The organism is Aeromicrobium sp. Root344 (genome assembly GCF_001425755.1).
Classification (GTDB): Bacteria; Actinomycetota; Actinomycetes; order Propionibacteriales; family Nocardioidaceae; genus Aeromicrobium.
Window position 1 is genome coordinate 1706335 of the sequence record NZ_LMDH01000001.1, and the last position, 110731, is coordinate 1817065.

Annotated in this window: 106 protein-coding genes and 2 riboswitches (1 of these 108 cut by a window edge); of the genes, 53 read left to right on the plus strand and 53 right to left on the minus strand. The window is 69.9% G+C overall.

Features of this window, described 5'->3' with window-relative positions; all coding sequences use genetic code 11:
- The first annotated feature begins 342 nt into the window (after positions 1-342).
- On the plus strand, positions 343-783 hold the full coding sequence (locus tag ASC61_RS08445) for a hypothetical protein (protein ID WP_200935412.1): 441 nt from the start codon (positions 343-345) through the stop codon (positions 781-783).
- 109 nt (positions 784-892) lie between these two features.
- Entirely contained in the window at positions 893-1303 is a 411-nt protein-coding gene (locus ASC61_RS08450) for a hypothetical protein (RefSeq protein ID WP_056210909.1), read from the plus strand.
- Between the two features lie 69 nt (positions 1304-1372).
- Here ASC61_RS08450 and ASC61_RS08455 read toward each other — a convergent pair whose 3' ends face one another.
- Positions 1373-2875, minus strand: coding sequence for an MFS transporter (locus tag ASC61_RS08455; protein ID WP_082530542.1), 1503 nt, complete (start codon positions 2873-2875; stop codon positions 1373-1375).
- A 136-nt stretch (positions 2876-3011) separates the two neighbouring features.
- Here ASC61_RS08455 and ASC61_RS08460 point away from each other — a divergent pair, with 136 nt between their 5' ends.
- Positions 3012-3677 (plus strand): TetR/AcrR family transcriptional regulator, encoded by a 666-nt coding sequence (locus tag ASC61_RS08460; RefSeq protein ID WP_056210911.1) that lies wholly within the window; start codon positions 3012-3014, stop codon positions 3675-3677.
- Here ASC61_RS08460 and ASC61_RS08465 read toward each other — a convergent pair whose 3' ends face one another.
- Positions 3678-5030: an FAD-dependent oxidoreductase gene (locus tag ASC61_RS08465; protein WP_056210913.1), complete on the minus strand. Its 1353-nt coding sequence runs from the start codon at positions 5028-5030 to the stop codon at positions 3678-3680.
- Positions 5031-5213: 183 nt separating this feature from the next.
- Complete coding sequence (locus ASC61_RS08470; RefSeq protein WP_056210915.1) at positions 5214-6035, minus strand: alpha/beta fold hydrolase; 822 nt, start codon at positions 6033-6035, stop codon at positions 5214-5216.
- 52 nt (positions 6036-6087) lie between these two features.
- Between ASC61_RS08470 and ASC61_RS08475 the strand changes: the two genes are divergently transcribed.
- From ASC61_RS08475 to ASC61_RS08505, 8 genes are all read left to right on the plus strand, one after another.
- Entirely contained in the window at positions 6088-7488 is a 1401-nt protein-coding gene (locus ASC61_RS08475) for a phytoene desaturase family protein (RefSeq protein ID WP_056210917.1), read from the plus strand.
- Positions 7489-7620: 132 nt separating this feature from the next.
- Positions 7621-8079: an FMN-binding protein gene (locus ASC61_RS08480; protein WP_056210919.1), complete on the plus strand. Its 459-nt coding sequence runs from the start codon at positions 7621-7623 to the stop codon at positions 8077-8079.
- Positions 8066-8938, plus strand: a complete 873-nt coding sequence (locus ASC61_RS08485; RefSeq protein ID WP_056210921.1) for an FAD:protein FMN transferase — start codon at positions 8066-8068, stop codon at positions 8936-8938. The genes ASC61_RS08480 and ASC61_RS08485 overlap by 14 nt, the downstream gene beginning before the upstream one ends.
- Positions 8935-10494, plus strand: a complete 1560-nt coding sequence (locus ASC61_RS08490; RefSeq protein WP_056210923.1) for an FAD-dependent oxidoreductase — start codon at positions 8935-8937, stop codon at positions 10492-10494. Before ASC61_RS08485 ends, ASC61_RS08490 begins: the two co-directional genes overlap by 4 nt.
- A gap of 75 nt (positions 10495-10569) precedes the next feature.
- Positions 10570-10719 carry a hypothetical protein gene (locus ASC61_RS19710; protein ID WP_157439428.1) on the plus strand — a complete coding sequence of 50 codons (150 nt, stop codon included), beginning with the start codon at positions 10570-10572 and terminating at the stop codon, positions 10717-10719.
- A 108-nt stretch (positions 10720-10827) separates the two neighbouring features.
- On the plus strand, positions 10828-13416 hold the full coding sequence (gene clpB / locus ASC61_RS08495) for an ATP-dependent chaperone ClpB (protein WP_056210925.1): 2589 nt from the start codon (positions 10828-10830) through the stop codon (positions 13414-13416).
- Between the two features lie 34 nt (positions 13417-13450).
- Positions 13451-14326, plus strand: coding sequence for a hypothetical protein (locus tag ASC61_RS08500; protein ID WP_157439429.1), 876 nt, complete (start codon positions 13451-13453; stop codon positions 14324-14326).
- Between the two features lie 86 nt (positions 14327-14412).
- Positions 14413-15774: an NAD(P)/FAD-dependent oxidoreductase gene (locus ASC61_RS08505; RefSeq protein ID WP_056210928.1), complete on the plus strand. Its 1362-nt coding sequence runs from the start codon at positions 14413-14415 to the stop codon at positions 15772-15774.
- On the opposite strand, the gene ASC61_RS08510 is transcribed toward ASC61_RS08505, so the two are convergent.
- Both ASC61_RS08510 and ASC61_RS08515 read right to left on the minus strand, forming a co-directional pair.
- Positions 15771-16529 (minus strand): helical backbone metal receptor, encoded by a 759-nt coding sequence (locus ASC61_RS08510; protein WP_056210931.1) that lies wholly within the window; start codon positions 16527-16529, stop codon positions 15771-15773. The genes ASC61_RS08505 and ASC61_RS08510 overlap by 4 nt on opposite strands.
- Before the next feature lie 19 nt (positions 16530-16548).
- Complete coding sequence (locus ASC61_RS08515; RefSeq protein WP_056210933.1) at positions 16549-17037, minus strand: hypothetical protein; 489 nt, start codon at positions 17035-17037, stop codon at positions 16549-16551.
- A gap of 153 nt (positions 17038-17190) precedes the next feature.
- On the opposite strand from ASC61_RS08515, the gene ASC61_RS08520 reads away from it, so the two are divergent.
- Positions 17191-18333 (plus strand): acyl-CoA dehydrogenase family protein, encoded by a 1143-nt coding sequence (locus ASC61_RS08520; RefSeq protein WP_056210935.1) that lies wholly within the window; start codon positions 17191-17193, stop codon positions 18331-18333.
- Positions 18334-18340: 7 nt separating this feature from the next.
- Here the strand turns inward: ASC61_RS08520 and ASC61_RS08525 are convergent, their stop codons facing one another.
- Positions 18341-20413: an acyltransferase family protein gene (locus tag ASC61_RS08525; protein ID WP_162243659.1), complete on the minus strand. Its 2073-nt coding sequence runs from the start codon at positions 20411-20413 to the stop codon at positions 18341-18343.
- Positions 20414-20494: 81 nt separating this feature from the next.
- Entirely contained in the window at positions 20495-23728 is a 3234-nt protein-coding gene (gene icmF, locus ASC61_RS08530) for a fused isobutyryl-CoA mutase/GTPase IcmF (protein ID WP_056210939.1), read from the minus strand.
- Positions 23729-23833: 105 nt separating this feature from the next.
- On the opposite strand from icmF, the gene ASC61_RS08535 reads away from it, so the two are divergent.
- Positions 23834-24343 (plus strand): MarR family winged helix-turn-helix transcriptional regulator, encoded by a 510-nt coding sequence (locus tag ASC61_RS08535; RefSeq protein WP_056210941.1) that lies wholly within the window; start codon positions 23834-23836, stop codon positions 24341-24343.
- Positions 24344-24424: 81 nt separating this feature from the next.
- On the opposite strand, the gene ASC61_RS08540 is transcribed toward ASC61_RS08535, so the two are convergent.
- The gene (locus ASC61_RS08540) at positions 24425-25336 is read right to left on the minus strand and encodes a hypothetical protein (protein WP_056210943.1); all 912 of its coding nucleotides are present in this window, start codon (positions 25334-25336) and stop codon (positions 24425-24427) included.
- A gap of 90 nt (positions 25337-25426) precedes the next feature.
- Positions 25427-27334, minus strand: coding sequence for an acyl-CoA dehydrogenase family protein (locus ASC61_RS08545; RefSeq protein WP_056210944.1), 1908 nt, complete (start codon positions 27332-27334; stop codon positions 25427-25429).
- Positions 27335-27398: 64 nt separating this feature from the next.
- Here ASC61_RS08545 and ASC61_RS08550 point away from each other — a divergent pair, with 64 nt between their 5' ends.
- From ASC61_RS08550 to ASC61_RS08560, 3 genes are read left to right on the plus strand one after another with little or no spacing between them, the layout of a single operon-like run.
- The gene (locus ASC61_RS08550; protein WP_056210946.1) at positions 27399-27965 is read left to right on the plus strand and encodes an antibiotic biosynthesis monooxygenase; all 567 of its coding nucleotides are present in this window, start codon (positions 27399-27401) and stop codon (positions 27963-27965) included.
- Positions 27962-29446: a cobyric acid synthase gene (locus ASC61_RS08555; protein ID WP_056210948.1), complete on the plus strand. Its 1485-nt coding sequence runs from the start codon at positions 27962-27964 to the stop codon at positions 29444-29446. The genes ASC61_RS08550 and ASC61_RS08555 overlap by 4 nt, the downstream gene beginning before the upstream one ends.
- Entirely contained in the window at positions 29443-30177 is a 735-nt protein-coding gene (locus ASC61_RS08560) for a cobalt-precorrin-6A reductase (RefSeq protein ID WP_056210950.1), read from the plus strand. Before ASC61_RS08555 ends, ASC61_RS08560 begins: the two co-directional genes overlap by 4 nt.
- Here ASC61_RS08560 and ASC61_RS08565 read toward each other — a convergent pair.
- A complete protein-coding gene (locus ASC61_RS08565) occupies positions 30161-31093 on the minus strand; it encodes a cobalamin biosynthesis protein (RefSeq protein WP_056210952.1) in 933 nt (310 codons plus the stop codon). The two genes, ASC61_RS08560 and ASC61_RS08565, sit on opposite strands and share 17 nt — an antisense overlap.
- Positions 31094-31152: 59 nt before the next feature.
- On the opposite strand from ASC61_RS08565, the gene cobU reads away from it, so the two are divergent.
- Positions 31153-31683, plus strand: a complete 531-nt coding sequence (gene cobU, locus ASC61_RS08570) for a bifunctional adenosylcobinamide kinase/adenosylcobinamide-phosphate guanylyltransferase (protein ID WP_056210954.1) — start codon at positions 31153-31155, stop codon at positions 31681-31683.
- A 107-nt stretch (positions 31684-31790) separates the two neighbouring features.
- On the opposite strand, the gene ASC61_RS08575 is transcribed toward cobU, so the two are convergent.
- The 10 genes from ASC61_RS08575 to ASC61_RS08620 all read right to left on the minus strand — a co-directional run bounded on the left by ASC61_RS08575 (position 31791) and on the right by ASC61_RS08620 (position 41737).
- A complete protein-coding gene (locus ASC61_RS08575) occupies positions 31791-32237 on the minus strand; it encodes a GNAT family N-acetyltransferase (RefSeq protein WP_056210956.1) in 447 nt (148 codons plus the stop codon).
- Positions 32238-32249: 12 nt separating this feature from the next.
- Positions 32250-33005: an adenosylcobinamide-GDP ribazoletransferase gene (locus ASC61_RS08580; RefSeq protein WP_056210958.1), complete on the minus strand. Its 756-nt coding sequence runs from the start codon at positions 33003-33005 to the stop codon at positions 32250-32252.
- On the minus strand, positions 33002-34039 hold the full coding sequence (gene cobT, locus ASC61_RS08585; RefSeq protein ID WP_056210960.1) for a nicotinate-nucleotide--dimethylbenzimidazole phosphoribosyltransferase: 1038 nt from the start codon (positions 34037-34039) through the stop codon (positions 33002-33004). Before cobT ends, ASC61_RS08580 begins: the two co-directional genes overlap by 4 nt.
- On the minus strand, positions 34036-34824 hold the full coding sequence (locus ASC61_RS08590; RefSeq protein ID WP_056210962.1) for a CbtA family protein: 789 nt from the start codon (positions 34822-34824) through the stop codon (positions 34036-34038). The genes cobT and ASC61_RS08590 overlap by 4 nt, the downstream gene beginning before the upstream one ends.
- A gap of 66 nt (positions 34825-34890) precedes the next feature.
- On the minus strand, positions 34891-35103 hold the full coding sequence (locus ASC61_RS08595) for a CbtB domain-containing protein (RefSeq protein ID WP_056210964.1): 213 nt from the start codon (positions 35101-35103) through the stop codon (positions 34891-34893).
- A 143-nt stretch (positions 35104-35246) separates the two neighbouring features.
- A complete protein-coding gene (locus ASC61_RS08600) occupies positions 35247-35702 on the minus strand; it encodes a histidine phosphatase family protein (RefSeq protein WP_056210966.1) in 456 nt (151 codons plus the stop codon).
- A complete protein-coding gene (gene cobA / locus ASC61_RS08605) occupies positions 35699-36676 on the minus strand; it encodes a uroporphyrinogen-III C-methyltransferase (RefSeq protein ID WP_056210968.1) in 978 nt (325 codons plus the stop codon). The genes ASC61_RS08600 and cobA overlap by 4 nt, the downstream gene beginning before the upstream one ends.
- On the minus strand, positions 36667-39093 hold the full coding sequence (locus tag ASC61_RS08610) for a cobyrinate a,c-diamide synthase (RefSeq protein ID WP_056210970.1): 2427 nt from the start codon (positions 39091-39093) through the stop codon (positions 36667-36669). Before ASC61_RS08610 ends, cobA begins: the two co-directional genes overlap by 10 nt.
- On the minus strand, positions 39087-39701 hold the full coding sequence (gene cobO, locus ASC61_RS08615; protein WP_056210972.1) for a cob(I)yrinic acid a,c-diamide adenosyltransferase: 615 nt from the start codon (positions 39699-39701) through the stop codon (positions 39087-39089). The genes ASC61_RS08610 and cobO overlap by 7 nt, the downstream gene beginning before the upstream one ends.
- Positions 39701-41737 (minus strand): putative cobaltochelatase, encoded by a 2037-nt coding sequence (locus ASC61_RS08620; RefSeq protein ID WP_056210974.1) that lies wholly within the window; start codon positions 41735-41737, stop codon positions 39701-39703. The genes cobO and ASC61_RS08620 overlap by 1 nt, the downstream gene beginning before the upstream one ends.
- Before the next feature lie 46 nt (positions 41738-41783).
- A riboswitch (cobalamin riboswitch) is annotated at positions 41784-41915 on the minus strand.
- 161 nt (positions 41916-42076) lie between these two features.
- Between ASC61_RS08620 and cbiE the strand changes: the two genes are divergently transcribed.
- Together cbiE and cobM are read left to right on the plus strand one after the other, a co-directional pair.
- Positions 42077-43300, plus strand: coding sequence for a precorrin-6y C5,15-methyltransferase (decarboxylating) subunit CbiE (gene cbiE, locus ASC61_RS08625; RefSeq protein ID WP_056210976.1), 1224 nt, complete (start codon positions 42077-42079; stop codon positions 43298-43300).
- Positions 43297-44055: a precorrin-4 C(11)-methyltransferase gene (gene cobM, locus ASC61_RS08630; protein ID WP_056210978.1), complete on the plus strand. Its 759-nt coding sequence runs from the start codon at positions 43297-43299 to the stop codon at positions 44053-44055. The genes cbiE and cobM overlap by 4 nt, the downstream gene beginning before the upstream one ends.
- Position 44056: 1 nt before the next feature.
- Here cobM and ASC61_RS08635 read toward each other — a convergent pair whose 3' ends face one another.
- The 7 genes from ASC61_RS08635 to ASC61_RS08665 are packed head-to-tail and all read right to left on the minus strand — an operon-like array spanning position 44057 to position 49341.
- Positions 44057-44497, minus strand: coding sequence for a hypothetical protein (locus tag ASC61_RS08635; RefSeq protein WP_056210980.1), 441 nt, complete (start codon positions 44495-44497; stop codon positions 44057-44059).
- A 34-nt stretch (positions 44498-44531) separates the two neighbouring features.
- Positions 44532-46031: a precorrin-2 C(20)-methyltransferase gene (locus ASC61_RS08640; RefSeq protein ID WP_056210982.1), complete on the minus strand. Its 1500-nt coding sequence runs from the start codon at positions 46029-46031 to the stop codon at positions 44532-44534.
- Complete coding sequence (locus ASC61_RS08645) at positions 46028-46672, minus strand: precorrin-8X methylmutase (protein ID WP_056210984.1); 645 nt, start codon at positions 46670-46672, stop codon at positions 46028-46030. Before ASC61_RS08645 ends, ASC61_RS08640 begins: the two co-directional genes overlap by 4 nt.
- A complete protein-coding gene (locus ASC61_RS08650; RefSeq protein ID WP_056210986.1) occupies positions 46669-47547 on the minus strand; it encodes a sulfite reductase subunit beta in 879 nt (292 codons plus the stop codon). The genes ASC61_RS08645 and ASC61_RS08650 overlap by 4 nt, the downstream gene beginning before the upstream one ends.
- A gap of 12 nt (positions 47548-47559) precedes the next feature.
- Complete coding sequence (locus ASC61_RS08655) at positions 47560-48285, minus strand: (2Fe-2S)-binding protein (protein WP_056210988.1); 726 nt, start codon at positions 48283-48285, stop codon at positions 47560-47562.
- A complete protein-coding gene (locus tag ASC61_RS08660) occupies positions 48282-48824 on the minus strand; it encodes a ribonuclease H family protein (protein ID WP_056210990.1) in 543 nt (180 codons plus the stop codon). The genes ASC61_RS08655 and ASC61_RS08660 overlap by 4 nt, the downstream gene beginning before the upstream one ends.
- A 37-nt stretch (positions 48825-48861) precedes the next feature.
- Positions 48862-49341 (minus strand): SRPBCC family protein, encoded by a 480-nt coding sequence (locus tag ASC61_RS08665; protein ID WP_056210991.1) that lies wholly within the window; start codon positions 49339-49341, stop codon positions 48862-48864.
- A gap of 62 nt (positions 49342-49403) precedes the next feature.
- Positions 49404-49511: riboswitch (cobalamin riboswitch) on the plus strand.
- A gap of 27 nt (positions 49512-49538) precedes the next feature.
- Between ASC61_RS08665 and cobN the strand changes: the two genes are divergently transcribed.
- The gene (gene cobN, locus ASC61_RS08670; protein ID WP_056210993.1) at positions 49539-53114 is read left to right on the plus strand and encodes a cobaltochelatase subunit CobN; all 3576 of its coding nucleotides are present in this window, start codon (positions 49539-49541) and stop codon (positions 53112-53114) included.
- Positions 53111-53845 (plus strand): precorrin-6A synthase (deacetylating), encoded by a 735-nt coding sequence (cobF, locus tag ASC61_RS08675; RefSeq protein WP_056210995.1) that lies wholly within the window; start codon positions 53111-53113, stop codon positions 53843-53845. The genes cobN and cobF overlap by 4 nt, the downstream gene beginning before the upstream one ends.
- Here cobF and ASC61_RS08680 read toward each other — a convergent pair whose 3' ends face one another.
- The gene (locus ASC61_RS08680; RefSeq protein ID WP_056210997.1) at positions 53846-55300 is read right to left on the minus strand and encodes an MFS transporter; all 1455 of its coding nucleotides are present in this window, start codon (positions 55298-55300) and stop codon (positions 53846-53848) included.
- Between the two features lie 97 nt (positions 55301-55397).
- On the opposite strand from ASC61_RS08680, the gene ASC61_RS08685 reads away from it, so the two are divergent.
- Positions 55398-56111, plus strand: coding sequence for a TetR/AcrR family transcriptional regulator (locus ASC61_RS08685; RefSeq protein WP_200935413.1), 714 nt, complete (start codon positions 55398-55400; stop codon positions 56109-56111).
- Here the strand turns inward: ASC61_RS08685 and ASC61_RS08690 are convergent, their stop codons facing one another.
- Entirely contained in the window at positions 56112-56828 is a 717-nt protein-coding gene (locus ASC61_RS08690; RefSeq protein ID WP_056211001.1) for an SDR family oxidoreductase, read from the minus strand.
- A 96-nt stretch (positions 56829-56924) separates the two neighbouring features.
- Here ASC61_RS08690 and ASC61_RS08695 point away from each other — a divergent pair, with 96 nt between their 5' ends.
- Complete coding sequence (locus ASC61_RS08695) at positions 56925-57479, plus strand: TetR/AcrR family transcriptional regulator (protein WP_200935414.1); 555 nt, start codon at positions 56925-56927, stop codon at positions 57477-57479.
- On the opposite strand, the gene ASC61_RS08700 is transcribed toward ASC61_RS08695, so the two are convergent.
- Positions 57476-58039 carry a TetR/AcrR family transcriptional regulator gene (locus ASC61_RS08700; RefSeq protein WP_056211005.1) on the minus strand — a complete coding sequence of 188 codons (564 nt, stop codon included), beginning with the start codon at positions 58037-58039 and terminating at the stop codon, positions 57476-57478. The genes ASC61_RS08695 and ASC61_RS08700 overlap by 4 nt on opposite strands.
- A 92-nt stretch (positions 58040-58131) precedes the next feature.
- Between ASC61_RS08700 and ASC61_RS08705 the strand changes: the two genes are divergently transcribed.
- Positions 58132-58560, plus strand: coding sequence for an organic hydroperoxide resistance protein (locus ASC61_RS08705; RefSeq protein ID WP_056211008.1), 429 nt, complete (start codon positions 58132-58134; stop codon positions 58558-58560).
- Between the two features lie 3 nt (positions 58561-58563).
- Here ASC61_RS08705 and ligD read toward each other — a convergent pair whose 3' ends face one another.
- Positions 58564-59529: a non-homologous end-joining DNA ligase gene (gene ligD / locus ASC61_RS08710; protein ID WP_056211010.1), complete on the minus strand. Its 966-nt coding sequence runs from the start codon at positions 59527-59529 to the stop codon at positions 58564-58566.
- 16 nt (positions 59530-59545) lie between these two features.
- Entirely contained in the window at positions 59546-60382 is an 837-nt protein-coding gene (locus ASC61_RS08715) for an SCO6745 family protein (RefSeq protein WP_056211012.1), read from the minus strand.
- 49 nt (positions 60383-60431) lie between these two features.
- Between ASC61_RS08715 and ASC61_RS08720 the strand changes: the two genes are divergently transcribed.
- Positions 60432-61475, plus strand: a complete 1044-nt coding sequence (locus tag ASC61_RS08720) for an NADP-dependent oxidoreductase (RefSeq protein ID WP_056211014.1) — start codon at positions 60432-60434, stop codon at positions 61473-61475.
- Positions 61476-61478: 3 nt separating this feature from the next.
- Here ASC61_RS08720 and ASC61_RS08725 read toward each other — a convergent pair whose 3' ends face one another.
- Together ASC61_RS08725 and ASC61_RS08730 are read right to left on the minus strand one after the other, a co-directional pair.
- Positions 61479-62693: a hypothetical protein gene (locus ASC61_RS08725; protein ID WP_056211016.1), complete on the minus strand. Its 1215-nt coding sequence runs from the start codon at positions 62691-62693 to the stop codon at positions 61479-61481.
- Between the two features lie 106 nt (positions 62694-62799).
- Positions 62800-63147, minus strand: coding sequence for a helix-turn-helix transcriptional regulator (locus tag ASC61_RS08730; RefSeq protein ID WP_056215475.1), 348 nt, complete (start codon positions 63145-63147; stop codon positions 62800-62802).
- 131 nt (positions 63148-63278) lie between these two features.
- Here ASC61_RS08730 and ASC61_RS08735 point away from each other — a divergent pair, with 131 nt between their 5' ends.
- Both ASC61_RS08735 and ASC61_RS08740 read left to right on the plus strand, forming a co-directional pair.
- On the plus strand, positions 63279-63665 hold the full coding sequence (locus tag ASC61_RS08735) for a MerR family transcriptional regulator (RefSeq protein WP_056211017.1): 387 nt from the start codon (positions 63279-63281) through the stop codon (positions 63663-63665).
- A complete protein-coding gene (locus ASC61_RS08740) occupies positions 63662-64648 on the plus strand; it encodes an aldo/keto reductase (RefSeq protein WP_056211019.1) in 987 nt (328 codons plus the stop codon). The genes ASC61_RS08735 and ASC61_RS08740 overlap by 4 nt, the downstream gene beginning before the upstream one ends.
- Positions 64649-64732: 84 nt before the next feature.
- Here ASC61_RS08740 and ASC61_RS08745 read toward each other — a convergent pair whose 3' ends face one another.
- On the minus strand, positions 64733-65368 hold the full coding sequence (locus ASC61_RS08745; RefSeq protein WP_268750610.1) for a DUF2461 domain-containing protein: 636 nt from the start codon (positions 65366-65368) through the stop codon (positions 64733-64735).
- Between the two features lie 9 nt (positions 65369-65377).
- Positions 65378-66220 (minus strand): helix-turn-helix transcriptional regulator, encoded by an 843-nt coding sequence (locus ASC61_RS08750; RefSeq protein ID WP_056211021.1) that lies wholly within the window; start codon positions 66218-66220, stop codon positions 65378-65380.
- Positions 66221-66321: 101 nt separating this feature from the next.
- Here ASC61_RS08750 and ASC61_RS08755 point away from each other — a divergent pair, with 101 nt between their 5' ends.
- Entirely contained in the window at positions 66322-67326 is a 1005-nt protein-coding gene (locus tag ASC61_RS08755) for an aldo/keto reductase (RefSeq protein ID WP_056211023.1), read from the plus strand.
- A 209-nt stretch (positions 67327-67535) separates the two neighbouring features.
- Here ASC61_RS08755 and hppD read toward each other — a convergent pair whose 3' ends face one another.
- On the minus strand, positions 67536-68735 hold the full coding sequence (gene hppD / locus ASC61_RS08760; protein ID WP_056211025.1) for a 4-hydroxyphenylpyruvate dioxygenase: 1200 nt from the start codon (positions 68733-68735) through the stop codon (positions 67536-67538).
- Between the two features lie 123 nt (positions 68736-68858).
- Here hppD and ASC61_RS08765 point away from each other — a divergent pair, with 123 nt between their 5' ends.
- Entirely contained in the window at positions 68859-69356 is a 498-nt protein-coding gene (locus ASC61_RS08765) for an Lrp/AsnC family transcriptional regulator (protein WP_235503520.1), read from the plus strand.
- 40 nt (positions 69357-69396) lie between these two features.
- Here ASC61_RS08765 and ASC61_RS08770 read toward each other — a convergent pair whose 3' ends face one another.
- From ASC61_RS08770 to ASC61_RS08795, 6 genes are all read right to left on the minus strand, one after another.
- Complete coding sequence (locus ASC61_RS08770) at positions 69397-70563, minus strand: pyridoxal phosphate-dependent aminotransferase (protein WP_056211027.1); 1167 nt, start codon at positions 70561-70563, stop codon at positions 69397-69399.
- Positions 70564-70581: 18 nt separating this feature from the next.
- The gene (mmsB, locus tag ASC61_RS08775; RefSeq protein ID WP_056211029.1) at positions 70582-71865 is read right to left on the minus strand and encodes a multiple monosaccharide ABC transporter permease; all 1284 of its coding nucleotides are present in this window, start codon (positions 71863-71865) and stop codon (positions 70582-70584) included.
- A complete protein-coding gene (mmsA, locus tag ASC61_RS08780; RefSeq protein WP_327019491.1) occupies positions 71862-73385 on the minus strand; it encodes a multiple monosaccharide ABC transporter ATP-binding protein in 1524 nt (507 codons plus the stop codon). Before mmsA ends, mmsB begins: the two co-directional genes overlap by 4 nt.
- 96 nt (positions 73386-73481) lie before the next feature.
- The gene (gene chvE / locus ASC61_RS08785) at positions 73482-74558 is read right to left on the minus strand and encodes a multiple monosaccharide ABC transporter substrate-binding protein (protein WP_056211033.1); all 1077 of its coding nucleotides are present in this window, start codon (positions 74556-74558) and stop codon (positions 73482-73484) included.
- 101 nt (positions 74559-74659) lie between these two features.
- Positions 74660-76327: a ribulokinase gene (gene araB / locus ASC61_RS08790; RefSeq protein ID WP_056211035.1), complete on the minus strand. Its 1668-nt coding sequence runs from the start codon at positions 76325-76327 to the stop codon at positions 74660-74662.
- A 154-nt stretch (positions 76328-76481) separates the two neighbouring features.
- Positions 76482-77510, minus strand: coding sequence for a LacI family DNA-binding transcriptional regulator (locus ASC61_RS08795; protein ID WP_056211037.1), 1029 nt, complete (start codon positions 77508-77510; stop codon positions 76482-76484).
- 198 nt (positions 77511-77708) lie between these two features.
- Between ASC61_RS08795 and ASC61_RS08800 the strand changes: the two genes are divergently transcribed.
- Both ASC61_RS08800 and ASC61_RS08805 read left to right on the plus strand, forming a co-directional pair.
- A complete protein-coding gene (locus ASC61_RS08800) occupies positions 77709-79172 on the plus strand; it encodes a DUF1800 domain-containing protein (protein WP_082530545.1) in 1464 nt (487 codons plus the stop codon).
- Positions 79169-80422 (plus strand): DUF1501 domain-containing protein, encoded by a 1254-nt coding sequence (locus ASC61_RS08805; protein WP_056211041.1) that lies wholly within the window; start codon positions 79169-79171, stop codon positions 80420-80422. Before ASC61_RS08800 ends, ASC61_RS08805 begins: the two co-directional genes overlap by 4 nt.
- 1 nt (position 80423) lies before the next feature.
- Here the strand turns inward: ASC61_RS08805 and ASC61_RS08810 are convergent, their stop codons facing one another.
- Complete coding sequence (locus ASC61_RS08810; RefSeq protein ID WP_056211043.1) at positions 80424-81146, minus strand: DUF4328 domain-containing protein; 723 nt, start codon at positions 81144-81146, stop codon at positions 80424-80426.
- 110 nt (positions 81147-81256) lie between these two features.
- Between ASC61_RS08810 and ASC61_RS08815 the strand changes: the two genes are divergently transcribed.
- From ASC61_RS08815 to fbaA, 7 genes are all read left to right on the plus strand, one after another.
- Entirely contained in the window at positions 81257-82420 is a 1164-nt protein-coding gene (locus tag ASC61_RS08815) for an MFS transporter (RefSeq protein WP_056211046.1), read from the plus strand.
- 676 nt (positions 82421-83096) lie between these two features.
- On the plus strand, positions 83097-83771 hold the full coding sequence (locus ASC61_RS08825) for a sortase domain-containing protein (RefSeq protein ID WP_056211050.1): 675 nt from the start codon (positions 83097-83099) through the stop codon (positions 83769-83771).
- 34 nt (positions 83772-83805) lie between these two features.
- The gene (gene pyrE / locus ASC61_RS08830; protein ID WP_056211052.1) at positions 83806-84459 is read left to right on the plus strand and encodes an orotate phosphoribosyltransferase; all 654 of its coding nucleotides are present in this window, start codon (positions 83806-83808) and stop codon (positions 84457-84459) included.
- A complete protein-coding gene (locus ASC61_RS08835; protein ID WP_056211054.1) occupies positions 84456-85076 on the plus strand; it encodes a TrmH family RNA methyltransferase in 621 nt (206 codons plus the stop codon). The genes pyrE and ASC61_RS08835 overlap by 4 nt, the downstream gene beginning before the upstream one ends.
- Before the next feature lie 24 nt (positions 85077-85100).
- Positions 85101-85979 (plus strand): bifunctional helix-turn-helix transcriptional regulator/GNAT family N-acetyltransferase, encoded by an 879-nt coding sequence (locus tag ASC61_RS08840; RefSeq protein WP_056211056.1) that lies wholly within the window; start codon positions 85101-85103, stop codon positions 85977-85979.
- Between the two features lie 9 nt (positions 85980-85988).
- The gene (locus tag ASC61_RS08845; RefSeq protein ID WP_056211058.1) at positions 85989-87350 is read left to right on the plus strand and encodes an FAD-dependent oxidoreductase; all 1362 of its coding nucleotides are present in this window, start codon (positions 85989-85991) and stop codon (positions 87348-87350) included.
- Positions 87351-87412: 62 nt separating this feature from the next.
- Positions 87413-88438, plus strand: a complete 1026-nt coding sequence (gene fbaA, locus ASC61_RS08850; protein WP_268750627.1) for a class II fructose-bisphosphate aldolase — start codon at positions 87413-87415, stop codon at positions 88436-88438.
- Positions 88439-88445: 7 nt separating this feature from the next.
- Here fbaA and ASC61_RS08855 read toward each other — a convergent pair whose 3' ends face one another.
- Entirely contained in the window at positions 88446-88865 is a 420-nt protein-coding gene (locus tag ASC61_RS08855) for a MarR family winged helix-turn-helix transcriptional regulator (RefSeq protein WP_056211062.1), read from the minus strand.
- 85 nt (positions 88866-88950) lie between these two features.
- Here ASC61_RS08855 and ASC61_RS08860 point away from each other — a divergent pair, with 85 nt between their 5' ends.
- The 3 genes from ASC61_RS08860 to ASC61_RS08870 are packed head-to-tail and all read left to right on the plus strand — an operon-like array spanning position 88951 to position 92274.
- Complete coding sequence (locus tag ASC61_RS08860) at positions 88951-90447, plus strand: MFS transporter (RefSeq protein ID WP_056211064.1); 1497 nt, start codon at positions 88951-88953, stop codon at positions 90445-90447.
- A 39-nt stretch (positions 90448-90486) separates the two neighbouring features.
- Complete coding sequence (locus ASC61_RS08865) at positions 90487-91818, plus strand: hypothetical protein (protein WP_056211066.1); 1332 nt, start codon at positions 90487-90489, stop codon at positions 91816-91818.
- 42 nt (positions 91819-91860) lie between these two features.
- A complete protein-coding gene (locus ASC61_RS08870) occupies positions 91861-92274 on the plus strand; it encodes a DUF3151 domain-containing protein (protein WP_056211068.1) in 414 nt (137 codons plus the stop codon).
- On the opposite strand, the gene ASC61_RS08875 is transcribed toward ASC61_RS08870, so the two are convergent.
- On the minus strand, positions 92271-93158 hold the full coding sequence (locus ASC61_RS08875; RefSeq protein ID WP_056211071.1) for a diacylglycerol/lipid kinase family protein: 888 nt from the start codon (positions 93156-93158) through the stop codon (positions 92271-92273). The two genes, ASC61_RS08870 and ASC61_RS08875, sit on opposite strands and share 4 nt — an antisense overlap.
- Before the next feature lie 12 nt (positions 93159-93170).
- Positions 93171-94109, minus strand: coding sequence for an EamA family transporter (locus ASC61_RS08880; protein ID WP_056211073.1), 939 nt, complete (start codon positions 94107-94109; stop codon positions 93171-93173).
- Between the two features lie 68 nt (positions 94110-94177).
- On the opposite strand from ASC61_RS08880, the gene ASC61_RS08885 reads away from it, so the two are divergent.
- The 5 genes from ASC61_RS08885 to yidC all read left to right on the plus strand — a co-directional run bounded on the left by ASC61_RS08885 (position 94178) and on the right by yidC (position 99586).
- Positions 94178-94711 carry a CGNR zinc finger domain-containing protein gene (locus ASC61_RS08885; protein ID WP_056211075.1) on the plus strand — a complete coding sequence of 178 codons (534 nt, stop codon included), beginning with the start codon at positions 94178-94180 and terminating at the stop codon, positions 94709-94711.
- A 90-nt stretch (positions 94712-94801) separates the two neighbouring features.
- A complete protein-coding gene (locus tag ASC61_RS08890) occupies positions 94802-96085 on the plus strand; it encodes an adenylosuccinate synthase (RefSeq protein ID WP_056211077.1) in 1284 nt (427 codons plus the stop codon).
- 25 nt (positions 96086-96110) lie between these two features.
- Positions 96111-97367, plus strand: a complete 1257-nt coding sequence (gene purD, locus ASC61_RS08895; protein WP_056211079.1) for a phosphoribosylamine--glycine ligase — start codon at positions 96111-96113, stop codon at positions 97365-97367.
- Positions 97364-98785: an adenylosuccinate lyase gene (gene purB, locus ASC61_RS08900; protein ID WP_056211081.1), complete on the plus strand. Its 1422-nt coding sequence runs from the start codon at positions 97364-97366 to the stop codon at positions 98783-98785. Before purD ends, purB begins: the two co-directional genes overlap by 4 nt.
- A gap of 18 nt (positions 98786-98803) precedes the next feature.
- Positions 98804-99586 carry a membrane protein insertase YidC gene (gene yidC, locus ASC61_RS08905; protein ID WP_056211082.1) on the plus strand — a complete coding sequence of 261 codons (783 nt, stop codon included), beginning with the start codon at positions 98804-98806 and terminating at the stop codon, positions 99584-99586.
- Here yidC and ASC61_RS08910 read toward each other — a convergent pair.
- A complete protein-coding gene (locus tag ASC61_RS08910; RefSeq protein WP_056215490.1) occupies positions 99578-100045 on the minus strand; it encodes an SRPBCC family protein in 468 nt (155 codons plus the stop codon). The genes yidC and ASC61_RS08910 overlap by 9 nt on opposite strands.
- Positions 100046-100102: 57 nt before the next feature.
- Between ASC61_RS08910 and ASC61_RS08915 the strand changes: the two genes are divergently transcribed.
- Complete coding sequence (locus tag ASC61_RS08915; protein ID WP_056211084.1) at positions 100103-100966, plus strand: phosphoribosylaminoimidazolesuccinocarboxamide synthase; 864 nt, start codon at positions 100103-100105, stop codon at positions 100964-100966.
- A gap of 1 nt (position 100967) precedes the next feature.
- On the opposite strand, the gene ASC61_RS08920 is transcribed toward ASC61_RS08915, so the two are convergent.
- Entirely contained in the window at positions 100968-101876 is a 909-nt protein-coding gene (locus ASC61_RS08920) for a serine/threonine-protein kinase (protein WP_056211086.1), read from the minus strand.
- A gap of 44 nt (positions 101877-101920) precedes the next feature.
- Here ASC61_RS08920 and ASC61_RS08925 point away from each other — a divergent pair, with 44 nt between their 5' ends.
- Positions 101921-102469 (plus strand): RNA polymerase sigma factor, encoded by a 549-nt coding sequence (locus tag ASC61_RS08925; protein ID WP_056211088.1) that lies wholly within the window; start codon positions 101921-101923, stop codon positions 102467-102469.
- Positions 102470-102535: 66 nt separating this feature from the next.
- Positions 102536-103231 (plus strand): hypothetical protein, encoded by a 696-nt coding sequence (locus ASC61_RS08930; protein ID WP_056211090.1) that lies wholly within the window; start codon positions 102536-102538, stop codon positions 103229-103231.
- 32 nt (positions 103232-103263) lie between these two features.
- On the opposite strand, the gene ASC61_RS08935 is transcribed toward ASC61_RS08930, so the two are convergent.
- Together ASC61_RS08935 and ASC61_RS08940 are read right to left on the minus strand one after the other, a co-directional pair.
- Positions 103264-104265, minus strand: coding sequence for a carboxypeptidase regulatory-like domain-containing protein (locus ASC61_RS08935; protein WP_056211092.1), 1002 nt, complete (start codon positions 104263-104265; stop codon positions 103264-103266).
- 60 nt (positions 104266-104325) lie between these two features.
- Positions 104326-104916: a carboxypeptidase-like regulatory domain-containing protein gene (locus ASC61_RS08940; RefSeq protein ID WP_056211094.1), complete on the minus strand. Its 591-nt coding sequence runs from the start codon at positions 104914-104916 to the stop codon at positions 104326-104328.
- A 119-nt stretch (positions 104917-105035) separates the two neighbouring features.
- Here ASC61_RS08940 and ASC61_RS08945 point away from each other — a divergent pair, with 119 nt between their 5' ends.
- The 3 genes from ASC61_RS08945 to purQ all read left to right on the plus strand — a co-directional run bounded on the left by ASC61_RS08945 (position 105036) and on the right by purQ (position 107650).
- Complete coding sequence (locus ASC61_RS08945; RefSeq protein ID WP_056211097.1) at positions 105036-106592, plus strand: long-chain-fatty-acid--CoA ligase; 1557 nt, start codon at positions 105036-105038, stop codon at positions 106590-106592.
- A gap of 64 nt (positions 106593-106656) precedes the next feature.
- On the plus strand, positions 106657-106899 hold the full coding sequence (purS, locus tag ASC61_RS08950) for a phosphoribosylformylglycinamidine synthase subunit PurS (RefSeq protein WP_056211099.1): 243 nt from the start codon (positions 106657-106659) through the stop codon (positions 106897-106899).
- A gap of 79 nt (positions 106900-106978) precedes the next feature.
- The gene (gene purQ / locus ASC61_RS08955) at positions 106979-107650 is read left to right on the plus strand and encodes a phosphoribosylformylglycinamidine synthase subunit PurQ (protein WP_056211101.1); all 672 of its coding nucleotides are present in this window, start codon (positions 106979-106981) and stop codon (positions 107648-107650) included.
- 81 nt (positions 107651-107731) lie between these two features.
- Here the strand turns inward: purQ and ASC61_RS08960 are convergent, their stop codons facing one another.
- Together ASC61_RS08960 and ASC61_RS08965 are read right to left on the minus strand one after the other, a co-directional pair.
- Positions 107732-109642, minus strand: coding sequence for an FtsX-like permease family protein (locus ASC61_RS08960; protein WP_056211102.1), 1911 nt, complete (start codon positions 109640-109642; stop codon positions 107732-107734).
- Positions 109639-110406: an ABC transporter ATP-binding protein gene (locus ASC61_RS08965; protein WP_056211104.1), complete on the minus strand. Its 768-nt coding sequence runs from the start codon at positions 110404-110406 to the stop codon at positions 109639-109641. The genes ASC61_RS08960 and ASC61_RS08965 overlap by 4 nt, the downstream gene beginning before the upstream one ends.
- Before the next feature lie 133 nt (positions 110407-110539).
- Between ASC61_RS08965 and ASC61_RS08970 the strand changes: the two genes are divergently transcribed.
- On the plus strand, positions 110540-110731 hold the beginning of the coding sequence (locus tag ASC61_RS08970) for a sensor histidine kinase (protein WP_056211106.1). The gene runs 1074 nt beyond the window's last position; only the first 192 of its 1266 coding nucleotides appear in the window; its start codon is at positions 110540-110542; its stop codon lies beyond the right edge, outside the window.

Consider the following 110731-nt stretch of genomic DNA (forward strand, 5'->3'; position numbering starts at 1 on the left):
AACCTCGGTGATGCCCGATCCCATCAGCCCGCCGCCGATGACTCCGACGCGTTCGATCCCGCTCATGGTGCTCCTCAAGTTAGTAGGACGTCATAGTAATTGGTCGGGAGGCTCCGCACGACATGGCCCTCCTGGACCAGTCACTTCGGGTCAAGAAGAGACGCGATGTCCCGGCGTAGCGTCCGCGGTGGGGCACGTGTGGAACGTGCTCCTGACGTGGACCTCCTGGAGCCGGAGTTCCTGGCGCTTGCGCGCTGGGGGGCGAACGAGCGCAAGCGCACTCCGCACGATCGCTCACCTCTCCCAGGAAGACCCACCATGATTTCACGGCGAATTTTCTCTGTGATTGCCGCAGCAAGTGCGGCTCTCCTCTTCACGTCCACCGCGGCACAAGCCGGCAACGCCCACTTCATCGCCAGTCAGACATCGGTCTCGCAGTCCGGGACCGCGCTGACCGTCAAGTTCAAGGAAGCGGGGCTCGAGTCCGGCTCCACGGAGACGATCCAGGTCAGCGCCCACCTCGACGCCACGTACTCCTGCGTCAACGGTGGCAAGAAGGTGCCGTCCGACCCGAAGAAGACGACGGTCAGCGGCGACTTCCAGCAGAGCGGGACGTTCACGGCAGCGAAGAACGGCAACCTCCTCGGCTCGCTCAGCGTCACGGGACCGGCGGCATCGAGCGTGCTCGACTGCCCGCCGGGGCAGCGAGCCACCTTGGTCGCCGCAGCATGGTCGAGCATCACGATCGACGACCTCACCAGTGGGGCGCACCTCGAGCTCTGATGACCTGAGCTCGGCAGGACAGGAGATGGCCCGGCCCTGCGCCGGGCCATCTCCCCGTCGAGGAGCGCGCCTCCGACCCGCCGCGGCCGCCGCGTGATGGGATGACCCCATGCGTACGCTCGCGGTGGCCCTGCTCCTGGTGCTGGCGGGCTGCGGTGGTGGCTCGGACGATCCGCCCGCCACGAAGGCCACGACCACCGCACCGACCCAGGCCGTGACCACGCCGACCATCGCGCCGCCCAAGGGAACACCGGCGCCAGAGGCGCTGTCGAAGTTCCGCTGTGCCAAGACCTCCAAGGGCATCTGGAACTCGTCGGGATTCATCGCCAACACCGGCAAGACCAAGGTGACCTATCAAGTCACCGTGTACGTCGGCGAGGCTGCCGGGGGTGCGGAGAAGGCCAAGACGCGTCAGCTGGCCAACGTGTCGGCCGGCGGGTCCACGCGCTTCGTCATCAACAACCTCCCGGCGCCCGACAACGGTGGCAGCTGCCACGTCCAGGTGCTGGCCCAGCGCTGAACCGTCTCCGCGCAGCCCACGACCCGCCCGGCTCATGCCGTGACGGGTCGCGGGCAACGCGCGGCGCGATCAGTGCGCCAGGACGGGCGCCGCGTCGGGGTCGACCGCGATGGGCCCGGGGCGGAGCAGGAGACCGCAGATGACAGCTCCGACGGCGAAGATCCCGGCACCCCACCAGAACACGGTGGTGTAGCTCTCCATCGCGGCGAGTGCCTGGTTGTGCGGGCTGGGAGCCTTGCCGTCGAGGTAGTTCGTCGCAGCGGTCGCGGCGAATGCGCTCAGCACGGCCGTGCCGATCGAGCCACCGATCTGCTGGAACGTGTTGACGGCGGCTGAGGCGACGCCGGCATGCTCGGCGTCGACTCCGGACGTCGCCGCGCTGAACGCGGGAGCCATGGCCAGACCGACACCCAGGCCGGTGATGATCAGGCCCGGCAGGATGTTCGCCGCGTACGTGCTGTCGAGGTCGAGCTGGGCGAACAGCACCAGGCCGAAGGACGCCAGCAGCATGCCGGAGAAGACCGGGATCTTCGGGCCGGTGCGAGCCACCACGCCGGAGAACCCCGTGGCCGTGGCCATGATGCCGAGGATCATCGGGATGAACGCGAACCCGGTCTTGAGCGGGCTGTAGCCGAGGGTCAGCGAGACGTAGTAGGTCAGGAACAGGAACACCGCGAACAGGCCGATCCCGATGATCGCCACCGTCAGGAACGAGCCACCGCGGGTGCGGTCCCAGATGATGTGCAGCGGGAGCAGCGGGTTGTGCACCCGGCTCTCGATCACGGCGAACACCGCGAGCAGGGCGAGACCGACGGCGATGCAGACGAGCGTGACGGCGCTGGACCAGCCGTCGGACTCGGCGTTGGCGAGTCCGTAGACGAACGACACGAGGCCGGCGACGACGACGGCGGTGCCCGGGATGTCGAGCTTGGGAGGGTTCTCCTCGCGAGCCTGCTTCTTGAGGAGCAGCACGCCGCCGATCACGGCGAGCGCGGCGAGCGGAACGTTGACGTACAGGCACCACCGCCAAGAGAGGTACTCGGTGAGCGCTCCGCCGAGCATGAGGCCGATGGCGCCGCCACCGCCGGAGATCGCGCCGAAGATCGCGAACGCCTTGGCGCGTTCCGCGGCGTCGGTGAACGTGACGGTCAGCAGCGACAGGGCGGCGGGTGCGAGCAGAGCGCCGAAGATGCCTTGCGCCACGCGGGCCGAGACGAGCATCTCGAAGTTCTGTGCCGCGCCGCCGATCGCGGAGGCGCCGGCGAAGCCGATCAGACCGACGATGAACATCGGCTTGCGGCCCACGAGGTCGCTCAGCCGCCCACCGAGCAGCAGGAGCGAGCCGAACGCCAAGGCGTACCCGGTCACGATCCACTGCCGGTTGTCGTTGGAGAAGCCGAGCGACTCCTGGGCGGTCGGGAGCGCGATGTTCACGATCGTCGCGTCGAGGACGACGATGAGCTGCGCCAGCGCGATGACGCCGAGGATCAGCCAGCGCGTCGTGTGGTGCGGGTTGTCGGCATGGTCGGGCGGCGTGGCCCGCAGTCGGTCGACGACCAAGGTGTCAGTCATGGGAAGCTCCGGAAGGTCAGTAAGTGGAAAGTCTCTTCCGTTTCACTGTAGACGATAACCGGAAAGAACTCTCCATTTGTACGTGTGACCTGTCCCACGAAACGGAAAGTTGTCTCCGGTCCGGTAGTATGGCGGCATGACCCCAGGCAGCATCTCCACGCAGGAAGCCGAACGGCCGCTGCGCAAGGACGCTGCGCGCAACCGTGAGCTGATCCTCGAGACCGCCGCGGAAGTCTTCGCCGAGCAGGGGCTCGAGGCCGGCTACGACGAGATCGCCCGCCGCGCGGGCATCGGCGTCGGCACGGTCTATCGGCGGTTCCCGGAGCGTTCGGAGCTCGTGCAGGCCCTGTTCGAGTCGCGGATCGACGAGATGGTCGCGATCGGTGACGAGGCCGCTGCGATCCCCGATGCGTGGGACGGCCTGACCTGGTTCTTCGAGAAGTCCGTCGAGAAGCAGGTCGCCGACCGCGGGCTCAAGGAGGTCATGGTCCAGACCCTCAACGAGAGCGGTCAGATGACCGTCGGCCGCGAACGAATCGCACCGATCGTCGAGAGCCTCATGCAGCGGGCGCAGGCCGAGGGAGCGCTTCGCAAGGACGTCGAGGTCACGGACCTGGGCATGCAGTTCATGCTGATCGGGTCGCTGTCGACGCCCGAGCAGCCCGAGCTCTGGCGCCGCTACCTGACGCTGCTGTTCGACGGGTTGCGGGCGCGCCCGGACTCCACGCCGCTGCCCCTCGAGGCACCGCCCGACGAGGCGATGCACCTGCTGATGTGCAACCTGCAGGGCCGCCGCAGCTGATCAGCTGCGGGAGATCCGCACCATCTCGTCGCGCGGGACGACCTTGATGCGCGTACGCCCGGCCGCCTCGCCGAGCGCGAGCTCGTGCTCGTCGAGCTGCTCCCAGCCCTCCCACGTCGTGAACTCGATGCCGCGTCCCGCAAGGTAGCGGTCGACGGCGTCACGCTCGGGCTCCGGCGGCGCGACGAGTGCGTCGACGTCGGAGAGCAGCAGCTCGATGGTCTGCGCGGCATCGGACTTGGTATGTCCGATCAGTCCGACGGGTCCGCGCTTGATCCAGCCCGTGACGTACGCGCCGGGCAGCGGGTCGCCCTCGATGTCGATCACGCGTCCGCCGTCGTTGGGCACGATCGCCTGGGTGTCGTCGAACGGGATGCCGGCGAGGTTCTCCGAGCGGTAGCCCACGGCCCGGTAGACCGCCTGGACCGGCCAGTCGACGAGCTCGCCGGTGCCGCGTACGTTGCCGGTGCCGTCGAGCTCGGTGACCTCGGTGCGCAGGCCGACGACGCGGCCGTCCTCGCCGAGGATCTCGACGGGGTTCTGGCAGAAGTGGATGTGGATGCGGTGTGCGGCGCCGGTCGGCTCCTTGGCGAGGTAGTTCTGCAGCACGTCGACGACCAGCTTGACCGACTTGGAGGCGCGGATGGCGTCCATGGATCCTTCGTCGAGCTCGAAGCCCTCCGGATGGATGATGACGTCGATGCTGGGCGAGTGCGACAGCTCCCGCAGCTCCATCGGGGTGAACTTGACCTGCGCGGGACCGCGGCGGGCGAAGACGTGGACGTCCTTGGCGGCGTTCGCCTTGAGGCCGGCGTAGACGTTGTCGGGGATCTCGGTGACGAGCTGCTCGTCGGCGGTCTTGGCAAGCATGCGGGCGACGTCGAGGCCGACGTTGCCGACGCCCAGGACGGCGACGCTCTCGGCGTGAGGGTCGAACGGCCAGTCGCGCGGGGCGTCGGGGTGGCCGTCGTACCAGGAGACGAAGTCCGCCGCGCCGAACGAGCCCTTGAGGTCGATGCCCGGGATCTCGAGGTCGCGGTCGGCGCGGGCGCCGGTCGCAAAGATGACGGCGTCGTAGAACTGCTGGAGGTGGTCGAGCTTGAGGTCGGCGCCGTAGTTGACGTTGCCGAAGAAGCGGATGTCGTCGTTGGACAGCACGCGCTTGAGCGCCTTGACGATCTCCTTGATGCGCGGGTGGTCCGGCGCGACCCCGTAGCGGATCAGGCCGAACGGCGTCGGATCGCGGTCGAGGATGTCGATCGTGACGTCCACCTCGGACTTGGTGAGGATGTCGGCCGCGTAGATTCCCGCCGGTCCGGCGCCGATCACGGCGACACGCAATTGCCTGCTCATACACAACTCCTGGGGGAAGATCGCCACGCTGTCTTAGGCAAGGCTAAGGACGCTGATCAAGGGCACTTCGGGCGTCTTGCGATGCGAACGGCAATCGTGTGGGGTGGGTCACACCTGAACTGAGTTCAGGTATCCTGAAAGTGTATGTGCGACAGGGCTCAGGTGCTGAAGTTGTGGCGCGGCTCACATGTCGAGCGGATGTCTCGCCAGGTAGTCGTCGACCAACGCGTTGACCTGGTCGGGCACCTCCAGCGCAGCGAGGTGGGCGGCGCCGTCGATCACGACGAAGTCGGCACCGGGGATCGCGTCAGCCATCGCGCGGTTCTCCGCGACCGGGAACGTGGCATCCTCGGCGCCGGCGATCACGAGCACCGGCGTGGTGATGCGTGCGAACAGCTCGCGCTGGTCGGGGCGCTCGGGAACCACGCTCCGCACGGCCCAGGTCGCTGAGGTCATGTCGACCCGCGACAGCGACGCGCGGACGGTGCGCACGACGTCGCCGCGCGTCCGCAGGGTCGTCGGCCCGAGGAACGCCTTGAGCACCGAGCGCGTCAATGGCGGTCTGATGCCGCGCAGGACGCGAGCGGTTCGCAGCATCGCCGCGTACTCGATCCGCTGGTAGCGGCCGGCGGTCGTCGCGGTGGCGTTCATGAGCACCGAGACGCCGACGCGGTCCGGGTGCAGAGCGGCGAACGTGCCGCCGATCATGCCGCCCCACGAGTTGCCGAGGACGTGCGCGCGTGTGACACCGAAGTGGTCGAGCACCTGCTCGATGACGGTGGCGCACTCCTCGAAGCTGAACCCTCGCGTGAGCGGCTCGCTGTCGCCGTGGCCGGGTGGGTCGACCACGAGCACGGTGAACCGGCCGGCGAAGTGCGCGGCCTGCGCCGCCCAGAGCCTGCCGTCCATCAGGAGGCTCGGCCACATCAGCATCGCCGGCCCGTCACCGTCGACGCGAACGCGGAGCCGGCCGAGGACGGTGGGCACATCGTGATCGACCAGCATCCAGTCACCCTAGGGCCGTACGGCGGGCGGAGGTGCCGACTAGGTTGAACACATGACCACTGCCGTCGTCGTGGGCTCCGGGCCCAACGGGCTGGCCGCTGCCGTCGTGCTGGCCCGGGCCGGGATCGACGTGACCGTGCTGGAGGCCGCGGACGAGATCGGCGGTGGCACCCGGTCGGCGGAGCTCAACGTCCCAGGCGTCCTGCACGACATCTGCAGCGCCACGCACCCGACAGCGGTCGCATCGCCGTTCTTCCGTTCCCTCGACCTCGAGCGCCACGGCCTCGAGTGGTTGTGGCCCGAGGTCGACGCCGTCCACCCGCTCGACGGCGGCCGGGCCGGTGTGCTGTTCCGTGACCTCGACCGCACGGTCGAAGGGCTCGGCGTCGACGGCCCGGCATGGCGCAAGCTGTACGCCCCGCTGGCCGCGTCGAGCGACGAGCTGATCGGCGAGCTGTTCCGCCCGATCGTGCACGTGCCGAAGCACCCGATCATGATGGCGAAGTTCGGCATGCGGGCGCTGCAGCCGGCCTCGTGGATCGCCCGTCGCTGGGAGACCGACGAGGCGCGTGGGCTGTTCGCCGGATTGGCCGCCCACGCGATCTACCCGTTGAGCCGGCCGACGACGGGCGGGCTCGGCCTGATGTTCGGCCTGACCAGTCATGCGTACGGCTGGCCGGTGGCCAAGGGCGGTTCGGCCGCGATCGCCCGGGCCCTCGCTGCCGACATCGTCGAGCACGGTGGCCGCATCGAGACGGGGCATGAGGTCACCGAGCTGCCCCAGGCCGACATCGTCATCTTCGACACCTCGCCGGCAGGTGCACTGCGGATCGCGGGCGATGCGCTGCCCGGGCGCGTACGCCGGCCGCTCACGCGGTGGCGCTCAGGACCCGGCGTGTTCAAGGTCGACTTCGCGGTCGAGGGTGGCGTTCCCTGGACCAACGAGTGGGCCCGCAAGGCCGGCACCCTGCACCTCGCGGGCACGTTCGAGGAGCTCAACGCCGCCGAGCGCGACGTCCACGCCGGCCGGATGCCCGACCGCCCGTTCGTCCTGGTGTGCCAGCAGTACCTCGCCGACCCGGGCCGTTCGGCCGGCGACGTGCATCCCGTGTGGTCCTATGCGCACGTCCCCAACGGCTACACGGGCGATGCGACCGAGGCGATCACCGACCAGATCGAGCGCTTCGCACCGGGCTTTCGCGACCGGATCGTCGCGAAGACCACGGCGGGCCCGGCGCAGCTCGAGGCCCACAACGCGAACTACGCCGGAGGCGACATCGGCGGCGGCGCCAACGACGCGTGGCAGGTCGTCATGCGGCCGCGGTTCTCGCCCAACCCGTACTCGCTCGGGGCCAAAGGCCTCTACCTCTGTTCGGCCTCGACGCCACCCGGTGGCGGCGTCCACGGCATGGGCGGGTTCCACGCGGCGACGGCGGCTGTGCGGAACCTGTGAGTCTGTAACAAGACTCACAGGCTGGAACTCCCCCCGCGAAGGTCCCGTTCATACGGTTGAACGTTCAGCCATCCTGTTCCGTTCTCTCCATTGCACGGTGATTCCATACCCTCGAGCTCAGGAGCCCGACCGATGAAACTCCCAGCGCACAAGAAGATGCTCTCCGCGGCAGCAGCCGCCTCCGTCATGCTGCTCACCGCCGCCTGCGGCAGTGGTGGCAGCGACGATGCGTCCAGCATGCCCAGCTCGTCGGCGCCGTCCGCCACGACCGATGACTCGTCAGCCGCAGCAGCCACCTACAAGGACGGCGACTACGAGGCCGAGGCGAGCTACGTCAACCCGGGTGGTGACTCGAAGGTCAAGGTCGAGCTCACGCTGGCCGACAACAAGGTCAGCAAGGTCGAGGTCACGCCCGAGGCCACGGACGGCACCTCCAAGAGCTTCCAGGAGAAGTTCGCGAGCGGCATCTCGAGCGAGGTCGTGGGCAAGAGCCTCGACGACCTGAAGGTCGACAAGGTGGCGGGCTCGTCACTCACGCACCTCGGCTTCAACGAGGCGATCGACAAGATCAAGGCTGATGCCAAGGCCTGAGCCGACCGCCTGGCAGTTCGAGGCGATCGGCACCGCGTGGCAGATCGACACCCCTGAGCCGCTCGCCCTGGACGTCGCCGCAGCCGTGACCGCCCGCATCGATGAGTTCGATGCGGTGTGGTCACGGTTCCGGCCAGACTCGGTGGTCTCCCGGATCGCCGTCGAGGGCGGGACGTGGGTGCTCGATCCCGACTCGCGCGCCCTGCTCGACCTCTACGTCGCGTTGCACGAGGTCACCGGCGGCGCGGTGACGCCGCTTGTCGGGCGTACGCTCGCCGATCTCGGCTACGACGACACGTATTCCCTGCGACCTGTCGCTTCGCCCGCTGCCGTGCCGGCGTGGGACCTGATCGCCTGGGACTATCCGGCGCTGACCGCCCATGAGCCGTTGCTGCTCGATGTCGGCGCAGCGGGCAAGGGCCACCTCGTCGACCTCGTGGCGGGCGTGCTCACGGCCCACCGGGTCGCCGACGTCACGATCGACGCGAGCGGCGACCTGCTGCACCGCAGGGACGATCCCTTGCGCGTCGCCCTCGAGCATCCCGGCGACGCGACCCGTGCCATCGGCGTCGCGGAGCTGTCTCGTGGACAGGCGCTCTGCGCCTCCGCAACGAACAGGCGCGCGTGGGGCGACGGCCTGCACCATGTGCTCGACGGGCGCACCGGCGAGCCGACCCGCGACATCGTGGCGACGTGGGTCGTGGCCGACTCGTGCCTGCTCGCCGACGGCCTCGCCACCGCCCATTTCCTCGCCGATCCGGCCCGACTCGTGTCACGCTTCGACCACGAGTTCGTACGCATGCACGCTGACGGCCGGGTCGAACGATCCCCGGACTTTCCTGGAGAGGTGTTCTCATGAACGCGAATCCCCGCGACCTGCTCGACCGCCAGCTCGGGCGGGTGACGATGTACCGCCTCGTCACGATCGTGCTCCTCGCGCTGGCCGCCGTGATGGTCGCCTACACGGCCGGCGGCACGTTCACCGACCCGTTCACGGTCAAGGCCGAGCTCGTCACGCTGGTCGTGCTGCTCGCCGCGTCGTACGTCAGCAATCGCGTGTGCGGATTCATCTGGCGCATCACGCCGCACGGTGAGTCGTCGATCATCACGGGGCTGCTGCTGTGGTTCCTGTTCTGGCCGACGACCGACGGGGAGACGCTTGCGTGGCTCGCCGGCGCTGCCGTGCTGGCGAACCTGTCGAAGTACCTCCTCGCGTGGCGCGGGCGGCACATCTTCAACCCGGCCGCAGCCGGGGCCTTCCTGATCGTGGTGCTCCAACACGTCGTGAACCGCGAGACCACGGTCGACCCGACGTGGTGGGCCGCCTCCAAGACCCTGTTGCCGTACGTCGCCGTCGGCGCGTTCCTGGTGCTCTGGCGAACCCGGCGCCTGGACCTCGGCGCGGTGTTCATCGTCCTCGCCGGCGCCCTGACCGTCTGGGGCTTCACGTCCGGGTACGACCAGCCGTTCGACGCAGCCCTCAAGACCACCGCCTACTCGGTCGCCCTCGTCTTCATCGCCGGCTTCATGCTGAGCGAGCCGCTGACGCTTCCGCCGCGACGGCACCAGCAGCTGGTCGTGGCCGTTGTCGTGGCCGTCGTGATCTCGTACCCCCAGTGGATCGCCCTGCTCGACAAGACGCCGTTCACCGTGGACGGGATCGGCGTGAGCCAGCAGCTCGCGCTGCTGATCGGCAACCTGCTCGCGTTCGCCTTCGCCCGCCGGCACGGCGTCACGTTCGTGCTCGAGGGGAGCCGGGTGCTCACACCGGAGACACGCGAGCTGACGTTCCGCGCCAAGCGCCCGGTGTCGTTCGAGCCCGGCCAGTATGCCGAGCTCACCGTGCCGCACGCGGGGGTCGACGGCCGTGGCAGCCGTCGTTCGTTCAGCATCAGCTCGCCGCCGAACGCCGAGGGCCGGGTGTCGTTCGCGTTGCGCGTGCCGGAGGACTCGTCGAGCTTCAAGAAGGCGCTGCTGGCCCTCGAGCCCGGCGACACGGTCCACGCGACCGGCATCGGCGGCGACTTCCTGCTGCCGTCGGACTCCTCCGAACCTCTGCTGCTCGTCGCGGGCGGCATCGGCATCACGCCGTTCCTGAGCCAGCTGCGGCACGAGTCGTCGCGCGATGCGGTGCTGGTCTACGGTGTCTCGTCGCCCGACGAGGTGCCGTTCGTGGAGGAGCTCGCGGGGCTCCGGGTCGTGCTCGTCGGACCCGCTGCGCCGAGCGGGCTGCCGGACAGCTGGACCTACGTCGAGGCACCCTTCCTGTCGACGGACCTGATCGCCCAGGCCGTCCCGGACCTGGCGGCCCGCACGGCGTACGTCTCCGGGCCGCCGGCCATGGTCAACGCCGTGCGCCCGGGCCTCGCGAAGCGGTGCAAGGGCGTCAAGACCGACTACTTCACCGGCTACTGAGCCGGCGGTGGTTGCTGGCAGACCGTCGCCGACCTAGTGTGATGCAGGACACATCCTTTCGTCCCAAGGAGGGGCATGTCCGAGATGCCAGCCGAGTTCCTCGAGCCCGAACGGCGAGAGGAGCGCGACGCGCCGAGCGTGCGAGACCGCGGAGCCGACGAGCCGGTCCGCGATCCGCGAAGCTCGAGCCAGCCCGAGACCGATCGGCCGTACGGCGACGGCTGATTCGCTCTGCTCGACGGATTGGCACCGATCGGGCAAAGTTGATAGGAATGGACTCAACTTTGAATGCGTTGAGATGAGTGACACTCGTTCCATTCCAGGAGAACCACCATGGACCTTGCCACGTTCACGACGCGCAGCCAGCAGGCGCTGGGCAGCGCAATCTCGGCTGCCGCCGCCGCGGGCAACCCCGCGGTCGAGCCGGCCCACCTCCTGTCCGCCCTCCTCGCCCAGGACGGCGGCACCGCTGCGCCGTTGATCCAGGCGGGCGGCGTCGATGCCCAGGCCGTACGCACCGGGCTCAAGTCGGCGCTGGACGCGCTGCCGTCGGCCAGCGGCGCCAGCGTGCAGAACCCGGGCCTGTCTCGCGCGAGTCACGAGGTGCTGCAGCGGGCCAAGGATCTCGCCGACCAGCTGGGCGACGACTTCGTCTCGACCGAGCACCTCGTCGTCGGCATCGCGACCGTCGAGTCGCCCGCCCGGACCGTGCTGACCGATGCCGGCGCGACCGCCGAGTCGCTGCAGGCCGCGTTCGACGCGGTGCGCGGAGGGGCCCGGGTCACCAGCGCTGACGCGGAGGACACCTACCAGTCGCTCGAGAAGTACGGCGTCGACCTGACCGCCGTGGCGCGCGAGGGCAAGCTCGATCCCGTGATCGGCCGCGACAGCGAGATCCGCCGGGTCGTCCAGGTGCTGTCCCGGCGCACCAAGAACAACCCCGTCCTGATCGGCGAGCCCGGCGTCGGCAAGACCGCCGTCGTCGAGGGCCTCGCGCAGCGCATCGTCGCGGGTGACGTTCCGGAGTCGTTGCGCGGCCGTCGGCTCATCTCGCTCGACCTGGCCGCGATGGTGGCCGGAGCGAAGTATCGCGGCGAGTTCGAGGAGCGCCTCAAGGCCGTGCTGACCGAGATCAAGGAGTCGGACGGCCAGGTCATCACGTTCATCGACGAGCTGCACACCGTCGTCGGTGCGGGGGCCGGCGGCGACAGCGCGATGGACGCCGGCAACATGCTCAAGCCCATGCTGGCCCGTGGGGAGCTGCGAATGATCGGCGCGACGACGCTGGACGAGTACCGCGAGCGCATCGAGAAGGACCCCGCCCTGGAGCGCCGGTTCCAGCAGGTGTTCGTCGGCGAGCCCAGCCCTGAGGACACGATCGCGATCCTGCGCGGTCTCAAGGAGCGCTACGAGGCGCACCACAAGGTGTCGATCTCCGATGCCGCGCTCGTCGCGGCCGCGACCCTGTCGGATCGCTACATCCCCGGCCGTCAGCTGCCCGACAAGGCGATCGACCTGATCGACGAGGCCGGCAGCCGGCTCCGCATGGAGATCGACTCGAGCCCGATCGAGATCGACGAGCTGCGCCGTGCCGTCGACCGGCTCCGCATGGAGGAGCTGCACCTCGACAAGGAGCAGGACGACGCGAGCCGCGACCGGCTCGACAAGCTCCGCGTCGAGCTCGCCGACAAGCAGGAGGCCCTGCGGGCGCTCGAGACCAGGTGGGAGCGCGAGAAGCAGGCCCTCAACGCCGTCGGTGAGATCAAGGAGCGGATCGACGAGGTCCGCAGCCAGGCCGAGCGCGCGCAGCGCGAGGGTGACATGGACACCGCGAGCCGGCTGATCTACAGCGAGATCCCGGCCATGGAGCGACAGCTCGAGGACGCCCAGGCCGCGGAGGCGGCCCAGGAGGGCGACTCGATGGTGCACGAGGAGGTCGGCGCCGACGACGTCGCCGAGGTCGTCGCGTCCTGGACCGGCATCCCGACCGGGCGCCTGCTCGAGGGCGAGACCGGCAAGCTCCTGCGCATGGAGGACGAGCTCGGCAAGCGGCTCGTCGGTCAGCGCACCGCGGTCGCGGCGGTGTCCGACGCCGTACGCCGTTCGCGTGCCGGCATCTCCGACCCCGACCGGCCGACCGGTTCGTTCCTGTTCCTCGGCCCGACCGGCGTCGGCAAGACCGAGCTCGCCAAGACGCTCGCGGAGTTCCTGTTCGACGACGAGCGGGCGATCATCCGCATCGACATGAGCGAGTACTCCGAGAAGCACTCGGTCAGCCGGCTCGTCGGCGCGCCTCCGGGCTACGTCGGCTACGACGAGGGTGGTCAGCTGACCGAGGCCGTACGTCGCCGGCCCTACTCGGTCGTGCTGCTCGACGAGGTCGAGAAGGCGCACCCCGAGGTGTTCGACATCCTCCTGCAGGTGCTCGACGACGGGCGCCTGACGGACGGCCAAGGACGTACGGTCGACTTCCGCAACGTGATCTTGATCCTCACGTCCAACCTCGGTTCGGTGTTCCTCAGCGATCCCGCGCTCGACGATGCCGCCAAGCGCTCGGCGGTCATGGACGTCGTCAAGGCGTCGTTCAAGCCCGAGTTCCTCAACCGGCTCGACGAGATCGTCACGTTCGACGCCCTCGGCACCGACGAGCTGGCGCACATCGTCGACCTGCAGGTCTCGGCATTGGCCAAGCGGCTGGCGGTGCGGCGCATCACGCTCGAGGTCACGCCGGCGGCGCGGGAGTGGCTCGCCCTGACCGGGTGGGATCCCGCGTACGGCGCCCGGCCGCTGCGCCGGCTCGTGCAGCAGGCGATCGGCGACCGGCTCGCGCGGTCGCTGCTGGCCGGCGACGTCCGCGACGGAGACACCGTGGTGGTCGACCGTGCTCCCGACGCCGACGAGCTGACGGTCAAGGCCGCCTGAGGTTCGTCACCACCGTGATGGTGGGATGGAGGGCATGACCGAGGACCGTCCCGAGCGCCCGCACCGGCTGGTGTCGACCTGCCTCTACCTGGGGTTCATCGGTGTGTTCCAGGCCGTCCAGGCCCTGCGCGCCCTGACTGGCTGGGACTCCATCGAGGGTCAGGAGCGGGTCGCGAGATTCACCGATCCATGGGTCGAGGACGGCCTCACCCGCGGTCACGCCGAGCTGATCTATCGGATCTACCTCGGCGTGCTCGCGTTCCTGGGCGCCGCGGTGCTCGTGTTCGCGATCTACAGCGCGATGGGACATGCGGTCAGCCGCATCATGCTGACGATCGCGACGCCGATCATGGCCACGGTGGGGATTCTCCAGTCGATTCCGGCGTTCCTCGTGGGATTCCTCGCGCTGTTCCTCGTGTTCCAGCTCTGGCACCCGGACGTCCGGCGGTGGTTCGACCTGATGAACGGCAAGGAGCCGCCGCCGGCGCGTCCGGCCGCGTGGCCGCCGCCGTTGCCCTCGACGCCTCACGCGGATCCGGCCGGAGGCGCCGGGCCCGGAGCGCCGCAGCACTGGCCGGGTCCGCCGCCGTGGGCGCCGCACCCGCAGGCGTACGCGCCCCGGCCGCCGGCACCGACCGATCCCGTCAAGGTCGTCTCGATCATCGCGCTGATCATCTCGTCGATCGTCGCCGCAGGCTGCGCGTTCTTCCTCGTGGTCTACGGCTTCGCGCGCGAGGAGCTCGTCCAGCAGCAGGTCGACTCGGACATGAACTGGATGAACCTCTCGGAGGCCGAGATCCGCGACAGTTACCACGATCTCGCCGTGCTCTCCTGGGTCGTGCTGCCGCTCTGCCTCGTGGCGATCGTGGTCTCCGCGGTGCTCCTCGTACGTCGTCGCCGCCGCGACTGAGCGACCGGATTTGTCCGGACATGAGAGTCGTCACAGAGCCCGCCCGCGATGTGCGTCGCCCACCCCTCGGTCGATAGACTGAAGACATGCCAGACAGCAGCGCTCCCGGTCAGAAACGCCCTCACGTCGTCGTGGTCGGAGGCGGGTTCGGCGGCATCGCTGCCGTCCGCAAGCTCAAGCGCGCCGACGTCGACGTGACGCTGATCGACCGGCACACCTACAACACGTTCCAGCCGTTGCTCTACCAAGTGGCGACCGCGAGCCTCAACCCCGGCGACATCACGTGGTTCCTCCGCGCGATCCGGTCCAAGCAGAGCAACGTGCGGTTCCTCAAGGGCCTCGTCGAGTCGATGGACCACGACAACAAGACGCTGCAGCTCGACGGTGGGCTCGAGGTCAAGTACGACTACCTCGTCATCGCCGTGGGCGTGACCGCCAACTTCTTCGGCATCCCCGGCGCCGCCGAGCTCGCGATGCCGCTCTACCGCCGGTCGCAGGCCCTGGCCGTGCGCGACAAGATGTTCGCCGCCCTCGAGGACGCTGCGGTCAACGGGCAGGACCGTGACCTGCGCATCATCGTCGTGGGCGGTGGCGCCACGGGCGTCGAGACTGCCGGAGCATTCGCCGAGCTGCGCAACAACGACATGCCGGTCACCTATCCCGAGCTCGACCGCAAGCGCGTCCACATCACCCTGATCGAGATGCTGCCGCACGTCCTCGGGCCGTTCCACCCCAAGCTGCGCGACTACGCCAGGAAGTCGCTCGAGAAGCGCGATGTCGACCTGCGCCTCGAGACCGCCGTCAAGGAGGTCCGCGAGGACGGTGTGCTCGTCGAGCACAACGGTGAGCAGGAGTTCCTCCCCGCCGGCATCGTCGTGTGGGCCAGTGGCATCACGGCGCACCCGACGGTCCAGGACTGGGCCGTGCCCCAGGGTCGCGGCGGACGCATCGAGACCGACGAGCACCTCCGGGTCAAGGGCATGAAGGACGTCTTCGCGATCGGCGACGTCTCGATCAGCCCCGACGAGCCGCTCCCGCAGCTGGCGCAGCCGGCGATCCAGGGTGGCAAGCACGCCGCGAAGTTCATCAAGGCCGAGCTCGCGGGCAAGACGATCAAGCCGTTCAAGTACAAGGACAAGGGCACGATGGCCACGATCGGTCGCTCGTCAGCCGTTGCCGAGATCAAGTTCCTGCCGCGGCTCAAGGGCTTCCCGGCCTGGGTCATCTGGGTCGGCCTGCACGTCGCGACGCTGCTCGGCAACCGCAACCGGTTCGCCACCATGATCAACCTGACGGCCAAGTACCTCGTCTGGGGCAGCCACAACGCGATCGTCGGCGAGACGCCGCCGGTCGTCGCCCTCAAGCCCGTCACGGTCGAGGCGCGCGAGCCTCGCAAGGCCGTGTCGCGCGCTGCCGCCCGCAAGGCGACGGCGGCCAAACGCCCCTAGTCGAGCGTCGACTCGAGCTCGGCACGGGCGGTCAGCATCGACGGCCCGTACCACGTGAGCGATCGACCGGACACGAGCCGGGTCGGCGTGTGGCTGAACGCCTCCGGCCCGTCGTCGGCGGTGAAGACGTACGGTTCGTCCGGCAGCAGCACGAGGTCGACGTCGGGGGAGTCGATGTCGGCGAGCTCGACCTGGGGATAGCGCTCGTCGCCCTCGCCGAACGCGTTGACCAGGCCGAGCCGAGCGGCCAGGTCGCCGGTGAACGTACGGCCGCCCACGACCATCCACGGGTCGCGCCAGATCGGGATCGCCACCCGCCGGCCGGAGTCGGGTGCGGGCTCGGCCCACACCGCCCTGGCCTCGTCGAGCCAGTCCGGGGACTCCCAGCCGAGCGCCTCGGTGAACATCCGCTCCATCGACGCGAACGCCTCGTCGACGGTCTCGATCACCGTGACCCACACGGCGATGCCGGCGTCGCGGAGGCGCCGCACGTCGAGCTCGCGGTTCTCCTCCCGGTTGGCCAGGACGAGATCCGGGCGCAGGGCGGCGATCGCAGCACGGTCGGGGTTCTTGGTGCCGCGGACGCGGGGGACGTCGAGGTCGCGCGGATGCGTGCACCAGTCGGTGGCGCCGACGAGCGCTTCGGGCCGGGTCGCCGCGACGGCCTCGGTGAGTGACGGGACGAGTGACACCACGCGCCGCGCCGGACGGACGACCTCGACCGGGTGCCCGAGGTCGTCCGTGGCGCTCGTCATGGGCTCACTCTAGGCAGCCCTACGAGAGGTCCCTGCGCGTGTCGCGGACGTGCTCGCCGGCCGGCCGTTCGTCAGCGAGCCGATCGTCGGCCTGGCTGTCGGTCAACCGGTCATCCGCCACGTCATTCGTGCGGGTGCCGCCCGTGTCGCGGCTCGTGAGGTCGTCGTCGATGTCGGGATCGATCTGGTCTGCCTCGGCGAGTCGCTCGCCGGCTTCGGCGCGGACCTGCCCCGCATCGCGCTCGTGGTCCTGGGCCTGGCGCTCGAGCTGCTCGGCGGCGATCCTGGCCTGCTCCGCCTCGGCACGCGCTGCCGCGGCATCCGCCTCGCGGCGGCTGGCCTCGACGGCGCTGACCTCGGCCTCCTCGCGGAGCTGGCCCGCGCGGAAGCGGTCGCGCTGCACGGCCTTGACGTTGGCGCGGTTGCGCAGCGTGACGCCGATGATCGCGATCAGTGCGATGACGGCGAGGGCGATGAGCACCCACACCCACCAGTTGCTGTCGTCCATGTCGGTCTCCCTCTCTCGACGGCGCGCGTCATGAGGCGTACGCGCCGCTGTTCCAGGGGGAATACCCGGTTCTGGCGCGGTCACACCTCTCCGTGACGAGGACGCGCGCGGCCGCCGTAGTCTGGAGTGGCGCCGACCCGATCAAGGAGACCCATGCCCGCCGTTCGTCTGATGCCGTCCGAGGAGTCCTCCGACCTGATCGCGTTGACGCGGGACATCGTGGCCAAGGAGCTGGCGCCCCGGGTCGCGCAGATCGAGGCGTCGGGGGAGTTCCCGCGTGAGGTGTTCCGCACCCTCGGTCGCGCCGGGTTGCTGTCGCTGCCCTATCCCGAGGAGCTCGGTGGCGGCGGTCAGCCATACGAGGTCTATCTCCAGGTGCTGGAAGAGATCGCGACGGTGTCCGCGTCGGTCGGTGTCGGGGTCAGCGTGCATGCGCTGTCGTGCTTCGGCCTGTTCACCGCCGGCACGGATGAGCAGCGGGAGAAGTGGCTGCCGGAGATGCTGTCGGGCGAGCAGCTCGGGGCGTACTGCCTGTCGGAGGCGCACGCGGGATCGGATCCGGCGGCGATGAGGACCCGCGCGGTGCGCGACGGCGACTCGTACGTGCTCAACGGGGCGAAGGCGTGGACCACGCACGGCGGCAAGGCCGACTTCTACAAGGTCATGGCCCGTACGTCCGACGATGGCGGCCGCGGGATCTCGTGCTTCCTGGTGCCGGCCGACACACCGGGCCTGTCCGCGGACCACCCGGAGCAGAAGATGGGCCTGATGGGCTCGACCACGGCGACGATGTTGTTCGAGGACGTGCGCATCCCGGCCGAGCGGCGGCTCGGTGAGGAGGGTCAGGGCCTGCCCATCGCGTTGGCGGGTCTCGACTCGGGCCGCCTCGGCATCGCCGCCGTCGCGACGGGCCTCGCCCAGGGCGCACTGGATGCGGCAGTGGCCTATGCCAAGGAGCGCCAGACGTTCGGCAAGGCGATCATCGACCACCAGGGGCTGGGGTTCGTGCTGGCCGACATGGCCGCTGCGGTCGAGTCCGCCCGTGCGACCTATCTCGCGGCGGCGCGGATGAAGGACGCCGGGCAGACGTTCTCGCGCCAGGCCTCGATCGCCAAGCTCGTGTGCACCGACAACGCCATGAAGGTCACCACCGACGCGGTGCAGGTCTTCGGCGGCGCCGGCTACACCCGTGACTTCCCCGTCGAGCGGTTCATGCGCGAGGCCAAGGTCATGCAGATCTTCGAGGGCACCAACCAGATCCAGCGCCTCGTCATCGCCCGCGACCTCGCTCGCTGACCCACGCTCAGCGCCCCAGCTGGGCCTCGATGCCGGCGGCGAAACGGCCGGCCAGCGTCAGCGCGAACGTCCGCGTGAAGTGCAGCTTGTCGCGGTAGACCACGACGTCGCCGACCACCGGCAGGCACCTGCTGCGGGGGCACGCCGTGGCATTCGCGTCGACCAGGCCGGCCTCGCCAGGCAGCGCCCGAGCCGCAGCAGCCATGACCGAGGGCTGGCGGTCGAGCGGGAACGTGCACCGAGCAGCGTCACGCGTCTTGGCCAGGCAGCTCGTGGGGAAGAACGGCGCACGGTTGGGCGAGTCCGACAGCACGACGCCGATGCCCGCCGAGCGGAGCCGTTCGACGGTGTGCTCGAGGCCCCGCGTCGCGAGGTCCACGGCGTCGCGGCCCTCGGCCACTGAGCCGTCCGTCGCCAGCTCGCCGGTCGAGAGCCGGCTCATGGCCAGCACGACGACATCCGGATGCCGCTGCTCGATCGCCTGGAGCGCGGCGGCGCGGAACGTGTCGCAGGCGGTGTAGGCGCCGCCGAGCTCCGGGTCGTACTTCGTGACGTCGGCCATCGGGCAGCGGCTCTTGGCCCACACGGTGACGGCCCACCCGTGCTGCTTGCCGGCCTCGACGACGGCGGGAGCGATGGCGCCGCCGATGGAGTCGCCCAGCACCACCACACTCGTGCCGGCCTTCGGGTCGCCGAACGTGCAGGTGCCCCAGTCCGGGAGCGTGAGCTGCTTGAACCCGACGTGGCAGCCCAGGTCCTTGTACGGACCAGCGTCGGTGGCGGCGGCCTCGAGCGACGGTGTGACGTGCCGGGAGACGAGGGGCGTGCCTGCGGACGCGCGCTCCGGTGCCACGAGGACGTGGTCGATCGTCTCGGTCTGCGACGCGTACGCGACCACCGGGATCGTCGCGGCGACCAGCGCGGCACCGATGGCGATGCTGAGCCTCGGGTGCGTCACCAGGACACGGGCGCGGCGTACGCGTTCCTCGAGGAGCCGGTGACTCGCGACGCTGAGGCCGAGCGCGAGCGCGACGAGCCCGAGACGTACGGGCAGGGCGCGCGTGTCCAGCGCCACCATCCCGATGACCAGCACGGGCCAGTGCCAGAGGTAGATCGAGAACGACAGGTCACCCACGTACGTCAGTGGCCGGATCGAGAGCAGCCGGTTGAGGCGGGAGTACGGACCCGTGCCCGAGACGACGAGCAGGACGCCGGCGAGGGTCGGGGCGATCGCGAGCCACGACGGGTAGCCGAGGCCGCCGGTGCCGGCCTCGTCGAGCAGCCCCACGCTGAGAGCGAAGAGCGCGACGCCGATGGCGCCGAGGCCCGCACGTGCCCGGCCGGACAGCCGCAGGAGTGCCGGCACCGCGACCGCGACGAGGGCACCCGCCGCGAGCTGCCAGGCCCGCGCCGGCGTGCCGAAGAAGGCGTACGGCTGGTTGGTCGCTGTCGTGTGCACGCAGTACGCGAGCGACAGGACGTTCACCGCGACGAAGGCGCCACCGAACGTCACCGCGTACGCCTTGCGGCGCCGGCCGGCCAGCCGCCAGACGACCGCAATCGTGACGAGCAGCAGCGGCCAGACGAGGTAGAACTGCTCCTCGACGCCGAGCGACCAGTAGTGCAGCACCGGCGACGGGTCGCGGTCGCTCGCGAGGTAGTCGGTCTGCTGCTGGGCGAACCGCCAGTTGCCGGAGAACAGCGCCGACCACAGGACGTCCGTGCCGATCGCCTTGCGGTCGAGCGGGCTCATGAACGCCCGCACCGCGAGCATCGTCGTGACGAGCACCAGGACAGACACCGGGATGATGCGGCGGGCCCGGCGCGCCCAGAACTGGCGCAGGCTGACGGTGCCGGTCGTCGCCACCTCGTGCAGCAGGAGCTGCGTGATGAGGAATCCCGACAGCACGAAGAACAGGTCGACCCCGACGAATCCGCCGGGCACGAAGGGCATCCCCGCGTGGTAGGCCACGACCGTCGTGACGGCCACCGCGCGCAGGCCCTGGATGTCGTCCCGCCGCCATGGCCTCGCCGTGGGCGTCCGCGCGGGGAGCACCCGCCGTTCTGCCACCACCGTCATGCTGCAACCTCCCGAGATCGACGTCGTCATCTCAAGAGATGCGCGCCGACCCCGAAAGGTTGTGGCGGGTTCGCGCCCGGGCTAGACGTTGCGGCGGTACTGGCCGCCCACCTCGAAGAACGCCTCGGTGACCTGCTGCAGGGAGCAGACGCGCGCCGCGTCCATCAGCACCGCGAAGACGTTCTCGTGGTGGATCGCGGCCTGCTTGAGCCGCTCGATCGCCTCGGCGGCCTCGTCGCGGTGGGTCTGCTGGAACGACTGGACGCGTTCGAGCTGCGAGGACTTCTCGGTCTCGGTCGCGCGGGCGAGCTCGACGGTCGGCGGCTCGAGCTCGTCGGCGTGCGGATTGCGGAACGTGTTGACGCCGACGATCGGCAGCGAGCCGTCGTGCTTGCGCTGCTCGTAGAGCATCGACTCGTCCTGGATGCGGCCGCGCTGGTAGCCGGTCTCCATCGCGCCGAGCACGCCACCGCGCTCGTTGATGCGGTCGAACTCGGCGAGCACGGCCTCCTCGAGCAGATCCGTGAGCTCGTCGATGATGTAGGCGCCCTGCGTGGGGTTCTCGTTCATCGCCAGGCCCCACTCGCGGTTGATGACGAGCTGGATCGCCAGTGCCCGGCGCACGGACTCCTCCGACGGGGTCGTGACGGCCTCGTCGTACGCGTTGGTGTGCAGGCTGTTGGCGTTGTCGTAGATCGCGATGAGCGCCTGCAACGTCGTGCGGATGTCGTTGAAGCTCATCTCCTGCGCGTGCAGCGAGCGGCCCGAGGTCTGCACGTGGTACTTGAGCTTCTGCGAGCGTTCGTTGGCGCCGTACTTGTCGCGCATCGTGATGGCCCAGATGCGCCGGGCGACCCGGCCCAGCACGGAGTACTCGACGTCCATGCCGTTGGAGAAGAAGAACGACAGGTTGGGCGCGAAGTCGTCGATGTCCATGCCGCGTGCGAGGTAGGCCTCGACGTACGTGAAGCCGTTGGCGAGCGTGAACGCCAGCTGGCTGATGGGGTTCGCCCCGGCCTCGGCGATGTGATAACCCGAGATGCTGACGGAGTAGAAGTTGCGCACCTGGTGCTCGATGAACCATTCCTGGATGTCGGCCATCATCCGCAGGCTGAACTCGGTGGAGAACAGGCACGTGTTCTGGCCCTGGTCCTCCTTGAGGATGTCGGCCTGCACCGTGCCGCGCACGTTCTGCAGTGCGTACGACCGCAGGACGTCGTACTCCTCGGCGTCGGGCTCGCGGTCGTGCTCGGCGCGGAACACGTCGACCTGCTGGTCGATCGCGGTGTTGAGGAAGAACGCGAGGACCGTCGGCGCCGGGCCGTTGATCGTCATCGACACCGAGGTCGACGGCGAGATCAGGTCGAACCCGTCGTAGAGCGCCTTCATGTCGTCGAGCGTCGCGACCGAGACGCCGGACGTGCCGACCTTGCCGTAGATGTCGGGGCGCAGGTCGGGGTCTCGGCCGTAGAGCGTGACCGAGTCGAATGCGGTGGAGAGCCGCGTTGCGTCGCCGTCCTCGGAGAGCAGCTTGAAGCGCCGGTTGGTGCGGAACGGGTCGCCCTCACCGGCGAACATACGAGCGGGGTCCTCGCCGTCGCGCTTGAACGGGAACACGCCCGCGGTGAACGGGAAATGGCCCGGCAGGTTCTCGGTGCGCCAGTAGCGCACGAGGTCGCCGTGGTCGGTGTGCCTGGGCAGGCTGACCCGGCGCACCTTGGTGCCGGACAGCGACTCACGGGTCAGCGCCGTGCGGTTGTCGGTCTCGCGGATGCGCACGACGAGCTCGTCGCCGGCGTACGTCTCGACGACCGCGGGCCAGCCCTCGATCTGCTCCGCGACGTCGTGCGGGAGCTGCTTGCGGGCGTCGTCGACGAGAGCCGCCAGCTCTTCTCTTGAGCTTGTCGAAAGGTCTTCGGACGCCACCGCCTCGAGCCGTTGAAGGCGGCGCGCCTTGGCGACGAGGTCGTCGGTCGTGGCGTGATAGGCGCGTACGGTCTCGGTGATCTCGGCGAGGTAGCGCGTGCGCTCGGGCGGCACGACCTGGTCGATGCCGCTGGAGAACTTCACGTCGGCGCGAGGCAGGATGCCCTCGGTGACGGCGAGCCCTTGAGGTTCGAGCACCGAGACGAGGTGCTGGAACAGCGCGGTGACCCCGTCGTCGTTGAACGTCGCGGCCGACGTGCCGAACACCGGCATGTCCTCGGGCTTCTTGCCGAACGCCTCGCGGTTGCGCACGAGCTGGCGGCCGACGTCGCGCAGGGCGTCCTTGGCGCCGCGGCGCTCGAACTTGTTGATCGCGACGACGTCGGCGAAGTCGAGCATGTCGATCTTCTCCAGCTGCGACGCGGCACCGAACTCCGGCGTCATGACGTACATCGACGTGTCGACGTAGGGGACGATCGCCGCATCGCCCTGGCCGATGCCCGGGGTCTCGACGATCACGAGGTCGTGGCCGGCGGCCTTGAGCAGGTCGACGACGACTGGCAGGCAGTCGGGCAGCTCGTGGCTGCCACGGGTCGCGAGCGAGCGGAAGTAGATGCGGTCGCCGTCGAGCGAGTTCATCCGGATGCGGTCGCCGAGCAGCGCGCCGCCACCGCGGCGCCGGGTCGGGTCGACGGCGATGACACCGATGCGCAGCTTGTCCTGCTGGTCGAGGCGGAACCGTCGAACGAGCTCGTCGGTCAGCGACGACTTGCCGGAACCGCCGGTCCCGGTGATGCCGAGCACCGGCGTGCCGGACGAGGCTGACGCCGAACGGATCGCCTCGATGAAGTGCGCGTCGAGCTGGCCGAGCTCGGCACCCGTGACGGCGCGGGCGAGCGCGCCACGGTCGCCCGCGAGCACCGCGTCGGCACCCGTCTGTCGGTCCGCCCAGAGATCGACGTCGCAGGCCTCGATCATCGTGTTGATCATGCCGGCGAGGCCGAGGCGCTGGCCGTCCTCGGGGGAGAAGATCGTGACGCCCGCCTCCCGGAGGCGGGTGATCTCCTCGGGCACGATGACGCCGCCACCGCCGCCGTACACCTTGACGTGGCCGGCCCCGCGCTCACGCAGCGACTCCACGAGGTACTCGAAGTACTCGACGTGGCCGCCCTGGTAGGAGCTGACCGCGACGCCCTGGACGTCCTCGTCGATCGCGGCGTCGACGACTTCCTGCACCGAGCGGTTGTGACCGAGGTGGATGACCTCGGCGCCCTGCGACTGCAGGATGCGGCGCATGATGTTGATCGAGGCGTCGTGGCCGTCGAACAGGGCTGACGCGGTGACGAAACGTACGGGATGCTTCGGCGTGTGCATGTCGTGCGCGCTCATGGTCCTCGATCTCGGTGCAGCGGTGAATATTTCCTAGGTCTTAAAATAGTCGGGCATCCAACTAATTGCCACTCGGTGTGACGCATTCCCCTTACGATGGTGCCCATGCCAGGGGATCCCAAGCTGCCATTCGATCCGATCGAGCGCGCGTCCGAGCTGTGGACGAAGCACATCGGCGATCCGACCTCGATGCGTCTCGCGACCTCGATCATGCGTGTGCAGCAGCTCATCATCGCCGAGCTCGATGCGGCCCTGAAACCGTACGGCATCACGTTCGCGCGCTACGAGGTCCTGGTGCTGCTGTCGTTCAGCTCGACCGGCCGGCTGCCGCTGAGCAAGATCGGCGAGCGCCTCATGGTGCACCCCACGTCGGTGACCAACGCGATGGACCGGCTCGAGGCTCAAGGCCTGGTCAAGCGCGTCGCCGACATCGAGGACCGGCGCCGGACGTTCGCCGAGCTCACGCCCGAGGGTGAGGCCGTGCTGGCGAAGGCGACGAAGCAGATCATGTCGATCGACTTCGCGATCAACGGTCTCGACGCCGAGCAGCAGGACCGGACGTACGACCTGCTGCGAAGCCTCAGATCCTCCGCCGGAGACTTTTCCGAAGGCTGAGCGAGCCGGCTGAGCCACGCAGCGCAACCAACGACCAAGACCCCGCCCCCACAGGGGCGGGGTCTTGTCGGTGGAGCTGGATCAGATGGTGCCGCTGGTCTGGCTGTACGAGCCCTGAGCCGTCTCGGTCGTCGAGATCAGCAGGCGGTAGCGACGCTTGGTCGAGTCCGTCCGCCAGTAGTAGCCGGTGCCGTACGAGTTGAGCGACATCGTCTTGAGCGTCGAGTATGAGCCGTCGGAGCGGCGGTACTGCAGCTTGATCGAACCGAGCCCGACGTACTTGCCGGTCGACGGCTGGAAGATCTTCCAGTTGTTGGCGGTGAACTTGATCTTCTTGCCGATGCGGTAGATCTCGAAGGGGTACTTGGTCGACGGCGCGAGCGAACCGGTCGCCCGGCGGATGTAGAACGAGCCGCCGACGAGCGGGTCGTTGCTCGCCGGGGTGTTCGGGTCCGGCACCCCCGGCGCGGACTGGTGGGTGATGACGCTGGGCCCGAGGTGGGACTTGCCAAGCGCAATCTTCGTGGTGTCCACGATCAGGCCGGCATTGCCACCGTAGTAGTCGGCCGGCAGCACGCCGTGGAAAGCGAGCTCCTGCAAGCCCCGATCGGTGCCTCGGACCGTGAGGTGAGACCTGAGCAGGTCCACGCCGCCCGGATCCGTGACGATCGGATTGCCTTCGTAGATCCAGAAGCCCGGCTGATCGAGCACGATGTGCTTCTGACCGAATCCCGACAGCACGTGCGCAGGCGGATCGACAGCCATGCGTCCGGTCGACTTCGGGGCCGACCGTCCGATCGGCGTCCTGGCGAGCTGGCGGGCGTCCGAGAGCTTGATCTTGGCGGCGCCGGTGTCGGGCGTGACCACACCGAGCTTGGCGGTCTGGGTGCCGGTGCTGCCGTCCTCAGCAGTGGCGCTGCCGACGCCGAGCGACAGTGCGAGGGCGGAGGCAGTGAACGCGGCGCCGAGTCGGACCGCTGTGGTTGTACGCATGAGTGTTCCCCGGGAGGTTGAGACAACAAGGAGCCTCAGTGTTCCAGACGGACGAGGGATGCGGACATGGTTTCGCCTATCTCGCGCCAGTCAGTCGTCGAGCATCGCGGCGTTGAGTGTGCTCACCGGGACGCCGAAGCCCTCGATCAGCGTGAGGGTGTGCGGGCGCAGCTTTTCGAGCAGCTCGTTGACCAGCGACGTGACGGTCTTGGCGCGGGTGTCGGCGAGCCGGTTGTGGCCCATGAACCACGCGAGGTCCTCCTCGATCGAGGTCAGCGCGTAGAGCGAGCAGACGTCGCGGAGCAGCTCCTGCGCCTCAGGGCTCTCGGTGCGGGCGATGCCCGCGGTGAACGCCTCGAGCACGACGCGCTCGATGTGGACCCGACCGGCGCGGATGACGTGGTCCTGGGCGGCGTTGAACACCGCGAACGCCTCGGCCTTGTCGCCGCTGTTGGCCCGCCGCAGGCGGCGAGCGGCGGTCTCGAGCACGTGCTGCTCACGGTCCTCGAACAGGTTGAGCTGCGTGCCACGGTCGAGCAGGTCGTGGTTGTCGTCGCTGCCACCGGGCCGGGCGTCGATCAGCCGCTGGATGAGCTGGGACGCCGCGGTGCGCTCCTTGACGACGTCGGCCACGGTGCCGGCCGCGAAACGTACGAGGCCGACGGGGTCGAGGCCGCCGACCTCCTGGGCGTACGACGTGAGCAGCTCCTTGGCGACGAGCTGGAACAGGACGTGGTTGTCACCTTCGAACGTCGTGAAGACGTCGGTGTCGCCCTTGAGCGTCGTGAGCCGGTTCTCGGCGAGGTAGCCGGCGCCACCGCAGGCCTCCCGGGCCTCCTGGATCGCCCGGGTCGCATGCCAGGTCTGGGCGGCCTTGAGCCCGGCCGCGCGGCTCTCGAGCTCGCGCTGCTGGTGCGGGGGTGGCGGTTCCTCGGCGCTCTGGACCGTGTCCATGCGGGCGACGAGCTGGTTCTGGGCGAACCGATAGGCGTACGACCGGGCGATCAGCGGCAGCAGGCGGCGCTGGTGCATCCGGTAGTCCATCAGCAGGATCTCGTTGCCCGGCTCGGGGCCGAACTGGCGGCGCTTGAGGGCGTAGCGGCCGGCGATGCTGAGCGCCACCTCGGTCGCCGCGCTGGCGGACCCGCCGACGCTGATCCGGCCGCGGATGAGGGTGCCGAGCATCGTGAAGAACCGTGCGTTGCTGCTCTCGATCGGCGAGGAGTAGGTGCCGCCCTGGTCGACCTGTCCGTACTTGTTGAGCAGGTTCTCGCGAGGCACGCGGACGTGGTCGAAGACGATGCGGCCGTTGTCGACCGCGCCGAGCCCACCCTTGTGGAAGTCGTCGGACGTCGTGATGCCCGGCAGGTCGTTGCCCTTGTCATCGCGCAGCGGCACGACGAAGCAGTGCACGCCGTGGTTCTCGCCCTTGGTGATGAGCTGCGCGAAGACCGCCGCGACCTGGGCATGCGCGGCGGCACCACCGATGTAGTCCTTGCGCGACGACGGCGTCGGCGAGTTGATGACGAACTCCTCGGTCGCCAGGTCGTACGTCGCGGTGGTCTCGAGGCTCTGCACGTCGCTGCCGTGACCCGTCTCGGTCATCGCGAAGCAGCCGAGGATGTCGAGGTTGATGAGGCCGGGAATGTACTTCTTGTGGTGCCGTTCGGTGCCGAGGTTCTCGATCGCTCCGCCGAACAGGCCCCACTGCACGCCGGCCTTGACCATCAGCGACAGGTCGAACTGGGCGAGCATCTCGATGCCGGTCACGGCCATGCCGGGGTCGCCCGTGCCGCCACTCTCGACCCGGAACCCGGCCGCTGGGATGCCCGTCGGGACCAGCTTGTGCATCTGCTCGAGGACCCGTGCGCGGGCCTCGTCGAGCGTGAGGTCGTGGTCGTAGGCGAGGTCGAGCTCGGCGAGGTCCTTGCGTGCCTGTTCCCTGACGTGGCGCCACTTGCCGTCGAGGGCGATGCGGACGTCGTCGCTGAGAGCCATGGTCCACAAGGTACTCGCGTCAGGCGCGGTCGGCACGGGTCAAGCCCGGTCCTAGGCTGGTGGCATGTCCGGGCCCGTCACCGTCTCCATCACGCGACAGGTGGATCCGTCGCAGGAGGACCAGATGCTCGCGTGGCTGCGCGCCGGCACCGAGCTGGCCGAGCGGTTCGACGGGTTCCTGGGCTCGGGGTGGGTACGCCCTGAGGAGTCGTCGGCCGAGTGGCACATGCTCTACCGGTTCTCGTCGCCGGAGTCGCTCGAGGCGTGGGAGCTCTCGGCGCAGCGCCGCTGGTGGCTCGATTCGGCGCAGGGCTTCGTCGACGAGTCGTCGCGCGAGCACCGCACCGGCATCGAGGGCTGGTTCGACGAGCCGTCCAGCGTCGACGTGCAGGACCTGCGGAGCACCGCGCCTCCGCCGCCGCGGTGGAAGCAGATGTGCGCGATCTTCATCGTGTTCTTCCCACTGAGCCTCGCGGCCAACTACGTCGCCAAGGACTTCGCCGCCGACTGGTGGCTGCCGCTGCGGGTGCTGGCGACCGTCGCGGTCATGACGCCGCTCATGACCTACCTCGCCCTGCCCTGGATCACCCGCCTGCTGCACGGCTGGCTCAACGCAGCGCGTACGCCATGACCGGGTCGTTGCTGGTCGCCGGCACGACGTCGGACGCGGGCAAGAGCATCGTCACGACCGGCCTGTGCCGGGCGTTCGCGCGTCGTGGGTTGAAGGTCGCGCCCTTCAAGGCGCAGAACATGTCCAACAACTCGATGGTGTGCGCCGACGGGGCCGAGATCGGCCGCGCCCAGTGGATCCAGGCGCTCGCCGCCGGCGCCGTCCCGGAGGCCGCGATGAATCCCGTGCTGCTCAAGCCCGGCGGCGAGCGCAAGAGCCACGTCGTCGTCATGGGCCGGCCGGCGGGCGAGATCTCGTCGGCGGAGTTCATCGGCGGGCGCACGCACCTGGCCGCTGCGGCCCATGAGGCGTACGACGAGCTGGCCTCGCGCTTCGACCTCGTCGTGAGCGAGGGCGCCGGCAGTCCCGCGGAGATCAACCTGCGAGCCGGCGACTACGTCAACATGGGTCTGGCCAGGCACGCCGACATCCCCACTGTGGTGGTCGGCGACATCGATCGAGGCGGGGTGTTCGCCGCGATGTACGGCACGGTGGCCCTGCTCGAGCCCGATGACCAGAGGCTCGTCGCGGGATTCGTGGTCAACAAGTTCCGTGGTGACGAGGCGTTGCTCAAGCCCGGGCTCGACCGGCTCGAGGCGCTGACCGGTCGGCGCGTGTACGGCGTGCTGCCGTGGAGCCCCGACGTGTGGCTCGACTCCGAGGACGCCCTCGACCTCGAGGGCAGACGCTCGACGGACCGTGATGGTGCGCTCCGGGTCGCGGTGGTCCGGATGCCGCGCATCAGCAACTTCACCGACGTCGACGCGCTCGGCCTGGAGCCGGGGCTTGACGTCGTCTTCGCCGCCAAGCCGCACGACCTCAGCGGTGCCGATGTCATCGTGCTGCCCGGTACGCGCGCCACGATCTCCGATCTCGCCTGGCTGCGGTCGCGGGGCCTCGACCGAGCGGTGCTCGATCACGCGGCCGCGGGCCTGCCGGTGCTCGGCATCTGCGGAGGGTTCCAGATGCTCGGGCGGACGGTCAGCGATCCCGACGGGGTCGAGGGCGAAGCCGGTGCGACGGTCGACGGGCTCGGTCTGCTCGACGTGACCACGACGTTCCGTGCCGGCAAGGTGCTGCGGCTGCCGGCCGGGACGGCACTCGGCACCGACGTGACGGGCTACGAGATCCACCACGGGCGCATCTCGCGCGGCGGCGACGAGGAGTTCCTCGGCGGTGCCCGCTCGGCCAACGTGTTCGGCACGATGTGGCACGGCAGCCTGGAGTCCGACGGGTTCCGCCGTGCGTTCCTCGCCGAGGTCGCGAGCCTGAACGGGCAGGCGTACGAGCCGTCGGACGTCAGCTTCGGCGCTCGCCGCGAGCAGCGGCTCGACCTGCTCGGTGACCTGGTCGAGCGGCACCTGGACGTCGACGCGCTCCTCGCGATCGCGACCGACGGTGCGCCGTCGGTGCCGGTGCTGCCGCCTGGGGCGATCGCATGACGGTGCTGGTGCTCGGCGGTACGTCCGAGGCCCGCGAGCTCGCGGAGCTGCTGCAGGACGCCGGCGTACGTTTCGTGTCATCGCTCGCCGGTCGCGTCGCACAGCCGCGGATGCCGGTCGGCGCGGTGCAGATCGGCGGCTTTGGCGGGGTGGCCGGCCTGCGGGCGTACCTCATGGAGATGCGCATCTCGGCCGTCGTCGATGCGACGCATCCGTTCGCGGAGGGCATGAGCGCCAACGCCGTCGCCGCGTGCCACGCCGACGGCGTGCCGCTGCTGAGGCTCGAACGACCGGGCTGGTCCGAGGCCCCGGGTTCTGATCGCTGGCACTGGGTCGACGACCACGACGAGGCCGCGGGACTGACCGCGACCCTGGGCGACCGGCCGTTCCTCACGATCGGCCGGCAGTCGCTCCACCGATTCGTCGATGCGTTGGCCGGCAAGGCCGCCCTCGTCAGAGTCGTCGACGAGCCGGACTTCGAGCTGCCTGCGGCGTGGACGCTGCTGCGGAGCCGCGGCCCGTACGCGCTGGAGGACGAGCGCCGGGTCATGGCGGAGGTCGACGTGCTGGTGACGAAGGACTCCGGCGGCTCCTACACGTGGTCCAAGATGCAGGTCGCCAACGAACGGGGTCTCGAGGTCGTGATCGTCCGGCGCTCGGCGGTGCCGGTCGAGGTCGAGCTCGTCAGCGATCCTGGTGCTGCCGCTGCGTGGGTCATCGGCGGCGTTTGAGGGCCACGACCACGCTGACCGCGAGGGCTCCGAGGCCGACCGCATCGGCAAGGCGTACCGAGCGGTCGATGTCCGCCGGCAGGGCGACGGGGCCGTCGCCGAGGGTCGGGCGGTGCTCGACCCGCTCGCCGTAGACGTTGGTGCCGCCGAGCTGCACGCCGAGGGCGCCGGCGAAGGCCGCCTCGACGGGTCCGGCGTTGGGGCTCGGGTGGCGGCGCGCGTCGCGGGTCCAGGTGCGCAGGGCCGCTTCGCGACTGCCGCCGACGACCGGTGCGAGGGCGGCGGCCAGCAGGGCCGACACGCGGGCCGGGACGAGGTTGAGCACGTCGTCGAGCCGGGCCGAGGCCCAGCCGAACTCGCGATAACGCGGGCTGCGGTAGCCCACCATCGCGTCGAGGGTGTTGGCCGCCCGGTAGGCCGCGATGCCGGCGACTCCGCCGACCGCGCCGGCGAGCAGGGGGGCGACGACGGCGTCTGAGGTGTTCTCGGCGACCGACTCGACAACGGCGCGGGAGATCTCCTGCTGGTCGAGGTCCGACGGATCGCGCCCGACGAGGTGGGTCAGCTGTTGGCGAGCCTCCGGCAGGTTGTCGGCGTCGAGCCACGCGCGTACGTACGACGCCTCCCGCGACAGCGAGCGGCCGCCCAGCGCAGCCCACGTCGTCGCGGCCGTGAGGAGCGTACGCATGACGGGTCGGTGCGCGACCACGCGCTCGGCCAGGAACCCGGCGGTCGCGACGCCGCTGACGAGCACCGAGGTGTAGGCGAGGCCCATCGTGCGGTGATTGCGGTAGACCTGCCGTTCGACGTCGCGGGCCATCAGGCCGAAGCCGGCGACGGGGTGGAAACGGGCCGGGTCGCCGAACACGCGGTCAGCGGCGAATCCCAGGGCGAGGCCTGCGGCACGTGCGCGCATTCGGGCTCCTCAGGGAACGGTCGTGGTCGGTATGGTGAGGTCGACAGTAGCGAGGTGCGATGAAGGTCCTGATCACGGGCGGTGTGCGCTCCGGCAAGTCGTTCCACGCCGAGTCGTTGCTGCTCGCCGAGCCGACGGTCACCTACGTCGCGCCGGGGCCCGCGGCCGATCCGGTGTCGGATCCGGAGTGGGCGGCGCGGGTGGCGCGGCACCAGAGCCGGCGACCGTCGTACTGGAAGACCGTCGAGACGAGCGATCTCGGCGAGGCCGTGAGATCGGCCGACGGGGCGGTGCTGATCGACTGCCTCGGCACGTGGCTCACCTCGGTGATCGACGAGCTCGACGGTTGGGACGCGGTGCTCGAGGACTGGGAGCCGGTGCTGTTCGAGCGGCTCGACGAGGCACTGACTGCGATCGCCGAGCACCAGGGCACCGTCGTGGCGGTGACCAACGAGGTCGGCATGAGCGTCGTGCCGGAGCACAGGTCCGGCCGGGTGTTCCGCGACCTGCTCGGCACGGTCAACCAGCGCGTCGCCGAGGAGTGCGACGACGTCATGCTCGTCGTCGCCGGTCGCGTGCTGCGGCTCTGACGCGCGTGGCGCGGTTTACCAAGAGGTCAGGGCAAACAGGCACTCCTCACGGTGTGTGCGCCTTGAGGAGTGGCACAACGCCGTGACCTCTTGGTAAACCGGTGACGCTAGAGGTCCTTGGCGAAGCAGAGGGACAGGTCGCTGCCGGCGTAGTGGCCGAAGCTGGGGATGCGGCGATAGCCGGCCGACTCGTACAGGCCGACGGCCTCGGGCTGACGGTCACCGGTCTCGAGCAGCAGCCGGTTCCAGCCGAGCGATCGCGCGTGCTTCTCGAGGCCGTTGAGGACGATCCGCGAGAATCCACGACCGCGATGCTCGGTGGGCACGAACATCCGTTTGATCTCGCCGCTCGTCGCGTCGATCGCGCGCAGGCCGCCGCACGCCACGGCCTCGTCGCCGTCACGCAGGAGGAAGAACGCCGTGATGTCGTCGGCGGTCGGAGCCGGACCGGGCTCGCTGTCGGGCGTGCCGTAGCGCGCCTCGATGTCGACTCGTTGGGCAGCGCGCAGGGCGACGGCGTCGGGGTCCGACCAGTCGCAGGGGGTGAGCTTCACGCCGAGAATTGTTCAGGACGCGGCAACGAGCATCGCCGCCAGGGTGACCTCGATCGCCGCCCCGAACACGTCACCGGTGACGCCGCCGAACCGGTGGACGCAGCGGTAGGTCAGAGCCGCACCGACGAGCAGCCCGGCGCCGGCGACGACGAGCCCGCGCCACCACGGCCAGCCGGCCCAGTCGAGCACGCCGGCGCACGCGAGGGCGACCAGGAGCCACGCGACGACGGCCGACGCACGCCCGACCGCTCCGGCGTACGTCACGGCAAGACCGTCGGCCCGAGCGGCCGGGATCCCACGGGCGCAGCACACCGAGAGGATCGCCCGCGAGCAGCAGACGACCAGGCCGGCGACGACGGGACCGCGAGGCGCCGACAGCACAGCCGCCAGCGAGACCGCCTGGATGCCGAGCACGACGACCAGTGCAGCGGCGCCGGCGGGCCCGGCCGTGCCGCCCTTCATGACCGCGAGCGAGCGCTCGCGGTCGTACGACGCCGTGAGCCCGTCGGCGACGTCCGACAACCCGTCGAGGTGCAGCGCCCGGCTCCCGAGGGCCAGGGCGCCCACGGCGATGAACGCGACGGCGAGGGGCGCCAGCTCCAGCTCCCGACCGGCCCACGAGACGAGCCCGACGAGCAGGCCGAGCGGGACGACCGCGAGTGGCGCGATCACCATCGCCCGGCCGGCGACGCCCCGGTCGACGACCGTCGGATGACGCCACCGCAGGGCGGTCAGCGTGCCGACGGCGAGCCGCCAGGAGTTCGTCACATCAGGTCGGCGAGCAACGCCACGTCGGAGAGCAGCAGGGCCGCGGAGCGTACGAGCGGCACCGCGGCGACCGCGCCACTGCCCTCGCCGAGCCGCATGCCGACGTCGAGGATCGGCTCGAGGCCGAGCTTGGCCAGCGCCAGCGACTGCGCGGGCTCGGTCGACCGGTGCCCGGCAGCGAACCAGGCTGCCGCGCCCGGAGCCAACCGGTCGGCCATGACGGCAGCCGCCACGGAGATGACCCCGTCGAGCAGCACGGGTACGCCTGCCCGTGCCGCGGCGGCCATGAAGCCCGCCGCTGCGGCGAGGTCGGCGCTGCCGAGTGCCGTGAGGGTGTCGATCGGGTCGCCGGTGCGTTCGCGGGTCCGGTCGAGGGCCTGCTGGACGACCGCCATCTTGTGCGCGAGGGCGGACTCGTCGATGCCGGTGCCGCGCCCCGTGACCTCCATGGCCGGCAGGCCGAGCGACGCGGCGATCAGGGCGGCGGCAGGCGTGGTGTTGCCGATGCCCATGTCGCCGCTGATCAGCAGTTGTGCGCCGGCGGCGATCTCCTCGGCGGCGACGGTCTCACCCGCCGCGATGGCCTGGAGCGTCTCGTCGGCCGTGAGTGCGTCCTCGAGGTGGATCGCGCCGCTGCCGCGGCGGACCTTGAACCGCGTGACCTCGGGAGCCACGCCCTCGAGCTCGTCGTCGACGCCGAGGTCGAGCACGCGGACGGACACGCCGTGCTGGGCGGCGAGCACCGAGACGCCGGCCTTGCCCATCAGGAACGTGCGGACCATGGCCGGGGTGATGGCCTTGGGGAACGCCGAGACGCCGTGGTCGGAGACACCGTGGTCTCCGGCGAAGATGACCGCGCGCACGTGGCTCACGGGCGACGGCGGGACCATGCTCTGCGTCGCCGCGATCCATATCGCCAGGTCGCCGAGCCGCCCCAGCGCGCCGGGAGGCGTGGCGAGACCCGCGAGTCGTTCGGCCGCAGCGGCGCGGACGACCTCGGAAGGAGCCGCGACCGGCTCGTACGTGGCCGTCACAGGCTCGCCGCCAGGTCGCGCCGGGCCTGCGTCGCCGACTCCTGGGCGTACAGCTTGCCGATCAGGCCGGTCAGCGCGATGCCGATGACGCCCCACAGCGTGGCGAGGGTCAGGAGCGAGCCGCGACGGAAGTACCAGAGCGTGTCACCCGGGAAGTCGCCGATCTCGTTGACGGTCGGCATGAGTGCGCCGGCGAGGATCACCGCCGCGAGGTAGGCGCCGGCACTCGTCAGGACGGCGGTGTAGGTGCCGAACCGGTCGACGAGCTTGCGGAACAGCATCACGGCGGCGACCATCGCGAGCACCGAGATCGCCAGCATCACGAAGTACTGCGTCGTGCGGGAGCCGATCGTGTCGGCGTTGCCGACGGCCGGCGGGGTGGCCGGGTACTTGATGAACGGCACCAGTGCGACCGACACGAAGCCGAGGGCCGCGACGAGTGCGGTGGACTGGCTCGGGCGCAGTCGGCCGATGCGGCCGAGGGCGAATGCTGCGGCCAGGGCCACGATGCCGCCGAACGCGATGCCGGTCGAGATGGTCGCGGTGGCGAGGCCCCACGTGGACTGGTTCTGGCGCGACACCTCGGTGCCGTTCTCTTCGTGGTGGTCGCCGTCGTGCGTGGCGGGAGCCGACTGGCCGTGTGCGTGCGGGGCTTCGCCGGCCGACTCGACCTTGATGGCGGCGTCGACCGAGGGCTCGCCGGCGATGTAGGCCACCGCGAAGGTCAGGATGCCGGCGATCAGGCCGGCGAGAAGTCCTCGTACGAGGAAGTTGCGGGGGGTCATGTCAATCCGTTCGGGTATGCCGAGAAAGCCGGACGCCCGTGGGCGGTCCGGCTGGGTCGGGGCAGATCAGTGGCAGGGGAATCCGAGCAGGTGGCGTCCATCGTGGACCCACTCGTGGATGGCCGTGCCGGCCGGGATCGACACCGCGCCCTGGTCAGCGCTGATGAAGAAGAGGATGAAGGCCCCGATGAGGCCGAAGAACAGCGCCCACGGGGCGAGCTCGCGCAGGGGGATCGACGGGATCTCGATCTCGGGTGTGGCGGTGGTGACCTGTGACATGAATTCTCCTGACGGGATGATTGCGTCCCATGAATGGATGAAATTCCGAAGCTTTGGGTCTGGCTCCACTCGCTGGTGCGGGTGTCACAGTAGCGCTACTGCGCCGGAGTCCCACCGGCTTCCTCGACCTCGGTGAAGTCATCCTAGGGCATCGCCGTGGTGACCTGTCGAGTGTCGGGATCGACGTGGGTGATGGAGCCGTTGGCCGGGAGCTCGGGTCGCTCGCCGCTCAGGAGTCCGACCGCGAGACCGATGGTGTCGCCGTGGCTGACCGCGACGGTGTGACGGGGCAGGTCCTGCTCCAGGAGCTGCTGCACGCGCACCAGCACCGAGGCGTAGTCCTCGTCGAGCCCCTTCTCCAGCAGCAGCGGTTCCTCGACGACCTCGAGGCCCAGCCGCTCCGCGATGATGTCGGCGGTCTGCCGCGCACGTACGGCGGGGGAGCTGAGGATGCGTACGACGTCGCGGTCGATGAGGAGCTCTGCCGTCCGGCCGGCCTGCTGGCGGCCCAGCTCGGTCAGCGGCGGGCTGAGCTCATGGCCCTGCATGCGGTCAATGACGTTCCATGTCGACTGGCCGTGGCGGACCCAGAGGATCACGCCAGGCCCTCGATGTCGGCGACCCGACCGATCACGGCGACGGCGGGGGCGCCGAGCTCGGCGGCAGCCTCGTCGATCTTCGCCAGTGTCGCGCGTACGACGCGCTGGCTCGGCAGCGCACCGTCGGCGATCACGGCGGCCGGAGTCCGGGGGTCGAGGCCACCGTCGATGAGCGCTCCGCAGATCGCGCCGAGCGTGCGTACGCCCATCAGCACCACGATCGTCGTGCCGGAGGTGGCGAGCGCGGCGTAGTCGAGCGTGGACTCGGGGTGTCCGGGCGGGACGTGGCCGGAGATCACCGTGAACCCCTGCGTCAGGCCGCGGTGCGTGACCGGGATGCCGGCCAGGGCCGGGGCCGCGATCGCGGAGCTGACTCCGGGAATCACGCGTGCCTCGATGCCCGCGTCGAGGCAGGCCAGCAGCTCCTCGCTGCCGCGGCCGAACACGAAGTTGTCGCCGCCCTTGAACCTGACGACGTTCTTGCCGGACTTCGCGTGCTCGACCAGCAGCTGATTGATCTCGTCCTGGCTCGTGGACCGGCCACCGGGGATCTTGGCGACATCGATGATCTCGGCATCGGGGCGGGCCCAGGCCAGGGCGGCGAGCGGGGCGAGCCGGTCGGTGACGATGACGTCGGCGCGCTCGATCGCCGCGCGACCGGCCACGGTGACGAGGCCGGGGTCGCCGGGGCCGCCGCCGACGAGCGTCACGGTGCCGAGGTCGAGGATCTGGTCGGGAGCGGTGCGATCGGCGTGGCCCGTGAGGACGACGCCGGCGCTCTGCACGTCATCCATGTCTGGCTCGCGGGCGTGCCAGGTGATGAGTCCGCGCTCGGCGAGGTCTTCGATCGATGCCGTGACTGTCGGCGCGACGACCGTCACGACGGCGCCGCCCTCGAGCAGGGCGACGACCTGCGCGGCGGCGCGGGCGTCTCCGCCGATGACGAGCGCCGCGGTGCCAGGGGTCAGGTCCATGGCCCCTCGATCTGCAGCGTGGCGAGGAGCTTGCGGGTCGTGTCGGGCCTGCGCACCGCGATGCGTACCCAGGTCTCGTCGAGGCCGGGGAACGTGTCGGCGCGGCGTACGGCGTAGCCCGCGGCGCGGAGCCGGTCGTGCGCACCGGTGCCGACCTTGGCGAGGACGTACGGCGCGGCGGCCGGCACGTGGTGGATGCCGAGCTCGGTCAGTCCGTCGGTGAGGACGCGGCGGTGCTGGGCGATCTTCGTCGTACGCTTCGCGGCCTCGGCGAGTGCCTCGGGCGATGCCGTCGCGATCATCGCCGCGATCGCCGCGGATGACACCGACCACGGCGCCTGGTGGGCCTTGAGCTCGGCGAGCAGCTGCGGCGACCCCAGGACGTACCCCGCGCGGATGCCGGGGATCGACCACAGCTTGGTGAGGCTGCGGACGACGAGGAGGCCGGGGTCGGTGATCGCGGCCAGGGAATGGCGCTCGTCGGGCACGGAGTCCATGAACGCCTCGTCGACCACGACGACCCGGCCAGGACGCACGATGCGGCGCAGCGACTGCTCGGGGTGCAGGACGCTCGTGGGGTTCGTCGGGTTGCCGATCATGACGAGGTCGGCATCGTCGGGGATCTGCGCCGGGTCGAGGACGAATCCGTTGGCGGGGTCGGTGAGGACGTGCTCGGGCTGGTGGCCGGCGGCGGCGAGGGCGACGTCGGGCTCGGTGAACTGCGGGTGCACGACGACCGGGCGGCGCCAGGCGCGGGCCCGCGCGATGAGCCCGAACGCCTCGGCGGCGCCAGCGGTGGCGAGCACCTCGTCGGTGCGACGGCCGTGGCGCTGGGCGATGGCGTGCTGCGCTGCGGCGGCGTGGGGGTAGGCGCCGATGTCGTCGAGGCTCGCACGGAGCGCTGCGTCGAGCCACTGCGGGCGTACGTCGTCGTGGATGTTGACCGCGAAGTCGATGAGCCCGTCGGAGAGCTCTTGATCGCCGTGAAAGGTGAGCCCTTCGGTCCTCGAGCTTGTCGAAAGGACCTGCGGTCCGGGTGACGTCATTTCGACAGGCTCAATGACCGAGTGCGTCGGCACGTACGCATGGACGGCGTCGGCGAAGCGTTGGGCCATCTGCGGGTGGCCGGCCCAGTGGGTGTGCAGGTAGGAGGCGTGCAGCGTCGATGAGCCGAATCCGTGCGGCTGGCCGTCGACCAGCCACGCGGCGTCGGCCGAGGAAGGGGTGACCGTGGTGCGGTGGAACTCGTGGCCGGTGACCCGCGTGCCGGCGACGCCGGTGAGCTGGTCGGTCGGGACGATCGCTGTGCGGTACGACAAGGTGAGCCGCGGTGTCATGACCGCCTCGGCGTCAAGCGCGCCGACCATCGGGAGTCCGTCGACGGACCGGCAGAGATAGAGCAGTCCGGCGCACTCGGCGTACGTCGGCATGTCGGAGTCGACCGCCGCGCGCAGTGCCGCCCGCAGCGGCGTGTTGGCCGACAGGGCGGCGGCGTGCACCTCGGGGAAGCCGCCGCCGAGGTAGAGCCCGGCCGTGCGCTCGGGCAGCGCCTCGTCGGCCAGCGGGTCGAACGTCACGACGTCGCAGCCCGCGGCCCGGAGCAGCTCCTCGGTCTCGGCGTAGCGGAACGTGAACGCCCGCCCGCCAGCCATCGCAACGACGGGCTGTCCTTCGTTCGGGGCCACGATCTCGCGAGTCGCGTCCCACGGCTCGGCGTCGAGATCCGGCGCAGAGCGGGCGAGTGCGAGCAGCTGGTCGAGGTCGATCTTCTCGGCGATCTGCGCAGCCAACCGGTCGAGCGCGTGTGCGGCGTCGTCGCGCTCGGCGGCCGGGACGAGCCCGAGGTGCCGCGACGGCGCGACGATCCCGTCGTCGCGCTGCAGCACGCCGAGCACCGGCAGACCGGTCGACTCGAGCGCGCTGACGACCTCGCCGGCATGCCGCGGCGAGCCGGCCTTGTTGAGGATCACGCCGACGATGCGCACGGACGGGTCGAACGCGACCATGCCCTGCACGAGCGCGGCGATCGAGCGCGAGGCGTGCGAGATGTCCACGACGAGCACCACGGGCGTACGCGTGACGGTGGCGACGTGTGCGGTCGACGCGAATCCCTCGCCACCGATCTGTCCGTCGTACAGGCCCATGACGCCCTCGATGATCGCGAGGTCGGCTCCGTGGGCACCGTGGAGCAGGAGCGGGACGAGGCGTTCCTCGCCGACGAGGTGCGGGTCGAGGTTGCGGCCCGGCTTGCCGGTCGCGAGCGCGTGGTAGCCCGGGTCGATGTAGTCGGGGCCGACCTTGTGGCCCGAGACGTCATGGCCTGCGCGCGACAGCGCCGCCATCAGCCCGGTCGCGACCGTGGTCTTGCCGTGGCCTGAGGCAGGAGCGGCGATGACGAGCCGCGGAAGGCCTACCATTCGATGCCCCGCTGACCCTTCTGGCCGTTGTCGAACGGGTGCTTGACGTGCTTCATCTCGGTGACGAGGTCGGCGATCTCGACGAGCTTGGGGTCGGCGCCCCGCCCCGTGATGACGACGTACTGGCGGCCCGGCCGGTTGGCGAGGGTCTCGACGACGTCGTCGACATCGACCCAGCCCCACTTCATGGGATAGGTGAACTCGTCGAGCACGTAGAGGTCGTGCGTCTCGTCGGCGAGGCGGCGCTTGACCTCGGCCCAGCCCTCGGCGGCGTCGGCGGCGTGATCCTCGTCGGAGCCCTCCTTGCGCGACCACGACCAGCCCGAGCCCATCTTGTGCCACTCGACGGGTCCGCCCTCGCCGGTCTCGGCGTGCAGCTCGCCGAGCCGCTCGAGCACGGTCTGCTCGCCGATGCGCCACTTGGCGGACTTCACGAACTGGAAGACGCCGACGTTCCAGCCCTGGTTCCACGAACGGATCGCGAGGCCGAACGCGGCGGTGGACTTGCCCTTGCCGTCGCCCGTGTGGACCATCAGCAGCGGGCGATTGCGGCGCTGCCTCGTGGTGAGGCCGTCATCGGGGACGGCGACCGGCTGACCCTTGGGCATCAGGCGGCTCCCGTCTCGTGGAGGCCAGAACGTACGACGTCGGTGAGCGCCGAGGCGCTGACCTCGCCGAGCGGGACGTACTCGGCCATCAGGAGATCGGCGAGCTGTGAGGCGAGCCCCATGCGGAACTTCCCGGTCTCGCAGTCGATCACGAGGCTCGCGAGGCCCGTGGCACCGAGGTGCTTGGCGACCTGGTGCGCCCGGGCGAGGGCGTTGTCGCCGTACGTCGCCCGGCCGTCGGTGATGACGACGAGCAACGGTCGGCGCCGCGGGTCCCGTACGCGCTCGAGGCGCAGCACGTCAGCGGTCTTGAGCAACGCCTCGGCCAGCGGCGTACGTCCACCGGCCGGCAGTTCGGCGAGACGCGTCGCGGCGATGTCGATCGAGCCGGTCGGCGGCAGGGCGAGCTCGGCGCCGTCCTGGCGGAACGTGATGAGGCCGACCTTGTCGCGGCGCTGGTAGGCGTCCATCAGCAGCGACAGGATCGCGGTCTTGACCTGCTCCATGCGCTTGCGGGCGGCCATGGAGCCGGACGCGTCGACGCAGAACAGGATCAGGTTGGACTCGTGCCCCTCCTTGACCGCGAGGCGCAGGTCGTCGGCGCGGAACTCGAGGCTGCCCGTGCGGCCGCGGGCGTGCTGGTGCGGTGCCGCGGCACGGATCGTCTCCATGAGATGGATCGACCCGCCCTGGCCCGTACGCCTCTGGGCGCCGATGCGCCGGCCGGTCTCGGTGATCGCCCTCGACCGCTTGCCGGACTCGCCGGCACCCGTGCCGCCGACCGTGAACAGCTTGGGCCGGTAGGGCTGCTGCGGCGCGGCGACCGTGACCTCGGACGTACCGCCCGGCTGCTGCTCCTGTTCGCGCTGAGCGTGACGGTCTTGAGGTTCCTCGCGGCGTGTCGCATCAAGAGTGTCACTCTCACCGGGGTCGGAACCAGCATCGGTGGGTGAGTCGGTCTCGGAGGTCGGGGACTCCGGGGTCTCGGCGTCGTCGGTGACATCGCCTTCGGGCTCCGGCGGCGGCTCGTCGTCGCCGAGGATCTGGTCGAGCAGGTCCTCGTCGATGCCCGGTGCGTCGAACGGGTTGCGCCGGCGACGGTGCGGCAGGGCGAGCCGCGCCGCAGCGCGGATGTCCTCACGCAGCACGCTCGTACGCCCGTTCCAGGCGGCATGTGCCGCGGCGGCGCGAGCGGTCACGATGTCGGCGCGCATGCCGTCGACCTCGAACGCCGCGCAGACCTCGGCGATCTTGAGCAGCGCCCAGTCGCTGAGGTCGACCTGGTCGACGAGCTTCTGCGCCGACTGGATGCGGTCGGTCAGCGTCGCCTCGTCCTCCGCGTACGTCGCGGCGAACGCATCGGGATCTGCCTCGTACGCCAGCCGGCGGCGTACGACCTCGACACGGGTCGACGGGTCGCGCGGTGCCGCGACCTCGACCGTCAGGCCGAACCGGTCGAGCAGCTGGGGTCGGAGCTCGCCCTCCTCGGGGTTCATGGTGCCGACGAGGACGAAGCGGGCGGCGTGCTCGACCGAGACGCCGTCGCGCTCGACCGTCGACCGACCCATGGCCGCGGCGTCGAGCAGCAGGTCGACGAGGTGGTCGTGCAGCAGGTTGACCTCGTCGACGTAGAGGATGCCGCGGTGCGCCCGAGCCAGCAGGCCGGGCTCGTACTCGGTGACGCCGTCGGACAGCGCCTTCTCGAGGTGCAGCGAGCCCAGCACCCGGTCCTCGGTGGCGCCGACCGGCAGCTCGACGAGGCGTACGGGCCGGGTCTCGACGTCGACGTCCGCGGCGAACGGGCCGTCGGGCGACAGCGGGTGGGACTCGCGCGGGTCGGTCGAGAACCGGTCACCGGCGATGACGTCGATCGGCGGCAGGACCGAGGCCAGCGCGCGGACCATCGTCGACTTGGCGGTGCCCTTCTCACCTCGTACGAGGACGCCGCCGATCGCGGGCGAGATCGTCGAGAGGGTGAGGGCGAGCGCCATGTCGTCGGATCCGACGACGGCGCTGAACGGATAGTGCTGTGGCATATGGGGCTCCCGCTCGATCTGCCATCGATGACGGGCACGGTTGCGTCCGCCAGTCAGCCTCGAGGCCGGTCTTCGGACTTCCCAGGTCGAGCCTGGGTCACCGCAGCGGGCCCTGTGCCGGATTTTCACCGGCTTCCCGATTCTCCCCGTGAGGGGCACCTCGAGACTGTGATCGCAAGACTAACGGTTGTCGTCGTATGCCAGTAGGTCGCCGGGTTGGCAGTCCGGAGCCCAGCACCTCGAGCGGTGGATGTTCCACCGTATGCGCGGTCATACGGTGGAACATCCACCGCCAGAGGGGATTCGGTGGAGGATCCACCGGCAGATATCGTCAGCCGCATGAGCACACAGGTCACGGTCGTCGGGATCGGCGCGGACGGCTGGACCGGGTTGAGCGCCCGGGCCAAGGAGCTGGTCGAGGCTGCCGACGTCGTGCTCGGCGGTGATCGGCACCTCGCGATGCTCCCATCGGAGAGCGACGCTGGCGACCAGACCCGCGAGTCCTGGCCGTCGCCGCTCCGTGAGGGCCTGCCCGCGCTTCTGGCGCAGCACGACGGCAAGAACGTCGTCGCCCTGGCATCCGGCGACCCCCTCGTCTCCGGCATCGCAACGACGCTCGTCGACCTCCTCGGCAAGGACTCCGTGGAAGTCGTGCCCGCCCTCTCCTCTGTCGCCCTCGCTCGGGCCCGCATGCGCTGGTCGGCCGAGTCGACCGAGGTCGTGACCCTCGTCGGCCGCGACCCACACCTCGTCGCCCGCTCGCTCGCGCCAGGTCTCCGGCTGATCGTCCTCTCCTCCGACGGCTCGACCCCCGCTGAGGTGGCGAGCCTGCTGACGACTGCCGGCTACGGCGCGAGTCCCATGACGGTGCTGGCGGACCTGGGGTCGGAGACCGAGTCGCGTACGGACGGCGTCGCCGCGTCGTGGGGTGACCAGGCAGCGCCGGACCTCAATGTCGTCGCGGTCGAGCTGGTGAGCTCCGGCGCGACGGTGCTGGGCTTCACGGCCGGCCTGCCCGAAGGCGCCTTCGACCACGACGGCCAGATCACCAAGCGGGACGTACGCGCGTCAGCCCTTGCGCGACTCGCACCACTGCCGGGACAGCTGCTCTGGGACGTCGGCGCCGGTGCCGGATCCGTGGCCATCGAGTGGATGCGGGCACACCCCACGTGCCGGGCGATCGCGATCGAGGCCCGCGAGGACCGCTCGGCGCGCATCGCCCGCAACGCCGACGCCCTCGGCGTGCCCGCCCTCCAGGTGCTGACCGGCCACGCTCCCGAGGCGCTGACGGATCTCGATGCGCCGCACGCGATCTTCATCGGCGGCGGCGCGACCGAGGAGGGTGTGCTCGACGCGTGCTGGTCGGCGCTTCGCCCTGGCGGCCGCCTCGTGGTGCACGGCGTGACGCTCGAGACCGAGGCCGTGCTGGCCGTCCGCTACGCGGAGCTCGGCGGCGAGCTGACCCGCCTCCACGTGGAGCATGCCGCCCCGATCGGCACGTTCACCGGCTGGACCCCTGCCCGCGCCATCACGCAGCTCGCCATCACGAAGGCCGACGTATGACCGTGCACTTCGTGGGGGCCGGCCCGGGCGCCGCCGACCTCCTGACCCTGCGCGCGGTCGCGCTGCTCAACGCCGCCGACGTCTGTGTCTATGCCGGCACCTACCTCGACCATGCGGTCCTCGACCACTGCCGGGACGGCGCCGAGCTGGTCGACACGCAGGACCTCGACCTCGACCAGATCACGGCGCGCCTCGTCGACGCCCACGCGGCCGGGCTCGAGGTCGTACGCCTGTGCTCCGGCGACCCCTCGATCTACTCCGCCCTGCACGAGCAGACCAAGCGGCTCGACGTGCACGGCGTGCCGTGGGACGTGACGCCCGGCGTGCCGGCGTACGCCGCGGCGGCGGCCCTGCTCGGCGCCGAGCTGACGGTGCCCGAGGTCGTGCAGTCCGTCGTGCTCACCCGTACGCAGGCCCGGTCGACCGCGATGCCGTCGGGCGAGGCGTTGGCCGGGTTCGCGGCGACGGGTTCGACCCTCGTGCTGCACCTCGCGATCACCCGCGCCCGTGCGCTCGCCGCCGAGCTCGCCGCGTCGTACGGTGACGACTGCCCCGTCGCGGTCGTGGCCAACGCGAGCCAGCCGACCGAGGTGGTCCTGCGGGGCACCCTCGGCGACATCGCCGACCAGGTCGAGGCCGCCGGGCTCCGGCAGGCCGCGGTCATCCTCGTCGGCAAGGCACTGGCCGAGGACGTACGCGGCGGCGAGTCCTACCTCTACGACCCGGCGCGCGACCGTTCGGCCAAGCGCCGCTGACCTAGACGACGGCGAAGAGGCGGCCGTCGGGGTCGACCACGGCGCCGAGCGTGGCGCCCACGTGCAGGCCAGAGCCACCGTCGCGGGTGTGGCTCGCCTCGAACGGCTCGACTCCCGGTGCGTTGATCCAGAGCCTGAGCTCGACCCGGGCGTTGCCGTCGTACGTCGTGGGGCGGACCGCGATGACCTCGGCCGTGGCGGGTACGCCGGCCGTGGTCAGCCGGCGCATTCGTTGAGCCGTGCTGCGCACGTCGCTCCACATCGCGATGCCCAACGGGACGAGGATCAGGGTCAGGACCGCGCCGATGAGCAGGCCCGCCCAGAGATCGGCGTGCAGCAGCAGGCTGAGGGCCAGGAATCCCGGCCCGCTCGACAGCATCACGACGCACAAGGCGTACATCGCCAGGCGTGCCACGCGCCCTGCCGGTGTGACCTCAGTCATGGCGACATCCTGTCAGACAGCCCCCGGGACTCGTTCAGTCGGTGAAGCGCGGGGTCCAGACCTGGCCTGCGCCCGTCGCCATTGTGCCTGAAGCGCCGACGATGAGCAGGCACTTCATGTCGATCGAGGCGGGCTCGAGACCGGCCAGCGTCGTCACCGTCAGCGACTCCTCGTCGCGGCCGACGTCGCGGCCGACGATGACGACGGTGTCCGGCGCGCGGTGCTCGAGCAGGATTCGCTGGGTGTCCGCGACCTGCGTCGTGCGCGACCGGGAGGCCGGGTTGTAGATCGCGAGCACGAGGTCGGCTTCAGCCACGGCACGGAGCCGCTTCTCGATCAGTGCCCACGGCTTGAGCCGGTCGGACAGGCTCATGACCGCGAAGTCGCCACCGATCGGTGCGCCGGCGCGAGCCGCGACGACCTGCACCGCGGAGAGCCCGGGCAGCACGCGGATCGGCACCTCCGCGTACGCCTCGTCGTCGGCGGCCTCGAACACGGCGGCGGCCATGCCGAAGATGCCGGCGTCGCCCCCGGACACCACGGCGACCCGCTCGCCCTTGAGCGCCAGGTCGAGGGCGAGTCGTGCACGGTCGACCTCGACGGTGTTGCCGGAGGCGTGCCGGGTGAGGCCCTCGCGCTGGGGGACCCGGTTGACGTACGGCGCGTAGCCGATCACGTGGTCGACCTCGGCGAGCGCCTCGCTGACCTCGGGGGTGATCCAGCGGTCCGGGCCGGGGCCGAGTCCGATGACGAGGAGCTCTGCCGGGCCCGACGAGCGTGTCGAGACCTCGCGTCCTTTCGACAGGCTCAAGGACCTTTGGGTGTCGCCGGGGACGACGATCAGCGAGAAGTACGGCACCGACGCCGGGTCGACGTCGGCGACCGGCAGCCAGCGCTCCTCCGGCATGGAGGCCCGCTCGACGTAGAGCGCACCGTCGAGCCGGCCGGCCTGGCGCAGTGCCGAGACGACCTTGGGGAACGTCCGGCCGAGCTTCATGATGATCGCGCCGTCGGTGTCTGCGAGGCGCCGTGCCAGCTCGGGCTCGTCGAGGGTGCCGGGCAGGATCGTGAGCACGTCGGTCTGGCGCACGAGCGGCGATGCGGTCGTCGCGGTTGCCGCGGCGAACGACGTCACACCCGGGACGACCTCGGTCTCGAACCGGTCCGAGAGCCGGTCGTGCATGTACATGTAGGAGCCGTAGAACAGCGGATCGCCCTCAGCGAGCACGACGACCGTGCGGCCGGCCTCGAGGTGCACCGCGAGGCGGGCCGCGGACGCCTCGTAGAACTCGGCCATCGCTCCGGCGTAGCCACCGGCGTGAGCGGTCTCGCCGGTGGTCACCGGATAGCGGAGCTCCTCCTCCACGACGCCGTCGGGGATCAGCGAGGCGGCGATCCGTCGCGCGTTGGACTGCTTGCCGACGCCGGCGTGATAGGCGATGACGTCCGCGTCGGCGATCAGCCGGGCCGCCTTGAGGGTGATGAGCTCGGGGTCGCCGGGGCCGAGCCCCACGCCGTAGAGGCGGCCGGTCACTCGCGCTCCTGGGCGAGCGCGTTGAGGGCCGAGGCGGCCATCGCCGAGCCGCCGCGGCGGCCGTGCACCGTGAGGTAGGGGATGTCCAGCGCGAACGCGGCGAGCGCCTCCTTGGACTCGGCGGCACCGATGAAGCCGACCGGCGTACCGATGATCGCCGCCGGTCGGGGTGCGCCGTCGAGCAGCATCTCGAGCAGGTGGAACAGCGCCGTCGGGGCGTTGCCGAACGCGACGACGGCTCCCTCGAGCCGGTCCTCCCACAGCGACACCGCGGCGGCCGACCGGGTGGTCGCCCACTCCTTGGCCAGCGCGGGCACCCGCTCGTCGCGCAGCAGGCACAGCACCTCGTTGTCCTTGGGCAGCCGCGCCCGGGTGACGCCGGAGGCCACCATGGTGGCGTCGGTCAGGATCGGTGCGCCGGCCTCGAGCGCGGTGCGCGCCGCTGAGACGAGGCCGGGATGGATGTCGAGATCGCGGGTCAGGTCGACCTGGCCGCAGGCGTGCACCATGCGTACGGCGACCTTCTCGGCGTCGGCCGGGAGGTGGGACAGCTCCGCCTCGGCGCGGATCGTCGCGAACGAGTCGACGTAGATCGCCGGTCCGTCGGCGACGTAGTCGTAGTGGCGCGTCGGTCGTTTCATACGTTCTCCAGGTCGGGGATGACGATGCTGCGCCACGGCGTCACGATCACCTCGGCGCCGGCGCGATCCAGGATCGTCGCTGCGAGCTCGGGAGTGAGCAGGCCGTCGGGCACCGCGAGATGTTCGGCGCTGCGGCCGTCGTCCTGCGCGATGATGCCGTACGGCGGAGGCAGCGCGCTGACCTGGGTCCGGAGATCGCGGGCGTAGTGCGTGCCGAGCAGCTCGGCGCCGCCGTCGGGCAGGTCGTCGAGGTGCCACCGTGCCGTCTCGCCCTCACCGCGGTGCCGGAGGAACGACTGGGCGTACGACAGCAGCGCCTCGGGTGCCTCGTCGAGCGAGGCCAGGGGACCCCAGTGCTTCGACCCGATGCGCAGCTGCACGGTCTCGGCATCGACGGCCATCAGGCCGAGGTCGAGCGACCGCGAGGCGATGTCGCCGCGGCCGTCGTCGAGGACGAACAGGAAGCGGCCGGCCAGGCCCGCGAAGTCGGGCTCGGCGCACAGCTGCCGGTCGAGCTCGTGCGCCACGTGGCGGAGGTCCGCGCGGCCGCCGACACGGCCGGTCAGCGGCGACACCATGACGTTGCGGACGAGTTCGTGGCTCGGTGACGGCAGCAGTCCGGACTCGGCGATCGCGTCGACCAGCACCGCCGGCACGCAGCCGTCGGCGTGCTCGATCCCGCGGAGCTGCAGGTTGGTCCGCTTGGTCAGCAGCAGTGTGCCGTCGGCGTAATCGGCTGCGATGCCGACCACGTCGCGCAGTGCCGAGGTCGGCAGCACACCGCCGATGAGGCGCAGCCGCACGATCGCGCCGTCGTCCGCGATCCACGGTCGCAGGACGCCGGGACAACGGTCGGGATGGGAGCGGTTCGTCACCCCGTCATGGTGTCACGCGGGCTTCGGTGCCTCGTCGAGCACGCAGTCACCGCAGATGCCGGCGCCGGGCACGCGGTAGAACAGGCAGCACGAGCGGCGTACGAATGAAGGTCCTGCGGGGTCGAGGTCGCCCGTCCCGGCGAGCGTGCCGCGGTCGAGGAGCTGCGCGACCAGTCGCGTGGCGGCCTCCGCGCGATCGGGGCGCGCCGCACGGAGCATCGTCGATGCACCGGCGAGGCTCGACGCGACGTTGCCCCACAGCACCTGCGGCGAGACCGCGAACGTACGCCCGAACGCCTCGAGCACCGGCGCGACGATCGGCTGCAGCACGTACGCGTCGAGGTCCTCGGCGAGATCTCCGGTCACCGCCCCGCCGACGGCGCTGCGGGCCAGCGGCCACGGACCACCGACGACCGGCTGCCACCAGAGCTCGTCGAGCTCCAGTCGCGGCACGCGATCGGCGAGCACCGCCGAGGCGAAGGCGGGCGACACCAGGCGAGCCGCCAGGCCGAGGAACACGATCGACGCCGTGGCGCGTTCCTCGATCTCGGCGGCGGCCACGCGTGAACGCTCGGCGAGCATCTCGCGCGCCGCGGCCACACGGTCGGCGATGACGTCCGGCCCGGTGAGCTCACGCAACGGCCGCCACCCGGCATCGGGCGTCCAACGGTCCAGGACGAAGAACGGCCCGACCTCGGCAGCGAGGTCGAGCGCCGCGTCATCCGGGCCGGTGGTCATCCATTCGTGCCGCTGAGCAGCCCTGTCGTACGTACTTCGGTGACGTCCCCTCGCGCAGCCCGGGCCGAGGCCTGGCCCGCGAGCGCATCGGCGGCGACGTTGAGCGGCCACACCGTGAGGTCCGTGAGGTGCGCCTTGACCTTCTGGAAGAACACCGGAGCGCCGGTGTCACGCCTGGCCTGCATCAACGCGTAGATCGCCTGCACGATCTCGACATTGGCGACGATCTCCTTCTTGGAGTTGCGCCAGCCGTTGCGCGCCCAGCCGCCGGCCCACGTCGTCGAGCAGCCGATCGTGTAGGACGAGTCGGCCTGGATCACGAGCGGCCGGTCGGCGAAGTCGCGCAGCGCGTTCTCGACCGCCAGCAGCTCGCCGATGTTGTTGGTGCCCTGCAGCAGCCCGCCGCACGCGGACGTGCCGTCGTCCGCGACGTACGCCCACCCGGTCGGCCCGGGATTGGTGACGCACGAGCCGTCGGTGCCGACGACGATCGCGCCGCCGAGCTCGAGCACGGCGGTGTGGGTCCTGGCGAGTGTCACGTGGCTGCTCCTGGCTGTTGGTGGATCGAGTCTCGCATCATCCGCGCGGGTAGCCGCGCCGGACGGTCCGGTCGAGGATGCCGAGCGTGCCGCTCAGGTTGGTCACCGAGACGACCGGGAAGATGCCCGAGTCCTTCCAGTCCTGGCTGACGTTCGACCAGTCGTAGAACGACGTGACCAGTGTCCCGCCCTCAGCCGGCTCCAGCTGGTAGCCGTAGACGTGTCCTATGCCTGGACGGACCTTGCCGACGATCGACCAGGAGATCAGCCGATCACGCTCGAAGTCCTCGATCGTGACCGTGACGTCGTACTTCCCGTAGTCGGGAATGTCGTTGAGCGACTCCCGATCCATGTGGACGACGAACGTGTCACCGACTGCCTCGACGACGTCGCCGTCAGCGTCCTGCAACATGCCCGAGGCGTCGATCGCGACGTGACCCTGGGGATCACACAGGACCGCGAAGATGTCCGCTGCCGAGGCCGGGATCAACCGCTGGGCTTCGATGCGCTCAGTCATGCGCCGACCCTATCGAGCGGCTGGTCTGCCGGCTCGGGTCAACGCGCTGGGCCGGTAGGCTGAGCCCATCCGCTCGCCGCGGATGCAGGAACTCCGGTGCGAGCCCGGGGCGGTTCCGCCACTGTGAGTCTTCGGACGAGCCAGACACTGACCGCGGCGGCTCCCACCACAACGGGGCGAGAACCCCGAGGAGGAACATGACGCGCATCGCGTTGCTGTCCACGTCCGACACCGACCTGCTGTCGGCCCGCGCGAGCGGCGCGGACTACGTGCTGGCCAATCCTGTGCGCGGCGTGCCCGACCTGACCGATGTCGACCTGGTCGTCGCGCGCGTGCTCGGCGCCGCGGACGACGTGCAGAAGCTGGTGCTGCCGCACGTCGGTCAGCGGCCCGTGGTCGTGCTCGGAGGTGAGCAGACCCCGAGCGCCGAGCTGATGGAGCTGTCGACCGTCCCGGTGGGCACGGCCGCCGAGGCGCACCGCTACCTCGCCGAGGGTGGTCCGGCCAACCTCGGCCAGCTGCACGCGTTCTTGTCCGACACGGTCCTGCTGACCGGTGAGGGCTTCGAGCCGCCGGCGGTGCTGCCGGAATGGGGAGTCGCGGATCGTTCGGACGTTGAGCCTGTCGAAGCCACGCCCCGCCCCAAGATCGGCATCCTCTATTACAGGGCTCACGAGGCGTCGGGCAACAGTGCCTTCGCGCACCAGCTCGCCGACGCGATCGATGCGACCGGTGAGGCGTACGGCGTGCCGATCTTCTCCTCGTCGCTGCGTGCGGCGCCCGACGAGCTGTTCACCGAGCTCGGCAAGCTCGACGCCCTGATCGTGACGGTGCTGGCGGCTGGCGGCACCAAGCCCGGCACCGTCAGCGCCGGCGGCGACGACGAGTCGTGGGACGTCGAGCGCATGAAGGCCCTCGACATCCCGATCCTCCAAGGGCTCTGCCTGACCTCGAGCCGCGAGGACTGGGCGGCGTCCGACGACGGCGTCACGCCGCTCGACTCGGCCAACCAGATCGCGATCCCGGAGTTCGACGGCCGCATCATCACGGCACCGTTCTCGTTCAAGGAGATCGACGAGGACGGCCTGCCGCGCTACGTCGCCGACCCCGAGCGCTGCGCCCGGGTCGCCGGCATCGCCGTCGCCCATGCTCGCCTGCGGCACACGCCGCCGGCTGAGCGCAAGGTCGTGCTGATGCTGTCGGCCTACCCGACCAAGCACAGCCGGGTCGGCAACGCCGTGGGCCTCGACACCCCCGTGTCCACCATTCGCCTGCTGCGCGCGATGCGCGATGCCGGCTACGACCTCGGCGCGCCGGGCGAGGTTCCCGGCCTGGAGCTCGACGACCTGACCGAGGCCGGCAACGCACTGATCCACGCCCTCATCGCCGCCGGTGGCCAGGACGAGGAGTGGCTGACCCAGGTGCAGCTGACCGAGAGCCACGTCCGCATCCCCGCGGCGCAGTACGCGGACTGGTTCGACGGCTTCCATCCCGACCTGCGCGACGCGATGCTCGAGGCGTGGGGCCCCGCCCCCGGCAAGCTCTTCGTCAACGACGACCACGAGATCGTGCTGGCCACGATCCGCGCCGGCAACATCGTGCTGATGATCCAGCCGCCCCGCGGCTATGGCGAGAACCCCGTCGCGATCTATCACGATCCGGACATGGCGCCCTCCCACCACTACCTCGCCGCATACCGATGGGTCGAGCAGGAGTTCGGCGCCCACGCCGTCGTCCACCTCGGCAAGCACGGCTCGATGGAGTGGCTGCCGGGCAAGAACGCGGCACTGTCGGCGTCGTGCGGCACGGACGCCGCCATCGGCAACCTGCCGCTGATCTATCCGTTCCTGGTCAACGACCCGGGCGAGGGCGCGCAGGCCAAGCGCCGCGCGCACGCCACGATCGTCGACCACCTGATCCCGCCGATGGCCCGCGCCGAGTCGTACGGCGACATCGCCAAGCTCGAGCAGCTGCTCGACGAGTACGCCAACATCGCGGCCATGGACCCGGCCAAGCTGCCGGCGATCCGGTCGCAGATCTGGACCCACATGCGGGCCGCGGAGATGCACCGGGACCTCGGGCTCGACGACATCCCGGACGAGGACGACTTCGACGACTTCATCTTCAACGTCGACGGCTGGCTGTGCGAGATCAAGGACGCGCAGATCCGCGATGGCCTGCACGTTCTGGGCCAGGCTCCCCACGGCGAGGCTCGGGTCAACCTCGTGCTCTCGATCCTGCGGGCGAGCCAGATCTGGGGCGGCGAGACCGGGGCGGTCCCCGGCCTGCGCGCGGCGCTCGGTCTCAAGGAGGGCTCCCAGCTCGGCGCGATCGACGAGATCGAGAGCCAGGCCAAGGCGCTGATCCAGGCCATGGAGGACGCTGAGTGGGACGCCGCCGCGGCCCAAGGCCTCACCGATGTGCCCGAGGTGGCGCGGGTCCTCGAGTTCGCCGCCACCGAGGTCGTACCGCGCCTCGCCAAGACCACTGACGAGCTCGACCACGTGCTCCACGCGCTCGAGGGCGGCTTCGTCCCCGCCGGGCCCTCGGGCTCCCCGCTGCGCGGACTCGTCAACGTCCTGCCGACCGGTCGCAACTTCTACACCGTCGACCCCAAGGCGGTGCCGTCACGCCTCGCGTGGGAGACCGGCCGCGCCATGGCCGACTCGCTGATCGAGCGCCACCTCGCCGACACGGGCGACTACCCGCGCTCGGTGGGCCTGTCGGTCTGGGGCACCTCCGCCATGCGTACGTCCGGCGACGACATCGCCGAGGTCCTCGCGCTGGTCGGCGTCGAGCCCGAGTGGGACCCCGCCTCTCGCCGGGTCAACGGCCTGCGGGTCATCCCGCTCGACGAGCTCGGCCGTCCGCGCATCGACGTGACGGTGCGGATCTCCGGCTTCTTCCGCGACGCGTTCCCGCACGTCATCGGCATCCTCGACGACGCGATCCGCCAGGTCGCCGAGCTCGACGAGCCCGAGGACCGCAACTACGTCCGCGCGCACGCGCAGCGCGACCTCGCCGACCACGGCGACCAGCGCCGGGCCACGACCCGGATCTTCGGGTCGAAGCCGGGGTCGTACGGTGCGGGCATCCTGCAGGTCATCGAGGCCGGCAACTGGCGCGACGACAAGGACCTCGCCGAGGTCTACACCGCCTGGGGCGGCTTCGCGTACGGGCGTGACCTCGACGGCGCTCCGGCGGCCGACGACATGCGCGCCAACTACAAGCGCATCGCCGTCGCGGCCAAGAACATCGACACCCGCGAGCACGACATCGCCGACTCCGACGACTACTTCCAGTACCACGGCGGCATGGTCGCCACGGTCCGCGCGCTGACCGGCGCCGACCCCAAGGCGTACGTGGGCGACTCGACGACGCCCGACGCCGTCCGCACGCGGACGCTGCAGGAGGAGACGACGAGGGTGTTCCGCGCCCGCGTCGTCAACCCGCGCTGGATCGGTGCGATGCAGCGGCACGGCTACAAGGGCGCGTTCGAGCTCGCCGCGACGGTCGACTACCTCTACGGGTTCGACGCCACGACCGGCGTCGTGCACGACTGGATGTACGAGACGCTCGCCAAGGAGTACGTGCTCGACGAGGACAACCAGGCGTTCATGAAGGACGCCAACCCGTGGGCGCTGCGCGGCATCATCGAGCGGCTCAACGAGGCCGCCGACCGCGACCTGTGGGCCGATCCCGATCCGGAGGTGCTGGCCGCGATGCAGCAGGTCTACCTCGACATCGAGGGCGACCTCGAGGACCAGGAATGAGGCGCATCCGGGTCATCGGGATCGGACCCGGCGACCCGGACCAGGTGACCCTCGAAGCGGTCGCCGCGATGCACTCGGTGGCCTACTTCGTCGTCGCCGACAAGGGACCCGACGACCCGTTGCTGGCCGCCCGGCGCGAGCTGCTGAGCCGGCACGTCGGGTCCGGCGCGACCGTCGTCGCCGTACGCGACCCGGAGCGCGACCGGGCCGACCCTGCCGACTACCGCGGCGCCGTGAGCGACTGGCACGAGGCGCGCGCCGAGGCGTACGAACAGGTGCTCCTCCAGCAGCCGGGCGACGTCGGCTTCCTCGTGTGGGGCGATCCGGCGTTCTACGACTCGACGATCCGCATCGTCGAGCGCGTCCTCGCACGGGGTCACGTCGAGGCCGAGTGGGACGTGATCCCCGGCATCTCGAGCCTGCAGCTGCTCGCCGCGCGGCACCGCATCGTGCTGCACGAGATCGGTCAGCCCATCACGGTGACGACGGCCCGCAAGCTCGGCGAGGCGGTCGAGGCCGGCGCCGACAACATCCTCGTGATGCTGAGCGCACGCATCGACCTCGATGGGCTCGACGACTGGCACATCTGGTGGGGTGCCAACCTCGGCACCGCACACGAGCGACTCGTCGCCGGCAAGGTCGCCGATGTCGCGGCCGAGATCGACGCAGCCCGCGCCGCCACCAAGGCTGACGCGGGCTGGGTCATGGACGCCTACCTGTTGCGCCGCTGATCAGACGGGCTCGTCAACGACCCGCGAGCTGCTCAGCGTGAGTGCGCCGAGCGCGCCGATCAGGCCGACGACGACCGCCAGCACGGCGTACGTGATCCGCTCTCCGTGGAAGAACGACGCGACCAGGTCGCTGCTCCACCCGCCGGCCGGCAGCTGCGTGGTGACGAGCAGCGCGATCATCGTGCCGACGACGGCGGTGCCGACGCTGGTGCCGACCTCCTGAGCCGTGTCGTTGAGTGCCGTGCCGATCGACGTGCGGTTCTCCGGCATCGCGCTGACCAACGCGACGGCGCAGATCGTCATGACGGTGCGCAGGCCGACGGTCATCACGACCATCGAGACCGCGATCGCGAGGTAGCCGTGCTCGACGCCCCAGGCGAGCCCGCCGAGTGCACCAGCCAGCAGGCCGGCGCCGACGAGGCAGGCGACCCGGTGCCCGAACCTCCGCGCGAGCCACTCCGACACCGGTGTCGCGACGATCATCGTGACGATCAGCGGGAGGTTGGCCAGGCCGGCCCGCACGGGACTCCACCCGTAGGCGTACTGGAAGTGCAGGATCAGGCCGAACATCACGCTGGCCATCGCGATCGACGTGCCGATCTGCGCGATCGCGGCGCCGCGGACCGTGCCGTTCGAGAACAGCCCGAGGTCCAGCATCGGCGATGCCGTACGACGCTCGTGCCGGACGAACGCGATGCCCGCGGCCAGGGCGCCGACGATCGAGCCGAGGGTGAGGGCCGACAGCCAGCCGTGCTCGACACCGCTGGTGAGCGAGAAGCAGGCGAGGCCGATCGCCGCGATGCTCAGCACAGCACCGGGCAGGTCGAGCGCATCGTCGGTCAGGTCCTCCGGGCGGTCAGCCGGTACGCCACGACGGACGCCGAGGAACGCGATCAGGGCGATCGGCGCGTTGACGACGAGCAGCCACTCCCACCGCACGTGGGCCAGCGCGGTGCCGCCCAGCAACGGACCGAGGATGAACCCGGACATGCCGACGACGATCATCACCGTCATGGCGCGCATCCGCAGCGCCTGGTCGTCGAAGAGGCGGAAGACCAGCGAGTTGGTGATCGGCGCCATCGCGGCGGCGGTGACGCCGAGCGCGGCCCGCAGGCCGATGAGCTCACCGGCGCTGCTGACCGCGACGACGCACAGGCTGATCAGCCCGAACGCCGCCAGCCCGACCAGCAGAACGCGGCGGCGACCAAGTCGGTCGGCGGCTGAGCCCGCGGTCAGCAACAGGCCGCCGAACGTCAGCGAGTAGGCGCCGGTGACCCACTGCAGGGCGGTCGTGCCGCTGCCGAGGTCGCGCCCGATCGTGGGCAGGGCGATCGTCAGCAGGGTGTTGTCGACCATCTCGACGAAGAACGCGAGGCAGAGGGCCGAGAGCGGGATCCAGGCGGCGCGCAGCGATGTGTACGTACGCGGCGGGGCCGAAGTCGTGGTGGGGGTCATGGTGACACCTCCTATCGAACGCTGTTCGACTATCGAACAACGTTCTATAGAATAGAACAACGTTCGATGATGCACAACATCTGGTTGGATGTGAGTCATGGCACCTTCGCGACAGCGCCCCGAACCGCGGCGTCCTGGGCGGCGGCAACGCGCCTCGCACTCGATGGAAGCCGTCCTGACGGAGGCCGTCGCGCTGCTCGACGAGGCTGGGGACGGCGCACTGACCTTCCGCGCCCTCGCGGCCCGGCTGGGCACTGGTGTCGGCAGCATCTACTGGTACGTCGCCAGCCGCGACCAGCTCCTCGACCGCGCCACGGATCACGTCGTCGGTCAGCTGTTGGCCGACGTCCAGGAGCACTCCGACGGCGACGACGCCATCGACGACCTGAGAACCATCGCCCTGATGATGTTCGACGCGATCGCCGCCCGGCCGTGGCTGGGCGCCTACTTCATGCGCAACTCCCTGCTCCAGCCCAACACGCTGCGCCTCTACGACCTGCTGGGCCAGCAGGTGCTGCGGCTCGAGCTCACGCCGCGCCAGAGCTTCCACGCCGTCTCGGCGGTCGTCGGGTTCACCGTGGGGGCTGCGGCCGACCTGGGACAGGAGCCGCCGCAGGAGATCCTCGACGGCAGCGTGGGCCGCGAGGAGTACCTCGCCCTGTTCGCCGACATGTGGCGGGCACTCGACCCGGACGAGTACCCGTACGTCCACCAGATCGCGGACGAGTTCGCGCACCACGACGACGCCGAGCAGTTCCGCGCGGGCCTCGACCTGCTGCTGGCCGGGCTCCGGCAGCAGGCCCGTCGCTGATCAGACGGGCTGGGCCGCCAGCTGCGAGTAGACCGCCTCGATCGGCAGACCCGGCGCGGCCTTGGCCTGGTGGCTGACCTCGTCGGCCAGGACCTCGAAGTCGCCGGCCTCGATGCCGTCGAGGGCGGACTTCACGACGTCGGCGGGGTCGGACTTCGGCGCGTCGACGCCGGCCACCATGTCGGTGTCGACATAGCCGACGTGCAGCCCGACGACCTGGACGCCGCGGGGCGCGAGCGCGAGGCGCAGGCCGTTCGTGGCGCTCCAGAGCGCGGCCTTGGTCGGCTCGTACGTGCCGCCGAACGAGACCCACGACAGGGCCGAGTGCACGTTGAGGATGACGCCGTTGCCGTTGTCGGCGATGCGGTCAGCCAGGAGCGACGCGAGGCGCAGCGGGCCGAAGTAGTTGGTCTCGAACTCCTGGCGGATCGCGGTCTGGTCCGCGGTCAGGAGCGGTCCGCCGGCCACGATGCCGGCGTTGTTGATCAGGACGGTCACGTCGGGCGTCGCGGCAACCGCAGCGTCGACGGAGGCGGCGTCGGTCACGTCGAGCTGCAGCGCGACGACCCGCGGGTCGCTGGTGTCGATCGTCGAGGCGTCGCGGGCGGCCGCATAGACCTTCGTGGCGCCGCGCTCGAGGAGCTGGGTGACGTACTCCTTGCCCATGCCGCGGTTGGCTCCGGTGACGAGGACGGTCTGGTTCGCGAGTGCGGTCATGATGATTCCTTGAGGAGAGAAGTAAACAGGTTGGTGTACTTCTGCAATGTACACAGGTCGGTTTACTTTTCGCAACCAGCCGCCTATCCTGATGTGGTGACGACGACGAAGAGCAAGCCCCGCGAGCGGTTGCTGGCTGCCGCCGAGGAGCTGTTCTATCGCGAGGGCGTCCACCTCGGCGTCGACCGGTTGTGCGAGGTGGCGCAGGTGTCGAAGCGATCGATGTACCAGCACTTCGGCAGCAAGGACGAGGTCCTCGTCGAGATGCTCAAGGCCCGTGCGGCGCACGTCATGGCCGGGCTCGACACAGACCCGGACGCCGCGCCCCGTGATCGGATCCTGACGGTGTTCGACTCGCTCCACGCCCAGGCGTCGACCCCGGACTTCTTCGGCTGCCCGTTCGTGAGCGTGGCCACGGAGCTCAAGGATCGCGAGCACCCGGCCAGCATCGCGGCGAAGGGCTACAAGCTCGAGCTCACGGCCTTCTTCGAGGAGCAGGCCAGGCTCGCCGGCGCGACCGACCCCGAGATGTTGGCGGTCCAGCTCACGATGATGTTCGACGGTGCGGGCGCCTACAGCGTGGTCCGGGGCGGTGCGTCGCCGGCGGCTCGCTCGGCGGTCGAGGCGCTGCTCGCCTCACAGGGGATCTAGCGGCCCATGACGGCGCGGCCCGCCGTCACGAGTGTGGCCGCGACCGACGTCGGTGAACCCCCGACGTAGCCGGCGACCATCGCGCCGTCGCGCAGCATCATGAGCTGCTCGGCCTTGCCGTCGACGTTGTCGACGCCGAGCTGGTCGAGCAGCTCACGGAACTGGCCGATCAGCCAGGCGCGGTGATCACGCACGACGCGACTGCCCGGATGGTCGCCGGGCAGCTCGGCGGCGGCGTTGATGAAGGCGCAGCCGCGGAAGCCCGGCTGGCACATCACCGAGCCGACCGCCTCGGCGTACCACTCGAGCACGCCGGCCGGATCGTCGGGAAGCTCGGCGCGCTTGGCGGTGAGCGCGTCCTCGACGGCCGCGACCTGCTGGGCGAGATAGCTCGTGACGAGGTCGTCCTTGGTGGGGAAGTGCCGGTAGAACGTGACCTTGGAGACCCCGGCCTCGGCGATGAGCCGGTCTGCGCTGACCGCGCGGATGCCGTCGGCGTAGTAGCGACGGCTCGCGGCGTCCAGGATGCGCTCGCGCACGGGGGATGCGGTGCTCGGCATCGTCACACTCCTTCGGGTTGTCATCGTGCCACGATCGTGCTTTGATTCATGTAGACGTACTAGTTAGTCTACCTCAATCCCCAGGAGTTCACATGCCCGAGCAGATCCTCTACACCGCAGTCGCCACCTCGACCGGCGACGGCCGCAACGGTCACGTACGTTCGAGCGACGGCATCCTCGACACCGAGGTCCGCTTCCCGGTCGAGCTGGGTGGCGCGGGCGGCGCGACCAACCCCGAGCAGCTGTTCGCGGCCGGCTATGCCGCGTGCTTCCACTCCGCCCTCAAGTCGAGCAAGTCGCAGCACGGCGTCGACGTCACCGACTCGGCCGTCACCGCCGAGGTCGGCATCGGCCCCAACGGCCTCGGCGGGTTCGGCCTGGCCGTGACCCTGCGCGTCGAGCTGTCGGGCGTCTCGCAGGAGGACGCCGAGAAGGCCGTCGCGGTGGCGCATGAGTGGTGCCCCTACTCCAACGCGACCCGCGGCAACATCGACGTCATCCTCGACGTCGAGGTCGGCTGAGGCTCAGTCCTCCGGGTCGACCGGCGGCTCGGCGCCTTCGCGCTCGTCCCGGTCGGCCCACTCCAGCAGCGGTGCGATGTCGAAGACCGCCTCGTCGATGCCGGCGTGGAGGTCGCCGAGCTCGGCGAAGCGCGCAGGCACGGTCTCGATCGTGAAGTCGTGCGGGTCGACGTCCTCGACCTCGTCCCAGCGGATCGGCGTCGACACGCGGCCGTCGGCAAAGCCGCGCACGGAGTAGGCGGCTGCGATCGTGTGGTCGCGGGCGTTCTGGTTGTAGTCGACGAACAGCTGCGCCGGGTCACGGTCCTTGCGCCACCACGTCGTCGTGACGTCGTCGGGCGCGCGGCGCTCGACCTCCCGGGCGAACGCCAGCGCCCCACGGCGTACGTCCTTGAACTCGTGCTCGGGCTTGATGCGTACGTAGATGTGCAGGCCGTTGCCGCCTGACGTCTTGGGGAACCCCGTCGCGCCGAGCTCGTCGAGCACCTCCTCGGCGACCCGGGCGACGCGCTTGACCGTGGCGAAGTCGCACTCCGGCCCGGGATCGAGGTCGATGCGCCACTCGTCGGGCTTCTCGACATCGGCCTTGCGGCTGTTCCACGGGTGGAACTCGACGGTCGACATCTGCACGGCCCAGATCACCGACGCGAGTTCGGTGACGCAGAGCTCGTGCACGTCGCGGTCGTAGCGGGGGAAGTGGACGCTGACGGTCTTGACCCAGGGCGGGGCGCCCGACGGCAGCTTCTTCTGGTGCACCTTGTCGCCGGCGAGGCCCTTGGGGAAGCGGTGCAGCATGCACGGTCGCTCATACAGCGCGTTGACGATGCCGTCGCCGACCGCGAGGTAGTAGTCGACGAGGTCGAGCTTGGTCCAGCCCCGCTCGGGGAAGTACACACGATCGGGGTTGCTCACGCGCACGACCTTGTCGTCCACCTCGATCTCCACCGCGGGCGACGATGCCTTGGCCATGCCCCCACCGTATGACCTACGGTCGCCGCACGCCTGTGGGATTGGGGTACGCGACGGCGCCGGATGCCTCGACGGCGCGGGCCAGGGCGAGCAACGGCTCCTCGATCGTGATCATCCGGCCGGTGGCCTCGCGGTCGATGCCGGCTGCACACACCCGGTCCGTCGTGTCCTCGACCTGTTGGCGGGCGGCCCGGCCGGTGTCGGTGATCGTGCCGTCGGCGCCGACCCACCCGCGCGTCGCCAGCCGGCTGACCGCCGCCGCCCACTCGTCCTCGGTCCAGCCGCGCATGGTGCGCTGCTGGTCGCTGGCGAGGCCTGCGGCGACGGCGAGGGCGTTCGCCGCGGCGCCGTCGAGGCCGGCGGAGGTCAGCACCGCGACGTGGCAGTCGCCGCGATACTCACGCAGCGTCGTGGCGGCCTGCCAGATGCGGCCGATGTCATCATCGGGCTCGGGCAGTGAGTGGTGCGCGGCAGCCAGCGGCTTGCCGGCGAAGTCGATGCCGCGGGTGATCGCCGAGAGCTCCTTGGCCAACCGTGCGGTGTCCGCGCCGTCGGTCGCCGGCGCGAGTGTGTCGCGCGCCAGGCCGTACCTCGTCGCCAGCACGTCGTCGCGCGACGCCATCGACCACGCATCGGGCAGCGCTCGGGTCACCATGCGCGGGGCGAAGCCGTGGAACAGCGCCACGACGAGCTCGGGTGCGGGGGTGCCGACGGCCGCCGAGCGCGACGCCATGTAGCCCATCCAGTAGCCCTTGAGGCCGATCGCCTCGTAGCGCTGCTTGGTGTCGGGAGCGAAGTAGACGACGTCGTGCACCGCCTCGATCGCGCGCCAAAAGGTCGTGCCGTGGGTCATGGCCCCATCCTGTCAGGCCGGCTGGGAGCCGCCGGTACGGTCGACCTTGATGACTGACACAGCGCAGAACACCCGCGTCCTGCTGGCCTCCCGCCCTCACGGCGAGCCGACCTCGGACAACTTCACGATCGAGTCCGCCTCGATCCCCGCACCCGGTGAAGGTGAGGTCCTGCTCCGCACGATCTACTTGTCGCTCGACCCCTACATGCGCGGCCGCATGAGCGCCGCCAAGTCGTACGCTGCACCGTTCGAGGTCGGCGAGCCGATGCAGGGTGGGATCGTCGCCGAGGTCGTCGAGTCGCGTGCCGACTCGCTCCGACCGGGCGACATCGTGCTGGCCTACGGCGGCTGGCAGACGTACGGCGTGGCGTCGGCCTCGCACGTGCGCAAGCTCGATCCCACCCAGGCGCCGGTCTCGACCGCGCTGGGGGTGCTCGGAATGCCGGGCTTCACGGCGTACGCCGGACTGCTCGAGATCGGCCGGCCCCAGCCGGGCGAGACCGTCGTGGTGGCCGCGGCGGCCGGACCGGTCGGCTCGGCCGTCGGTCAGATCGCGCGCATCAAGGGCGCTCGTGCGGTCGGCATCGCGGGCGGTCCCGCCAAGGTGGCCTGGCTCGAGGAGCTCGGCTTCGACGTGGCGCTCGATCACCGCTCGCCGACCTTCGCTGATGATCTCAAGGCCGCCGTGCCCGACGGCATCGACGTCTACTTCGAGAACGTCGGTGGGCACGTGTGGGACGCCGTCCTGCCGCGCCTCAACACGTACGCCAGGGTGCCGGTGTGCGGGCTCGTCGCGCACTACAACGAGACTGAGCCGCCGGCCGGCCCGGACCGGTCGGTGCGACTGATGACCTCGATCCTGACCAAGGGCCTCACGGTGCGCGGCTTCATCCAGACCGAGTTCGTCACGACGCACCAGACGGCGTTCCAGGCGGACGCTGCCGGCTGGTTGCGCGACGGCTCGCTGCGCCATCGCGAGGACGTCGTCGACGGGCTCGAGAACGCACCTGAGGCGCTGGTCGGCCTGCTCAAGGGCAGGAACTTCGGCAAGCTGCTCGTGCAGGTCGGCCCCGACCCGACCCGCACGAGCTAGCTCCTACTGCAGGGTCATCCGGGGTTCGCCGGCCGAGGTGAGCCCGGTGCCCGTACGCACACAGGACCCGCTCCTGGGCGCGCCGGCGTTGTAGGCCTGGCGGACGCACGAGCGGGTCGCGAGCTGGCCCCAGTAGTTGGGGTGCAGCGACTCCTGGATGTAGTACGGGCTGCTGCCGGCGGTCGTCACGGTGCGGATCTGGTTGACCCACTCCGTACGGTCGACCGCCGTCGGCGCCGTCCAATTGGCCAGGCCGACCTCCTCGTAGAGGCCGACCCCGCCCTCGCACAGCCGCCGGCCGTTGAACGTCGACGACAGGTTGAGCGTCCTGGCGTTCGTGATCCCGGCCTGGCTGATCGCGCCGGTCACGGTGCTGTTGATCGTCGGGAGAGCGGTGTTGTTGGCCCAGTCGGCGTCGGCGTTCCAGAAGCCACAGCCGCCGGTGTTCTGCCGCGTGTAGCCGCTCTCGCTGTAGCGGAACCCCGAGCCGTTCGGCACCGGCGACGGGTAGTTCTGCACCAGCAGCGTCCACGAGCTGTCGGCATAGCCGGCGTTGCGCATCGCGGTCCGGACATTGGCGTACGCGTTCGCGATCCGCGTCTTCACCAGGGAGACGTTGCTGGTCGTGAAGTTGGCGACGACGCTGCTGTCGTCCTTGCAGTAGTCCTTCCACCAGCTCGGCGACGTCAGGAAGTCGGTGACGCACGACTGCACGACGCTCGCGAAGTTGAAGTCGTTGCCCCCGATCGACACCGCGACCATCCTGACGTTGTGGGTCGCGGCGAACTGCTGCAGCATCAGGGCCTGGCCCTGCTTGCCGGCGCCGTTGTCGTAGAAGTCGAGTCCGGGCTTGAAGTCGCTGCCGTCCGACGTCGCGGTCTTGGCGCCCGAGCACGCGAGGTTGAGACCCTGCACGCCGCCGCCGATGTAGATCTCGGCGCTCTTGCTGCGGTGGCACCGGTTGATCTGCTCGGCGGTGTTGGAGGCGTTGTCGAAGTACGCGGTGCCGCCGCCCGCGTCCGACCGCGCCGAGCTGTCGTTGGACGAGCCAGCCCAGCGCCCGGCCTCACCGGAGATGTAGGAGTCGCCGACCGACACGACGTACGGGGTCCCGCTGCCGGGACCGTCGGCATGGGCCGGTGCGGCCACGACGGTGAGGGTGGCGAACGCGAGACTCAACGCGACGAGGAGTGGACGTGCTCGGGTGACCAGCGACATGCGGTGCCTCCTAGGCGGACGTGCTCCCTCCGACCCAGCGGGTCCGGATCGAACCTAGTGGCGCACGTCACACTTTGGGAAGACCTAAATTACTTCTCGGTAGCAGTCAGCGGCGCAGCGGCCGGGTCAGCACCTTGGCGATGCACGCCGGCACGCCCTCGTCGTCCCCGTGGTCGCGGGCCCGATAGGCACTCGGGCTCTCGCCGACGAGCTCGGAGAACCGGGTGCTGAACGTGCCGAGCGAGGCGCAACCGACCTCGAAGCAGACCTCCGTGACGGAGAGGTCGCCCCGCCGGAGCAGGGCCATGGCCCGCTCGATGCGCCGGGTCATGAGATAGCCGTACGGCGTCTCGCCGAACGCAGCGCGGAAGCTGCGCGAGAAGTGGCCGGGCGACATCAGGGCGACCCGGGCCAGGGCCTCGACGTCGAGCGGCTTCGCATACTCGCGGTCCATCGTGTCGCGTGCCCTGCGGAGCAGGACGAGGTCCTCGTTCGCCACGCCACCATGATCGCATCCCGCTGCCGCTCCTTGAGCCGGTCGAAAGGATTTGACCTGGAGTGCGCTCCAGGGTTCATGCTGAACGCATGACTGTGACAGAGGTTCCCGCCGGGGGCGTGACGATCAGCGCGGCCGCCGAGCTGAGCGGGCTAACCGTCGACACCCTGCGCTACTACGAGAAGGAGGGCTTGTCCCTCCGCCGCCCGGGGCGGTCCGCGTCCGGGCAGCGTCGCTACACCGAGGAGGACGTGCGGTGGCTCGGCACGCTCGTCATGCTGCGCCGCACCGGCATGCCGATCCGCGACATCCGCCGCTTCGTCGACCTCTACCGCACCGAGGGCAGCGAGGCGCAACGGCTCGCGATCCTCGAGGCGCATCGCGAGCACGTGCTCGAGGAGCTGAACGAGGTGCAGACCCACCTCGACGCGATCAACCGCAAGATCACTTACTACAAGGAGCTGGTGAACGGATGAAGACCACCGCATGGGGCGCCCAAGGCCTCGAGGCCAGCGTCGAGGGACTCGGCGCGATGGGGATGTCGGCGTTCTACGGAGACCGTGACGACACGGAGTCGACCGCGACTCTCAACCGCGCGCTCGACCTCGGTGTCACGATGATCGACACGGCCGAGATCTACGGCCCGTTCCTCAACGAGCGGCTCATCGGGCGCGCGATCGGCAGCCGCCGTGACGAGTACGCGATCGCGACCAAGTTCGCCACCCACATCGAGGACGACGGCACGATGGGGCCGCCCGACGGCAGCCCGGCGTACGCCCGCAAGGCGGTGGAGCGCTCGCTGAAGAACCTCGGCATGGAGACGATCGACCTCTACTACCTGCACCGGGTCGACCCGAACGTGCCGATCGAGGAGACCGTCGGTGCGATGGCCGAGTTCGTCACCGAGGGCAAGGTCCGCTACCTCGGGCTGTCCGAAGCGGCGCCCGAGACGATCCGGCGCGCGCACGCGACGCACCCGATCACCGCGGTCCAGACGGAGTACTCGCTGTTCGAGCGCAGCCCTGAGGTCAACGGCGTGCTCGACACGACGCGGGAGCTCGGCATCGAGTTCGTCGCGTACTCACCACTGGGTCGCGGCGTGCTGACCGGTGCCATCGCATCACCCGACGACCTGCCGGCGGACGACTGGCGGCGCAACATGCCGCGCTTCGGTGAGTCGAACCTGACGCACAACCTCGCGGTCGTCGACAAGGTGCGAGCCCTTGCGGGTGCCAAGGGGGTGACGCCGGGCCAGCTCGCCCTGGCCTGGGTCGTGCACCAGGACGGAGTCGTCGCGATCCCCGGCACGAAGCGTCGGACGTACCTGGAGGAGAACGTCGCCGCGGTCGACGTGGAGCTGTCCGACGCGGACCTGACGGCGCTCGCCGATGCGGCGCCCGTCGGCGTCACCCAGGGCGAACGCTACGACGAGGCCGGCATGCGGGCGGTCCACGTCTGACCCGGCCGACAGCCAACTTTTGAAGCGTTGCGCAGGTTCAAGCGCGGCTTTTCCTGCGCAATGCTTCAAAAGTCGGCGGGCTGACTAGCCCTTGGCGTGGTGCAGGACCCACTCGACGAACGGCGTCGCCTCGCGCCAGTCGGCACGTACGCGCTCGAGCAGCTCGGGCGTGTGGATGAACGGCTCGAAGCCGTAGCTCTTGCCGAGCGTCATCGACTTGTGGCGCAGGAGCTCGATGCGCGGGTGGTCGACGTCGAAGCCTCGCGGAGCGGTCTTGAGCCGGTCGCCGCCGAGCTCCCAGCCGGTCGCCTGCATCGTCGCGAGGATGTCCTCGAGCTCGCCGCCGCGCCGCTTGTCGACGATCGCGTCGCGGATGCTCGCGAGCCGGGGCGACGACGCCTCGTAGAACCCGACTCCGACGCGTACGCCGGGAGCGCCGACCTGCACGTAGTAGCCGGTCGACGGGCCCTTGGGCACGAAGGCGCCCTGGTGTGTCTTGTAGGGCGTCTTGTCCTTGGCGAACCGCACGTCGCGATAGGGCCGGAAGACCTTGGCATCGCCGAACTCGTCGGCCAGCCCGGCGACGAGTGCCTTCATGGGAGCGGCCACCGCCGCGTCGTACGTCTGCCGGTGGGCTTCCCAGTAGGTCTTGGTGTTGTCCATCTCGAGGTCGTCGTAGAAGTCGAGGGCCTCGACAGGGAATCCGGTGAACTCAGGCACCTTGCGAGGCTACTTCGTGACCGCGACGTCCTGCTCGCCCAGCACCCTGAGCAGCTCGAGCTTGCCGTACGTCTCGGTGCCGGGCGCGGCGCTCAGGATCACCAGGCTCTGGCCCTCCTCGGCCGTGGCCATGGTCTCGCAGTCGACCTCGAGGAGGCCCACCCGCGGGTGGATCAGTCGTTTCGTCATGGGGTGCCGGAGCCCGACCTCGTGGCGCTCCCAGAGCGCCGTGAACTCCTCGCCGGTCGCCAGAAGTGCGTCGAGCAGCGCGACCACGTCCGGGTCCTTGGGCCGCCGTGACCACGTGGCACGGACCTCCGCGACGCGGATGCGGCTGTGCTCGGCCTGCTCCTCCGGCGGCACGGCTCTGGTCTCGGGCTCGGCGAACCAGCGCCAGGTCCAGCTCGCCTCGACCCCGGTGAGCCCGCTGCGATCGCCCTGCAGGAGCCGCGACATCCGGTTCTGCGCCAGCACCACGCCGAGGTCGGAGATCACGAATGCGGCACAGTCCTCGAGCTGGTCGATGACCCGAAGCAGCACCGGGCGCACGTACGTCGAGGAGGCGCTGCGATCCGGCGCCGCGTGGCCCGCCAGCCGATAGAGGTGGTCGGTCTCGTCGTCGGACAGGCGGAGCGTACGGGCGAGGGCGCGCAGCATCTGGACCGATGGCTGTGGGCTGCGAGCCTGCTCGAGCCGGGCGTAGTAGTCCACCGACATCCCGGTCAGGTGGGCCACCTCTTCGCGACGGAGCCCGGCCGCGCGGCGACGCGGTCCGACCGAGAGGCCGACGTCGGCGGGCTGCAGTGCCTCACGACGGCGGCGGAGGAAGTCGGCGAGCGAGCTGCGATCCATGCCTCCATCATCGCGCGCGCTCGCAACCGTAAACAGGGATCGGCAGTCCGTGGCTGAACGCTCCTCTTTTGCGGTCGCGGAGCCCGACGCAGGCTGGACGCATGACGACTTCGACACTGACCACCAAGACCCTTGGCACCCTCGGCTCGACCCCCGCGATCGGGCTCGGCCTCATGGGGATGTCGGCTCTGTACGGGCCCACCGACCGCGACGAGAGCATCGCGACGATCCACGCGGCGCTCGATGCCGGCGTGACGCTGCTCGACACGGGCGACTTCTACGGCATGGGGCACAACGAGCTGCTGCTGGCCGAGGCGCTGACGGGCCGCGACCGTGACACCGTCGACATCAGCGTCAAGTTCGGCGCCCTCCGTGGTCCCGACGGCGGCTGGTACGGCTTCGACGCGCGGCCCGGCGCCGTGAAGACCTGGCTCGCGTACTCGCTCCAGCGCCTCGGCACGGACCACATCGACATCTACCGGCCGGCGCGCCTCGACCCCGACGTGCCGATCGAGGACACCGTCGGGGCGATCGCCGAGATGATCGAGGCGGGGTACGTCCGGCACATCGGTCTGTCCGAGGTCGGCGCCGAGACGATCCGCCGCGCCCACGCGGTGCACCCCATCGCCGACCTGCAGATCGAGTACTCGTTGATCTCCCGTGGCCTCGAGGGCGAGATCCTCGACACCTGCCGCGAGCTCGGCATCGGCGTCACGGCGTACGGCGTGTTGTCCCGTGGCCTGATCAGCGGCCACTACGCACCCGACCAGGTGACGGTCTCTGACTTCCGTTCGCACACTCCGCGATTCCAGGGCGAGAACCTCACCCGCAACCTCGGGCTCGTCGAGGCGCTGCGCGGTGTCGCGTCGGACGCCGGGATCACCGTGGCGCAAGCCGCGATCGCCTGGGTCGCCTCCCGCGGTGACGACATCGTCCCCGTCGTCGGCGCCCGTACGCGTGAGCGGCTCGCCGAGACACTCGGCGCCGCCGCGGTGACGCTGACCGACGAGCAGCTCGCGGCGATCGAGGCCGCGATTCCGCTCGACCAGGTCGCCGGCACCCGCTACGCCGCCGAGCAGATGGCGATGCTCGACAGCGAGAAGTAGGACGGCGGTCAGTTGCGGCGGGACTGGCGGCGCTCGACGAGCGGATAGATCGCCCACGCGATCAGGAGCGCGAGCACCTCGACGAGCGCTCCGACCACCATCTCAAGGTTCGACATCGTTTCCATGGCTCTGCCCTTCCCCCGATCCGCATGACACGTCTCACCTTCGAGTGTGTCGCGGCAGCCCAAATCCGCAAGGGCGCGAGGCGTTCAGAAGTTGCCGCGCAGCGCCTGCTCCCGCTCGATCGCCTCGAACAGCGCCTGGAAGTTGCCCTTGCCGAAGCCGAGCGAGCCGTGCCGCTCGATGAGCTCGAAGAACACCGTCGGCCGGTCGCCGATCGGCTTGGTGAAGATCTGGAGGAGGTATCCGTCCTCGTCGCGATCGACGAGGATCCCGCGCTTCTGCAGCTCCTCGATCGGCACGCGGACGTTGCCGATGCGCTCACGCAGCTCAGGGTCGGTGTAGTACGACTCCGGGGTGTCGAGGAACTGGATGCCCGCCGCGCGGAGCCGGTCGACGGTGTCGAGGATGTCGTTGGTCGCAAGCGCGAGGTGCTGCGCGCCGGGGCCACGGTAGAACTCGAGGTACTCGTCGATCTGCGACTTGCGCTTGCCGATGGCCGGCTCGTTGAGCGGGAACTTCACGCGATGGTTGCCGCTGGCCACGACCTTGCTCATCAGCGCGCTGTACTCGGTCGCGATGTCGTCGCCGATGAACTCGGCCATGTTGGTGAAGCCCATGATGCGGTTGTAGAAGTCGACCCACTCGTCCATGTGGCCCAGCTCGACGTTGCCCACGACGTGGTCGAGGGCCTGGAAGATCCGCTTCGGCGCGTCAGCGGGACGTGCGTAGGTCGAGCGCCGCTCGACGTAGCCGGGCAGGTAGGCGCCGGTGTACGCGTGGCGGTCGACGAGGGTGTGGCGCGTCTCGCCGTACGCCGCGATCGCCGCGAGACGCACCGTGCCGTGCTCGTCGGTCAGGTCGTGCGGCTCCTCGAGGATCGTCGCGCCCTGGGCGCGGGCATGGTCGATGCACGTGTCGACGTCGGGCACCTCGAGGGCGATGTCGATGACACCGTCGCCGTGCGCGCGGTGGTGGTCGAGGATCGGGCTGTCGGGGTCGACGCCGCCCTTGAGGACGAACCGCACGGCCCCGCTCTCCATGACGTACGCATGGTGGTCGCGGTTGCCGGTCTCGGGGCCGGAATAGGCGACGAGGTCCATGCCGAACGCGGACTGGTAGAAGTGCGCGGCCTGCGTGGCGTTGCCGACGGCCCACACGACGGCATCCCAACCGGTGACCGGGAACGGGTCGGTCGTGGTGTCGTACTCGACGAGGCCGACGAGCTGCTTGAGCTGGTCGAGATCGAGGTGGGCAAGACGTTCCGCGTCAGTCAGGTCGAGGGTCATGGGACCCACATCAACGCATCATGGCGAGATGGGCAAGCGATGCAGTCGTCGGTGGTCACTTGTGCTACATGAGGCCGGTAGTCTGAGAGATACCTCGGCAATCTGCATACTTCGGAGGCGATCTTGGACCAGCTCGACATCGCACTGGTGGAGGCGATGCGCGAACATCCGCGCGTCGGCGACCTCGAGCTGTCCCGCATCACCCAGGTCGCCCGCGCGACGGTGCAGTCCCGGCTCGCCAAGCTGGAGCGCACCGGGGTCATCACCGGCTACGGCCCCGACGTCGACCTCGTCGCCGCCGGCCATCCGGTGCTGGCGTTCGTGACGCTCGAGATCGCGCAGGGATCGCTCGACGCCGTCACCGACGAGCTCGACTCGTTGCCCAACGTGCTCGAGGCCTACGTCACGAGCGGCACGGCTGACGTGGTGTGCAAGATCGCCGCGACCTCGCACGAGGACCTGCAGGCGACGCTGCTGCACATCAGCAAGTCGGGCTCGGTCGTGCGCTCGACCAGCGTCATCGTGCTGTCGGAGCTGGTCCGCCCGAGGGTCCTCCCGATGTTGAGGAAGGGCGCCGAGGGCAGCACCTCCAGAGCCCCCGCATACCGCCAAGTTTTGTGACGGAACTCGTCACCCGGTACGTCGGTGGTGACGAGTTTCGTCACAAAACTGGGGGGCGCAGGACTTTCAGGCGCTTCAGCGCCTCTTCGATGATCTCCGGGCGTTTGCAGAAGGCCCAGCGGACCAGGGGACGGCCCGCGTCGACGTCGTCGTAGAACACCTGGTGCGGGATCGCGACGACGCCGGCGAGCCCGGGCAGCGTGCGGCAGAACTCCACCCCGTCAGCGAAGCCCAACGGCCTGATGTCGGTCGTCGCGAAGTAGGTGCCCTCCGGCACGAACACCTCGAACCCGATCTCGGCGAGCCCGTCGCACAACAGGTCTCGCTGCGACTGCAGCCGGTTGCGGAACGTGTCGAAGTACGCGTCGTCGGCGCCGAGCGCGTGGGCGATGGCCGGCTGCAGGGGCGAGCCCGACGTGTACGTGAGGAACTGCTTGGCGCCGATCATCGCCTGCACGAGCGACGCCGGCCCGGTGGCCCACCCGATCTTCCAGCCCGTGAACGAGAAGCTCTTGCCGCCGCTGGAGATCGTGAGCGTACGTCCGACCATGCCGGGCAGCGTCGAGATCGGGAGGTGCGGGATGCCGTCGAACGTGAGGTGCTCGTAGACCTCGTCGCTGATCACCACGAGGTCGTGCTCGATCGCCACGGCGGCGATCGCGTCGAGCTCCTCGCGGCGCAGCACCGTGCCCGTCGGGTTGTGCGGCGAGTTGAGCAGGATCGCGGTCGTCCGCGGCGACACCGCGGCCCGCAGCTCGTCGACCGGCAGCCGGAAGTCCGGCGCCCGCAACGTCACGGGCCGGCGCACCCCACCGGCCATCTGGATCACCGCGACGTACGAGTCGTAGTAGGGCTCGAGGACGATGACCTCGTCGCCCGGGTCGACCAGCCCGAGCAGCGCCGAGGCGATGGCCTCGGTCGCGCCGGTGGTGACGCCGACCTCGGTGTCGGGGTCGACGTCCACTCCGTAGAAGCGCTTCTGGTGGGCCGCGATCGCGTGCCGCAGCTCCGGCACTCCGGTGCCGGGGGCGTACTGGTTGCGGCCGCCCCGCAGGGCGTCCACCGCGACCTCGATCACCTCGGCCGGGCCGTCCGTGTCCGGAAAGCCCTGGCCGAGGTTGACCGCGCCGGTCCGCAGCGCGAGCGCACTCATCTCGGCGAAGATCGTGGTGCCGAGACCTGACAGGCGCGCGCTGGACGTCCTCATGCGCCCGATCCTAGGTGCCTAGGTGCGGACCTCTTCGGTCCCCGGCACCTCTGCCTGCTGTATCTCCTCGACCAGGTCGTCAGGTGGTGGCGCCGTCGCGGACGCGTCCTCGGACCCTGCACCACCGCCGACCGACGTCCGCTTCTTGTTCCAGACGTCGAACGCGACGGCGGCCAGCAGCACGAGGCCCTTGACGACCTGCTGCCAGTCGATCGAGATGCCGCGGAGCGACATGCCGTTGTTGAGCACACCCATGACGAAGCCACCGATGATGGCGCCCACCACCGTGCCGACGCCACCCGTGACGGCGGCACCACCGATGAACGCCGCGGCGATCGCGTCGAGCTCGAAGTTGGTGCCGGCCTTGGGGTTGGCTGCGGTGAGGCGTGCCGCGGTGACCATGCCGGCCAGCGCGGCGAGCAGTCCCATGTTGGTCATCACGAGGAAGTCGACGCGGCGCGTGCGTACGCCCGACATCGTGGCCGCGTCGACGTTGCCGCCGATCGCGTAGATGTGCCGGCCGACCACGGTGCGCTCCATGACGAAGCTGTAGATGCCGATCAGGACGAACAGGATCAGGCCGACGACGGGCAGGCCGCGGTACTGCGCGAGGACGTACGAGAAGCCGAAGATCGCCGCGACGATCACGATCAGCTTGGCGTAGAACAGCGGCAGGGGCAGGACCTCGAAGTTGTAGCGGAGTGCCGACGAGCGCTTGCGGAACTCGAGGAACACGAGGAACGCGGCGAGCAGGAACGCGATCACGAGCGTCAGGTTGGCCAGCCCGGTGTCGGGCCCGACCTCGGGCAGGAACCCGTTGCCCATCGACTCGAAGCCGCCCGGCAGGTTGCCGACCGTCGCGCCGTCGAGCACGACGAGCGTCAGGCCGCGGAACAGCAGCATGCTCGCGAGCGTGACGATGAAGGCGGGGATGCCGACGTACGCGACCCAGAACCCGTGCCACGCGCCGATCGCCGCGCCGAGCAGCAGGCACAGGATCACCGCGATGGGCCAGGGCATGTCCCACTTGGTCATCATGATCGCCGCCACGGCGCCGACGAATGCGGCGACAGAGCCGACCGACAGGTCGATGTGGCGGGCGATGATGACCATGACCATGCCGATCGCGAGGATCAGGATCGCCGCGTTCTGGGTCAGCAGGTTGGTGACGTTGAGCGGCTTGAGCAGCACGCCGTCGGTCCAGATCTGGAACAGCACGACGATCGTCACCAGGGCGATGACCATGCCGTACTGCCTCACATTGCCTCGCAACAGGCCTTTCATGGTGCTTGCGGTGCTCATCGTCCTACCTCTTGTCCGTGTGTCGTGGTCATGTGGCGCATCAGGGTCTCCTGGTCGGCTTGCGCGCGGTCGAGCTCACCGGTGATGCGGCCCTCGGCGAGCGTGTAGATGCGGTCGCAGAGTCCGAGCAGCTCCGGCAGCTCCGAGGAGATGACGATGATGCCGCGGCCCTGCTTGGCGAGGCGCTGGATGACGCCGTAGATCTCGTACTTCGCGCCGACGTCGATGCCGCGGGTCGGCTCGTCGAGGATCAGCACCTGGGGATCGGTGTACATCCACTTGCTCAGCACGACCTTCTGCTGGTTGCCGCCCGAGAGCTTGGCGACCCCTTCGTTGACGCTGGGCGTCTTGATGTTCATGCTGCTGCGGTAGCGCTCGGCGACGACGACCTCCTCGCGCTGGTCGACGGTCATGCCCTTGCGGAGCTTGTCGATGCCGGCTGACGTGACCGAGCGCTTGATGTCGTCGAGCAGGTTGAGCCCGAGCGCCTTGCGGTCCTCGGTGAGGTACGCGATGCCGGCGTCGATCGCGGCGTGCACCGACTTGAGGTGCAGCTCCTTGCCGTCGAGGATCAGCTGGCCGTCGATGCGGCTGCCGTACGACCGCCCGAAGATGCTGCGGGCGAGCTCGGTGCGGCCGGCGCCCATGAGCCCGGCGATGCCGACGATCTCGCCGCGGTGCACCGCGAGGTTGGCGTCCTTGATGACGGCCCGGGAGCCGTCGAGCGGGTGCATGACGGTCCAGTTGCGGACCTCGAGGAGCACGTCGCCGATCTCCGGCTCGTGCTCGGGGAAGCGGTGCTCGAGGTCTCGGCCGACCATGCCGCGGATGATGCGGTCCTGGTCGACCTTGTCCTCGGCGACCGCGAGGGTCTCGATCGTCCGGCCGTCGCGCAGGATCGTGATCTCGTCGGCGATCTGCTCGATCTCGTTGAGCTTGTGGGAGATCATGATCGACGTGATGCCCTTGGCCTGCAGGCCCTTGAGCAGCCCGAGCAGGTGCTGGGAGTCGTCGTCGTTGAGGGCTGCGGTCGGCTCGTCGAGGATCAGCAGCTTGACGTCCTTGGACAGTGCCTTGGCGATCTCGACCAGCTGCTGCTTGCCGACGCCGAGGTGCTTGACCGGCGTCAGGGGGTTCTCGGCCAGGCCGACGCGGGCCAGCAGGTCGATCGCCTGACGGTTGGTGCGGTCCCAGCTGATGATGCCGCCGGCCGCGTTCTCGTTGCCGAGGAAGATGTTCTCGGCGATCGACAGCTCGGGGATCAGCGCGAGCTCCTGGTGGATGATGACGATGCCGGCGGCCTCGCTCTGGCGGATGTCCTTGAACTCCACGACCTGGTCCTCGAAGACGATGTCACCGTCGTACGAGCCGTGCGGGTAGACGCCGCTGAGCACCTTCATCAGCGTGGACTTGCCGGCGCCGTTCTCACCGCAGATCGCGTGGATGTCGCCGGTCTTGACGGTCAGGTTGACGTCGTCGAGCGCGATGACGCCCGGGAACTCCTTGGTGATGGAACGCATCTCCAGGATCGGAGGTTTCATGGTGCGGTTGTCCTGTCGGTCCGGTGGGGGATGGCGCTGCGGGGCGCCCCTACGCAGAAGGGGCGCCCCACAGTCTCACTTGAGGTCGGCGTCCGTGTAGTAGCCGGAGTCGACCAGGACCTTCTGGACGCTGTCCTTGGTGACGGGCACCGGGTCCAGGAGGAACGACGGGACGACCTTCTTGCCGTTGTCGTACGTCGTCGTGTCGTTGACCTCGGGCTTCTTGTCAGCACCGATCGCCTTGATCATCGCGACCGTGACCTTGGCCAGCTCGCGCGTGTCCTTGAAGATCGTCGAGTACTGCTCGCCCTGCAGGATCGACTTGACCGACTGCACCTCGGCGTCCTGGCCGGTCACGACGGGCAGCGGCTTGCCGCTTCCGCTGTAGCCGTTGGCCTTGAGCGCCGCGATGATGCCGAGCGACAGTCCGTCGTACGGCGAGAGGACGCCGTCGACCGTCTCGCTGCTGTAGCTCTTGGTCAGGATGTCCTCCATGCGCTTCTGCGCCGTGGCGGGGTCCCACCGCAGGATCGCGGCCTGCTTGAAGCCGGTCTGGCCCGAGACGACCTTCATGTCGCCGGAGTCGATCATGGGCTGCAGGACCTTCATCGCACCGTTCCAGAAGAACGTCGCGTTGTTGTCGTCCGGCGAGCCGGCGAACAGCTCGACGTTGTAGGGCGCCTTGCCCTTGGCCTTGAGGCCGTCGACCAGGGACTGTGCCTGGAGCGTGCCGACCTTCTCGTTGTCGAACGTCGTGTAGTAGTCGACGGCCTCCGAGTCACGGATCAGGCGGTCGTACGCGATGATCGGGATGTCGCTGTCCTCGGCCTTCTGCAGCGTGTCGCCGAGCGCCGTGCCGTCGATCGCCGCGATGACGAGCATCTTCTCGCCCTTGGTGACCATGTTCTCGACCTGGTTGACCTGGGTCGGGATGTCGTCCTCGGCGTACTGGAGGTCGACCTTGTAGCCGGCCGCCTCGAGCTGCTTCTTGATGTTGTTGCCGTCGGCGATCCAGCGCTCCGACGACTTGGTCGGCATCGCGACGCCGATGGTGCCCTTGTCGCCGCCGCCTCCGCCATCACCGGAGCCGCCGCACGCCGTCAGGCTGAGCGCCACTGCGGCGCCCGCGACTGTTGCGAGAATCTTTCGCACTGATTTTCTCCTTCGTTGCTCGGACTGCAGGGGCTGTCCCTGTCCGTTTCCTTCATTTCCCTGCGCAGACGTCAAAGCCCCTGCGCGAGTCTGTGGGGTGTTCATCGGGCCGCCTCGCGCTTGCGCGCCTTGAGGCGGTGCATCACGTCGTCGCCACCGCGACCGAAGTGGTCGTGCAGCGCGCGGTAGTCGGCGTAGATCTCGTCGTAGGCCTGGGCGCGCGCCGGGTCCGGGACGTGGCGGTCGCGGTCGACCCGGCCCATCGCGTCGGACGCCGCCTGGACGTCGGGGTACGCCCCGGCGGCGACGGCCGCGTGGATCGCGGAGCCGAGTGCGGGACCCTGCTCGGACCCGATCGTCGACAACGGCAGGTTGAGCACGTCGGCGTAGATCTGCATCAGCAGGGCGTTCTTCTGCAGCCCGCCGGCGATGACGATCTCGCGCACCGGCACTCCGGCTTCGTCGAACGTCTCGACGATCAGCCTGGTGCCGAACGCCGTGGCCTCCAGCAGGGCGCGATAGACGTCCTCAGGACGCGTCGCCAGGGTGAGTCCGACGACGAGCCCGGACAGGTCGTGGTCGACCAGCACCGATCTGTTGCCGCTGTGCCAGTCGAGGGCCAGGAGGCCGTGCTCGCCGACGGCCTGCTGGGCGGCGAGGCGGCTGAGGTGCTCGTGCACCGTCACCCCCGCCTCGTCGGCCGCGCGGGCGACCTCGGCCGGCACCTGCTGCGTCGTGAACCACTCGAAGATGTCGCCGACCCCGCTCTGACCGGCCTCGTAGCCCCAGAGGCCGGGGGTGATGCCACCCTCGACGACGCCGCACATGCCGGGGACCTCACGGAGCACGTCGCTGTTCATGACGTGGCAGGTCGAGGTGCCCATGATCAGCACCATCTGGCCCGGGCCGATCGACTGCGCTGCGGGCGCGGTGACGTGGGCGTCGACGTTGCCGGCCGCCACCGCGATGCCGGGCGGCAACCCGGTGAGCGCCGCAGCCGCCGCGGTCAGCGAGCCGACGCGTTCGCCGAGCGCCGCCAGCGGGCGGTCGATCTTGTCGGTGACGAAGTCGGCGAAGCCCGGGTGCAGCTCGGCGAGGAAGTCGCGGCTCGGGTAGGTGCCGTCCTGCAGGATGCCCTTGTAGCCGGCGCTGCAGGCGTTGCGGGTCAGCGTGCCGCAGAGCTGCCAGACGATCCAGTCGGCAGCCTCGACGAAGTGCGCCGTGCGGGCGTAGACCTCAGGCGCCTCCTCGAGCAGCTGCAGTCCCTTGGCGAACTCCCACTCCGACGAGATCAGTCCGCCGTATCGGGCGAGCCAGACCTCGGAACGCTTGCGCGCCAGCTCGTTGAGCCGGTCGGCCTGGCCCTGTGCGGCGTGATGACGCCACAGCTTGACGTACGCATGGGGCTCGCCGGCCAGCCCGGGCACCTCGGAGAGCGGGGTGCCGTCCGCGGTGGTGGGCACCATGGTGCAGGCCGTGAAGTCCGTGGCGATGCCGATGACGGACGAGGCGTCGATGCCGGCCTGCTCCAGCGCGCGGGGCACGGCGACCTCGAGGACCTCGAGGTAGTCGGCCGCCACCTGCAGCGCCCAGTCGTGACCCAGCGGCGTGCCATCGGGCAGCTCACGGTCGAGCACGCCGTGCGCGTACGGGTGGACCGAGGAGCCCAGCTCCTGGCCGTCCGCGACCCGGACGACGAGGGCGCGGCCGGACTGCGTGCCGAAGTCGACGCCGATGACGACGGGACCTGTCGTGCCGGAAACGGGCATGCGCTGGCTCAACAGGCCCTCCTCCAAAGGCTTGATGTGAGCGCTCATGTGAACGCTCACATCACCGTAGTGTGCTGTGGATCACAAGGCACGTCAACCCCTCAGAGGGACCGATCTGAGATTTTCCTGAGTGACATCCTGTGCCGTTGCGGCGTCAGCGCTGGGCGGGCGGAGCGGTGGACTCGCGGACCACCAGCGTCGTCGGCACGAGGTCGACTGCGGGCTCGTTCTCGCCGTCGAGGACTCGGGAGAGCACCTCCATGACCCGCTGCCCGAGCGCGGGGAAGTCCTGCCGCATCGTGGTCAGCGGCGGCAGGAAGTAGCCCGCCTCGGGCAGGTCGTCGAAGCCGACGACGCTGACGTCCTCGGGGACGCGGCGCCCGGTCTCGCGCAGCGCGCGCAGCAGACCCAGGGCCATCTGGTCGTTGCCGACGAAGATCGCCGTGACGTCACGTTCGCGGGCCAGCGACAAGCCGGTGCGGTAGCCGCTCGCCGCACTCCAGTCACCGCCCCAGCGCAGCGGGGGGATGCGGCGCTTCTGGCTCTCCAGCTCGGCGCGCCAGCCGTCGCGGCGGGCATGCGCCTCGGCCCAGCCGTTGGGGCCGGACAGGTGGATCACGGTCTCGTGGCCCAGCTCCAACAGGTGCCGTGTCGCCAGCCGGCCACCCTCGAAGTTGTCGAAGCCGGCAGTCAGCGGCGTACGGGACATGTCGCCCTCGACGACGACCGTGGGGATGTCGAGGTCGAGGGAGTGCGCCTCTCGCAGGATCGTCTCGTGCGGCACGATGACGACCATCGCCTCGACGACCCGTTCCTGCAGGTCGGTCACCGCGGCGCGGAACGCCTCGCGCGACATCGACTCGACGTTGACCGTGGCGAGCCGGTACTCGGACTCGCGCGCCGCCGCTTCGAGCGCCAGCAGGACGTTGGCCGGTCCGAACTGCTCGGTGCCCCACGTGACGACGCCGACGGTGCGCGAGCGGCTGGAAGCCAGCAGCCGGGCGGCGAGGTTGCGCCGGTAGCGCAGCTCCTCGGCTGCCTGGAGAACCCGGTCGCGGGTCTCCGGGCGTACGCCGGGCATGCCGTTGATGACCCTGGAGACGGTCTGGTGCGAGACCCCGGCACGTTGCGCGACGTCCGCCATGCGCGGCACCCGTGGGCCGTCATGGGACGTCGGGGTCATGCGCAGATGCTAGTCGGTGGCGCGTGGCGAATTTTCCAACTCACGCACAACCGCGTGTTTGGTGCCTAGTCTTGGGACAGGTCAGGTCATGGCGACCCGTCCGCCGGTTTGGGAGAGCCGTCGGGCCGACCGATGGGCTGGGAGTCCCGTCGGAGCGTGGTCGCCACGGTCTCGTACTGACCGCACGGAGGGAGCACCGTGAGCACACGCGCGTCTGCGGCCGTGACGCCTGCCGTGCTGCCGTCGACGTGGCAGCACATCGCCAACCGGTTCAGCTTCGGGGTCGACGAGTCCCTCGCAGCAAGCGTCCGGTCGGCCGGCTCCGCCAACGCGTGGCTGCGCAGTCAGTTCGCCTGGAGCACGATCACGGACACCAGGTCCGCCGAGGTGATCTCGTGGTACCCCCGGCTGAAGGACTCCCCGTCCGCTGCGTGGGCCCGGGTCAAGGCCGACGAGCGCTCGGCGTGGGACTACGGCTTCGACTTCGCCTGCTACTCGATGGCCCGCAAGATCCTGAGCCGGCGGCAGGTGAAGGAGGTCATGGCCGACTTCTGGTCCAACCTGCTCTACATCCCGATGGGCGAGGACCGGTCGTTCCCGTGGCGCTACTCGTACGACAGCGTGATCCGGTCGCGGGCGCTCACCACGTACCGGAGCCTCCTGCGCGGGACGATCGTGCACCCGGCGATGTCGGGCTGGCTCAACAACAGCTCCAACACCCGGTCCGGCATCAACGAGAACCTCGGGCGTGAGCTCCTCGAGCTCTACACCGTGGGCCGGCCGTCGGGCTACGACGAGGACGACGTCAAGAACTCCGCCCGCCTGCTGACGGGATTCTCGGTGCGGGTGTTCGACGACTTCGCGGCGTCGTACTCCAGGGCCGACCACTATCGGGGCCGCGTACGGATCCTCGGGTTCACGCATGCCAACTCCTCGTCGGACGGGCGCCCCGCGGTCAATGCGTACCTCGACTACCTGGCTCGCCACCCGGCGACCGCCAAGCGGATCGCCCGCCGGCTCTGTGTGCGGTTCGTGTCGGACACCCCGTCGAGCAGCCTCGTCAACGCCGTCGCGAAGACATACCTCTCGTCGGACACCGACATCCGCGCCACGCTCTGGACGATCGCCAGGCATCCGGAGTTCCTCGCCGCCCAGCGCAAGAAGGTGCGCACACCCGTCGAGGACGTCGTCAACGTGGCCCGCGTCCTGGGCATGGCACCCACCGGCTCGTCGAGTGGCGAGTCGTTCGCGCAGAAGATCATCTGGATGTGCAACAACATGGGCCAGAACCCCTACACCTGGCCACGGCCGGACGGGTTCCCCGAGACGTCGTCGACCTGGACCTCGCCGGCGCGCGTGCTGCGCTCATGGGACATGCACTACAACCTCGCCGGCAACTGGTGGGGCTCGCAGGAGGTCACGCTGCCGGCCAGGGCCGACCAGCTGCCGACGCAGTGGCCGTGCACGCTCGGGCAGCTCGTCGACCACCAGTCGCGGATGCTGCTCGGTCGTGCGGCGTCCGGCCAGCTGCGCGCCGCCGTCGCGTCGGCGCTCAACCTGCCCGAGACGTACGCCGTGACGTCGGCGGCCAAGGTGACCGACTGGGGCTGGGTCGTCATCCGCGGCGCGGTGCTCAACACGCCGGAAGGAATGCTGCGATGAACCCCGTCGACGACTGCGGCTGCGGTGACTACGACGTGAGTCGTCGATCGCTGCTCAAGGCCGCCGGGCTGGCATCGATGGCCGGGGTGGCGACGTCGATGTTCGGCGACGTGCTCACCTCGACGGTCTTCGGTGCGTCCGACGCCAACGTGCTGGTGGTGATCTCGTTGCGTGGCGGCGCCGACGGGCTGTCGATGATGGTGCCGCACGCCGAGGAGGCCTACTACACCGCGCGCCCGACGACGGCGATCGCCAAGAACGCCCTGCTCCACGCCGACTCGACGTTCGGCCTGCATCCCTCGTTCGCCCCACTTGGTCCGATGTGGCTGCTGGGACAGGTCGCCGGCATCCACGCCGTGGGTCTGCCCGCCCCCAACCGCAGTCACTTCGAGGCGATGGAGACCCTCGAGGACGCCGATCCCGGCAGCTCTGCTCGCATCGGGTGGATCAATCGGATGGTGTCGGGCCTCGCCGAGTCGCCCGACGTGTTCGACGCGATGCAGATCGGCGACACCATCACTCCGACGTCGCTCGTCGGGCCGGCGCCGACGATCGCGACCGAGGCCTTCTCGGACCTGGCGATGCCGTTCTCGAAGGATCCCGTGATGAGGCAACGGGTCTCGGACAGTCTGCACGCGCAGTACGCCGCCCAGGGCGGACTGATCGGCGAGGCCGGGCTCGGTGCGATCACCCTGGCAGGTCGAGCGGTCGCGATCTCGGGCTCGGTCAACGCCGGCCCGCTCGCGGGGGTGCTCTACCCGAAGTACTCCGAGCTCGGCGCGGCGCTCTCGTCGACGGCCGGCTTGATCCGCGCCAACGTCGGGGTCAAGGCGGTCGCCGTGGACGCGGGCGGCTGGGACCACCACGTCGACCTCGGCTACCGGGTCAACGACACGGTCAAGGACCTGGCGCTGTGCCTCGCGGCGTTCTTCCTCGACCTCGGGCTGGATGCCGGCCGCGTCACGGTCGTCACCCTCAGTGAGTTCGGCCGGCGGCTCAAGGAGAACGGGTCGCACGGCGTCGACCACGGCTACGGCAACGCGGTGTTCGCGCTCGGCGCGGGAGTGAACGGTGGCTTCTACTCCCGCTGGCCGGGCCTCTCGGCCGGCACACAGGTCGACGGGGACCTCGCCGTCACGACCGACTACCGCAGCGTCCTGACCGAGATCCTGAGAGCCAGGTTCCCGGCCCTCGACACCAGCAAGGTGTTCCCGGGCATCTCGTACGCGCCGTTGGGCTTCATGCGCTGACTCAGCCGGCGCCGCCCATCAGCTGGTCCTGCAACCGGCCGATGCGTCGGACCGCCGCCAGCCAGAGCGCGAAGGCACCGAGGAGGATCGACGCGTCGATCGTCTCCATGATCCCCAGCGCCGAGACCGCCCCCGTGTCAATCTCCGTCCCGCCGACGAGCGCGGGGCCGATCTGGTCGGTGACCCGGGTGATCAGCCACAGGGCCCACCACCAGCCGAGCACGGCGCTGCCACGGAGCTCACGCGGATCGCGGGACATGTCGCGGACGATCTGCAAGGGGAACCAGAGGTTCACCACCGGGCACACCCAGCTGCCCCAGACCCAGCCCTTGCTGCGGGCCAGGTGGGCCCCGGGGAAGAAGATCTCGTAGTTGGTCCGGACCTTGTAGAGCCACAGGCACGTGACGACGTATGCCGCGATGAGCAGAGGGAACGGGGGAACCGCTGCCAGGTCGTACGGGGTCCAGACGTCGTACGCGCGGGTCCCGTCGGCCGCTGCCTCGAGGTAGGTGTGCCGAGCCGGCCACGCCAGCCCGGCCTCGATGACCTGGGCAGCCGTGACGAGCGAGGCCATCACGATCGCCGCGATCATCAGGCCGTGCGTCGACTCGGGCGGCGGAGGGTAGTAGTACCCGGGTGGCAGTGGCGGCTGCGCAGCGGTCGGCCCGTATCGCGGGAAGCCCTCAGCCGCTTGCGGATCGCCGGGGTACGGCGGGTAGGACATGGTTCCCCCAGATGGTCGCGCGGTCGGCGCAACATAGCACCGGTGCGGGGCCCGTCGTGGCGGTTCGTGGATCTGCGTCGGCGACCCCCTCGCGGCCCTACGATGACGACGTGACGAGCCTCAGTCGTACGCGCATCGCGGTGGCTGCGGGGTTCTCGCTGCAGGGCCTCGTGTTCGCGGCGATCGTCACGCAGGCGCCGCGGATCAAGGACAAGTTCGACATCGGCGACGGCGGCCTCACGGGCATCCTGGTGCTCGTGGCCGTGGTGTCCGGCGTCGGCAGCGTCATCGCCGGGCTGGTCGCGGAGCGCCGCACGAGCGCCGCGGCGTACCGGCTCGCCCTCCTGACGATCGGCCTCGGCGCGCTGCTGGTGGGGATCGCGCCGACGCTGCCGTTGGTCATCGCCGCGTTCGTCGTCTACGGCCTCGGCGTCGGCGCGGTCGACGCCGGCATGAACATGCAGGGCGTACGCGTCCAGCAGGCCTACGGGCGCAGCATCATGGCGAACTTCCACGGCATGTGGTCGATCGCCGGCATCGCGGGTGCGCTGTTCGCCGCCGGAGCTGCCGAGGTCGACCTGCCGCTGGCGATCTCGCTCGTCATCATCGCGGTCGTCACCTGGCTCACGGTCGCCGTCGCAGCACCGCACTTCATCGAGGCGCAGGAGCACGACCCCGGCTTGTCGGCCAAGGGCCTCGACCTGCCGTGGCGGCCGATCCTGGTCTTCGGCCTCGTCATCCTCCTCTTCTACGCCGCCGACACCGGAATCCTCACGTGGAGCAGCGTCTACCTCGAGGATGCGCTCGACTCGACCAAGAGCGTGGCGCCGCTGGCGTACGGGGCGTACGAGGCAGGCGCGCTGATCTCGCGGTTCGGCGGCGACTTCCTCGTCCGCAGGGCCGGTGCCACCAAGGTCGTCGTGGTCGGGACGTCGGTCGGCGTCGCGGGCCTCGCGGTCGTCGTGACGGCGGCGGTGCCGGCGATGGCGATCGCCGGGTTCTTCGTGACGGGCCTCGGCCTGGCGATCCTGGCGCCGCTGTCGTTCGCAGCGCTGGCCGGGGCGGTGCCGGCGAAGTCACTCGACGTGGCGATTGCGCGGATGAACATCGCCAACTATCTGGGCGCGATCCTCGGCGGCGGGCTGATCGGGGCCGCCGCCTCGGCGGACCACCTGCGCTGGGCATTCGTCATCCCGCTCGTGCTGATCCCGTTGGTGCTGGTGTTCGCGCGGTCGTTCCGCACGGCTGACGCTGCGACGCTGGACGCGGTATGACGGGCGTTGAGGACTGAGTCCGGACGGCCCGACTCGCCGGCGCTTCGCTCGGTCCCAGCGGGAGAGACGGATGGCTCACCACTCGACCGGAGCTCTCGACATTTCTGGGCCCGGACATAAGTCGCCCCACCGTTCTCGGGGGGTGAAACGGTGGGGCGACAACAGGCGCCAACAGCATGAATGCGCATTGACCCTGCAGTCATAATGTTACGTCAGCAAGACAACCGTGTGGAGGTTTTGATCGAATTATCAACAATTCTTTCCACCCACCGGGCCTTGGTGACCTTGGCGAGTCCCGGTGGTCGGTCCGGATCGACACCGCGCCGTACGGCGAGCCCTCGGGCGAGCTGCTGGAGCGGGGTGACCCCGACCAGCGGAATCAGGCCCGGATCGACTCAGTCGCCCTGCAATTCCAGGAGCGCCACGTGCGCGGCTGAGCCGACGACCGGCTCGCCGATCCTCCCGATCCGGCCACAGAGCCGGCCCTGCCTCCTCGGCGAGGACGACCACCGGTCGCGGCCGCCAGGGCTCGTTGTGAGGACGATCACACGGCTGCCCGGCACGCCTCTGCTGCCCTTGATCCGCTGGCGCCGCACGCCGCGTCCTCGACTGACGGTTTGCTGAGTTTTCGGGCTTTGGTCGATCGCCATACCGGCGGGATGACACAATCTCCTGCATGACTGCCACGATCGCGCCGGAGCGCCAGCCGAGTCGGACTCGGCACCGCGTCGCCACGGCGATCGGCGTGCTCCTGCTGATGGGCGGCCTGGCGATCATGGGCTACTTCGCCTGGCAGTACATCGGCTCCAACATCGTCGCCAAGCACAAGCAGGCCCAGATCAAGGCCGAGACGCTGCGGCAGTGGGACAAGGGCGTCGAGGGTGATGCCATCGCGATGCTGCGGGTCAAGCGGTTCGGCAAGGACTACGAGGTGCCGATCGTCAAGGGCTTCGACAAGGGCGCCCTCGCGCGCGGCGTCGGCTGGGACACCAAGAGCGAGAAGCCCGGCGAGATCGGCAACTTCGCGATCGCGGGCCACCGGGTCACGCACGGCGAGCCGTTCAGCAAGTTCCCCAAGCTCAAGAAGGGCGATCTCGTCGTCGTCGAGACGCGGCGCGACATCTACACCTACCGGCTGCGCAACTCCGGCACCTCGATCACGGTCTCGTTCACGACGCCGTGGCCGCTCTGGCGCGTCCCGGACCCCAAGGCACGCAACAGGAAGCCGACCGAGCGGCTCATCACGATGCTCACGTGCTCCGAGCTGTTCCACACCAACAACCGCAGCGTCGTGATCGGCGAGCTCGTGAAGACGTACGACAAGAAGCAGCGGACGACCGCGACCAACTGACCGCGCCAGGACGTGTCCGCCCTAGGCTGGCCGCATGCACGACTACCAGCGCGAGTTCATCGAGTTCTCCCTCGAGCACGAGGTGCTCCGGTTCGGTCAGTTCACGCTGAAGTCGGGACGCACGTCGCCCTACTTCTTCAACGCCGGCCTGTTCAACACCGGCGCCCGGCTCGCTGCGCTGGGCCGGTTCTACGCCGCGGCGATCGATCGCAGCGGCGTCGAGTTCGACGTGCTGCTCGGCCCGGCCTACAAGGGCATCCCGATCGCCTCCGCCACCGCGGTCCAGCTCTCGGAGCAGCTCGGCCGCGACGTGCCGTGGTGCTTCAACCGCAAGGAGCCGAAGGACCACGGCGAGGGCGGCCTGATCGTCGGCTCGCCGCTGCAGGGTCGGGCGCTGATCATCGACGACGTCATCACGGCCGGCACCGCGATCCGCGAGGTCATGGACATCGTGGACGCCGAGGGCGCACAGGTGGCCGGCGTCATGGTCGCGGTCGACCGCCAGGAGCGCGGCACCGGAGAGCTGTCGGCGATCCAGGAGGTGGAGCGTGACTTCGGCGTCCCGGTCGTCTCGATCATCGACTTCGGCCAGATCGTCTCGTACGTCGAGGAGTCCGGCCGGCACGCGGAGCACCTGCCGGCGATCCGGGCCTATCGCGACGAGTTCGGGATCGCGTCGCCGTCGTGACGGAGCCGGAGGCCGACATCGGGGTGGGACCGTGGGAGGGCGATCGGCCCGACGGTGACCACTACGACGAGGCGCTGCTGCGCGAGGGCGATCGGCGCAACGTCGTCGACCGCTACCGCTACTGGACCCTCGAGGCGATCGTCGCCGACCTCGACCTGCACCGCCATCCGTTCCACGTCGCGATCGAGAACTGGCAGCACGACTTCAACATCGGCTCGATCGTCCGCACCGCCAACGCGTTCGCGGCCGCCGAGGTCCACATCGTCGGCAAGAAGCGGTGGAACCGTCGCGGCGCCATGGTGACCGACCGCTACCAGCACGTACGTCATCACGCCTCGGTCGCGGAGCTCGCCGAGTGGGCGGCCGCCGCCGGGCTCGTCGTGATCGGGATCGACAACGTGCACGACTCGACCCCGATCGAGACCGCCGAGCTCCCGCGGGACTGCGTCCTGGTGTTCGGCCAGGAGGGGCCAGGGCTCTCCGACGAGGCCAGGGCGGCCTGCGAGCGTACGCTCTCGATCGCGCAGTTCGGCTCGACCCGGTCGATCAACGCCGGTGCGGCCGCCGCGATCGCGATGCACGCGTGGATCCGCCAACATGCCGATCTTGACCGGTGAGAAACCTCTGACTAAGGTCAGACAATGGTCGACGATCCCGTGGCGACGCTCCGCCGGTTCAACCGCTCGTGGTCGCAGCGGGTGGGCGTGCTCGACGAGTCCTTCCTTGGCTCGGGCCGGCCACTGGGACCGTCCCGGCTGCTGTTCGAGCTCCGGGGCGGAGGCACGAGCGTCCGGGAGCTCCGCGAGCGGATGGACCTCGACTCCGGCTACCTGAGCCGTCTGCTGCGGCAGCTCGAGTCCGAGGGCCTCATCGCAGTCACGCCAGATCCCGGCGATGCGCGCCGCCGCATCGCGACGCTGACGAAGCGTGGGGTGGCGGCGCAGCAGGAGCTCGACGACCGGTCGGACTCCCTCGCCCACGGTCTGGTCGACGCCTTGTCGGATCGCCAGCGCGTACGCCTGGCGGAGAGCCTCGACCAGGCCGACCGCCTGATCCGCGCCGCGACGGTCTCCCTCGACCTGGTCGATCCGGCATCCGAGCACGCACGGACCGCTGTCGCTGCGTACTTCCAGGAGCTGGACGAGACGTTCGAGGGCGGCTTCGACGTGGCAGCCGGTGCCGCGGACGAACAGTCTCTCGGCGGTGAGACCGGCCGGTTCGTCGTCGCGGTCAGCAACGGCGCCGTCGTGGGCTGCGGCGGCCTGCAGTCGCTGTCGGACGACATCGGCGAGATCAAGCGCATGTGGGTGCATCGCGAGTGGCGCGGCCTCGGTCTGGCCGGGCGACTCCTGCGGCGCCTCGAGGAGGAGTCCATGGCGCTTGGCCATCGCGTCGTCCGGCTCGACACCAACAGCTCGCTGGCCGAGGCGCTGGCGATGTACCGCGCAGCCGGCTACGTCGAGATCCCGCGCTACAACGACAACCCCTACCCGGACCACTGGTTCGAGAAGAGGTTCTAGGCTCGCACCATGACTCAACGGGTGGTCGTCATCGGGGGAGATGCAGCCGGTATGACCGTCGCGTCCGCGCTGCGTCGCCGACTGCCCCAGGAGCACGAGGTCGTCGTCCTGGAGCGCGGGAGCTGGACCTCGTACTCGGCGTGCGGCATCCCCTACTGGATCTCCGGCGAGGTCCGAGCGCCCGAGGCGCTCGTCGCGCGCAGCGTCCAGGCGCACCTCGACAACGGCATCGACGTACGGATGGGGGTCGATGCGACGGCGATCGACCCGGTGGCCCGCACGGTGTCGATCCGCGACGCGGACGACCTGGCGTACGACCGGCTGGTCATCGCCACCGGTGCCGAGCCCGTACGCCCTGACATCCCCGGCATCGAGGGCGCTGGCATCCACGGCGTGCAGACGCTCGACGACGGGCAGGCGCTGATCGACGGGCTGGCGAAGCGGCCGGACAAGGTCGTGGTCGTCGGCTCCGGCTACGTCGGGCTTGAGATCGCCGAGGCGTGCGTGGCCCGCGGGTTCGACACGACCGTCATCGACCGGTCGCCGACGCCGTTGTCGATCATCGAGCCGCACCTCGGCGAGCAGGTCGCCGCCGCGATGCGCAAGCACGGCATCCGCCTGCTCGCCGACACCGGCGTCACGGGGTTCGCGCTCGACGACGAGGGTCGGGTCAGCGCCGTGAACACGGCCGACGAGTCGATCGAGGCCGACCTCGTGGTCCTCGGTCTCGGCGTCACGGCCCGTTCGGCGCTGGCGGCGGGAGCCGGGCTGCCGCTCGGTGCCAAGGGCGGGATCGTCGTCGACGAGCACCAGCGGGTCGCCGGCTTCGACGACGTCTGGGCCGCCGGCGACTGCGTCGTGACGAAGGATCGGCTGACGGGCGACCTGATTCACGTCCCGCTCGGCACCCACGCCAACAAGCAGGGCATGGTCGCCGCGGACAGCATCGTCGCCGACGTGCTCGGCTCGACACCGCGGTTGACGTTCCCCGGCGTCGTCGGCACGGCGATCACGAAGTTCTGCGCGCTCGAGGTGTCCCGCACAGGGCTGGGAGAGCGGCAGGCCCGAGACGTCGGGTTCGATCCCGTGGCCGTCAGCATCGAGACCACGAACTTCGCCGGCTACATGCCCGACCCCGAGATGATGACGGTCGTGATGATCGCCGACCGCGCGACGCGTCGTCTGCTCGGCGCGCAGATCGTCGGTGGCGAGGACTCGGCCCTGCGGATCGACGTCGCCGCGACGGCGCTCGCCGCGGGGATGACGATCGACGACATCGTCATGCTCGACCTCGCGTACGCCCCGCCGTTCTCGTCGGTGTGGAGCCCGATCCAGGTCGCTGCCCGGGCCGCCGTCAAGGCTCTGGGGTGACTCGCCAGTAGTAGGACGGACTGGGATACTGGTCTCCGCACCCCTCGCCAGCCACCCAGGAGATTCGCATGCCCGTCGCCACACCCGAGGTCTACGCCGAGATGCTCGACAAGGCCAAGCGCGAGTCGTTCGCGTTCCCGGCCATCAACGTCTCGTCCTCGCAGACGCTCAACGCGGCGCTCGCGGGCTTCGCGGAGGCCGAGAGCGACGGCATCGTCCAGGTGTCGACCGGTGGCGCCGACTACTGGTCCGGCCCGACCGTCAAGAACATGGTCACCGGCTCGCTGGCGTTCGCCGCGTACGCCGAGGAGGTCGCCAAGAACTATCCCGTCAACGTCGCGCTGCACACCGACCACTGCCCCAAGGACAAGCTTGACGGGTTCGTGCGCCCGCTTGTCGCGGCGTCCGAGGAGCGGGTCAAGTCCGGTGGGCTGCCCTACTTCCAGTCCCACATGTGGGACGGCTCGGCCGTGCCGCTCGAGGAGAACCTCGAGATCGCCAAGGAGCTGCTGGCACGCTGCCACGCCGCCGGCATCATCCTCGAGGTCGAGATCGGTGTCGTCGGCGGCGAGGAGGACGGTGTCGTCGGTGCGATCGACGACAAGCTCTACTCCACGCCTGAGGACGCGCTCGCCACGGCGGAGGCGTTGGGACTCGGCGAGAACGGTCGCTACCTGACCGCGCTGACGTTCGGCAACGTGCACGGCGTCTACAAGCCCGGTGGCGTCAAGCTGCGCCCCGAGGTGCTCGAGAAGGCGCAGCAGGTCGTCGGCGAGAAGTACGGCAAGGACCACCCCTTCGACCTCGTGTTCCACGGTGGATCCGGCTCGCTGCCCGAGGAGATCTCGGCCGCGGTCGACTACGGCGTCGTGAAGATGAACGTCGACACCGACACGCAGTACGCGTTCACGCGTCCGGTCGCCGGGCACATGTTCAACAACTACGACGGCGTGCTCAAGGTCGACGGCGAGGTCGGCAACAAGAAGGCGTACGACCCGCGCGCCTGGGGCAAGGCCGCCGAGGCCGGCATGGCGTCGCGCGTCGCCGAGGCGTGCGCCAACCTCCGCAGCGCAGGCACCAAGCTCTGACGCAGGCTCAGCGGTCGGCGGGCAGCAGCACGCCGGCCGCGAGCTGTGTGCAGTCTCCGGCCTCCTCGCGCAGGATCTTGCGATGCGTGGGCCGGGCTGCTTCGTAGCGCTCCCGGCCCGCGGGGGTGATCTCGGTCCATTGGGCGCGGCGATCGTCGGTGCACGTGTTGCGGCACACCAGTCCGTCCTTCTCCAGCCGGCTCACGAGGCGTGACAACGCACTCTGGCTGAGGTGCACCTGCTCGGCGAGGAACGCCATGCGGACCTTCTCGCCGGCGTTGTGCAGCACCTGCAGGACCTCGAACTCGCTCGACGTCAAGTCGTGCTGTGCACCCAGCTCACGGTCGAGCCGGCAGCTCAGCTGGTTGTAGCGACCCATCAGGTCGTGCCACGACTGGGCGAGCTTCTCATCGGACACCTTCGACACGTGTGAAGGATATCACCGCGTCCGCATAAGATGTTCATGCATTAGTTGCTTGCGCATTAGATGCACCTGCATAAGACTGTGAGGCATGACCTCAGTCCTGACAGGCACCAAGCCTGACTCCTCAACACTCCATGTCACCGAGGGCACCGGATGGTCGAGCCGCACCTGGGTGCTCCTCGTCGTCCTCGCCGGTGCGCTCTTCCTGGACGGCCTCGACATCTCGATGGTCGGCGTGGCCCTCCCGTCGATCGGCGAGGACCTCCACATGTCGCCGTCGGCGCTGCAATGGATCGTCTCCGGGTACGTCCTCGGCTATGGCGGCCTGCTCCTCCTCGGCGGCCGTTCGGCCGACCTGCTCGGCCGGCGATCGGTGTTCCTGTTCGCCGTCGGCGCGTTCGGCATCGCCTCGGTCGTCAGCGCGTTCCTCAGCAACGACCTGGCGCTGATCGCCCTGCGCTTCGTCAAGGGCGTCGCCGCCGCGTTCACCGTGCCGGCCGGCCTGTCGATCATCACGACGACGTTCGCTGAGGGTCCGGCCCGCAACCGGGCGCTCAGCATCTACACCGTCTGCGGGGCCAGTGGCTTCTCGATGGGCCTCGTCTTCGGCGGGCTGCTCACCGAGCTCGGCTGGCGCATGACGTTCCTGCTGCCCGGCCCGGCGGCGTTGCTGCTGCTGTTCGCCGGCCTCAAGGTCGTCCCGCGTGCCGAGCGCCAGGCCTCGTCGCTCAAGCACTTCGACCTCGTCGGCGCGTTCACCAGCACGGCAGCCCTGCTGATCCTCGTGTACGCCGTCGTCGAGGCGCCGGCCCGAGGGTGGACCAGCGTCGCGACTCTCGGCCTGCTCGCTGCGGCTGTCGCGCTGGCTGCGCTGTTCGTCGCCGTCGAGCTGCGGCACGACCACCCGCTCGTACGCCTCGGGATCCTGCGCTCGGCCCGCGTCGTCCACGCCAACCTGGCCGGCGCCGTGATGTTCGGTGCGTACGTGTCGTTCCAGTTCGTCGTGACGCTCTACCTGCAGAACGCCCTCGGCTGGTCGCCGCTGGCCATGGCCCTCGGCTTCCTGCCGGCCGGCATCCTCGTCGTCGCGAGCGTCGTCAAGATGGGCTCGGTGCTGCAACGCTTCGACACGCGTCTTGTGATCGCCGCCGGGCTGACGTCGTTCGCGATCGGCTACGCGCTGTTCCTCCGGGTGTCGCCCGGCATGGCGTACACCAACTTCCTGCTCCCCACGATGCTGCTGCTCGGGCTCGGCTTCGCGCTGTGCTTCCCGTCGATCAACTCGCAGGCCACGGCCGGCGTCGCCGATCACGAGCAGGGCCTGGCCTCGGGCCTGGTCAACACCAGCCTGCAGATCGGTGGTGCCGTGATGCTCGCGGTGATCTCCGCCGTGATCGGTGCCGGGGACACCGTCGCCAAGCCTGACGAGCTGCTGCCGGGCATGACGACGGCGATCCAGGTCATCGTCGGGCTGACCGTGGTCGGCGTGCTGAGCACGCTCGCGGTGGTCGGCTTCCGCCGGCCCGTGCCCGAGCTCGTCCCGGTCGCGGTCGACCGCGAGCTGGAGGACTGCGTCGCCTGCTGATCGACTCCCTTCCGGGAGGTGCGCCTAGGATCTTGGACCATGCGCATCTCTCGGGGGAGGGCCGCGGCCATCGTTGCTGCGGTCGTCGTGGTCGTCATCGCCGGTGTCGTCCTTCTCGGTAGAGGCGGCGACGACGGCGAGAAGCAGACCGTCGAGCGGTCTGACAGTCGTTCCTACCCCTCGCGGGGCGCCCTGATCGACGACGAGACGCTGACCGAGGGCGCCGCCGAGGCCTGGCGTGACGCGACGCAGCGCACGGGCGAGCGTGAGGACTCTCGCCCTGACGACCGGATCGACGTCCTGTACGCCGGTCGCATGAGCGGTGAGAAGCTCTCGCAGACCGGTCAAGAGCGACACAAGATGCATGACGTCGTGGTGCTGTCCTCCCACCGGCTGGTGGCCACGATGATCCGTCCGAAGGGTGGCGAATGGGACGTCCGGGACACCGTCGGCTTCGAGATCTCCTACACGACGGAGGTGCCGCTCATCGACCTCGGCAGCGGTCTCTACCTTGCCGCTGCCGGTCAGTTCGCCGACGACAAGGCGGAGGTGATCTCGTTGCCACGTGAGGTCGATCCCGGTGACGCCCCGGACGGCAGCCCCAACGAGCCCAAGCTCTTCACCGCCGACCTCACCGATCCGTTGTGGACGCCCGGCATCCCGGCCAACGGACCGCTCGTCGTGCGACTCCCGGGCCAGGACGACGGGACGTTCGTGGGCCAGGTCTGGATGGGCCTCGGCCCGGGCGGTTCCAGCCTGTTGGCACGGTCCACAGGCGGCGCCAGCGCGGAGGAGAAGCTCTGGAGACAACTCGCGAGTCCGGCTGACTCCGCCACCACAGCCGCAGCATTCCGTGCGGTGGTCGACTCCGTCATGGACGGCGACGACGGCACGCAGGCGTTCAGCATCAGCGCTGCGGACGGCGTGACGATCACGTCTCTCGGGTCGGCGACCCTTCGAGGCACCCCCGACGGGGACCGGCGGGCCAGTGCGGTGAGCATCGGCTTCGGCCATGACCGTTCATCAGAAGCGGTGGCCGTGGGGCTGACCGGACCTGATGTGCACCAGGTCGTACGCACGACGGCCGTCGTACTTGGGCAGCATCCGCAGCGAACGGCCGAGACTCTGCCGATTGCCGCAGCATGGGTGTCCTCCGACCTCGGTCAGCTGCCCTACCTGGTCTACGCCGTCGACCCGACTCTCGATCGGATCGACCTCCGCGTCGGAGCCGAGAAGGTCGCCACGAACGGGTCGCTCGGGTTCTATGTCCCAGCGGTCGATGCCGGCAGGGGCGGACGACCGCCGACGACGTTGATCGGGTTCGACCACAACGGCGTGTCGTACCCTGCCTTCCCCATCACGTCCCGGTGACGCCACGACGTGACGTCACCGGCCGGGTGCGAGGATGACGGCATGACCAACTTGTTCGGTGAACCGCCCGCAACCCTGCTGCCCGAGGACCCGGGCGCAGCGTCCCTGGCCGAGGGCGACGACCCCAAGAACGTCGCCGCCACGCACCCGGACTCGGCGCTCGCCTGGGTCACGCTCGCGGAGCTGGCTCTCGCCGACGGACTCGACCTCGAGGGCTATGCCTTCGCGCGTACCGGCTACCACCGCTCGCTCGACCTGCTGCGCCGCAACGGCTGGAAGGGCCACGGCCCGCTGCCGTGGAACCACGAGCCCAACCGGGCGTTCCTGCGCTCGCTCGTCGCGCTCGCGGACGCGTCCGAGCGGTTCGGCGACACGGGTGAGGCCCACCGCTGTCGCGAGTTCCTGCACGAGTCGAGCCCCGAGGCGTACGCGGAGCTCGTGGCGCCCAAGGGCTAGGGAACGTACATCGTCAGCGCGGCGGGCTCGATGCGCCAGGAGTGCTCGGCACTCGGGCCGGTGAGCTCGCCGTCGCTGGTGCAGGCCAGCGCGTCGCCGCGCACCTCGACCTCGGTCCCGCGGAGATAGACGACGTCGTCGCGACGATGATGGTCGCCTCGGCGGACGTGCCAGGCGTACGCGATGCGGCGCCGCGGCGACTCGGTGTAGGAGACCGCGACGTCGAGCCTGCCGTCGGACGGGTCCGCCTCAGGTAGCAGCGCCGTGCCACCGCCGACGTAGCCGCCGTTGCCGACGGCCACCTGGATCACGGGCTCCTTGCGGGTCAGCGGCGTGCCGTCGACCGTGATGCGGAGGTGGGCGCCGGGCTGGGTCAGTCCGCGTGCGCCCGTGAGCACCGCGCCGATGACGTAGCCGACCGGCCCGAGCGCCTTCTTCCACGGCCGGGCCGCCTTGGCTGCCTCGGCGCCGATGCCGATGTGCGCGGCGTTGACCACGACCTCGTCCCGGCCGTCGATGATCAGGTCGATGCCGCGGGTCCGTCCGGCAGTGATGACCTGTGCGGCCTCGACCGGGTCGTCCGCCAGGCCGAGCGTCGCGGCGAAGTCGTTGCCGGTGCCAAGTGGCACGAGCCCGATGACGACGTCGGCGAGGCGGCCGGCCGTTCTCAGGGCGTCGACGACGGCGTGCAGGCTGCCGTCGCCGCCAAGCACCACGACGCCGTCGACCGTCGGGTGGTCGGTCAGTGCCGCGGCGAGGTCCTCAGGCGACGACGTGGTGACCAGCTCGACGTCGAGGTCGCCCAGTGCGTCCATGACGTCTTCGATCACCTGCTCGTCGGCGGTGCCGGCATCGGCGTTGGCGATCGCGAGGAATGAGGTCATGAGACCGCAACCCTACGGCGCCACGTCCTCCGGGGCATGCTCAGTCGCGGGCTCGCCGAGGCGTACGGCGATGACGCCGAGCAGGATCAGGAGACCCCCGGCGAACTGGATCGCCCGCGGCGCCTCGTCCAGCAACAGCCAGGCGAACAGGACGCTGGCCACCGCTTCGGTCAGCCCGACGAACGAGGCCAGGCGCGAGCCGAGCCGCCGCGTCGCGGCGATGCCCAACACGTACGCCAGGCCGGCGGTGACGATGCCGAGCGTCGCCACCGGGAGCCACCACGGCCAGGCCGAGCCCGCGAGCGTGACGTCCGCCCGCGACGTGGCGAACGGCACGATGCCGACGAGTCCGGCGAGCAGGAGTGCGCCGCCGCCGAACAGCAGGCCACCGGCTGCGAGCACGATGCCCGGGAGCCCGTTGTCCTCGTCGGCCGAGATGATCCAGTAGAAGGCCGCTCCCGCCATGGCGCCGAGGGCCCAGAGCATGCCGATCGGGTCGATGTCGGCCCCGGAGACCAGGTCGAGGACCAGCATGAGCCCGCCGATCGCGAGCACGGCCCCGGTGATCGTGAGGCGGCTCGGCCGTTGCCCGTGCCGGAACCACATCCAGCCGATCACGGCGACGGGGGCGGTGAACTCGATGAGGATCGCGACGCCGACCTGCATGTGGTCGACCGCGTTGAAGTACGCCAGCTGGCACCCGGCGACGGCGATCAGGCCGTACGCGACGATCAGGCCGGCGTTGCGGCGTACGAGGGACCACCGACCACGCAGCACGACCAGGGCCGGGACGATCAGCACGACGCCGGCGACCAGGACCCGGACCGTGACGGCCGAGCCCGCGGTCCAGCCCGAGTCGATCATGGCCTTGGCCAGCGGCCCGGACAGTGCGAAGAAGCTCGCAGCCAGCACCGCGAGGCCGATCCCGGACGTGCGACGGGAGAGTGGCATGCGCGTCGTGTCATGGGCCAAACTGGTCATGACACATGACACTACGACCCGCGATGTAAGGTGTCAACATGGTCTTCACTGATGACACGGAGATGGCGCTCGTGGCCGCCGTGAGACTGGTGAACTCCGCCGAGCCGCCCGTCACCATGACGACGACCGGGGAGCTGGCGGCGTTCTTCGCCGAGTTCAACTACACCGGGCGCCTCGTCGGCGACCAGGCGGAGCTCGACGACGTGCGCAGTGTCCTGCCGCGTCTCCGCGATCTCATGACGAGCTCGCGCGACGACGCGGTCGTGATCGTCAACCAGATCCTCTCGGACGCCAAGGCGGTCCCCCAGCTCGTACGCCATGGTGAGACTGACTGGCACCTGCACGCCGTCGAGGACGACCGCCCCCTCCACGTCCGGATGCTGGTGGAGACCGCGATGGCGATGATCGACGTGATCCGCGCCGACGAGATGTCACGGCTCGACATCTGTGCCGACGCCACCTGCGAAGCGGTCGTGCTCGACCTCTCACGCAACAGGTCGCGGCGCTTCTGCAGCACGACCTGCGGCAACCGTGCGGCCGTGGCGGCCTACCGCGCCCGTCAGGCCAACTGAGCCGCCCCCGCCCTGCCGATTTCGGCTAGACTGCCTCGGTAAGAGCCCCGCGAGACCGGGGCTTGTCGCATGTGTGAGGGGTGCAATCCCATGCCCGCAGTCGTGATCGTCGGCGCCCAGTGGGGCGACGAAGGCAAAGGCAAGGCCACGGACATCCTCGGCAGCCGCGTCGACTATGTCGTGAAGTTCAACGGTGGCAACAACGCCGGCCACACGGTCGTGATCGGCGACCAGAAGTACGCCCTCCACCTCCTGCCCAGCGGCATCCTGAGCCCAGGCTGCGTGCCGGTCATCGGCAACGGCGTCGTGGTCGACCTCAAGGTGCTGTTCGAGGAGATCGACGGACTCAACGAGCGTGGCATCGACACCTCCAAGCTCGTCATCAGCTCCAACGCGCACGTCATCGCCGACTACAACCGCACGATGGACAAGGTCGCCGAGCGCTTCCTCGGCAGCCGCAAGATCGGCACGACGGGTCGCGGAATCGGGCCGACGTACGCCGACAAGATGAACCGCCTCGGCATCCGCGTCCAGGACCTGTTCGACGAGAAGATCCTGCGCCAGAAGGTCGAGGGTGCCCTCGAGCTCAAGAACCAGATCCTCACCAAGATCTACAACCGTCGTGCCGTCGAGGTCGACGAGATCGTCGAGGAGCTGCTGTCGTACGTCGACCGGCTCCGCCCGATGATGGCCGACACGCCGCTGCTGCTGCACGAGGCGCTCGCCGCCGACAAGACCGTGCTGCTCGAGGCCGGTCAGGCGACCCTGCTCGACGTCGACCACGGCACCTACCCCTTCGTGACCTCGTCGTCGGCGACGACCGGCGGCGCGTGCACCGGCTCGGGCATCGCGCCGACCGAGATCACCCGCGTCATCGGCATCGTCAAGGCGTACGCCACGCGCGTCGGTGAGGGCCCGTTCCCCACCGAGCTGTTCGACGACGACGGCGAGCAGCTGCGCAAGAACGGCGCCGAGTTCGGCACGACGACCGGCCGGCCCCGGCGCTGCGGCTGGTACGACGCCCCGATCGCGCGTTACGCCGCCCGCATCAACGGCGTCACCGACTTCGTCCTCACCAAGCTCGACGTCCTGACCGGCTGGGACCGCATCCCGGTGTGCGTCGCGTACGACGTCGACGGCGAGCGCGTCGACGAGATGCCGATGACGCAGACCGGGTTCCACCACGCCAAGCCGGTCTACGAGTTCTTCGAGGGCTGGCACGAGGACATCTCCGGGGCTCGTACGTTCGAGGACCTGCCGCAGGCCGCCCAGACGTACGTGCTGGAGCTCGAGAAGATCTCGGGCGCCCGGATCTCGACGATCGGCGTCGGCCCGGACCGCGAGCAGACCATCGTCCGCCACGACCTGCTCTGACCAGACCAACAGTGAGGCTTCACCCGTGAAGACGCTTGTCATCGGCACCGGCGGCCGCGAGCACGCCCTGGCCCTCGCACTGTCCCGCGACCCGCAGGTCACCGAGGTGCACGCCGCCCCGGGCAACCCCGGCATCGCGGACGTCGCGACCCTGCACGACGTCAACCCGATGAGCGGAGCAGAGGTCGCTGCGCTCGCCACCGAGCTCGGCGCGGACCTCGTCGTCATCGGTCCCGAGGCTCCCCTGGTCGCGGGCGTCGCCGATGCCGTGCGCGAGGCAGGCATCGCCTGCTTCGGCCCCTCCAAGGCTGCTGCCCAGCTCGAGGGCTCCAAGGCGTTCGCCAAGCAGGTCATGGCCGGCGCCGAGGTGCCGACCGCTCTCGCGCACGTGTGCGAGACCGCCGACCAGGTCGCGGCGGCACTCGACTCGTTCGGCCCGCCCTACGTCGTCAAGGACGATGCGCTGGCCGCGGGCAAGGGCGTTGTCGTCACGACCGATCGGCAGGCCGCGATCGACCACGCCGCGGCCTGCGACCGGGTCGTCATCGAGGAGTTCCTCGACGGCCCCGAGGTGTCACTGTTCGCGATCACGGATGGCGAGACCGTGCTGCCGTTGCAGCCGGCGCAGGACTTCAAGCGCGCGCTCGACGGCGACGAAGGACCCAACACCGGCGGCATGGGCGCCTACACGCCGCTGCCGTGGGCGCCCGACGACCTGGTCGCGGAGGTGTCCCGCCGGGTCCTGGTGCCGACGGTGCAGGAGATGGCCCGTCGTGGGACCCCGTTCCAGGGCCTGCTCTACGCCGGGCTGGCGCTGACCAGCCGGGGCGTGCGGGTCATCGAGTTCAACGCCCGGTTCGGCGATCCTGAGACCCAGTCGATCCTGGCGCTGCTGCGCACCCCTCTGTCGGCACTGCTGCACGGCGCCGCGACCGGTGGCCTCGCCGAGGTCGGCCTGCCGCAGTGGTCGACCGACTCGTCGGTGACGGTCGTCGTGGCCTCCGAGGGCTATCCCGAGTCGCCCACCACGGGCGACCCGATCGAAGGACTCGACAGCGTCGCCGAGCTCGACGGTGTCGACGTCATCCATGCCGGCACCGCGCTGCGCGACGGCACGATCGTGACGGCCGGCGGCCGCGTCCTGTCGGTCACGGCGGTCGGCGCCGATCTCGCCGAGGCCCGCCGCAAGGCGTACGAAGGCGTCGGCCTCATCAGCATCCGCGGCGCCCACCACCGGACCGACATCGCCCTCGCGGCGGAGCAGGGGACAATAGAGCTGTGACCACACCGAACGTCCTGGCCAGCCGCTACGCCTCGCCCGAGGTGGCGCGGATCTGGTCGCCGGAGCACAAGATCGTGCTCGAACGCCGGCTCTGGATCGCGGTGCTCAAGGCCCAGAAGGACCTCGGGGTCGAGACGCCCGACGGTGTCATCGAGTCGTACGAGTCGGTCATCGACCGGGTCGACCTCGCCTCGATCGCCGCGCGCGAGAAGGTCACCCGGCACGACGTCAAGGCCCGCATCGAGGAGTTCGCAGCCCTGGCCGGCACCGAGCACATCCACAAGGGCATGACCTCGCGCGACCTCACCGAGAACGTCGAGCAGCTGCAGATCAAGGCGTCGCTCGAGCTGATGCGCGACCGTACGATCGCCACCCTCGGCCGCCTGGGCCGGCTCGCCACGGAGCACGCCGAGCTCGTCATGGCCGGCCGCAGCCACAACGTCGCGGCGCAGGCCACGACCCTCGGCAAACGCTTCGCCACGGTCGCCGACGAGCTCATGGTCGCGATCGACCGGCTCGACGACCTGATCGCGCGCTATCCGCTGCGCGGCATCAAGGGCCCCGTCGGCACGAGCCAGGACCAGCTCGACCTGCTCGGCGGCGACGAGGCCAAGCTCGCCGAGCTCGAGGTGCGCGTCGCCCGCCACCTCGGCTTCGACAAGGTGCTGACGAGCGTCGGCCAGGTCTACCCGCGATCGCTCGACTACGACGTCGTCACGGCGCTGGTGCAGCTCGTCTCCGCGCCGTCCAACCTCGCCACGACGATCCGGCTCATGGCCGGCAACGAGACGGTCACCGAGGGCTTCCGCCCCGGCCAGGTCGGCTCGAGCGCGATGCCGCACAAGATGAACACCCGTTCGTGCGAGCGGGTCAACGGCCTCGCAGTGATCCTCCGCGGTTACGCCTCGATGGTCGGCGAGCTCGCCGGCGACCAGTGGAACGAGGGCGACGTGTCGTGCTCGGTCGTCCGCCGGGTCGCCCTGCCTGACGCGTTCTATGCCGCGGACGGGCTGTTCGAGACGTTCCTGACGGTGCTCGACGAGTTCGGCGTCTTCCCGGCGGTCATCCAGCGCGAGCTCGACCGCTATCTGCCCTTCCTCTCCACGACCAAGGTGCTCATGGCCTCCGTCCGCAGCGGCCACGGGCGCGAGACGGCGTACGACGCGGTCAAGCAGCACGCCGTCGCGGTCGCCCTCGAGATGCGCGAGAAGGGTGCCGCCGAGAACGACCTGTTCGCCCGTCTCGCCGCCGACGAGCGGCTCGGGCTGTCCGAGGCCGACCTCGCCAGCCTCGTCGCATCGCCGATCGACTTCACCGGGGCCGCGGTGAGCCAGGTGCAGGCGGTCGTGGCACGCATCGAGCAGATTCTGGCCGCAAACCCCGAAGCCGCGGCCTACACTCCAGGTTCGATCCTGTAGTTCTCGCGGAAGGGCGCCATGTCCGACTTCCTGGGTGCCGTCCTCACGCCGTTCGACTACGTCGTCTCCGCCCCGTTGGTGGCGTGGCACGAGATCTTCGACGGCGTGCTCGGAGCCGGTCCCGGTTGGGCCTGGGCCCTGGCCATCGTCGGCACCGCCGTCACGGTCCGCATTCTCGTCCTGCCGTTGTACGTCCAGCAGCTCCGCATGCGACGAGAGCTGCGCAAGCTCGAGCCGCAGATCAAGGCGTTGGAGCAGACGTACGGGCACGACCGTGAGCTGCTCGCGCGCGAGCAGATGAAGCTCGTCAGGGCCGTGGGGTTCAGGCCGCTGCTCTCGCTGGTCCCCCTCCTGCTGCTGGGCCTGGTCCTCGTCGTGCTGGCCCGGATGATCGACGCGGTCGACAAGCATGCGGCGCCGGGTGAATCCTTCCGGAGAGGCTTCCTGAGCGACGGCGACGCGTGGTCTCTCTCGCAGGCCAAGGTCGCCGGAGCGAGGATCGTCGACACGCTGGTCGGCAGCTCGCAGAGCGAGACCACGGTCGTGGTCGTGGTGCTGATCGCGGTCATGTGCGTCGCCCACGTCATCGCCCAGCGTCAGGAAGCGACGCTGCTGCCGCCAACCGTCGCGCCGCTCGGTGTGGTCGAGCAGAAGCAGCCAGTCATGCTCTACGTGCTGCTCATCGCCATGGCTGTGGTCAGCCTCGTGCTGGCGGTCGGCGTGCTGATCTTCTGGGCGACGTCCAAGCTGTGGACCGTGGGGCAACAGCGTCTCCTGCGTGACGAGCCGGGATCAGGCTGACTCGACGAACGCGGCGAGGTTGGCCAGCGACGACTGCATGCCCGTCGCGTGGTCGATGGGGGAGATGCCGGTGGGTACGCCCGAGGCCACGATGCTGACCTCCACGCCGGAGGCCAGTGGCGCGAGCTGCCACGTCATCGTCATGGTCCCCGCGAACGCCGGGTCGTCGGACTCGAACTCGATCGCCTCGACCACGCGCTCTCCGTCGGCGAGCTCGACGAACGTGGCCTCGACGACGTCCGAGTCGGCGGTGCTCTTGCCGGCCCCGCCGGCCGGATCGTCGTACGTCAGCACCATGCGATAGCCGCCGCCGACCTTCAGGTCGTACCGCTCCATCCGGGCGCTCATGCCTGCCGGTGGGAGCCACCTGACGCGAGCCGCGGCGTCGGTCAGGGCGCGGTAGAGGGCCTCGGGTGTGGCGTTGATCCGTCGCGAGGCGGTGTCGGTCCGTCCGGTCACCTGCCCATCATGCGACGGCCCGGCGTGGATCTGCAGCCGCGCCACTAGTCTGAGCCTGTGCCACTCGACATCCCCGGAGCCCGCCACCTGCACTCAGGCAAGGTGCGTGACCTGTACGAGGTGCAGGACGGCCATCTGCTGATGGTCGCGTCCGACCGCATCTCGGCCTACGACTTCCTGCTGACGCCGGGCATCCCCGACAAGGGCGAGATCCTCACGCGGATGTCGCTGTGGTGGTTCGACCAGCTCAGCGACATCGTCCCCAACCACGTCGTGTCCACGGCGGTGCCCGAGCGCGTACGCGGGCGGGCCCTGATCGTCGAGAAGCTCGAGATGTTCCCGGTCGAGTGCGTCGCCCGCGGCTACCTCACCGGCTCCGGCCTGAGCGACTACAGCTCGACCGGCGAGGTGTGCGGCGTGCCGTTGCCGGCGGGGCTCGTCGACGCCTCGCGGCTGCCCGAGCCGATCTTCACCCCGGCGACCAAGGCCGAGCTGGGCGAGCACGACGAGAACGTGTCGTTCGCACAGATCACCGAGACGATCGGTGCCGAGAGCGCCGAGGCGCTGCGTGTGCTGACGCTCGCGGTCTACGCCCGGGCCGAGGAGATCGCCCGCGAACGCGGCATCATCCTGGCCGACACCAAGCTCGAGTTCGGCGCGCGCCCTGACGGCACGATCGTCCTCGCCGACGAGGTGCTGACCCCGGACTCCTCGCGCTTCTGGCCCGCCGACTCGTGGCAGCCCGGACGGCCGCAGCCGTCGTACGACAAGCAGTTCGTCCGCGACTGGATGACCTCGCCCGAGAGCGGCTGGGACCGCGCGAGCAACCAGCAGCCTCCTGCGCTGCCGGCCGAGATCGTCGAGAAGACCCGTGAGCGCTACGTCCAGGCCTACGAGCAGCTGACCGGCGAGACGTTCTGACTCAGCCGATCAGGAACCACGTGGCCGCGGCCGACGCCGCGAACACCAGGACCGCCAGCGTGATGGCGAGCCCGGGCGAGACCTCGCGACGTACGCGTCGCACGTGACGCACCTTGGCGCCGCCGGCGATCTGCTCGAGCGTGTCCGCGAACGCAGCAGCTGACTCGGGCCGGTCGTCCGGTCGGGTCGCGAGCGACGACGCCAGGAGATGGTCGAGGTTGCGCGGCACCGTGCCGGAGCTGGCGAGCGGCGCCGGGCGGCTGTCGTTGGACCGGTGCAGGAGCGTGCCGGGATCGGACACGTCATAGGGCGGCCGGCCCGACAGGAGCTCGTACGTCACGGCGCCCAGCGAGTAGACGTCCGACCGTGGGCCCACCGGTGCGCCGCGGGCCTGCTCGGGGGCCATGTAGGCCGGCGTGCCGGTCGTGACCGTGACCCCGCTCGCCTCCGCGAGGCGCTTGGCGCTGCCCAGATCGGCGACGAGCACTCGGCCGTCCTCAGCGATCAGGAGGTTGCTCGGCTTGACGTCGCGATGCAGCATTCCCTCGTCGTGCAGCACCTGGACCGCACGCGCACACTCGACCGCGAGCCGCAGGGCGTCCTCGGTCGATCCGGGCGGCTTCACCCGGTCGGCGACCGTGCCACCCGAGACGTAGTCCATGACGAAGAACGGCCGGTCCTCGTGTGTCCCGATGTCGTGCACGCGCACGACGCGCGGGTCGTGGATCTGCCGGAGCAGGCGCGCCTCGGCGAGGAAGCGTTCGCGTACGTCGGCATGGTGGGCCCAGTTCTCGGCGAGCACCTTGACCGCGACCGGGGTCTCGAGCTCGACGTCGAACCCCCGCCAGACCGTGGCGAAAGCACCGAACCCCTCGACCTCGTCGAGGCGGTAGCGTCCGATCTGTTTCATCACGCTCAGTATGCGCGACAACCCGTATCAGTATCGTCGGGGGCATGGACGTCGACGAGGAGCTGATCGCCCGTGCGCGCGCTGGGGACGCACCGGCGATGGAAGAGCTCCTCGCAGCGATCCGGCCCCGCGTCGTGAGCCGCTGCGCGCGCTTGCTGCCGCACACCCTGGACGCCGAGGAAGCCGCCCAGGACGCCTTGCTGTCGATCGCCACGCACCTGCGCGACTACACCGGCACCGGTTCGTTCATGGGCTGGGTCACGGTGATCGCGTCGAACTCGGCACGCCAGACCTATCGCACGTTGAAGCGCCGGTTCGCCGAACGCTCGGTCGACGAGCTGCCGGTCAGCCCCGACCCGCGCACCACGAGCGTCATCGCGGGCAGCCGGATCGACCTGCTCGACGCCATCGAGGCGCTCGAGCAGGCGCACCCCGCCACGGCCGAGGCCTTCGTCCTGCGTGACGTGGGCGCGCTGCCGTACGACGAGATCGCCGTGCTCACCCAGACACCTCTCGGCACGGTCAAGGCCCGCATCCACACGGCACGGGGCTTCGTGCGGGAGAGGCTGGGGGTCCATGAAGGCAACTTCTGACGGCTCCCCGGCATCTCTGTCTCCGAGGTGTGTCCCGTCCGGGGCGCCAGCAGCGTGGAGGCACGCATGAAGCAACAGATCGCAGCCGGCATCGTGGCGATCAGCATGGTCGGCGGTGTGGGCACCGGCGTGGTGGCGCACCAGCTCAAGTCCGACTCCACGGCGGATCCGCGGGCAACCCCGTCGGCGACGGCGACGACCAAGAAGACCGACAAGCCCAAGTCGGACAAGACCGCGAACCCGCCTCCGGGCACCGGTGGAGGCACCAAGACCTCGGAGCCGCCCAAGCTCCCGCTCGCTCCGGTCGGCGCACTGCGCATCATCCCCGGTGCCGTCGGGCCGGTGCGCGTCGGCATGAGCAAGCAGGACGCGTACGCCACGGGCTACTTCGACGCTGACGTGTCGGTCCCGGCCTGCAACCGTACGGACGACCTGGTGTGGAAGGCCGGCTACAACGACCAGCTCGACGTACGCACCAACGACGACGGCTCGGTGTCGGCGATCGGCATCCGCGGCGCGGGCCCGCGTACGCGCTCAGGACTCGGCGTCGGCAGCACCTACGAGAGCGTGCAGGGGGTTCTCGGCGAGGTGGCACCGGAGGCGGCCGGTCTCGGCCAGACCGGACTGTTCGTCAGCGAGGGCGCCGGCTGGATCGGCTTCCTCTTCAACGCCGCGCCGGATGCCATCGCCCCCACCGACACCGTGACGTTCGTCGAGGTCACGAGCGGAGCGCGGCCCGGCCTGACGCGCAGCGGCTGCTGAGAGCCGCCTGGTCGGACCGGGCCCCGCTCGGCTCACTTCGCCGGCAGCGCGATCTTGATGCCGGTGATGGTCGAGCCGTCCTTCACGGCGATCGCCGTGCCGTGGGCGAAGTCGACCGCGTTCTTGTACCAGGTCGTGCGGTAGGGCTGTGCGGAGCTGGTCCGGGCCACGACCTTGACCTTGCCGGCCCAGTCGACGCTGGTCACGGCCCACGTGCCATCGGCCTTCGTGGTCGCGTCGTCGATGTAGCGGTTCGTGTCGGTGTAGACCGCGACCTGGATGCCGCTCAACGGGGCGCCGGCGGTGTCGGTCACCGTGCCGCTGACCTTGCTGTTGGGGTGGCTGAGCACCTGGGGGTTGATCGTCGTGGTCCGGCCCGCGACGACGGTGACCTTGGTCGAGCGGGTGCAGCTCCCGTGGAACGGCGCGCGGATGTTGTCGTAGCACTGGTACGCGAAGGCGCTGTCGAGGAACGTCAGGGTGTAGGTCCCCGCCGGCAGGTTGCCCATGCGGAACGTGCCCTTGGACGAGACCTGGGCGCCCTCGGCCGCGTCCTCGGACTCAGCCGAGACGGAGGCCCTGGTGGCTCGTTGGGCCGGAGCCGTGCCGATCTTGGTGGAGACCTTGCCCTGGATGAAGCCGGCGAGCCGCATCGTCGCGTTGCGCGTCGTCGTCGTGCCGGTCAGGTCGAACGTCGACTCCAAGGAGACGTGTGCCCCGGACTCGTCGGTGCCCGCGATCCGGTACGAGTCGCCGCTCGCGCCCTGGACACCGTTGAAGCGGTAGCGGCCGGCGTCGTTGGTCCTCGTGGTGTCGACCAGGGTGCCTTCGTCCGGTCCGTCCCGGAAGAGCCGGATCGTGATGCCGGAGAGCGGATAGCCGCTCGGATCGAAGATGGTCCCGGTGACGACGGCGCCGGCTGGCGCGGCCGATGTCGTCGCGATCGCGGCCGTGGTGCCGCCGGCGACGAGGACCACCATGGCGCAGATGGCGGCCACGGTGGTCCTGGTCAGTCCTGCGAGTCGTGCGGTCATGCTTCCCCCTCGGGTTCGGTGATGTCGTGAGGAGAGATGCTCGGCCGGCCGAAAAGGTTGTCACCGGGGTGGCAGCACCTGGTCCTCGATCGTCGTCGTGCGGCCGGCTGCGACGGTGACGAGGACGGGCGGGGCGGCGGCGGACCTCGGGTTGCTGTCGTGGAACGTCAGGGCGTACTCCCCCGCTGGGAGTCCGCCGATGCGGAACCTGCCCCTGGCCGAGACGTTCACGGCGTGGACGGCGCCCACGCCGCTCGCGGTCACGCACACCTCCGTGCCGGACTGCAGACGGTGGGCGTCCCGGGTCGTGACCGTGCCCTGGATGTGGCCGGCGACCTGGACCGTCCGGTGATGCGTGGTCGTCGGCCCGGAGGTGATCGTGACGATCGATCGGGAGAAGACATGGGCGCCCGAAGGGTCCGTGGTCTCGACCCGGTAGTCGTCGCCGACCGTGGTGTGGATGCGGGTGAATCGGTATCCGCCGATGTCGTCCGTGGTGGCGGTCTCCACGCGGACGCCCTCGTCGCGGCCGTTGGCGAACAGAGCGACGAGGATCCCGGCCAGCGGGTAGCCCTCCGGGTCGGAGATCGTGCCCGTGATGGCAACGGTGGACGGCGCGAGTGTCGTGGTCAGTCCTACGGGAGCGGTCATGCTTTCCCCTCAGCTCGAAGTGGTGTCGAGGGTTAGATGCCGCTGGTGCCCGGAAGGTTGTCCCCGGCGTCCAGATACTGCGGGTATGGTGAGAGGCCCGTCACACCTGGAGGAGACCCGTGGCCAATCTCGCCGCCTTGTTGGAGCAGTCGACCGAGAAGTACGCCGACCGCACGGCGATCGTCTTCGGCGACACCCGGTTGACGTATGCGCAGGTCAACGGTGCTGCGAACCAGGTGGCGAACCTCTTGGTGGCGCGTGGCATCGAGCCGGGCGACAAGGTCGCGCTGTCGTGCCCCAACCTGCCCTACTTCACGATCATCTACTTCGGCATCCTCAAGGCCGGCGCCACCGTGGTGCCGCTGAACGTGCTGCTCAAGGGCCGCGAGGTGGCCTATCACCTGGCGGACTCGGACGCCAAGGCGTACTTCGCGTTCGAGGGCACGCCCGACCTGCCGATCGGCGAGGCGGCGTGGGAGGGCTTCCAGGCGACCGAGTCCTGCACGGAGTTCTTCCTCATCAAGCTGGACTCCCAGCAGCCGGAGCCGATGGAGCCGCCGGAGTTCTACGGGCCGCTCGTGGCGCAGCAGCCGCCGACGTTCGCGACGGTCGAGCGCGATGACGACGACACCGCCGTCATCCTCTACACGTCCGGCACGACGGGTCAGCCCAAGGGCGCCGAGCTGCGGCACCGCAACATGCGCGACAACGCCCTGGCCGGCAAGGACCTGTTCGGTGCGGACGAGTCGCGCCCGGACACCTACCTGTGCGTGCTGCCGTTGTTCCACTCGTTCGGGCAGACCGTGATCCAGAACGGCTCGATGGCGTACGGCGGGACCGTGGTGATGCTGCCGCGGTTCGAGGCGCAGTCGGCGTTGAAGCTCATGCTGGCCAACGGCGTGACGTTCTTCGCGGGTGTCCCGACGATGTATTGGGGACTCCTGGGTGCGCTCGACGACACGGTGGACGTGGAGACGCTGGCGAAGAACCTGCGGGTCGCGGCGGCGGGCGGCTCGGCGCTGCCGGTCGACATCCACCGCCAGTTCAAGGAGCGGTTCGGGGTCACGATCCTGGAGGGCTACGGGCTGTCGGAGACCTCGCCGGTGGCGTCGTTCTCGCGGTTCGGCGAGGAGCCGCGGGTCGGCTCGATCGGCGTGCCGATCCCCGGTGTCGAGATGAAGCTGATCAACGACGACTGGTCGGACGTCGAACCGGGTCCGGACGCGGTCGGGGAGATCGCGATCAAGGGCCACAACGTCATGAAGGGCTACTACAACCGGCCCGAGGCCACCGCCGAGGCGATCCGCGACGGCTGGTTCCGTTCCGGTGACCTGGCCAAGAAGGACGAGGACGGCTTCTACTACATCGTCGACCGCTCCAAGGACATGATCATCCGCGGTGGATTCAACGTCTACCCGCGGGAGATCGAGGAAGTCCTCATGGAGCACCCGGCGGTGTCGCTCGTCGCGGTCATCGGCGTCCCGCACGAGTCGCACGGCGAGGAGATCAAGGCCGTCGTGGTCAAGACCAAGGACCACGACGACGTCGCGGAGGCCGATCTGGTGGCGTGGGGCAAGGAGCAGTTCGCGGCCTACAAGTACCCGCGCGTCGTGGAGTTCCGCGACGAGCTGCCGATGACCAGCACCGGCAAGATCCTCAAGCGCGAGCTGTCCTGAACGCGGGTCCGAGGACCGCGGTGACACCGATAGACTGAGGGCACCGACCACTCAAGGAGCGTCCGTGGCCCGCGTCATCGTCGATGTCATGCCCAAACCCGAGATCCTCGACCCGCAGGGCAAGGCCGTACACGGCGCACTGCCGCGCCTCGGCTACCACGCCGTGACGGACGTGCGCCAGGGCAAGCGGTTCGAGCTCGAGGTCGAGGTGGTCGACGAGGCCACCCTAGCCGAGGTGCACGCCCTGGCCGGCACCCTGCTGTCGAACCCGGTCATCGAGGACTACTCCGTCAGGGTTGATCAGTGAGCGAGCGCCAGCGAGTGAACCAACCAGGGCGATTCATGCGGGATCTCCTGCATGCTGCACTTTCCGCAGGGGGTCGCGCATGAAGATCGGCGTCGTCACGTTCCCGGGGTCCCTGGACGACGTCGACGCGCAGCGCGCCGTACGCATCGCCGGTGGCGAGCCCGTCGCGCTGTGGCACGGCGACCATGACCTCAAGGGCGTCGACGCGGTCATCCTGCCGGGCGGCTTCTCCTACGGCGACTACCTCCGCGCCGGTGCGATCGCCCGTTTCGCGCCCGTGATGACCGAGGTCATCGCCGCGGCGCAGGGCGGCATGCCGGTGCTCGGCATCTGCAACGGCTTCCAGATCCTCTGCGAGTCGCACCTGCTGCCCGGCGCCCTGATCCGCAACGACCACCGCACGTTCATCTGCCGCGACCAGACCCTCAAGGTCGAGAGCTCCACGACCGCCTGGACCTCCGGCCTGTCGGTGGGCGACGAGATCGTCATCCCGCTCAAGAACGGCGAGGGCGGCTTCGTCGCCGACGAGGACACGCTCGACCGCCTCGAGGGTGAGGGCCAGGTCGTGTTCCGCTACGTCGACGTCAACCCCAACGGCTCGCTGCGCGACATCGCCGGCATCACCAACGAGCGCGGCAACGTCGTCGGGCTCATGCCGCACCCCGAGCACGCGGTCGAGGACCTCACCGGACCCGGCACCGACGGTCTCGCTCTCTTCACCTCGGCGCTGGCCACCCTCACCTCCGCCTGACCCAGGCCTCGCTGAGCGTGACGAGTTGCAGGCTCAGACCGGCGTGTCGCCTGCAACTCGTCACTCCCAGCGAAGGACGGGCTACTCCGCGGCCTGGGAGGGATGCACCCGGCGCAGCATGAAGGTTGTCGGAGCGACCGCAGCGACCGTCGCGATGGCGAGGCACGTCGCGCCGATCGCGCCCAGGCCGAGCCACGGGATGTCGATCGGCATGCCGTCGAGGCCGCTGCCCAGGGACCGGCCGACCAGGACCGCCACCGTCGCGCTGATGATCGCGCCCATCGCCAGCGCTGCGGCGGTCACGAGCGCGGACTCCCAGAGGACGACCTTGCGGACCTGCCGCTCCGTCGCGCCGATCAGCCGTGTCGCGACGAACTCGCGGTGCCGCTGCAGGCTGCCCATCAACAACGTGTTGGCGATCGCCAGCGCGGCGTAGAACCCCGACGGGCCGAGCAGCACCCACAGCGCGAACGTGTTGTTCTTGCGCAGGTCGGCATCGGTCGCGGCGAGCCAAGCGTCGGCCGACTCGGCGTGGCCCGAGGTCCCGCGCAGCGACGCGTTGATCGTCGAGACCGGGTCGGCGACACCCGGCTGGGGGATGACGAACCACCGGTCGGGCGTCGCCGCGACCAGCCCCGGCGGCAGCAGCAGATCGCCGTAGAGCGACGGCGCCGACTTCACGACCGTCACGACCTTGAGGTCGACCGGCTTGCTGTGGCCGAAGGCGACCCGCATCGTGCTGCCGAGGCGATAGCCGCTGTCGAACGCGTACGACTCGGACATGGCGATCGTGTGGCCGTGCAGATCACCGAGTGATCCCCTGACGGCAGTCAGCCCTCGGGCCGCGACCGCGCTGGCGACGTCGACCGTCTGCGCGTCCTCGAGCTCCCGCTCGCCCTCGCGGTCGATCAGCGTGATGCTGGTCGACGCGCTGGCGTCGGCGACCTTGACGGCCGGCGAGGTCGCGAGCGCCGTGCCGGTACGTTCGCCGCCCTGGACGACGACGGGGGCGTTGAGGTACTGCTGGTTGATCGCGTGGTCCCAGTCCGCGGCGATGCCGAGGGTCAGCAGCAGCGATCCGCCGATGGCCGAGATCGCGAGCGTCGGTGCCGCCAGCGACGCGGTGCGCTTCGCCGAGGCCGCGACGTTGTCGCGCGCCAGCCGGATCGTCACGTCACCACGGCGTACCAGCGGCCAGGCGATGAGTCGCGCGAGCGCCGGGAACAGCCACGGACCGAAGCAGACCGCCGAGATGACGAGCATCTCCGGCGCGAAGATGCCGAGGACGAGGGACAGCTCGCCGGTGACGGCGCCCATCGTGACGAGCATGGTGAGGGAACCGCCGAGGCAGAGGAGCCCGACGACGAGTCGCCAGAATCCCATCCGGCGGCGTTCGACCGCGGCCTCCCGCATCGCGTCGACCGGCGGGATCCTCGACGCGCGCCGTGCGGCGGATCGCGCGCCGATCAGGGCGACGACGGCGCCGAGCGGGAAGGCGATGGCGAGGGTGGGCCAGAAGCTCGGCGGGTCCAGCTTCATCGGCGTCAGGCCTCGCTCGTGCGCCAGCCAGAGCGTCGGCGGGGTGATGAGGTGGGCGAACACGCAGCCGGCGAGCGAGGCGACGGCCGCGACGATCAGCGACTCCCCGAGGATCATCCGGCGGACCTGACGCGGCGTGGCGCCGACCAGCCGCAGGAGACCGAGCTCGCGCCGCCGCGAGGACACGACGAACGAGAACGTGCTGGCGACCACGAAGATCGCGATGAACCCGGAGAAGCCGGACATCACGCCGAACATCGAGGCCAGGTCGTCGAGCTGCAGCCGGGTCCTGGTGTCGCCGGGCTCGAGCCGCGACGTGGCCTCGGCGACCGCGGTGATCATCTCGACCGTCAGTGCGATCAAGGTGACGCCGAGGAACAGCGCGACGAACGATCCGACGTACGGGGCGATGTTGCGCCGCACGGTGTGCCGGCTGAGGTCGAGGAGCATCATCGTTCGAGCTCGCTCATCATCGCGGCGATCTGGGTCGCGGTGCCGTGCTGCAGGTGTCCGACGAGCAGGCCGTCCTCGAGGAAGATCACCGAGTGGGCGTACGACGCCGCGACCGGGTCGTGCGTGACCATCGCGATCGTGTGGCCGTGCTCGTCGACCGAGCGCCGCAGCAGCTCGAGCACCTGGTGACTGGTCGTACGGTCGAGGGCGCCGGTCGGCTCGTCGGCGAACACGACCTGCGGCTGCGCGATCAGGGCGCGGGCGATCGAGACGCGTTGCTGCTGACCGCCCGACAGCTCGGCCGGCCGGCGCCCGTGGTGGCCGTCGAGGCCGACGTCGGTGAGCGCCGCGAGGACGTCGCGGCGACGGGGTCGTACGCCCGCGAGCCGCAGGGGCAGGGCGACGTTGTCGAACACCGTGAGGGCGGGCAGCAGGTTGTAGGACTGGAAGACGAAGCCCATCGTCGAGCGGCGCATCGTGGTCAGCTCGACCTCGTTGAGCTTCGCCAGGTCCGTGCCGGCGACCAGGACCGTGCCCTTCGTGGGCCGGTCGAGGCCGGCCGCGCACTGCAGCAGCGTCGACTTGCCGGACCCTGACGGGCCCATGACAGCGGTGAACGTTGAGGCGCCGAACGTGTGGGTGATGCCGCGCAACGCGTCGACCTTGCCGGCCTTCGACGTGTACGTCTTGGTCACGCCGTCAAGGACGACGGCGTCGGTGCGCGTGGTGGTTCGGCCGGGCTCGGGATCGGTGAGAGTTGTCATGACTCCATGACATCGCCGCAGAGCCGCGTCGTCTCTGGCCTGCGAACCACTCTTGGGGTAGCGCACGCGATACCGCCAGGAGTGGACCTGAGGTCACTGTCACCAGCGCATCGCACCCCTACGCTGGGTCATCATGACCTCCGCGACGCGTACCTCCCCGGTGTGGTCGGCCGTCGGCGGCAACCCGGTGCGCCTCGTGCTCTCGCCGTGGCCGTGGCGCTCGCTCGCCTACCTGCTGAGCGGCGCCGTCGTCGGGCTCGTGTCGCTCGTCGGGTTCTTCGTGACGATCGGCGTGGGCATCGTGACGACGCCGCTCGTCATCGGG

What these genes read in the sequence shown, in the direction of transcription:
- ASC61_RS08450 (WP_056210909.1), top strand. Translation starts at nt 893, where the DNA reads ATGCGTACGCTCGCGGTGGCCCTGCTCCTGGTGCTGGCGGGCTGCGGT.
- ASC61_RS08455 (WP_082530542.1), bottom strand. Translation starts at nt 2,875, where the DNA reads ATGACTGACACCTTGGTCGTCGACCGACTGCGGGCCACGCCGCCCGAC.
- ASC61_RS08460 (WP_056210911.1), top strand. Translation starts at nt 3,012, where the DNA reads ATGACCCCAGGCAGCATCTCCACGCAGGAAGCCGAACGGCCGCTGCGC.
- ASC61_RS08465 (WP_056210913.1), bottom strand. Translation starts at nt 5,030, where the DNA reads ATGAGCAGGCAATTGCGTGTCGCCGTGATCGGCGCCGGACCGGCGGGA.
- ASC61_RS08470 (WP_056210915.1), bottom strand. Translation starts at nt 6,035, where the DNA reads ATGCTGGTCGATCACGATGTGCCCACCGTCCTCGGCCGGCTCCGCGTT.
- ASC61_RS08475 (WP_056210917.1), top strand. Translation starts at nt 6,088, where the DNA reads ATGACCACTGCCGTCGTCGTGGGCTCCGGGCCCAACGGGCTGGCCGCT.
- ASC61_RS08480 (WP_056210919.1), top strand. Translation starts at nt 7,621, where the DNA reads ATGAAACTCCCAGCGCACAAGAAGATGCTCTCCGCGGCAGCAGCCGCC.
- ASC61_RS08485 (WP_056210921.1), top strand. Translation starts at nt 8,066, where the DNA reads ATGCCAAGGCCTGAGCCGACCGCCTGGCAGTTCGAGGCGATCGGCACC.
- ASC61_RS08490 (WP_056210923.1), top strand. Translation starts at nt 8,935, where the DNA reads ATGAACGCGAATCCCCGCGACCTGCTCGACCGCCAGCTCGGGCGGGTG.
- ASC61_RS19710 (WP_157439428.1), top strand. Translation starts at nt 10,570, where the DNA reads ATGTCCGAGATGCCAGCCGAGTTCCTCGAGCCCGAACGGCGAGAGGAG.
- clpB (WP_056210925.1), top strand. Translation starts at nt 10,828, where the DNA reads ATGGACCTTGCCACGTTCACGACGCGCAGCCAGCAGGCGCTGGGCAGC.
- ASC61_RS08500 (WP_157439429.1), top strand. Translation starts at nt 13,451, where the DNA reads ATGACCGAGGACCGTCCCGAGCGCCCGCACCGGCTGGTGTCGACCTGC.
- ASC61_RS08505 (WP_056210928.1), top strand. Translation starts at nt 14,413, where the DNA reads ATGCCAGACAGCAGCGCTCCCGGTCAGAAACGCCCTCACGTCGTCGTG.
- ASC61_RS08510 (WP_056210931.1), bottom strand. Translation starts at nt 16,529, where the DNA reads ATGACGAGCGCCACGGACGACCTCGGGCACCCGGTCGAGGTCGTCCGT.
- ASC61_RS08515 (WP_056210933.1), bottom strand. Translation starts at nt 17,037, where the DNA reads ATGGACGACAGCAACTGGTGGGTGTGGGTGCTCATCGCCCTCGCCGTC.
- ASC61_RS08520 (WP_056210935.1), top strand. Translation starts at nt 17,191, where the DNA reads ATGCCCGCCGTTCGTCTGATGCCGTCCGAGGAGTCCTCCGACCTGATC.
- ASC61_RS08525 (WP_162243659.1), bottom strand. Translation starts at nt 20,413, where the DNA reads ATGACGGTGGTGGCAGAACGGCGGGTGCTCCCCGCGCGGACGCCCACG.
- icmF (WP_056210939.1), bottom strand. Translation starts at nt 23,728, where the DNA reads ATGAGCGCGCACGACATGCACACGCCGAAGCATCCCGTACGTTTCGTC.
- ASC61_RS08535 (WP_056210941.1), top strand. Translation starts at nt 23,834, where the DNA reads ATGCCAGGGGATCCCAAGCTGCCATTCGATCCGATCGAGCGCGCGTCC.
- ASC61_RS08540 (WP_056210943.1), bottom strand. Translation starts at nt 25,336, where the DNA reads ATGCGTACAACCACAGCGGTCCGACTCGGCGCCGCGTTCACTGCCTCC.
- ASC61_RS08545 (WP_056210944.1), bottom strand. Translation starts at nt 27,334, where the DNA reads ATGGCTCTCAGCGACGACGTCCGCATCGCCCTCGACGGCAAGTGGCGC.
- ASC61_RS08550 (WP_056210946.1), top strand. Translation starts at nt 27,399, where the DNA reads ATGTCCGGGCCCGTCACCGTCTCCATCACGCGACAGGTGGATCCGTCG.
- ASC61_RS08555 (WP_056210948.1), top strand. Translation starts at nt 27,962, where the DNA reads ATGACCGGGTCGTTGCTGGTCGCCGGCACGACGTCGGACGCGGGCAAG.
- ASC61_RS08560 (WP_056210950.1), top strand. Translation starts at nt 29,443, where the DNA reads ATGACGGTGCTGGTGCTCGGCGGTACGTCCGAGGCCCGCGAGCTCGCG.
- ASC61_RS08565 (WP_056210952.1), bottom strand. Translation starts at nt 31,093, where the DNA reads ATGCGCGCACGTGCCGCAGGCCTCGCCCTGGGATTCGCCGCTGACCGC.
- cobU (WP_056210954.1), top strand. Translation starts at nt 31,153, where the DNA reads ATGAAGGTCCTGATCACGGGCGGTGTGCGCTCCGGCAAGTCGTTCCAC.
- ASC61_RS08590 (WP_056210962.1), bottom strand. Translation starts at nt 34,824, where the DNA reads ATGACCCCCCGCAACTTCCTCGTACGAGGACTTCTCGCCGGCCTGATC.
- ASC61_RS08595 (WP_056210964.1), bottom strand. Translation starts at nt 35,103, where the DNA reads ATGTCACAGGTCACCACCGCCACACCCGAGATCGAGATCCCGTCGATC.
- cobA (WP_056210968.1), bottom strand. Translation starts at nt 36,676, where the DNA reads ATGGACCTGACCCCTGGCACCGCGGCGCTCGTCATCGGCGGAGACGCC.
- ASC61_RS08610 (WP_056210970.1), bottom strand. Translation starts at nt 39,093, where the DNA reads ATGGTAGGCCTTCCGCGGCTCGTCATCGCCGCTCCTGCCTCAGGCCAC.
- cobO (WP_056210972.1), bottom strand. Translation starts at nt 39,701, where the DNA reads ATGCCCAAGGGTCAGCCGGTCGCCGTCCCCGATGACGGCCTCACCACG.
- ASC61_RS08620 (WP_056210974.1), bottom strand. Translation starts at nt 41,737, where the DNA reads ATGCCACAGCACTATCCGTTCAGCGCCGTCGTCGGATCCGACGACATG.
- cbiE (WP_056210976.1), top strand. Translation starts at nt 42,077, where the DNA reads ATGAGCACACAGGTCACGGTCGTCGGGATCGGCGCGGACGGCTGGACC.
- cobM (WP_056210978.1), top strand. Translation starts at nt 43,297, where the DNA reads ATGACCGTGCACTTCGTGGGGGCCGGCCCGGGCGCCGCCGACCTCCTG.
- ASC61_RS08635 (WP_056210980.1), bottom strand. Translation starts at nt 44,497, where the DNA reads ATGACTGAGGTCACACCGGCAGGGCGCGTGGCACGCCTGGCGATGTAC.
- ASC61_RS08645 (WP_056210984.1), bottom strand. Translation starts at nt 46,672, where the DNA reads ATGAAACGACCGACGCGCCACTACGACTACGTCGCCGACGGACCGGCG.
- ASC61_RS08655 (WP_056210988.1), bottom strand. Translation starts at nt 48,285, where the DNA reads ATGACCACCGGCCCGGATGACGCGGCGCTCGACCTCGCTGCCGAGGTC.
- ASC61_RS08665 (WP_056210991.1), bottom strand. Translation starts at nt 49,341, where the DNA reads ATGACTGAGCGCATCGAAGCCCAGCGGTTGATCCCGGCCTCGGCAGCG.
- cobN (WP_056210993.1), top strand. Translation starts at nt 49,539, where the DNA reads ATGACGCGCATCGCGTTGCTGTCCACGTCCGACACCGACCTGCTGTCG.
- cobF (WP_056210995.1), top strand. Translation starts at nt 53,111, where the DNA reads ATGAGGCGCATCCGGGTCATCGGGATCGGACCCGGCGACCCGGACCAG.
- ASC61_RS08680 (WP_056210997.1), bottom strand. Translation starts at nt 55,300, where the DNA reads ATGACCCCCACCACGACTTCGGCCCCGCCGCGTACGTACACATCGCTG.
- ASC61_RS08685 (WP_200935413.1), top strand. Translation starts at nt 55,398, where the DNA reads ATGGCACCTTCGCGACAGCGCCCCGAACCGCGGCGTCCTGGGCGGCGG.
- ASC61_RS08690 (WP_056211001.1), bottom strand. Translation starts at nt 56,828, where the DNA reads ATGACCGCACTCGCGAACCAGACCGTCCTCGTCACCGGAGCCAACCGC.
- ASC61_RS08700 (WP_056211005.1), bottom strand. Translation starts at nt 58,039, where the DNA reads ATGCCGAGCACCGCATCCCCCGTGCGCGAGCGCATCCTGGACGCCGCG.
- ASC61_RS08705 (WP_056211008.1), top strand. Translation starts at nt 58,132, where the DNA reads ATGCCCGAGCAGATCCTCTACACCGCAGTCGCCACCTCGACCGGCGAC.
- ligD (WP_056211010.1), bottom strand. Translation starts at nt 59,529, where the DNA reads ATGGCCAAGGCATCGTCGCCCGCGGTGGAGATCGAGGTGGACGACAAG.
- ASC61_RS08715 (WP_056211012.1), bottom strand. Translation starts at nt 60,382, where the DNA reads ATGACCCACGGCACGACCTTTTGGCGCGCGATCGAGGCGGTGCACGAC.
- ASC61_RS08720 (WP_056211014.1), top strand. Translation starts at nt 60,432, where the DNA reads ATGACTGACACAGCGCAGAACACCCGCGTCCTGCTGGCCTCCCGCCCT.
- ASC61_RS08725 (WP_056211016.1), bottom strand. Translation starts at nt 62,693, where the DNA reads ATGTCGCTGGTCACCCGAGCACGTCCACTCCTCGTCGCGTTGAGTCTC.
- ASC61_RS08730 (WP_056215475.1), bottom strand. Translation starts at nt 63,147, where the DNA reads ATGGACCGCGAGTATGCGAAGCCGCTCGACGTCGAGGCCCTGGCCCGG.
- ASC61_RS08735 (WP_056211017.1), top strand. Translation starts at nt 63,279, where the DNA reads ATGACTGTGACAGAGGTTCCCGCCGGGGGCGTGACGATCAGCGCGGCC.
- ASC61_RS08740 (WP_056211019.1), top strand. Translation starts at nt 63,662, where the DNA reads ATGAAGACCACCGCATGGGGCGCCCAAGGCCTCGAGGCCAGCGTCGAG.
- ASC61_RS08750 (WP_056211021.1), bottom strand. Translation starts at nt 66,220, where the DNA reads ATGGATCGCAGCTCGCTCGCCGACTTCCTCCGCCGCCGTCGTGAGGCA.
- ASC61_RS08755 (WP_056211023.1), top strand. Translation starts at nt 66,322, where the DNA reads ATGACGACTTCGACACTGACCACCAAGACCCTTGGCACCCTCGGCTCG.
- hppD (WP_056211025.1), bottom strand. Translation starts at nt 68,735, where the DNA reads ATGACCCTCGACCTGACTGACGCGGAACGTCTTGCCCACCTCGATCTC.
- ASC61_RS08770 (WP_056211027.1), bottom strand. Translation starts at nt 70,563, where the DNA reads ATGAGGACGTCCAGCGCGCGCCTGTCAGGTCTCGGCACCACGATCTTC.
- mmsB (WP_056211029.1), bottom strand. Translation starts at nt 71,865, where the DNA reads ATGAGCACCGCAAGCACCATGAAAGGCCTGTTGCGAGGCAATGTGAGG.
- mmsA (WP_327019491.1), bottom strand. Translation starts at nt 73,385, where the DNA reads ATGCGTTCCATCACCAAGGAGTTCCCGGGCGTCATCGCGCTCGACGAC.
- araB (WP_056211035.1), bottom strand. Translation starts at nt 76,327, where the DNA reads ATGCCCGTTTCCGGCACGACAGGTCCCGTCGTCATCGGCGTCGACTTC.
- ASC61_RS08795 (WP_056211037.1), bottom strand. Translation starts at nt 77,510, where the DNA reads ATGACCCCGACGTCCCATGACGGCCCACGGGTGCCGCGCATGGCGGAC.
- ASC61_RS08805 (WP_056211041.1), top strand. Translation starts at nt 79,169, where the DNA reads ATGAACCCCGTCGACGACTGCGGCTGCGGTGACTACGACGTGAGTCGT.
- ASC61_RS08810 (WP_056211043.1), bottom strand. Translation starts at nt 81,146, where the DNA reads ATGTCCTACCCGCCGTACCCCGGCGATCCGCAAGCGGCTGAGGGCTTC.
- ASC61_RS08825 (WP_056211050.1), top strand. Translation starts at nt 83,097, where the DNA reads ATGACTGCCACGATCGCGCCGGAGCGCCAGCCGAGTCGGACTCGGCAC.
- pyrE (WP_056211052.1), top strand. Translation starts at nt 83,806, where the DNA reads ATGCACGACTACCAGCGCGAGTTCATCGAGTTCTCCCTCGAGCACGAG.
- ASC61_RS08840 (WP_056211056.1), top strand. Translation starts at nt 85,101, where the DNA reads ATGGTCGACGATCCCGTGGCGACGCTCCGCCGGTTCAACCGCTCGTGG.
- ASC61_RS08845 (WP_056211058.1), top strand. Translation starts at nt 85,989, where the DNA reads ATGACTCAACGGGTGGTCGTCATCGGGGGAGATGCAGCCGGTATGACC.
- ASC61_RS08860 (WP_056211064.1), top strand. Translation starts at nt 88,951, where the DNA reads ATGACCTCAGTCCTGACAGGCACCAAGCCTGACTCCTCAACACTCCAT.
- ASC61_RS08865 (WP_056211066.1), top strand. Translation starts at nt 90,487, where the DNA reads ATGCGCATCTCTCGGGGGAGGGCCGCGGCCATCGTTGCTGCGGTCGTC.
- ASC61_RS08870 (WP_056211068.1), top strand. Translation starts at nt 91,861, where the DNA reads ATGACCAACTTGTTCGGTGAACCGCCCGCAACCCTGCTGCCCGAGGAC.
- ASC61_RS08875 (WP_056211071.1), bottom strand. Translation starts at nt 93,158, where the DNA reads ATGACCTCATTCCTCGCGATCGCCAACGCCGATGCCGGCACCGCCGAC.
- ASC61_RS08880 (WP_056211073.1), bottom strand. Translation starts at nt 94,109, where the DNA reads ATGCCACTCTCCCGTCGCACGTCCGGGATCGGCCTCGCGGTGCTGGCT.
- ASC61_RS08885 (WP_056211075.1), top strand. Translation starts at nt 94,178, where the DNA reads ATGGTCTTCACTGATGACACGGAGATGGCGCTCGTGGCCGCCGTGAGA.
- ASC61_RS08890 (WP_056211077.1), top strand. Translation starts at nt 94,802, where the DNA reads ATGCCCGCAGTCGTGATCGTCGGCGCCCAGTGGGGCGACGAAGGCAAA.
- yidC (WP_056211082.1), top strand. Translation starts at nt 98,804, where the DNA reads ATGTCCGACTTCCTGGGTGCCGTCCTCACGCCGTTCGACTACGTCGTC.
- ASC61_RS08920 (WP_056211086.1), bottom strand. Translation starts at nt 101,876, where the DNA reads ATGAAACAGATCGGACGCTACCGCCTCGACGAGGTCGAGGGGTTCGGT.
- ASC61_RS08925 (WP_056211088.1), top strand. Translation starts at nt 101,921, where the DNA reads ATGGACGTCGACGAGGAGCTGATCGCCCGTGCGCGCGCTGGGGACGCA.
- ASC61_RS08930 (WP_056211090.1), top strand. Translation starts at nt 102,536, where the DNA reads ATGAAGCAACAGATCGCAGCCGGCATCGTGGCGATCAGCATGGTCGGC.
- ASC61_RS08935 (WP_056211092.1), bottom strand. Translation starts at nt 104,265, where the DNA reads ATGACCGCACGACTCGCAGGACTGACCAGGACCACCGTGGCCGCCATC.
- ASC61_RS08940 (WP_056211094.1), bottom strand. Translation starts at nt 104,916, where the DNA reads ATGACCGCTCCCGTAGGACTGACCACGACACTCGCGCCGTCCACCGTT.
- purQ (WP_056211101.1), top strand. Translation starts at nt 106,979, where the DNA reads ATGAAGATCGGCGTCGTCACGTTCCCGGGGTCCCTGGACGACGTCGAC.
- ASC61_RS08960 (WP_056211102.1), bottom strand. Translation starts at nt 109,642, where the DNA reads ATGATGCTCCTCGACCTCAGCCGGCACACCGTGCGGCGCAACATCGCC.
- ASC61_RS08965 (WP_056211104.1), bottom strand. Translation starts at nt 110,406, where the DNA reads ATGACAACTCTCACCGATCCCGAGCCCGGCCGAACCACCACGCGCACC.